This is a genomic window from Hymenobacter sp. 15J16-1T3B (assembly GCF_020711235.1).
Taxonomy (GTDB): domain Bacteria; phylum Bacteroidota; class Bacteroidia; order Cytophagales; family Hymenobacteraceae; genus Solirubrum.
The window spans coordinates 113,919-226,273 of record NZ_JAJFAV010000010.1; the positions used below are offsets into that span (position 1 = coordinate 113,919).

The 112,355-nt window shown below is 65.8% G+C and carries 97 protein-coding genes and 1 tRNA gene (1 of these 98 only partly in view); 43 read left to right on the forward strand and 55 right to left on the reverse strand.

Annotated features, from left to right (window positions below; all coding sequences use genetic code 11):
- The 4 genes from LJ737_RS17245 to LJ737_RS17260 form a co-directional block, all read left to right on the forward strand.
- Window positions 1–1,287, forward strand: the 3' portion of a protein-coding gene (locus LJ737_RS17245) for a sugar transferase (RefSeq protein ID WP_227767979.1). It extends 132 nt beyond the left edge of the window; only the last 1,287 of its 1,419 coding nucleotides appear in the window; its start codon lies off the left edge, out of view; it ends in the stop codon at window positions 1,285–1,287.
- Between the two features lie 121 nt (window positions 1,288–1,408).
- Window positions 1,409–1,999 carry a riboflavin synthase gene (locus LJ737_RS17250; RefSeq protein WP_227767981.1) on the forward strand — a complete coding sequence of 197 codons (591 nt, stop codon included), beginning with the start codon at window positions 1,409–1,411 and terminating at the stop codon, window positions 1,997–1,999.
- 50 nt (window positions 2,000–2,049) lie between these two features.
- Window positions 2,050–2,619, forward strand: a complete 570-nt coding sequence (locus LJ737_RS17255; protein WP_227767983.1) for a hypothetical protein — start codon at window positions 2,050–2,052, stop codon at window positions 2,617–2,619.
- A gap of 67 nt (window positions 2,620–2,686) precedes the next feature.
- Window positions 2,687–2,887 carry a hypothetical protein gene (locus LJ737_RS17260; RefSeq protein ID WP_227767985.1) on the forward strand — a complete coding sequence of 67 codons (201 nt, stop codon included), beginning with the start codon at window positions 2,687–2,689 and terminating at the stop codon, window positions 2,885–2,887.
- A 73-nt stretch (window positions 2,888–2,960) separates the two neighbouring features.
- On the opposite strand, the gene LJ737_RS17265 is transcribed toward LJ737_RS17260, so the two are convergent.
- The 3 genes from LJ737_RS17265 to LJ737_RS17275 form a co-directional block, all read right to left on the reverse strand.
- Window positions 2,961–3,542 (reverse strand): phosphatase PAP2 family protein, encoded by a 582-nt coding sequence (locus tag LJ737_RS17265; RefSeq protein WP_227767987.1) that lies wholly within the window; start codon window positions 3,540–3,542, stop codon window positions 2,961–2,963.
- Window positions 3,535–4,479 (reverse strand): oxygen-dependent coproporphyrinogen oxidase, encoded by a 945-nt coding sequence (gene hemF, locus LJ737_RS17270; protein ID WP_227767989.1) that lies wholly within the window; start codon window positions 4,477–4,479, stop codon window positions 3,535–3,537. The genes LJ737_RS17265 and hemF overlap by 8 nt, the downstream gene beginning before the upstream one ends.
- A gap of 176 nt (window positions 4,480–4,655) precedes the next feature.
- Entirely contained in the window at window positions 4,656–5,426 is a 771-nt protein-coding gene (locus tag LJ737_RS17275) for a TerC family protein (RefSeq protein WP_227767990.1), read from the reverse strand.
- Window positions 5,427–5,633: 207 nt separating this feature from the next.
- Here LJ737_RS17275 and LJ737_RS17280 point away from each other — a divergent pair, with 207 nt between their 5' ends.
- On the forward strand, window positions 5,634–7,745 hold the full coding sequence (locus LJ737_RS17280; RefSeq protein WP_227767992.1) for an alpha-ketoacid dehydrogenase subunit alpha/beta: 2,112 nt from the start codon (window positions 5,634–5,636) through the stop codon (window positions 7,743–7,745).
- Between the two features lie 142 nt (window positions 7,746–7,887).
- Here the strand turns inward: LJ737_RS17280 and tamL are convergent, their stop codons facing one another.
- Entirely contained in the window at window positions 7,888–10,419 is a 2,532-nt protein-coding gene (gene tamL / locus LJ737_RS17285; RefSeq protein WP_227767994.1) for a translocation and assembly module lipoprotein TamL, read from the reverse strand.
- 60 nt (window positions 10,420–10,479) lie between these two features.
- Here tamL and LJ737_RS17290 point away from each other — a divergent pair, with 60 nt between their 5' ends.
- Window positions 10,480–11,226 (forward strand): RNA methyltransferase, encoded by a 747-nt coding sequence (locus tag LJ737_RS17290; protein ID WP_227767996.1) that lies wholly within the window; start codon window positions 10,480–10,482, stop codon window positions 11,224–11,226.
- A gap of 264 nt (window positions 11,227–11,490) precedes the next feature.
- Here LJ737_RS17290 and LJ737_RS17295 read toward each other — a convergent pair whose 3' ends face one another.
- The 7 genes from LJ737_RS17295 to LJ737_RS17325 form a co-directional block, all read right to left on the reverse strand.
- Window positions 11,491–12,633, reverse strand: a complete 1,143-nt coding sequence (locus tag LJ737_RS17295; RefSeq protein WP_227767998.1) for an outer membrane beta-barrel protein — start codon at window positions 12,631–12,633, stop codon at window positions 11,491–11,493.
- A 57-nt stretch (window positions 12,634–12,690) separates the two neighbouring features.
- On the reverse strand, window positions 12,691–13,620 hold the full coding sequence (locus LJ737_RS17300) for a hypothetical protein (protein ID WP_227767999.1): 930 nt from the start codon (window positions 13,618–13,620) through the stop codon (window positions 12,691–12,693).
- Window positions 13,601–14,182, reverse strand: coding sequence for an RNA polymerase sigma factor (locus LJ737_RS17305; protein ID WP_227768002.1), 582 nt, complete (start codon window positions 14,180–14,182; stop codon window positions 13,601–13,603). The genes LJ737_RS17300 and LJ737_RS17305 overlap by 20 nt, the downstream gene beginning before the upstream one ends.
- 220 nt (window positions 14,183–14,402) lie before the next feature.
- On the reverse strand, window positions 14,403–17,654 hold the full coding sequence (locus tag LJ737_RS17310; protein WP_227768003.1) for a CHAT domain-containing protein: 3,252 nt from the start codon (window positions 17,652–17,654) through the stop codon (window positions 14,403–14,405).
- A gap of 101 nt (window positions 17,655–17,755) precedes the next feature.
- Window positions 17,756–20,554, reverse strand: a complete 2,799-nt coding sequence (locus tag LJ737_RS17315) for a caspase family protein (RefSeq protein ID WP_227768004.1) — start codon at window positions 20,552–20,554, stop codon at window positions 17,756–17,758.
- Window positions 20,555–20,738: 184 nt separating this feature from the next.
- Entirely contained in the window at window positions 20,739–21,104 is a 366-nt protein-coding gene (locus LJ737_RS17320) for a CoA-binding protein (RefSeq protein WP_227768005.1), read from the reverse strand.
- 81 nt (window positions 21,105–21,185) lie between these two features.
- Window positions 21,186–21,587 (reverse strand): hypothetical protein, encoded by a 402-nt coding sequence (locus LJ737_RS17325; RefSeq protein WP_227768006.1) that lies wholly within the window; start codon window positions 21,585–21,587, stop codon window positions 21,186–21,188.
- 150 nt (window positions 21,588–21,737) lie between these two features.
- Between LJ737_RS17325 and LJ737_RS17330 the strand changes: the two genes are divergently transcribed.
- Window positions 21,738–22,382 (forward strand): RNA polymerase sigma factor, encoded by a 645-nt coding sequence (locus LJ737_RS17330; RefSeq protein WP_227768007.1) that lies wholly within the window; start codon window positions 21,738–21,740, stop codon window positions 22,380–22,382.
- Here the strand turns inward: LJ737_RS17330 and LJ737_RS17335 are convergent, their stop codons facing one another.
- From LJ737_RS17335 to LJ737_RS17350, 4 genes are all read right to left on the reverse strand, one after another.
- The gene (locus LJ737_RS17335; RefSeq protein WP_227768008.1) at window positions 22,383–23,954 is read right to left on the reverse strand and encodes an NAD(P)/FAD-dependent oxidoreductase; all 1,572 of its coding nucleotides are present in this window, start codon (window positions 23,952–23,954) and stop codon (window positions 22,383–22,385) included.
- Between the two features lie 97 nt (window positions 23,955–24,051).
- Entirely contained in the window at window positions 24,052–24,870 is an 819-nt protein-coding gene (locus tag LJ737_RS17340) for a metallophosphoesterase (RefSeq protein WP_227768009.1), read from the reverse strand.
- Window positions 24,871–24,959: 89 nt separating this feature from the next.
- Window positions 24,960–25,451, reverse strand: coding sequence for a hypothetical protein (locus tag LJ737_RS17345; protein ID WP_227768010.1), 492 nt, complete (start codon window positions 25,449–25,451; stop codon window positions 24,960–24,962).
- A 93-nt stretch (window positions 25,452–25,544) separates the two neighbouring features.
- Window positions 25,545–26,534, reverse strand: a complete 990-nt coding sequence (locus LJ737_RS17350) for a tryptophan 2,3-dioxygenase family protein (protein WP_227768011.1) — start codon at window positions 26,532–26,534, stop codon at window positions 25,545–25,547.
- A gap of 206 nt (window positions 26,535–26,740) precedes the next feature.
- On the opposite strand from LJ737_RS17350, the gene sdaAB reads away from it, so the two are divergent.
- The 9 genes from sdaAB to LJ737_RS17395 all read left to right on the forward strand — a co-directional run bounded on the left by sdaAB (window position 26,741) and on the right by LJ737_RS17395 (window position 36,865).
- Window positions 26,741–27,421 (forward strand): L-serine ammonia-lyase, iron-sulfur-dependent subunit beta, encoded by a 681-nt coding sequence (gene sdaAB / locus LJ737_RS17355; protein ID WP_227768012.1) that lies wholly within the window; start codon window positions 26,741–26,743, stop codon window positions 27,419–27,421.
- 112 nt (window positions 27,422–27,533) lie between these two features.
- Complete coding sequence (locus tag LJ737_RS17360; RefSeq protein WP_227768013.1) at window positions 27,534–29,069, forward strand: TolC family protein; 1,536 nt, start codon at window positions 27,534–27,536, stop codon at window positions 29,067–29,069.
- A gap of 124 nt (window positions 29,070–29,193) precedes the next feature.
- Window positions 29,194–30,606, forward strand: coding sequence for an efflux RND transporter periplasmic adaptor subunit (locus tag LJ737_RS17365; RefSeq protein ID WP_227768014.1), 1,413 nt, complete (start codon window positions 29,194–29,196; stop codon window positions 30,604–30,606).
- A 246-nt stretch (window positions 30,607–30,852) separates the two neighbouring features.
- Window positions 30,853–31,842, forward strand: a complete 990-nt coding sequence (locus LJ737_RS17370; RefSeq protein WP_227768015.1) for an NAD(P)H-dependent glycerol-3-phosphate dehydrogenase — start codon at window positions 30,853–30,855, stop codon at window positions 31,840–31,842.
- Between the two features lie 9 nt (window positions 31,843–31,851).
- On the forward strand, window positions 31,852–32,385 hold the full coding sequence (locus tag LJ737_RS17375; protein WP_227768016.1) for an STM3941 family protein: 534 nt from the start codon (window positions 31,852–31,854) through the stop codon (window positions 32,383–32,385).
- Between the two features lie 25 nt (window positions 32,386–32,410).
- Window positions 32,411–32,827 (forward strand): DUF4259 domain-containing protein, encoded by a 417-nt coding sequence (locus LJ737_RS17380; RefSeq protein WP_227768017.1) that lies wholly within the window; start codon window positions 32,411–32,413, stop codon window positions 32,825–32,827.
- 11 nt (window positions 32,828–32,838) lie between these two features.
- On the forward strand, window positions 32,839–33,267 hold the full coding sequence (locus LJ737_RS17385) for an EamA family transporter (protein WP_227768018.1): 429 nt from the start codon (window positions 32,839–32,841) through the stop codon (window positions 33,265–33,267).
- Window positions 33,268–33,838: 571 nt separating this feature from the next.
- Window positions 33,839–34,942: an MFS transporter gene (locus LJ737_RS17390; RefSeq protein WP_227768019.1), complete on the forward strand. Its 1,104-nt coding sequence runs from the start codon at window positions 33,839–33,841 to the stop codon at window positions 34,940–34,942.
- Window positions 34,943–35,161: 219 nt separating this feature from the next.
- Window positions 35,162–36,865: a catalase gene (locus LJ737_RS17395; protein WP_227768020.1), complete on the forward strand. Its 1,704-nt coding sequence runs from the start codon at window positions 35,162–35,164 to the stop codon at window positions 36,863–36,865.
- A 98-nt stretch (window positions 36,866–36,963) separates the two neighbouring features.
- Here LJ737_RS17395 and LJ737_RS17400 read toward each other — a convergent pair whose 3' ends face one another.
- Window positions 36,964–38,472, reverse strand: a complete 1,509-nt coding sequence (locus tag LJ737_RS17400; protein WP_227768021.1) for a hypothetical protein — start codon at window positions 38,470–38,472, stop codon at window positions 36,964–36,966.
- 233 nt (window positions 38,473–38,705) lie between these two features.
- On the opposite strand from LJ737_RS17400, the gene LJ737_RS17405 reads away from it, so the two are divergent.
- Entirely contained in the window at window positions 38,706–38,999 is a 294-nt protein-coding gene (locus tag LJ737_RS17405) for a hypothetical protein (protein WP_227768022.1), read from the forward strand.
- A complete protein-coding gene (locus LJ737_RS17410) occupies window positions 38,996–39,670 on the forward strand; it encodes a DAPG hydrolase family protein (protein ID WP_227768023.1) in 675 nt (224 codons plus the stop codon). The genes LJ737_RS17405 and LJ737_RS17410 overlap by 4 nt, the downstream gene beginning before the upstream one ends.
- On the opposite strand, the gene LJ737_RS17415 is transcribed toward LJ737_RS17410, so the two are convergent.
- From LJ737_RS17415 to pdxH, 4 genes are all read right to left on the reverse strand, one after another.
- On the reverse strand, window positions 39,667–41,403 hold the full coding sequence (locus LJ737_RS17415) for a hypothetical protein (protein WP_227768024.1): 1,737 nt from the start codon (window positions 41,401–41,403) through the stop codon (window positions 39,667–39,669). The two genes, LJ737_RS17410 and LJ737_RS17415, sit on opposite strands and share 4 nt — an antisense overlap.
- On the reverse strand, window positions 41,400–41,984 hold the full coding sequence (locus tag LJ737_RS17420; RefSeq protein WP_227768025.1) for a Maf family nucleotide pyrophosphatase: 585 nt from the start codon (window positions 41,982–41,984) through the stop codon (window positions 41,400–41,402). Before LJ737_RS17420 ends, LJ737_RS17415 begins: the two co-directional genes overlap by 4 nt.
- A gap of 95 nt (window positions 41,985–42,079) precedes the next feature.
- Entirely contained in the window at window positions 42,080–43,378 is a 1,299-nt protein-coding gene (locus tag LJ737_RS17425) for a DUF1015 domain-containing protein (protein ID WP_227768026.1), read from the reverse strand.
- Window positions 43,379–43,498: 120 nt separating this feature from the next.
- On the reverse strand, window positions 43,499–44,149 hold the full coding sequence (gene pdxH, locus LJ737_RS17430) for a pyridoxamine 5'-phosphate oxidase (RefSeq protein WP_227768027.1): 651 nt from the start codon (window positions 44,147–44,149) through the stop codon (window positions 43,499–43,501).
- Between the two features lie 270 nt (window positions 44,150–44,419).
- On the opposite strand from pdxH, the gene LJ737_RS17435 reads away from it, so the two are divergent.
- The 3 genes from LJ737_RS17435 (at window position 44,420) to LJ737_RS17445 (ending at window position 48,363) form a co-directional block, all read left to right on the forward strand.
- The gene (locus LJ737_RS17435; protein WP_227768028.1) at window positions 44,420–44,989 is read left to right on the forward strand and encodes a YqgE/AlgH family protein; all 570 of its coding nucleotides are present in this window, start codon (window positions 44,420–44,422) and stop codon (window positions 44,987–44,989) included.
- Between the two features lie 63 nt (window positions 44,990–45,052).
- Window positions 45,053–47,563: a DUF349 domain-containing protein gene (locus LJ737_RS17440; RefSeq protein ID WP_227768029.1), complete on the forward strand. Its 2,511-nt coding sequence runs from the start codon at window positions 45,053–45,055 to the stop codon at window positions 47,561–47,563.
- 176 nt (window positions 47,564–47,739) lie between these two features.
- Window positions 47,740–48,363, forward strand: a complete 624-nt coding sequence (locus LJ737_RS17445; RefSeq protein ID WP_227768030.1) for a hypothetical protein — start codon at window positions 47,740–47,742, stop codon at window positions 48,361–48,363.
- Between the two features lie 90 nt (window positions 48,364–48,453).
- Here LJ737_RS17445 and LJ737_RS17450 read toward each other — a convergent pair whose 3' ends face one another.
- From LJ737_RS17450 to LJ737_RS17460, 3 genes are all read right to left on the reverse strand, one after another.
- A complete protein-coding gene (locus LJ737_RS17450) occupies window positions 48,454–51,519 on the reverse strand; it encodes a M4 family metallopeptidase (RefSeq protein WP_227768031.1) in 3,066 nt (1,021 codons plus the stop codon).
- Window positions 51,520–51,573: 54 nt separating this feature from the next.
- Window positions 51,574–52,014, reverse strand: a complete 441-nt coding sequence (locus LJ737_RS17455; protein WP_227768032.1) for a hypothetical protein — start codon at window positions 52,012–52,014, stop codon at window positions 51,574–51,576.
- Between the two features lie 95 nt (window positions 52,015–52,109).
- A complete protein-coding gene (locus tag LJ737_RS17460) occupies window positions 52,110–52,592 on the reverse strand; it encodes a hypothetical protein (protein WP_227768033.1) in 483 nt (160 codons plus the stop codon).
- A 249-nt stretch (window positions 52,593–52,841) separates the two neighbouring features.
- Here LJ737_RS17460 and LJ737_RS17465 point away from each other — a divergent pair, with 249 nt between their 5' ends.
- The 8 genes from LJ737_RS17465 to LJ737_RS17500 all read left to right on the forward strand — a co-directional run bounded on the left by LJ737_RS17465 (window position 52,842) and on the right by LJ737_RS17500 (window position 62,348).
- Window positions 52,842–54,230, forward strand: coding sequence for a sigma-54-dependent transcriptional regulator (locus LJ737_RS17465; RefSeq protein ID WP_227768034.1), 1,389 nt, complete (start codon window positions 52,842–52,844; stop codon window positions 54,228–54,230).
- Window positions 54,231–54,327: 97 nt separating this feature from the next.
- Window positions 54,328–55,773 carry an NrfD/PsrC family molybdoenzyme membrane anchor subunit gene (nrfD, locus tag LJ737_RS17470; protein ID WP_227768035.1) on the forward strand — a complete coding sequence of 482 codons (1,446 nt, stop codon included), beginning with the start codon at window positions 54,328–54,330 and terminating at the stop codon, window positions 55,771–55,773.
- A complete protein-coding gene (locus LJ737_RS17475) occupies window positions 55,763–56,053 on the forward strand; it encodes a hypothetical protein (protein WP_227768036.1) in 291 nt (96 codons plus the stop codon). Before nrfD ends, LJ737_RS17475 begins: the two co-directional genes overlap by 11 nt.
- 265 nt (window positions 56,054–56,318) lie before the next feature.
- On the forward strand, window positions 56,319–57,059 hold the full coding sequence (locus LJ737_RS17480; protein WP_227768037.1) for a hypothetical protein: 741 nt from the start codon (window positions 56,319–56,321) through the stop codon (window positions 57,057–57,059).
- Between the two features lie 42 nt (window positions 57,060–57,101).
- Window positions 57,102–58,091, forward strand: coding sequence for a PspA/IM30 family protein (locus LJ737_RS17485; protein ID WP_227768038.1), 990 nt, complete (start codon window positions 57,102–57,104; stop codon window positions 58,089–58,091).
- Window positions 58,092–58,258: 167 nt separating this feature from the next.
- Window positions 58,259–60,037, forward strand: coding sequence for an OmpA family protein (locus LJ737_RS17490; protein ID WP_227768039.1), 1,779 nt, complete (start codon window positions 58,259–58,261; stop codon window positions 60,035–60,037).
- A gap of 349 nt (window positions 60,038–60,386) precedes the next feature.
- On the forward strand, window positions 60,387–61,166 hold the full coding sequence (locus tag LJ737_RS17495; protein ID WP_227768040.1) for an ABC transporter permease: 780 nt from the start codon (window positions 60,387–60,389) through the stop codon (window positions 61,164–61,166).
- Window positions 61,167–61,523: 357 nt separating this feature from the next.
- Window positions 61,524–62,348 (forward strand): ATP-binding cassette domain-containing protein, encoded by an 825-nt coding sequence (locus LJ737_RS17500; RefSeq protein WP_227768041.1) that lies wholly within the window; start codon window positions 61,524–61,526, stop codon window positions 62,346–62,348.
- A gap of 15 nt (window positions 62,349–62,363) precedes the next feature.
- On the opposite strand, the gene LJ737_RS17505 is transcribed toward LJ737_RS17500, so the two are convergent.
- Complete coding sequence (locus tag LJ737_RS17505) at window positions 62,364–63,098, reverse strand: hypothetical protein (RefSeq protein ID WP_227768042.1); 735 nt, start codon at window positions 63,096–63,098, stop codon at window positions 62,364–62,366.
- 79 nt (window positions 63,099–63,177) lie between these two features.
- Between LJ737_RS17505 and LJ737_RS17510 the strand changes: the two genes are divergently transcribed.
- The gene (locus LJ737_RS17510) at window positions 63,178–64,992 is read left to right on the forward strand and encodes a sensor histidine kinase (RefSeq protein WP_227768043.1); all 1,815 of its coding nucleotides are present in this window, start codon (window positions 63,178–63,180) and stop codon (window positions 64,990–64,992) included.
- A gap of 44 nt (window positions 64,993–65,036) precedes the next feature.
- Here the strand turns inward: LJ737_RS17510 and LJ737_RS17515 are convergent, their stop codons facing one another.
- The 4 genes from LJ737_RS17515 to LJ737_RS17530 form a co-directional block, all read right to left on the reverse strand.
- Window positions 65,037–65,906, reverse strand: coding sequence for an EamA family transporter (locus LJ737_RS17515; protein WP_227768044.1), 870 nt, complete (start codon window positions 65,904–65,906; stop codon window positions 65,037–65,039).
- A 103-nt stretch (window positions 65,907–66,009) separates the two neighbouring features.
- A complete protein-coding gene (locus LJ737_RS17520) occupies window positions 66,010–67,344 on the reverse strand; it encodes a sensor histidine kinase (RefSeq protein ID WP_227768045.1) in 1,335 nt (444 codons plus the stop codon).
- Window positions 67,341–68,036, reverse strand: a complete 696-nt coding sequence (locus tag LJ737_RS17525) for a response regulator transcription factor (RefSeq protein ID WP_227768046.1) — start codon at window positions 68,034–68,036, stop codon at window positions 67,341–67,343. Before LJ737_RS17525 ends, LJ737_RS17520 begins: the two co-directional genes overlap by 4 nt.
- 138 nt (window positions 68,037–68,174) lie before the next feature.
- Entirely contained in the window at window positions 68,175–69,824 is a 1,650-nt protein-coding gene (locus LJ737_RS17530) for a SulP family inorganic anion transporter (protein ID WP_227768047.1), read from the reverse strand.
- A gap of 928 nt (window positions 69,825–70,752) precedes the next feature.
- Between LJ737_RS17530 and LJ737_RS17535 the strand changes: the two genes are divergently transcribed.
- A tRNA-Thr gene (locus tag LJ737_RS17535) sits at window positions 70,753–70,825 on the forward strand.
- Between the two features lie 231 nt (window positions 70,826–71,056).
- Here the strand turns inward: LJ737_RS17535 and LJ737_RS17540 are convergent.
- A complete protein-coding gene (locus tag LJ737_RS17540; protein ID WP_227768048.1) occupies window positions 71,057–71,248 on the reverse strand; it encodes a hypothetical protein in 192 nt (63 codons plus the stop codon).
- Window positions 71,249–71,892: 644 nt separating this feature from the next.
- Window positions 71,893–72,261: a 4-fold beta flower protein gene (locus tag LJ737_RS17545; RefSeq protein WP_227768049.1), complete on the reverse strand. Its 369-nt coding sequence runs from the start codon at window positions 72,259–72,261 to the stop codon at window positions 71,893–71,895.
- A 252-nt stretch (window positions 72,262–72,513) separates the two neighbouring features.
- On the opposite strand from LJ737_RS17545, the gene LJ737_RS17550 reads away from it, so the two are divergent.
- The 6 genes from LJ737_RS17550 (at window position 72,514) to LJ737_RS17575 (ending at window position 80,482) form a co-directional block, all read left to right on the forward strand.
- A complete protein-coding gene (locus tag LJ737_RS17550) occupies window positions 72,514–73,737 on the forward strand; it encodes a hypothetical protein (RefSeq protein ID WP_227768050.1) in 1,224 nt (407 codons plus the stop codon).
- A gap of 109 nt (window positions 73,738–73,846) precedes the next feature.
- Window positions 73,847–74,524 (forward strand): HD domain-containing protein, encoded by a 678-nt coding sequence (locus tag LJ737_RS17555; RefSeq protein ID WP_227768051.1) that lies wholly within the window; start codon window positions 73,847–73,849, stop codon window positions 74,522–74,524.
- 61 nt (window positions 74,525–74,585) lie between these two features.
- Window positions 74,586–74,834 (forward strand): hypothetical protein, encoded by a 249-nt coding sequence (locus LJ737_RS17560; RefSeq protein WP_227768052.1) that lies wholly within the window; start codon window positions 74,586–74,588, stop codon window positions 74,832–74,834.
- Between the two features lie 112 nt (window positions 74,835–74,946).
- Window positions 74,947–77,493 carry a DNA gyrase subunit A gene (gyrA, locus tag LJ737_RS17565; RefSeq protein ID WP_227768053.1) on the forward strand — a complete coding sequence of 849 codons (2,547 nt, stop codon included), beginning with the start codon at window positions 74,947–74,949 and terminating at the stop codon, window positions 77,491–77,493.
- 68 nt (window positions 77,494–77,561) lie between these two features.
- Window positions 77,562–78,683, forward strand: coding sequence for a tetratricopeptide repeat protein (locus LJ737_RS17570; protein ID WP_227768054.1), 1,122 nt, complete (start codon window positions 77,562–77,564; stop codon window positions 78,681–78,683).
- 803 nt (window positions 78,684–79,486) lie between these two features.
- Complete coding sequence (locus LJ737_RS17575; RefSeq protein WP_227768055.1) at window positions 79,487–80,482, forward strand: hypothetical protein; 996 nt, start codon at window positions 79,487–79,489, stop codon at window positions 80,480–80,482.
- 98 nt (window positions 80,483–80,580) lie between these two features.
- On the opposite strand, the gene LJ737_RS17580 is transcribed toward LJ737_RS17575, so the two are convergent.
- Entirely contained in the window at window positions 80,581–82,257 is a 1,677-nt protein-coding gene (locus LJ737_RS17580) for an ArnT family glycosyltransferase (RefSeq protein WP_227768056.1), read from the reverse strand.
- 162 nt (window positions 82,258–82,419) lie between these two features.
- On the opposite strand from LJ737_RS17580, the gene LJ737_RS17585 reads away from it, so the two are divergent.
- Window positions 82,420–83,397: a GDP-mannose 4,6-dehydratase gene (locus tag LJ737_RS17585; protein WP_227768057.1), complete on the forward strand. Its 978-nt coding sequence runs from the start codon at window positions 82,420–82,422 to the stop codon at window positions 83,395–83,397.
- A 99-nt stretch (window positions 83,398–83,496) separates the two neighbouring features.
- Here the strand turns inward: LJ737_RS17585 and LJ737_RS17590 are convergent, their stop codons facing one another.
- Both LJ737_RS17590 and LJ737_RS17595 read right to left on the reverse strand, forming a co-directional pair.
- The gene (locus LJ737_RS17590; RefSeq protein WP_227768058.1) at window positions 83,497–84,192 is read right to left on the reverse strand and encodes a lipid-A-disaccharide synthase N-terminal domain-containing protein; all 696 of its coding nucleotides are present in this window, start codon (window positions 84,190–84,192) and stop codon (window positions 83,497–83,499) included.
- A gap of 15 nt (window positions 84,193–84,207) precedes the next feature.
- Entirely contained in the window at window positions 84,208–84,960 is a 753-nt protein-coding gene (locus LJ737_RS17595) for a glycosyltransferase (protein ID WP_227768059.1), read from the reverse strand.
- A gap of 180 nt (window positions 84,961–85,140) precedes the next feature.
- Here LJ737_RS17595 and LJ737_RS17600 point away from each other — a divergent pair, with 180 nt between their 5' ends.
- Together LJ737_RS17600 and LJ737_RS17605 are read left to right on the forward strand one after the other, a co-directional pair.
- Window positions 85,141–85,782 (forward strand): hypothetical protein, encoded by a 642-nt coding sequence (locus LJ737_RS17600; RefSeq protein WP_227768060.1) that lies wholly within the window; start codon window positions 85,141–85,143, stop codon window positions 85,780–85,782.
- A gap of 58 nt (window positions 85,783–85,840) precedes the next feature.
- A complete protein-coding gene (locus tag LJ737_RS17605; RefSeq protein WP_227768061.1) occupies window positions 85,841–86,458 on the forward strand; it encodes a DUF3575 domain-containing protein in 618 nt (205 codons plus the stop codon).
- Window positions 86,459–86,481: 23 nt separating this feature from the next.
- Here the strand turns inward: LJ737_RS17605 and hisIE are convergent, their stop codons facing one another.
- The 8 genes from hisIE to hisG form a co-directional block, all read right to left on the reverse strand.
- A complete protein-coding gene (hisIE, locus tag LJ737_RS17610; protein ID WP_227768062.1) occupies window positions 86,482–87,123 on the reverse strand; it encodes a bifunctional phosphoribosyl-AMP cyclohydrolase/phosphoribosyl-ATP diphosphatase HisIE in 642 nt (213 codons plus the stop codon).
- 92 nt (window positions 87,124–87,215) lie between these two features.
- Window positions 87,216–87,974 (reverse strand): imidazole glycerol phosphate synthase subunit HisF, encoded by a 759-nt coding sequence (gene hisF / locus LJ737_RS17615; protein ID WP_227768063.1) that lies wholly within the window; start codon window positions 87,972–87,974, stop codon window positions 87,216–87,218.
- A gap of 78 nt (window positions 87,975–88,052) precedes the next feature.
- Window positions 88,053–88,769 (reverse strand): 1-(5-phosphoribosyl)-5-[(5-phosphoribosylamino)methylideneamino]imidazole-4-carboxamide isomerase, encoded by a 717-nt coding sequence (gene hisA / locus LJ737_RS17620; RefSeq protein ID WP_227768064.1) that lies wholly within the window; start codon window positions 88,767–88,769, stop codon window positions 88,053–88,055.
- Window positions 88,770–89,357, reverse strand: coding sequence for an imidazole glycerol phosphate synthase subunit HisH (hisH, locus tag LJ737_RS17625; protein ID WP_227768065.1), 588 nt, complete (start codon window positions 89,355–89,357; stop codon window positions 88,770–88,772).
- 134 nt (window positions 89,358–89,491) lie between these two features.
- Entirely contained in the window at window positions 89,492–90,592 is a 1,101-nt protein-coding gene (gene hisB, locus LJ737_RS17630) for a bifunctional histidinol-phosphatase/imidazoleglycerol-phosphate dehydratase HisB (protein WP_227768066.1), read from the reverse strand.
- A gap of 60 nt (window positions 90,593–90,652) precedes the next feature.
- Window positions 90,653–91,702: a histidinol-phosphate transaminase gene (gene hisC, locus LJ737_RS17635; RefSeq protein ID WP_227768067.1), complete on the reverse strand. Its 1,050-nt coding sequence runs from the start codon at window positions 91,700–91,702 to the stop codon at window positions 90,653–90,655.
- 80 nt (window positions 91,703–91,782) lie between these two features.
- A complete protein-coding gene (hisD, locus tag LJ737_RS17640) occupies window positions 91,783–93,069 on the reverse strand; it encodes a histidinol dehydrogenase (protein ID WP_227768068.1) in 1,287 nt (428 codons plus the stop codon).
- A 138-nt stretch (window positions 93,070–93,207) separates the two neighbouring features.
- The gene (gene hisG / locus LJ737_RS17645; RefSeq protein WP_227768069.1) at window positions 93,208–94,059 is read right to left on the reverse strand and encodes an ATP phosphoribosyltransferase; all 852 of its coding nucleotides are present in this window, start codon (window positions 94,057–94,059) and stop codon (window positions 93,208–93,210) included.
- 517 nt (window positions 94,060–94,576) lie between these two features.
- Between hisG and LJ737_RS17650 the strand changes: the two genes are divergently transcribed.
- On the forward strand, window positions 94,577–95,437 hold the full coding sequence (locus tag LJ737_RS17650) for a DUF2911 domain-containing protein (RefSeq protein WP_227768070.1): 861 nt from the start codon (window positions 94,577–94,579) through the stop codon (window positions 95,435–95,437).
- Between the two features lie 118 nt (window positions 95,438–95,555).
- Window positions 95,556–96,128: a Crp/Fnr family transcriptional regulator gene (locus LJ737_RS17655; RefSeq protein WP_227768071.1), complete on the forward strand. Its 573-nt coding sequence runs from the start codon at window positions 95,556–95,558 to the stop codon at window positions 96,126–96,128.
- Window positions 96,129–96,244: 116 nt separating this feature from the next.
- Here the strand turns inward: LJ737_RS17655 and LJ737_RS17660 are convergent, their stop codons facing one another.
- From LJ737_RS17660 to mnmA, 7 genes are all read right to left on the reverse strand, one after another.
- A complete protein-coding gene (locus tag LJ737_RS17660; protein ID WP_227768072.1) occupies window positions 96,245–98,758 on the reverse strand; it encodes a TonB-dependent receptor in 2,514 nt (837 codons plus the stop codon).
- Window positions 98,758–99,456 (reverse strand): ribulose-phosphate 3-epimerase, encoded by a 699-nt coding sequence (rpe, locus tag LJ737_RS17665; protein WP_227768073.1) that lies wholly within the window; start codon window positions 99,454–99,456, stop codon window positions 98,758–98,760. Before rpe ends, LJ737_RS17660 begins: the two co-directional genes overlap by 1 nt.
- Window positions 99,457–99,842: 386 nt before the next feature.
- Window positions 99,843–100,163, reverse strand: a complete 321-nt coding sequence (locus LJ737_RS17670) for a hypothetical protein (protein ID WP_111476799.1) — start codon at window positions 100,161–100,163, stop codon at window positions 99,843–99,845.
- A 150-nt stretch (window positions 100,164–100,313) separates the two neighbouring features.
- The gene (locus LJ737_RS17675) at window positions 100,314–101,987 is read right to left on the reverse strand and encodes a S8 family serine peptidase (RefSeq protein ID WP_227768074.1); all 1,674 of its coding nucleotides are present in this window, start codon (window positions 101,985–101,987) and stop codon (window positions 100,314–100,316) included.
- Between the two features lie 97 nt (window positions 101,988–102,084).
- On the reverse strand, window positions 102,085–102,786 hold the full coding sequence (locus LJ737_RS17680; RefSeq protein WP_227768075.1) for a hypothetical protein: 702 nt from the start codon (window positions 102,784–102,786) through the stop codon (window positions 102,085–102,087).
- A gap of 74 nt (window positions 102,787–102,860) precedes the next feature.
- Complete coding sequence (locus LJ737_RS17685) at window positions 102,861–103,568, reverse strand: hypothetical protein (RefSeq protein WP_227768076.1); 708 nt, start codon at window positions 103,566–103,568, stop codon at window positions 102,861–102,863.
- A 20-nt stretch (window positions 103,569–103,588) separates the two neighbouring features.
- A complete protein-coding gene (gene mnmA, locus LJ737_RS17690; RefSeq protein ID WP_227768077.1) occupies window positions 103,589–104,767 on the reverse strand; it encodes a tRNA 2-thiouridine(34) synthase MnmA in 1,179 nt (392 codons plus the stop codon).
- Between the two features lie 197 nt (window positions 104,768–104,964).
- Between mnmA and LJ737_RS17695 the strand changes: the two genes are divergently transcribed.
- Window positions 104,965–105,588 (forward strand): beta/alpha barrel domain-containing protein, encoded by a 624-nt coding sequence (locus tag LJ737_RS17695; RefSeq protein WP_227768078.1) that lies wholly within the window; start codon window positions 104,965–104,967, stop codon window positions 105,586–105,588.
- Between the two features lie 139 nt (window positions 105,589–105,727).
- Here the strand turns inward: LJ737_RS17695 and LJ737_RS17700 are convergent, their stop codons facing one another.
- From LJ737_RS17700 to LJ737_RS17730, 7 genes are all read right to left on the reverse strand, one after another.
- The gene (locus LJ737_RS17700) at window positions 105,728–106,567 is read right to left on the reverse strand and encodes a maleylpyruvate isomerase N-terminal domain-containing protein (protein WP_227768079.1); all 840 of its coding nucleotides are present in this window, start codon (window positions 106,565–106,567) and stop codon (window positions 105,728–105,730) included.
- Window positions 106,568–106,628: 61 nt separating this feature from the next.
- The gene (trmB, locus tag LJ737_RS17705; protein ID WP_227768080.1) at window positions 106,629–107,315 is read right to left on the reverse strand and encodes a tRNA (guanosine(46)-N7)-methyltransferase TrmB; all 687 of its coding nucleotides are present in this window, start codon (window positions 107,313–107,315) and stop codon (window positions 106,629–106,631) included.
- A gap of 148 nt (window positions 107,316–107,463) precedes the next feature.
- Complete coding sequence (locus tag LJ737_RS17710) at window positions 107,464–108,795, reverse strand: bifunctional folylpolyglutamate synthase/dihydrofolate synthase (RefSeq protein WP_227768081.1); 1,332 nt, start codon at window positions 108,793–108,795, stop codon at window positions 107,464–107,466.
- 91 nt (window positions 108,796–108,886) lie between these two features.
- Window positions 108,887–109,801, reverse strand: coding sequence for a hypothetical protein (locus LJ737_RS17715; RefSeq protein WP_227768082.1), 915 nt, complete (start codon window positions 109,799–109,801; stop codon window positions 108,887–108,889).
- Window positions 109,802–109,957: 156 nt separating this feature from the next.
- Window positions 109,958–110,362, reverse strand: coding sequence for an ExbD/TolR family protein (locus LJ737_RS17720; protein ID WP_111476790.1), 405 nt, complete (start codon window positions 110,360–110,362; stop codon window positions 109,958–109,960).
- A gap of 81 nt (window positions 110,363–110,443) precedes the next feature.
- On the reverse strand, window positions 110,444–111,145 hold the full coding sequence (locus LJ737_RS17725) for a MotA/TolQ/ExbB proton channel family protein (protein ID WP_227768083.1): 702 nt from the start codon (window positions 111,143–111,145) through the stop codon (window positions 110,444–110,446).
- Between the two features lie 2 nt (window positions 111,146–111,147).
- Window positions 111,148–112,355: HU domain-containing protein (locus LJ737_RS17730; protein WP_227768084.1), on the reverse strand; the 1,208-nt coding region annotated here is incomplete at its 5' end.

Sequence of the window (112,355 nt, forward strand, 5' to 3'; positions counted from 1 at the left end):
GACCAGCTATTTACCCTCACGGGCTCGGCCCTGATGATTGCCGCCTTCTGGGTGGCCCTCTACGCGCTCATCGGCGAGTACCGCGACATTTTCCGCAAGTCCCGGGTGGGCGAGATTATCCGCCTGGCGCGCATCTCGTTTCTGGGCGCGGTGGTTATCTTCTTCGCCCTGCTGCTCGACGACCAGGGCGTGAGCAACTACCGGCTCTACTATAAGACGATATCGGCCTACTTCCTGCTGCACTTCACCATCACGGCCGTGCTGCGGACCTGGGCCATTACCAGCATTCAGCGCCTAGTGCGCCGCCGCGTCATTTCCTTCAACTCCCTGCTGGTGGGCTCCAGTCCGCTGGCCCTGGAAACCTTCCGCGAGCTGGACCGCTCCAACTCTCATCTGGGCCTGAACATCATCGGCTTCGTGCCGGTGGGCGACGCGGTGGACCCGCAGCTGGCCACCGAGCTGCCCCGCCGCGGCTCCTACGAGCGGCTGCCGGCCCTGATTCGGGCCCTGCACATCGAGCAAGTGGTGGTGGCCCTGGAGCCCTCCGAGCACCGCATGATTCAGCAGGTGCTGGCCCAACTGGAGGGCACCCCGGCGCGCGTGAGCGTGCTGCCCGACGTGTACCAGATTCTGCTGGGCTCGGTGAAGGTGAATCATTTGTTCGGCACCCCGCTCATCGAAATCAAGCACGATTTGCTGCCGGTGTGGCAGGAAGTCGTCAAGCGCATCATCGACGTGGTGGGCTCCTCGCTGTTTCTGCTGCTGGCCTGGCCGGTGTACGCCTTCACCGCGGTGATGGTGCGCCTGTCCTCGGCGGGGCCGATTTTCTTTGCCCAGGAGCGCATCGGCATTCACGGCAAGCCCTTCAAGATCTACAAGTTCCGCTCGATGTACGTCGACGCCGAGCGGCTGGGGCCGGCCCTGTCGAGCAAAAACGACCCGCGCATCACGCCCTGGGGCCGCTTCATGCGCAAGGTGCGCCTCGACGAGCTGCCGCAGTTCTGGAACGTCATCAAGGGCGACATGAGCCTGGTGGGCCCGCGCCCCGAGCGGCAGTTCTTCATCGACCAAATTACCAAAGTGGCCCCGCACTACCGCCACCTGCACCGCGTGCGCCCCGGCATCACCTCGCTGGGCCAGGTGAAGTACGGCTACGCCGAAACGGTGGAGCAAATGGTGCAGCGCCTCAAGTACGACATCCTTTACATCGAAAACATGTCGCTGGCCATGGACTTCCGCGTGATGCTTTACACGCTGAAAATCATCGTGGAAGGCCGCGGCAAGTAATGTGCGGGAACGGGCTTAATGTATGGAATGGGGCTGTTCTGCCTGTTGCAGCGTCGGCCGCCTCAAACATTTTGGCCTTCCACCACATTAAGCACATTCATCCCATTCCGCACGTTCAAGAATGTTCACCGGCATCATCGAAGCCCTCGGCACCATCACGGCGGTGCGCACCGAGGGCACCAACCGTCACTTTACCGTCGCCTCGCCCTTTTTTAGCGAGCTGCAAATCGACCAGAGCGTGGCCCACGACGGAGTGTGCCTGACCGTGGTAGCGCTGAACGCCGCGGCCGGCACGCACACCGTCACGGCCATAGCCGAGACGCTGCAGAAAACCAACCTGGGCAGCTGGGCCGAGGGCCGGCAGGTGAATTTGGAGCGCTGCCTGGCCGCCAACGGCCGCTTCGACGGCCACATCGTGCAGGGCCACGTGGATTTGACGGCCGTGTGCGAGTCGGTGGAGGACCAGAACGGCTCCTGGCTCTACCGCTTCCGCCACGACACTGGCCCCGGCCGCGTGACGGTGGAGAAGGGCTCCATCTGCGTCAACGGCGTGAGCTTGACCTGCTTCAACAGCACCGACGACGGCTTTTCAGTGGCCATCATTCCCTACACCCACGAGCACACCACCTTCCAGCACCTGCAGCCCGGCGACCGGGTGAACCTGGAGTTTGACATCGTGGGCAAGTACGTGGCCAAGCTGCTGGGCCGGTAACGGCCCCTCTCATCTGCTGCATCAAACCGGCGGTACAGTTACTGACGATTATGCTACAATCCGTATTGGTAATCAATACAGTCCCGAATGCGGCTTTTTTAGGTCCGAAGGCAAAGCAGTTTGCCGAGCAATTAGTCGATACTTGTTTGAAGGTGGATGGCGTATTGGCTTTTTCTACCCTGCTGGGCAGTGACCAAAAGCAGCAACGGAGTTTGGTGCAAGGCTTTCAACACCAGTTGGCGGAGGCACTCAACCAGGCTGTGTCGGTTGGCTGGCGGCAGGAGGAGCGTTGTTCGCCCGATTACGATGATGCGTATGATCTGTATCTGAGCGCGGAGCTGGACGGGCTGCTGTACAAGGTGGTTATCGAGCTGGATAAAAACCGGGCCGATCAGATAGCTAAAAAATTCATTTCCCGCGTGGCCCACACCATTGATGCGCCGACCATTTACGTGGCGTTCTGTTACCCCGGTACGGCCAAGATGAACATGAACGAGGCCAAGAAATATTTTGGGTATTGTGCCCGCCACATGAACCAGCTCAGCAAGCCGGAGCTCCCCAAAGCATTCATCGGCATCGTGATGGAAGGCGGAGCCGTTGGTGTGCATGCGGTAACGTAAGCTCCACCGTTGGCACTTTTCGCGGCTGGCTGCGTAGGAGGGAAGGAGTACCAACTCCTTCTCCATCATGTCAAAACGCGAACTGATCGAGCCCACGCCCGGCGACAAGCGCTACGTGCGCCGCAACGATAAAGGCCAATTTACCAGCGAGGTGGACATTCACCGCTCCCTCTCGCAGGACGACAAGCACAACTCCCGCATCACCAGCAAGCCCGGCCAGGGCGACCGGGGCGACGGCCACACCGGCAACCGCAAACCCGCTCGCTAGCTGGCATTCCACAAAAAAGCCCTTCCGCATTGGCGGAAGGGCTTTTTTGTGTGCGAAATCACCAGTCGCTAGCTCAGGCCGTCGGGGCGGCGGGGTACCAGCGCTGCGCGCCCTTGCGGTACAGCCAGTAGCAGCCCCAGGCCAGCAGGGAGCCGAGCGTGGCGCCGGCCAGCACGTCGGAGGGGTAGTGGGCGGCCAGGTAGATGCGGCTGAAGCTTACCAGCGCGGCCCACACCAGCAGCATGACTTTGGCCAGGCGGAAGCGCGGGGGCAGGGCCAGGCCCAGGAACACGGCCAGCGCGAAGGCATTGGCCGCGTGCGAAGAAATAAAGCCGAACTGCCCGCCGCAGCCGTGGGCCAGGTTCAGCGTGGCCGAGAGGTCCGGGTCGTGGCAGGGGCGCAGCCGGGCGAAGTAGGGCTTGAAAAAGCGGCTGCTGATGCTGTCGGCCAGGGCCACGCTCAGGCCCAGCAAGGGCAGCAGCAGGGTGGCGCGCCGGCCAACGTAGTAGCACAGGGCCACCACCAGGACCAGGTAAGCCGGAAACCACACGAAGCGGTCGGAAAAGAAAATCATGAGCCGGTCCAGGGCCGGGGTGGCGGCGTTGTTAGCCGACACCAGCAGCCAGCGGTCCAGCGCCTGCAGATGGTCAATCAAGCGAAGTGGGCGAATGGGCGAGCCAATTTACGCCCTTTTTCAGCCACTGCTGGGTTTCTTCTTCCGCGGAGCCGGGTTCGGGCTGCTGGTTGTAGTGCCACTCGCAGCGCGGGGGCAGGCTCATCAGAATGCTTTCGGTGCGCCCGCCGGTTTCGAGCCCGAAGCGGGTGCCGCGGTCGAAGGCCAGGTTGAATTCGGCGTAGCGGGCCCGGCGCAGCATGTGCCACTGCACCTCGCGCTCCGAGTAGGGCCGGTCGGCGTTGCGGCGCATCAGCTCGCAGTAGGTGCGGCCGTACACCTCGCCCACGGCCTTGACGAAAGCGAAGAGCTGGTCCCGGTCGCCGTCCTTGCCCGCGGTGAGGCGGTCGAAGAAGATGCCGCCCACGCCGCGGGTTTCTTGGCGGTGGGGCAGGTAGAAGTAGTCGTCGGCCCACTGCTTGAAGCGCGGGTAGTACGTAGGGTCGTGCTCGTCGCAGACGGCGGCAATCTGCTCGTGAAACCAGCGCGCCTGCCGTATGTCCACGTAAATCGGGGTCAGATCCAACCCGCCGCCAAACCAGGCCTCGCCGTTGCCGGCCTCGAAATAGCGCACGTTCATGTGCGAAATGGGTACCATGGGGCTGCGCGGGTGCTGCACCACCGACACGCCGGTGGCGAAGTAGTTCGGGTCGGGCATGAGCAGCACGCGGGCGGCCTGCTCGCTCATCTGCCCCTGCACGGCCGAGAAGTTGACGCCGCCTTTTTCCAGGATGCGCCCGTGTTGAATCACGCGCGACTCGCCGCCGCCGCCCGAATGGTGCTGCCACACGTCGGGCTGGAAGGTGGCCGCGCCGTCGGTGGTTTCCAGCTCGGTGTAGAGCCACTTCTGAAACTGGCGCATCCACTGCTCCACGGTGTGGCGGAAGGGCGTCAGCGTCGTGTCGGTATCGGTCGTCATGAGGGGAGCTAAGGCGGAGGAAAACAGCGGGGCGTCCATGCGGGGCGGCGAGGGTGAAGACGCCGCAAAACAACGAGCCGCCGCCGCCGGCCGGACTGACGAAAATCAGCCCCGGTGGGTGTTTGTTGTCAGCCGCAAAGGTGGCAGATTTTCGGCGTTGGTGGGTCCGGACGGGCTTAGTCGCGCAGTTTGGATTGGCGCAGGTGCACCGGCTCGGCGTTTTTGCGCAGGCGCATGTTCAGCAGCTCCACCCCCAGCGAGAAGGCCATGGCGAAGTACACGTAGCCCTTCGGAATTTCCTGGTGGAAGGCCTCGGCCACCAGCATCACCCCGATCATAATCAGGAACGAGAGGGCCAGCATTTTCACCGTGGGGTGGCGGTTGACGAAGTCGGCAATGACGCGGGCGAAGGCCAGCATCACGCCCATGGAGAGCAGCACGGCCACAATCATCACCAGCACGTTGCTCACCAGCCCCACGGCCGTCAGGATGGAGTCGAAGGAGAAAACCACGTCGATGAGCACGATTTGGACCATGATCTTGGCGAAACTCGTGGCCGCGCCCGGCCGGTCGGCCGCGTCGTCCTCGCCCTGCAGCTTGGTGTGGATTTCGGTGGTGCTCTTGCCGATCAGAAACAAGCCGCCGATGAAGAGAATGATGTCGCGGCCGGTCACGCCGAAGTCGTGGTCGGCCCAGGGCACGTCCACGTGAAACAGCGGCTCCTTCAGACCCACGATCCAGCTGATGCTCAGCAGCAGCCCGATGCGAAACACCAGGGCCAGCAGCAGACCCAGGGTGCGGCCGCGCGCGTGTTGCTCGGCCGGCAGCCGGTTCACCACGATGGAGATAAAGATGATGTTGTCGATGCCCAGCACGATTTCCATAAAGGTGAGCGTGAGCAGGCTGATCCAGGTTTCGGCGCTGGCGAAGGCAGAGAGGTCGAACATACCGGGGAGTACGGCGGCGCGGCCGGCCGGGGTATGAGCTGGGGCGGTGCGGCGCCTGCTGCAGCCCGGGGATGGCGCCGGTCCGGTGAGCCCAAAACGGCCACCGCGGGCCGGGAACGAGAAAAACTAACAGGTGTTTGGGTGCGGCCCCGCGCATCTGCTCCCGATACCGTAATTTCGGGCCTTCGCCACCGCTTGTTTTCCAGCATGCAAACCACCCCCGCCCTGGACGCTCCCGAAACCGACGTTGCCGCCGGCGCCGCCCACCCCGACCGCGCCACCCTGCTGCGGGCCTACCGCCTGATGCAGACCTCGGCCGAAATGGCCCGCCTCTACGAAGAAAACAAAGCCGTGACGGCCAAGTACGTGCACGCCACGGCCCGCGGCCACGAAGCCATTCAGCTGGCGGCCGCCTTTCAGCTGCGCGAAACCGACTACTGCGCCCTCTACTACCGCGACGACGCGTTTATGCTCGGCCTGGGCTTGCAGCCCTACGAGCTGATGCTGCAGCTCATGGCCAAGCGCGACGACCCGTTCTCGGGCGGGCGCACCTACTACTCGCACCCCTCGCTGCGCCGGCCCGGCGTGCCGGTTATTCCGCACCAGAGCTCGGCCACCGGCATGCAGGCCATTCCGGCCACCGGCATGGCCCACGCGGTGAAGTACCTGGAAAGCCAGCAGCAACTGCCCACGGCCGCCGAGCAGCCCGTGGTGCTCTGCAGCATCGGCGACGGGGCCATGACCGAGGGCGAGGTGGCCGAGGCCCTGCAGATGGCCGCCCTGCACCAGTTGCCCATTATCTATTTGGTGCAAGACAACGAGTGGGGTATTTCGGCCACGGGCCGCGAAATGCGCTCCATGAATGCCTACGAATTTGCCGCCGGCTTCAAGGGCCTGCACCGCCTGCAGTGCGACGGGGCCGACTTCGTCGACAGCTTCGCCACCATGCAGGCCGCCACCGGGTACGTGCGGCAGCGCCGCGGCCCGGTGCTGGTGCACGCCAAATGCCCCTTGCTGGGCCACCACACCAGCGGCGTGCGCCGCGAATGGTACCGCGGCGACAACCTCACGGAGCACCAGCAGAACGACCCGCTGCCGCGCTTTCATCAGCAACTGCTCACCGAGGGCTTCGCCGAGGGCGAGCTGGGCTACGCCACGGCCGCGGCCCAGGCCACGGTGCAGGAAGACTACCAGCGGGCCCTGGCCGCCCCGAACCCCGACCCGGCCACCTTCGCTGAGCACGAGTTTGCCCCGGCGGCCGTGACCGAGGAAGCCGGCGAGCGAAGCCCGCAGGGCGCCGACAAGGCCATCATGGTGGACGCGGCCCTGCACGCGGTGGACGATATTCTGCGCGAGTTCCCGGAGGCCCTGTTCTACGGCCAGGACGTGGGCGGGGAGTTGGGTGGGGTGTTCCGCGAGGCAGCGCTGCTGGCCAAAAAGTACGGCGACGCCCGCGTGTTCAACACGCCCATCCAGGAAGCCTACATTGTGGGCTCGACGGCCGGCATGTCGGCCGTAGGGGCCAAGCCGATTGTCGAAATTCAGTTTGCCGACTACATCTGGCCGGCCCTGAACCAATTGGTGGAGGAGCTGTCGAAGTCCTGCTACCTCTCCGTGGGCAAGTTTCCGGTGCAAAGCCTGATCCGGGTGCCCATCGGCGCCTACGGCGGGGGCGGGCCTTACCACTCCGGCTCCATCGAAAGCACGCTGCTCACCATCCGCGGCATCAAGGTGGTGTACCCCTCGAACGCCGCTGACATGAAGGGGCTGATGCGCGCCGCCTTCCTCGACCCCAACCCGGTGGTGATGCTGGAGCACAAAGGCATCTACTGGAGCAAGGTGCCCGGCACCGAGGACGCCAAAACCGTGGAGCCCGCCGCCGGCTACGTCATTCCGCTGGGCAAAGCCAACGTGGTGCAGGAAGCTTCCGCCGAAAAGCTGGCCGCGGGCGACACCTGCGTGGTCGTCACCTACGGCATGGGCGTGTACTGGGCCAAGGCCGCTAGCAAGCAGCTGCCCGGGCAGGTGGAAATCCTGGACCTGCGCACCCTGAACCCGCTCGACTGGGAGGCCGTACAGGCCGCCACGCGGCGCCACGGCAAGGTGCTGGTGCTCACGGAAGAACCCCTGATGAACAGCTTCGCCGAAAGCTTGGCCGGCCGCATCCAGCGCCACTGCTTCCAGCAGCTCGACGCGCCGGTCTTCACCCTGGGCGCCGCCAACCTGCCCGCCATTGCCCTGAACGTGGAGCTGGAAAAGCAGATGCTGCCCAACGCCGACAAAACCCTGGCGGCCCTGCAAGAACTGCTCGGCTACTAACGGTGAAATTGTGAAAGGTGGAGTTGCGAAGAGCAGCTCCACCCGTACTGACGCTACAACGCCCCGGCAACTTTGGTTGCCGGGGCGTTTCCGTTATTAAGCCAGGCGAGCGAATTCACCACCTCACAATTTCACCCTTGCCTTAGAAGGGGTAGCCGATGCCGATGTTCAGGCGCACCGGATTGGCGTCGGAGCCGGTGCGCTTGTTGAGGTTAAACACGCTCGCGTTGGGCAGCACAAACTTGCTGCCCTGCGCCACCACGGGGTTGTACACTTTGGCCGCGAAGTCAAGCCGTACGATGAGGAAAGTGAAGTCGAAGCGCAGGCCCAGGCCCGAGCCGACGGCGAATTCGCGGTAGAAGCGGTTGAGGCGGAAGTCGGAGCCGGCGCGCCCGGCCGAACCCTGCAGCGTCCACACGTTGCCGAAATCGGTGAAGACGGCCCCGTTGATGAGGTCGTAGAGCGGGAAGCGGTATTCCACGCTGCCCTCCAGCAGCACTTCCCCGGGTTGTTCAAAGGTTTCCGCGTCGGTGGGTTTGCCCAGGGTGTCGCGGGGCACGTAGGAGCCGGTGCCCAAACGGCGCGGAAACCACGCGCGCACGCTCGAGCCGCCGCCCGCAAACACGTACCGGTCGTAGGGTATGACGTAAGAAACTGTTTCAGTGTGTGTTACTGTGTTGCGCACGGTGGTGGGTGACAGGGCGGTGGCCAGCCCCCCGTTGAGGCGCCACACCAGAAACTGGTGCGCCGTGAGCTTGTGGTACCGGCGGTAGTCGGCGCTCAGGCGGATAAAATCGTACACCTCCACGCCCCCGATCTGGTGATTGGTGCTGGCCCCGTTCTTGGTGTAGAGCGACCGGCCGGGCGCGCCCACTTCCGCGAAGAGGCGCAGGTAGCGCGCGTCGCGGGTTTGGGTGAAGTCGTTGTCGTTGTAGAGGGAAGTAGCGTTGATGCTCGGCACCAGTACCGACTGAAACGAGCGCAGCAGCGCGGCTCCGTTGGGCAGTTTTTCCAGCGTCGTGCGGAAGCCGGGGTCGAAGTTGTTGGTGAACACCAAGCTCACGTCCAGCGGGGTGAAGATGAACTGGTGGAAGGCGTTTCGCTCCCAGATGTAGTCGTAGGACGCTTCTAGGTTGGTGCGTTTGTATTCGGGGCGCCCCACGTAGGTGGCGCTGGCCGTCAGGCGCGTGCGGGGGCTGTAGTTGGTGAAGTAGCGGTTGGTGCGCCACGGCACCAGAAACTGGGGCAGAATCAGGTTGACGTTGGCCCCGAGCTGGGTGGTCAGTTGGGGTTGGTCGGGCTTGCTGTTCACGTTGCCGGTCAGCGGAAACTGCCCTTCCAGGCCCGCGCGCAGGCCCAGGTCGAGCACCTCGGCCCCGCCGAACACGTTGCGCACGCGCACGCGGAAGTTGCCGAACGGCCCGGGCAGGGTCGCCACGTAAGTGCCCCCGAGCTCCGACGAATACTGCGCCCGTTTCTGCGGGGTGGTGCTCACCGTCGCGTCCAAAATGCCGCGCAGCGAATCGGCCACCGGCGGCTTTTGGTAGTTGATGGACGTGTAGCGGAACACGTCAAGGGCGGCGAGCTGGCGCTGGGTCTGGATGGTGTTGGTCAGGCTGTACCGGTCGCCGGGGCGCACCAGCAGCTTGCGGTCCAGGATGCGGGTGCTGAAGCGGTGGTTGTAGGCCAGGTAGTCGATGCCGTTGCGCCGCACCGTGTCGCGCTGCAGCCCGAAGCGGTTCACGCCCGCGTCGGCCACGAAGCTCACCCGGCGCACGCGGTACACTTGGTGCTGGGCCGCGTCGGGCGGGTTGGCCACCTGCACCAGCAGGCGCACGGTGGTGGGCGCGTAGCTCGTGTCGGCCTCCAGGGTGATGTAGCGGGCCTGAAAATCGTAGTAGCCGTGGTTTTTCAGCAGGGTTTCCAGCCGGGCGCGTTCCTGCCCGATGAGCGCCTCGTCGTAAGGCTGGCCCACGTGCAGCAGTTGCTGGGTGGTGTCGCCGCGGACGATGCGGGCCACGGCAGAGTCCGGAATGTCGTAACGCAGCTGCTTGACGAGGAAGCGCGGGCCCTCGTGCACGTTGTACTCCACCGTCACGCGGCGGCTGCGCGGCTTGGCCGGGTCCGCCAGCTTCGCCGTGTCGGCCTTGCCGAAGAGGCGCGAGAAGTAGCCCAGCGGCTCGGGCGGGTTGTCGGTGTAGGCGACGCGGGAGCGAAAAAAACCCTTGCTGCGCAGGTAAATGCCCATCTGCTCGGTCGTGAGGGCCGTCAGCGTCGAGTCGTAAATCACCGGCGGCTCGCCGATGCGCATGATGGCGTTGCCCTTGTCGAGCTTGCGCTGCAGGCGCTGGATGCGCCGCTCGCGCTTTTGCAGCAGCTTGCCCACGGCCACCGAGTCGGTGCCGGCCGCGGCAATGCGCGCCGCGTACTCGTGCTGGGTGGTGTCAAGCTTGGCCTGCAGCCGCTCCGGATGGTAGAAGGTGTAGCCGAGGTTGTAAATTGCGAGCTGCGGAACCGGAAAGCGCCGGTTGGGCCGCTGGCGCAGCAAGGCGTCGAGCTGCTCTTTTTCCAGCTGCCGCACGCCCTCGATGCGTACGGTGCTGAGCAGGCGCTGCTTCGGGCCCAGCAGGTGCATGGGCGAGCAGCCCGCGGCCAGCTGCGCCGCCGCAGCCATTCCTGCTAACCAAGTAACTCCGCGCCGCGGCGCCCAGCCGAAGGGTCGTATCACTGAAAGATGGTTTCGAAAGCCGTTGCGAAATACGTGCAGCAATTGCACCAAAAAAAATACCGCCAGCGCCTGGGCGCCTTCCTGGTCGAAGGCGCCAAAAGCCTGCGCGAGCTGCTAAGTTCCGAACTGCAGCCCGAACGGCTGCTGCTCACGGCCGAATTTGCCGCCCAGCCGGGCCTGCGCCTGCCCCCGGGCGTGCCCGTCGACGTGGTGTCCGGGGAGGAACTCACGCGCCTGGGCACGCTGCAAACCAACGACGCGGGCCTGGCCATCGTGCGCACCCCCGACGAGCCGCCGCTGCGCCCCCAGCCCGGGCAGCTGCTGCTGGCCCTCGACCAAGTGCGCGACCCCGGCAACGTGGGCACGCTCATTCGCCTGGCCGATTGGTACGGCCTGCCGGGCGTGGTGTTGTCCGATACCTGCGCCGACGCCTGGAATCCCAAAACCGTGGCGGCCACCATGGGCTCGTTTACCCGCGTGCCCGTGTGGCAGCGCGACCTGCCCGCCTGGCTCGGGCAGTTGCCCGCGGAGCTGCCCGTTTACGGTGCCGACCTGCACGGCGACAACGTGCACCGCCTGCAGCTGCGCCCCACCGGGGTGCTGGTGATGGGCAGCGAGTCGCACGGCCTCACCGAGCCGGTGGAAGCCTGCCTCACCCAGCGCCTGCACATTCCCGGCCGCGGCCAGGCCGAAAGCCTGAACGTGGCCATTTCGGCGGCGATATTGCTCGACAACTTTTTCCGCGGCGAGTAGGGAACAACGCAAATTTCAGAACGTCGTCCTCATCTGGCGTACGCGCAGCGAAGGACCTTCCTCGGACCCAGTACCGCCGCTGCCGACGAAGTACTGACGCTTTTTCAGGGAGGTACCTAATCAAGAGAAGCGCAGCCACCTGCCCGGACGATTGGGCGTTGGTGGCTGCGCTTCTCAGTTGGCGCAGGGTGCGAGCAAGGTCCTTCGCTTGGGCTCAGGATGACTCTACTTTTGGCTCAGACGTCAAGAGGCTAAGTCCGCCGCTTAGATGTCGCTGAAGGTGATGCCGAAGCTCACGTTCTGCGCTTTGGGGCCGCGGTCGGCCTTGAACACGTCGTTCAGGTTGTACTTCACGAAGAGGTCGAAGCCCTTCACGCCGAGGCTGCCGGAGAGGCCGTACTGGAAGTCCTCCAGGTTGTAGCTGCCGCGGTCCTTGTCCTTGTGGGTGCGGCCGTCTTGCTCGTACTTCAGCTTGGTGTGCGCCCCGATGCGGTAGCCGGCGAAGCCGCCCGCCCCAATGCGGAACACTTCGTCGTGGTCCTTGTCGCGGAACTTCAGGGTGAAGCCCACCGGCAGGTTCAGCGTCGTGACGGCCAGCTTGCTCTTTTCGAGGTTGCGCACGTCGTCCTTCACGATGTCGGTGCGGCCCGCCGCGTCGTTGGCGGCGAAGTAGCGGCTGCCCTCCAGCATGTAGTTGTTGAAGGCGACTTCCGGGCCGAGGTGGAAGTAGAGCGGGCTGTTGCGACCGGTGCGGGCCCAGAACTTCCAGTTCAGCGCCACGTAGCGGGAGCCCCAGGTGCGCAAGTCGTAGGGCTGCGCGGTGCCGCCGGGGGCGTAGGTTTTCTTGTTCACCAGCGCGTTCAGGCCCAGGTCCACGCCGAAATCGGTGCCGGTGAGCTTGTTGCGCCGGGCCTCGCGCTTGGCGTGCTTCACCGAGTCGGACTTGGCGTCGCTGTTGATGCTCACCTTCACGTTGTCGCCGTTGGCGTCTTCGCTGTTTTCGACCACCACGCCCAGCTTCTTGTTCATGAACACCTCCACGCGGTCGGCGTTGGGCTTGGTGCCGCGCACCGTCACGCGCACTTGCTCGGGGGCGGCGGTGCTGCCGGGCTTGTCCTTGGCCGGGTAAAACTCCATGGTCACCTGCCCATTGCTGCCCTTGCGCCCGGCCGACTCGGCCTGGGTGATGTAGGCGTCGAGCAAGGTCATCAGCGAGTCGAGCTTGTAGTTTTTCAGCTCGCGCAGCTGTTGCTTGTTGCGGGCCACGATGGTCATCGACACCTGGTTGGGCAGTTTCACCATGATGGTGTCGTCGTTGCCGGGCACGCGGGCCAGGCTGCCGGCCGAGGCGAAGGAGCTGGAGAGCAGCAGGCCGGAAAGAGCAGCGAAAAAGGAAGCGGGTTTCATAGTCGGTAGAGAAAGTCAGGGAGAAGGAAGGAGCGGGGCGCCGTGGGGCGCGAGCAACTAGAGAGAAATCGTCTTGGTGAGGGTGTGGCCGGCCACGCGGGCCTGCACGGTCAGGGCGGGGTTGGCCGGCAGCCCGACTTCGGCCAGGTTGGGTTTTTCGCCCTGGGCCAGGCGCCGCATCTGGCGCAGCACGCCTCGCACGCTGGGCCGCGTCCGGCCCGGGGCGTTTTGGTCGGCGTCGGCCGCGGCCAGGGCCACGGCTTGGTCCGGGTGCTGGCGCACTTCCACTTCGATGGCGCCGGCCGGTAGGCCCCCAGGAGCCCCGGCCGGGGCGGCAGGCGTCAGGGAAGCGGCGGGGGCCGGTTGCGGCGCCGGTTGCGCGGCCACGGCTTGGTGCAAGTCAGCTACGGAAGGCTCGTCGGCGGGCTGGAAAACCGGTTTTTCCGGCCCGGCCGAGGTCCGGGGCGCTGCAGCGCGCTCGGTGCGGGCCAGTAGTTGCTGCGGTTGATGGGTAGATGCGGAGCGGGTGTTGACCGTTGCCTGGCGAGCGGCCGATGTTGCAAAATTTTCGGCGGCCGGGTTGGGTTCGGCCGGGGCCACCACGGCGGCGGTTGCGGCAGCCTTGTTCGAAACCGATTCGCGGCCGAAATCAGCGGCGGGCGTGCTCAGCGGCGCCGTTTCGGCGGGCGAGGCGCTTTCGTCGCCGCGGCCCAGGCCCGAGCTGGCCGGGGTAGTGGTTGTGGCCAGGGTGCCGGCGGCCGGAGCGCCGGGGGCGCCGAGCCGGCCTTGCCAGACCAGCCAGCCGCCGCCGGCTACCAGCAGCAGGGCCACGGCAGCGGCCACGGCATACATCCAAAAGCCGCCGCGGCGCTTCTGTTCCTCGGGTTCCAGCTGCTCCTGCAGGTCGTACCACAGCGAGGGCGGGGGCGGGGTGGCGTGCTGCTCGAGCTTGGCGCGAAACAGCTTATCAATATCTTCCGGTTGCATGGTGCGTCGAGGTGGAGTGGGTGGATGGAAGGGCCGAAGCCGAGGCGGCTTCGAGGCGGCGCTGCAGCATGGCGCGGGCCTTGCTGAGCTGGGACTTGCTGGTGCCCTCCGAGATGCCCAGCATTTCGCTGATTTCGGGGTGGGTGTAGCCTTCGATGGCGTACAGGTTGAACACGGTGCGGTAACCGGCCGGCAGCTCGCTCAGCAGCTGCATTAGGTCGGCCGCGGCCAGGTCGCTTTCGGCCGTGGCCTGGGTCGAGGGTACGTCGGTGACCATGTCGTCGATGGCCAGGTGCAGCGGCTCTTTCTTGCGCAGCTGCCCGAGGGCTTCGTTGACCATGATGCGCCGGATCCAGCCCTCAAACGAGCCTTCGTGGCGGTACTGCTCCAGGGCCCGAAACACTTTTACGAAGCCCGTGAGCATGGCCTCTTCGGCGTCGGCGCGCTGGCGCAGGTAGCGCAGGCACACCGTCAGCATCAGCCCGGCGAAGCGCTCATAGAGCAGCTTCTGCGCCCGGACGCTGCCTTGCCGGCAGGCACTGATGAGTTCGACTTCGTTCACAGCTCAGAGGGTAGGAGTGGGGCAGTAGCAGGGTGTTTGAAGCGCTAGATGGAGCAGCCGTGGCCGGCGTTGCCCGGGGGCAAAAAAATATTTCGCCGCGGCCCGGAATGGTCGTTGATGCCGCAAAATACGGCTCCTGCGGGCCCCACGCACTCCGCCCCGCCCGCGGGCAACAGCCAACGGGCGGGGCGGCGCAGTAAGCCAGAGTGAGACAACGGGGCTAGCCCGTGCGGTCCGGCCAGCCGGCCCGGGCCAGCAGCAGGTCGGTGGCCTGGCCGTAGTGCTGGTAAGCGCCCCAGGTCGAGCCGTAGCGGCGAATTTGCTGCCGGGCTTCGGCAATGGCTTCGCCCAGCGGGCAGGGCTCCACCGGAAGCGTGGCGGCGTCGGGCAGGGCCAGCACCTTTTGCGCCGACAAGCCCACCAGCGCCCGGGCGTAAAACTCCTGGGCAAACCGCTGGGCCTGCTCGTCGCTGACGGGCCAGCCGGTGCCGAGGTAGTTGCGCACGCCCCGCTCGAAAAACGCCTCCGCAATGCCGGCGAAGTGGCGGTTGAAGTCCTCGGCGGCGGGCTGGGGGCCGCCCGGGCGGATGGTGGCCGAAAAGCAGGCGTTGGCAAACACCAGCCGCGGCACCCGCCGGGCCCGGAATATCTCGCGGGCCGAGAGGCACAGGTTCTGCCCAAACACCCAGCCGCCGCGGTTCGGGGCTTCGGGGTTGAACACGCCGTGGCCGGCGAAGTGCACCACGTCGAAGTTGCCGTTCAGAATCAGCGCCAGGATTTCCAGCGGGTCGCACTCCGCGTCGCCGATGCGCTCCACCACGTCCAGGTCGAGGCGCCAGAGCTGCTTGATGCGGCTCAGAATCTGCACCACGGCCCGGCCTTCGCGGCGGGCGCCGGGCAGCTGCAGCGCCGGCTCGGGGGCCGGGTCGGCCACCACCAGCACCCGCAGGCTGTGGTTGAGCGGGGGCGAGATGCCCGGCTTGGGGGAGAGCATGGTGCGAAACTGCCGCGTCAGCTGCAGCTGCGGGCCGAAGTAGTCCATCTTGCGGCCGTGGTTGGGCGTGTAGCAGGCCATTTCCCAGGGCAGCGCGGCCGTTTCGCGGTCCAGAATCAGCGTCAGCGGCTTGTCGAGCAGTTCCTGGAAGTCGGCCGGAAACAGGGTGGTCATCATCAGCTGCCCGTAGGTTTCCTGCTCCTCGCGCGTGACGGCGTCCATGAGCCGGGTGGTCAGGCCGTCGGGGAAAAACGGCTGGATATCCACCTCGCGCACCGGAATGACGGCCCCGTTGGTCATGGCCGAAAACCGAAAATGCTCCCCGTCGCGCTCGATGGTGATGCGCGGCCCCGCTGGAGCGGGCCCACCGGCGGCCGCGGCCGGGGCGGGCGGCACCGGGGGCAGGTCGCCGGCTTCGGCCGCCACCAGGCGCAGGCGCAGGTTGTCGAGGGGGCAGTCCTGCTCGTAGGCCGTCAGCAGCGCGCGCAACTTGTGGTACTGCTCCGGGCTGCGGGCCACCAGCGTCAGGGCGGGCGCGGTGGCCGAGAGGTCCTGCTCGTCGAGGCGTTGCAGCGCGTCGCCGATGCCGGCCAGCAGGCTCAGCACGGCGCGCTCCTCACTCATGGTGCCCGCCTGCGAGCCAATCAGCGTCATGGCAAAGCGGTGAAAGCCGAGCGTGGCCTGGGCGTAGGCCACGTTGGTGGTCAGGTAGCGCAGGTCGTGGTGGGTGAAGCGGCCCTCCTCGCCCATGCCCACCAGCAGCAGCAACTGGGCTTCCAGGCGGTCCTGCCCGGTGGGCACAAACGTAATCTGGCCCAGCTCGCCGCCGAGCATGGCGTGGTCGTTAGCCTTGCTGATCCAGTGGTCCAGGGCCTGGTCGAGCTGGGCCAGGCGCCGCGTGGGCGGGGCGCCCTTGTAGTAGCCGGCCACCAGCAGCGGGGTCTTCACGGTGGTGATGGATTGGCAGGTGAGGGTGATGCGCAGCTGGCGCACGGCCGCGGCGGGCGGCACGCGGTCGGGCAAGGGCTGCTCCAGGCGCTGGGTGGGGTAGTCCTCGCCCGCCGCCGCCCGCGCCAGGGCGTCTTCCACCACCAGCCGGTCGGCCGCCGAGAGGTTGCCTTCGCTGAGGCTGCGCGCCAGCCGCTCCAGCTTGGTACCCACCAGGTCCTCGCCGATGGGCCGGTGCCACTGCCGGTCGGTAGCGCCGCCGGCCCGCGTAATAAGTGCCTGCCGCGGCAGCGTGCCGGTGCTCCCGTGCGCCAGCAGGTCGAGCACGGCCTTAAGCACCCGCTCGTTGCGCGGCAAGCGGCCGTGGTCCTCGTCGATGTAGTAGGCGGGCACGCCCGGGAGCAGGCCCAGCTCAAACGGCACGCGGCCGTCTCCCTTCAGCGTTTCGCGGTAGCGGAATTCGCCCGGGGCCAGCACCTCCAGGCCCGAAAGCGTGCGGCGGTTGCAGCCGGCCACGTAGCTCATACGCTCCGCGTCGGCAGTGGCCGCGTCGGTGCGCAGCGCCTCGTGGCTCTGGGCGGCCCGGGCCAGGTGCGCGGCCAGCACCGGAAAATTGCCCCAGGTGCCCACTTGGTACAGGGCCTGCAGTTCGGCGGGCAGCTGGGCCGGGGCCGGCAGGAGCTGGTACGTGCCGGCAAAGGTGTTGAGGGTGGCCAGCACTTCCGGCAGCGCGTTTTTCAGGTCCAGCTTGGCCAGCCAGCGCACCAGCTTGTCGGTGCCGGTCAGGGCCTGCGCGATGGAGAACGAGCCGTAGTTGGGCGTGCCGAGCATGACGAGCCGGCCGCCGCTGCCGTCGCCGCGCAGGCGGCCCCACAGCTCGGGGTGGCGGTGAATGAAGTGCCGCGCCACCAGCCCGCCCATGGAATGCGCCACGAAGTGCACCGGCTGCTTGGTGCCCAGCAAGCTCTCGATCAGCGGCACCAACGCGTCGGCGGCCTGCTCCAGCGGCTGGCGCCAATCGTAGGCAACCGGGTGCACCTGCCATTCGGCGCCCAGCACGAGCACGGCGCGCGTGTAGGTGCGCTTGTCCAGCAGCCCGGCCCGGAGGCCGCCAGCGTCCGCCGTCCCCAGCCGCAGTGCATCGACGCCGTGCCGGGCTAGGTGCAGCAGGTTGATCCACACCGGGGCGCCTGCCGCGCTATCCAGCGACGAGCCCATGAGGCCGGGCAGCAGCAGCACGTGCCCGCGCGGGGCCTCCGGGCGGCGCGAGTGGCTTTGCCCGGCCAGCTGCCGCAGCAACGCCAGCTCTTCCTCACCGAAAAAATCCTGCAGGGCGGCTTCGGCGGGCGTGGTGGCCCCGCCGCGCGTGGGCGGCTGCTGCAGGTGCTGCAGCAGCTCGGGCCAGTCCATCGCGCCGATGACGCTCGGCGCCGCGTCGGCCGGCTCGAAGGGCTGCGCGGGCCGCGGCGGGCGGGGGGGCTTGGCGGCTGGGGCCGGGGTCGGGCGGTTTTTTTTGGGCGAGTTGCTCATGGCGGTACGGATCAGGCGGCCCATGCTGCGCGCGGCCCCGGGATGGGAGGCGCCAACGCAACGCGGCCCGCCGCCCGGTGGGGCAGCGGGCCGCGCGGGGCTTACTTCGAGGCGGCGGGTCGCCGCTTGGCGGGCACCGCGGCGGGCTGCAGCAGCCGGGCCGTGCGGGCCGCCGGAGCGCAATCCAGCGTAGGGTTTTGGCGCGGGTCGGCTCCGAAGGCCTGCCGAACCAAGTTCTGGAAGGCCAGGTGCGACACCTCGGCCGCGTCGGGGGCGAGCAGCAGGGTCGTCGCGCGGCGGGTAAAGTCGCCGCTGCCGTCGGTTTCGTAGGCTAGCTCGCTGGCCCGGCAGGCCGTGAACGTGACCTCGCGCATGGCGGCCGGCCCGCGGCTGGCGGCCGCCGAACGGGTAGCGTGGGCTGCGCGGAAAGCGCGGTGGGCGTCGGCCATTTGCGCCGTGCGCGGGATGTAGCGCACGCGCTGGTTGGGCGTCGGCGTGGTGTGGGCCGGCGTCATGCCCAGCATGCGGGTGATGGTGCCCGAGTGGCAGCAGTCGAAAAAGCAGGTGAGGTTCACGCCGGCCGGCAGCGCGTCGAACAGCTGGCGCAGGTCGTCGTCGAGCAGGTAGGCGCCGGCGTCGTAGTCGTAGGGGCACAGGGCCTCGTCCACGCCGTCGAGCTCGTCGCCGTCCAGGTCGGGCAGGGTGGTGCCGTGGCCGGAGTATTGCAGCACCAGCACGTCGCCGGCCTTGCTGCCCGCAATGAGCTGGTGCACAGCCTGCAGAATGCCCGCCCGGGTGGCGTGCTCGTTGAGCAGCGTCTCGGTCTTGAAGCCGCGCTGACTCAGCGTTGCGGCCCAGGCGTTGGCGTCGGCCACGCAGCCCAGCAGCGGGGCGCTGGCGTACGCGTCGATGCCGATGCAGAGGGCGCGCCGCCGGCCCTTGCGGCGGCTAGTCGTGGGCGGGGGCGCGGCGGCGGCCTGCGCCAAGCGGGTGATGTCCGCCCCTTTGGGCGCCTGCGCTTCGGCCTGCAGGTGGGCCAGCAGCACCAGCGGCTCGGGCAGGGCCACCGGCTCGTGCCAAATGTCGGGCGCCCCCACGGCGCGGGTGCGCGGGAACGGGGTCGTCGGCTCGGTGCCGAGCACCCGGCGCAGCACGCTATCCATGGTGGCCGGGTCGTTGTCGAAGTCACCGTGGGCGCGGGCGGTGCTGGAGCTGCGGCCGGTCGGCTCCTCGGTGCTCGACCACACCACCTCGGCCGCGCCCGCGCCCGCCCCGTCGAGGCCCAGCGCCTGGCGCAGCGCGGCGTCGGCGCGCAGCGAGATTTCCAGGCCCAGCAGCGGCTCGTGCGGGGCCGTTTCCAGCGCGTTCGACACGAGATAGAGCAAGGACTTGCGGTACACGTAGGCGCACTGGTCGGCCTGCTCCAGCTGGTCGTGCATGGTAAACACGGTCAGCGCGTCGATGCCCTGGCGCAGGCGCGGCAGCAGGCGCTGCTTGAAGGCGTCGGTGCGAATGGCCGGGGCTAGTAGGTGCAGGCTGCGGAAAGCGGGCACGCCCAGCTCCAGGGCCTGGGGCACGAAGTAGGAGTGGAAAATGGAGCCGGCGCTGTGGCCCACCGCGTGCAGCTCCAGGCGCCCGGCGGCCAGCTCGGCGGCGTGGCGCTGGCAGAAGGCTGCCAGCTGCTCGGCGGCCAGCCGGCCGCCGCCGGTGGCGTCGTGGGCCCATTCGGCGCTGTCCTTCATGTTTTTCCAGAGCTGCCCGCCCAGCGGCCCCACGGCTTTTTCGACGAGGCGGTCCGTCACGTCGCTCACGCCCCGGGCCAGCTCCCGCGAGCCGGCCCCGCGAATCAGCGCCCCCAGCGTGCCCGTGAGCCCGGTTTCCCACACGAAGTACACCGGGTACACGTGGTTGGCCAGCCACCACGGCAGGGAGCCCAGCGCCCCCTTCAGCCCCGCCTGCTCCGACACTAGGCCGCCGTGGGCGAAAAACAGCACCCGCAGCGGCCGCCCCGCCGCGGTGGCCGCGGCTAGGTGCTGCTCCAAGTGCTCGTTGAAAATGGCTTCCACGTCGCGGCGGGCCGTCTGGTAAGCCCCGCCGGCCGAGAGCTGGCCCTGGTCGAGGTTGATGACGTGGGGCCGCAGCCGCTTTTTGTCGGCCGCCGACAGGGGCCGCGGCAGCAGCTCGCGGCTGGTGCCTTCGGGGGCGGTGAGCTGCTGCAGCTCCACGGTGCTCATGCCTTCCTCGGCGGGTTCGGCGGCGGCTTCGCTCAGGCCGCGGGCGGCACGGGCCGCGATGGGCACGGCCAGCAGGGCCCGCAGCCCGTCCTCCACGCGCTGGGCGTCGGGCGCGGGGCCGGGGCGCAGGCTGCGGGCGTTCAGCTTGGCCCGGATTTTCTTGACCTCGGCCACGGTCCGGTCGTAGTCGATGCCGCTGCCCGGGCAGGTTTTGGCCGACATCTGGTTGTGGAAATGCAGCGCGTCGGCCGGCAAATCGAAGCGGCGCTGCACGTGGGCAATGACCTGCAGCACCGTGTCGCGCTGCGGGCCGTCGAAGGGGTCCTTGCCGTGGTCGAAGTCCCCGATCATCTCGAACATAAACGGCCCCGCCACGGCGTTGCCGTTGTGCCCGGTGGCGCTGGCCGGGGCTAGGTTCCAGTTGCGGCCGGTCCAGATGGTGCCGTCCGGCGCGATGGTGATGTGCTGGGCAATGTCGGACCAGCCGTTTTGCTGGGTGTGAAAGCGCCACATGGCCTCGATGCTCGCCAGCCCGCGGTACTGGGCGCGGTTGGGCCGCCAGGTGTGGTGCATGTGCACCGTCCGGATCTGGCGGGTGAAAGGGAACCGGTCGAGAATGGCAACAAACTCGGCCAAGGACAACTGCCGGAAAACGCGTGCTGGCATCAGGATAACGGATTAGAGTGGGAAATAATGCCGCAGGGGGCCGCCTGCCGGGGAAAGTTATAGGTATATAGTATAAATAAAAATAATTTTAATTCAATATATGGCGAGTTTGTAACAAAACAAAGCCGCTTCTCTGCCGTCATGGGACAACAGGGAAGCGGCGGCAGAACCGACCGGGCCGTAACTAGTAATTGCCGACCGACAACATCACCAGCGTGCAGGCTTCGATGGTTTGGATGCCTTGCTCTCGGGCCTTGCGCTCCAGCTCGTAGTTCTCGGTGCCGGGGTTGAAGATGATGCGCTTGGGCTTCAGGTCGAGGATGTAGTCGTACCAGGCCGGCTGGTTTTGCGGGCCCACGTACAAGGTCACGGTGTCGACGCTGTTGACCTCGGGCTTGTCCACGTGGATGTCGAGGCCGGCCACCTGGCCCTTGCGGATGCCTACCGGCACCACCTCGTGCCCGTAGCTTTTAAGCCGGTTGACGGCCTGAAATGAGTAGCGGGCCGGATTGTCGGAGGCGCCGATGACGACGGTTTTTTTGCTAGGCATTGCGTTGGCGGATGACGATTCAAGAAGGCTATTCTACGAAATGCCCGGGCAAATGGCCGTCGGTGCGCGGGGACTGGGCGCCTAGGCCTGCGCCGGGGCCGCGCTCAGGCGCGCCAACGACCACGCGCCCACGGCCATAACTGCGTCGCGCACGGCCACGTCGTAGTAGTGGCCCCCGGCCAGCAAGGAGGCCGCAATCAGCAACAGCCAGGCCATGACCACCCAGGCACCTACCCGGGGCCGCAGCAGCACCAGCAGCCCGGCGGCAATTTCGATCAGGCCCACCAGGTGCATAAACGCGCCCGCCGACACGGGCAGCAGCCGGGTTAGTGCCGGGGTGAGGTAGGCGGTCCAGTCGGTGAGCAGGTTCGTAAACTTGTCGAGGCCGGCGACGATGGGCACCAGCCCGTAGGTGAGGCGCAGCACTTGGGGCACGGAGGCCGACAGCGCGGCGGGGCGGGAAAGCTCGATCTGGGTTTGCATGGTCGTAAAGAGTTAGGGTGAGCAACTGCGTTCGACCATTGGATGCAGCTGCCCCTGCTTGGTTACAGTCATAATCAGTGGGGCAGAAGTGTAACCTTTCGGGGCGGGCCGCATCCAAGTAGCAGCCGCCCCCCTTCACGCCCCTTTGCCATGCCCCCGTCCAGCCTGCCCTACGCCCCGTTGTCTGACCTGGAAGTCGTGCAGCGGGTGCTGAACGGCGAAAAACAGCTGTACGAACTGCTGCTGCGTCGCCACAACCAGCGCCTGTACCGCATCGGGCTGGCCCTGCTCCACGACGCGGAAGCGGTGGAGGAGGCCATGCAGGTCACTTGGGTAAAAGCCTACGAGCAACTGGCTAGCTTCGCGGGCCGGGCCAGCTTTGCCACTTGGCTTACCCGCATCCTGCTCAACGAATGCCTGGGGCGGTTGCGGCGGCAGCAGCGCGCCGCCTCGCTCGACGAGTACGCCGAGGCCGATTTGCCCTCGGCCGATGGCGCAACGCCCCTGCAGCTGGTGCTGAACGATGAGCTGCGCGACGCCCTGGAACACGCCGTACAGGCCCTGCCCGACGCCTACCGCAGCGTGTTCGTGCTGCGCGCCGTGGAAGGCCTGAGCGTGGGCGAAACGGCCGAGTACCTGGGCCTGACGGAAACCAACGTGAAAGCGCGCCTGAGCCGGGCCCGCGAGCGGCTGCGCCACCACCTGCTCCGCTTCGACCCGCAACGCACGTTCACCTACCTCGGCCCGCGCTGCGACGGCATGGTGCAGCGCGTCTGGCAGGCCCTGGTGTGGTAGCTACGCCCGCAGCTGTGCCAGCGCCGCCTCGGCGCACCGCTCCCCGTCCATGGCCGCCGACACGATGCCGCCGGCAAAGCCCGCGCCCTCGCCGCAGGGAAACAGCCCGCGTACCTCGGGGTGCTCCAGCGTGGCCGCGTCGCGCGGGATGCGCACGGGGGCCGACGTGCGGCTTTCCACGCCCACAATCTGCGCGCCGTTCGTGGTGAAGCCCGGAATCTTGCGCCCGAAGGCGCGGAAACCCTGCCGCAGGCGGTCGGCCAGCACCGGCCCCAGCACCTCGTCCATGGGCACCGACACCAGGCCGGGCTGGTAGGAGGTTTCGAGCAGGCTGCGCGAGGTTTTTTTCTGCACGAAGTCGCCCAGCAGCTGGGCCGGGGCCAGCTGCGTGCCGCCCGCCAGCTGGCAGGCCCGCTGCTCGATTTCCTGCTGCAGGCGCAGGCCGGCCAGTACGCCGCCGCGCTTGAGGTTCATGTCCTCCGGCTCGATGGCCACCACGATGCCCGAGTTGGCAAAGCGCGAGTCGCGCCGGCTCGGGCTCATGCCGTTGACCACCACTTCGCCGGGCGCCGTGGCCGCGGGCACGATAAAGCCGCCCGGGCACATGCAAAACGAAAACACCCCGCGCTGCCCGCCAGGCCCGTCCGACTGCTGCACCAGCGCGTACGACGCGGCCGGCAGCTGCCCGCGGTCGGCGCGGTGGTACTGGGCCTGGTCGATGAGCGTCTGTGGGTGCTCCACGCGCACGCCGAGGGCAAAAGGCTTGGCCTCAATGCGCACCCGGCGGCGCAGCAGCAGCTCGTAAATGTCGCGCGCCGAATGGCCGGTGGCCAGAATTACCGCGTCCCCGAGGATTTCCTGGCCCTGCCCGGTCACCACGCCGCGGATGCGGCCGTCGGCGAGCAGCAAATCGTCTACGCGGGTATCAAACAGCACCTCGCCGCCGTGGTCGAGGATGCTCTGGCGCAGGGCCTGCACCACGTAAGGCAGCTTGTTGGTGCCGATGTGCGGGTGCGCGTCGACCAGGATTTCCGGGGTGGCGCCGTGCTGCACTAGCAGGCGCAGCACCCGCTGCACGTCGCCGCGCTTTTTGGAGCGGGTGTAGAGTTTGCCGTCGGAGTAGGTGCCCGCGCCGCCCTCGCCGAAGCAGTAGTTGGAGTCGGGGTTGACGAGGTGCTCCTTATTAAGGGCGGCCAGGTCGCGGCGGCGGGTGCGCACGTCCTTGCCGCGCTCCAGCACCACGGGTTTCAAGCCCAGCTCGATGCAGCGTAACGCCGCAAACAGCCCCGCCGGACCCGCGCCCACGATAACCACGCGCCGGGCGGCCCGGCTCACGTCCTGGTACTGCACCCAGGGCCCAAACAGCTCCCGCGGCGGGGGCGTCTGGTACACGTCGGCGCGCAGGCGCACACCCACGTTGCGCCCACGGGCGTCGATGCTGCGGCGCAGCAAGTGAACAAAATCGGCTTGGCCGGGCTTCAGGCCGGCGGCATCCAAGAGGGCCCGGTAGCGGGCCAGTTCGTCGTAGGCCTCGGCGGGCGAGAGGACGATTTCAACTTCGCGTTTTTGCATCAGCAGAGGCGGCGGGGAGTTGGGCCCGCAAGCCGGTAGGGTAGAGGTCAGACGGCAAAGATACGGCGAATGGTTCCTTGACCTACTGCGGCCCGCCCTACAGGTAAAAGACCTCGGCGGTGGCCCGGGCGCCCAAACGCAACGGCAACACGCTCGTGCCAATGCCTCGCGAAACGAACAGCGGGGGCAGTTGCTCGGCGTACCAGCCGCGGACGTAGCGTCCGCTGCCGGGTGGACGCAGCGGTGCGAAGCCCAACAAGTTGACCTGGCCGCCGTGGGTGTGGCCGCTCAAGATCAAGTCGATGGGCGGCTGCGCTTGGTAAGACGCCCGGATGGTGTCGGCGTGCTCGGGGCAGTGGGTAAGGACCAAATGCCGGTCAGCCGGTTGAAACGACTGCAGGGCCCGCTCGTAATCAGGCCGGCCGCCCAGCAGGTCGTCCAAGCCGGTAATGGCGACGGTATGGCGGCCCAGCGGCAGCGTCACCGACTCGTTCACCAAAAGGCGGCCGCCGTGCGCGGCGTAGAGCCGGGCCAGGGCCCGCGGGTCGACGCGGCCCCAGTATTCCCAGTTGCCCAGCACCGCTATTTTGGGCGTGGCCGCGGGCAGCAGCCCCAGCAGGTGCGCCAGCTCCGGTAGCTTGTCGGCACGGTCGACAGCGTCGCCGGTAAACAGAATCAGGTCCGGCTGCAGAGCCGATAATTCCCGGCACAAGGCCCGCAAGCCGGCATGCACGCGCTGCAGGTGCAGATCGGCCAGCTGCACCACCCGCAGCCCCAGCTTTGGTCCCGCGTTTTGGGGCAACTCGTGGCCATCGATGCCGATGCAGAGCCGTTCGAACCCGACGCCATCGGCCAGCACGCCGCCGGCTGCTAAGCCCAGGCCCGACCGCAGAAAAGAGCGCCGCGTTACGTGCATGTTTCCCGTCGACAAAGTGGGTAGCGGGATAAAAAAGAAAGCGCCCCGCAACCGGAGCGCTCAAGATCAAAATAGGACGGCAAGCTGCTTTACACCGCGCCGGCGTTGCGCGAAGCCGTCTGCTTGCGGCTCTGGTAGTACAGCGTCAGCCGCTCGTAGTACTTGTTGGCGCCCTGGTTTTGCACGTCGTAGCGCTGGGCTATTTGGAAGTAGCGGTGCGCGGCGGCCGGGTCGCCCTGCTCGGTGAGACAGGCGCTGAAGCCGTAGTACACGTTGGCGTTGGTCGAATCCAGCAGCCAGGCCTGGTTGAAGCGCTTGATGCTGGTGGTCAGGTCGCTGGAGTAAAAGTGGCTCCAGCCCTCCGATACCGAGCTTTCCGAGGCCGCGCGGCGGTCCTGCCGGTACTGCTTCAAGGACTGGGCAATGAACTCCTGGTCGAGCTTGCGCAGGGTTTTGGACTTGGCCACGCCGCCGTACCGGGGCAGGGTGTTGAGCGGGGCCGGGCCGCTCTGGGTGCCGCTAGCAAGGGAAACGGTCAGCGAAAAAGCGGCCAGGGGCAGGGCGATAAGCAAGCGTTTCATAGGCAGGCAGAACGGCGGACGGCGGGCTATCGGGTGCAATATAACGAAAGCGCCCGGGCAGTGGTATGCCCGGGCGCCTGCGCAGCGCAAAAATTAATGGGGTCGAACCACGGCTATTTCGTCCAGTACTTTGTCGACCCAGCTCTTGCCCCAGTCTTCAAACTCCTGCTCGCTCCAGAGCTGGGGGTAGAAAATGCGTTTCTGGAACTTCGGGGGCAGGTATTTGCGCCAGTTGGTGCCGCCGGTGGCGGGCACCGCGTCGCCGGCCTGCCGCTCCAGGTAGCGCACCGCCGACTTGTAGTGCATCAGCGGCCAGTTGATGTTCACGTTCACGTCGAGCTGCTTGAGCTGGCGCAGCAGGCGCGGGTGGCGGCGGTCCTCCTCGGGCAGGCGCTGCACCACGGCCCACACGTTGCGGTGGCGGAAGCGTGCGGCGTGGTCGAGCAGAGTCTGGTGATATTTGGCCTCGAACTGCTTCAGGGTAAGCGTCTTGGCGCCGTCGGTTTCCAGGGTGGCCCCGGCTTTCCAGTAGATGCAGCCCATCAGTTCCTCGTGGTTGTCCGACTCGCCGAGCAGGCGCTGCTGCTCCTTGTCGACGAGGTTGCCCAGATCCGTGGAGCTGATTTCGATCAGGCGGTATTGCACCGACTGAAAGCCCGAGGCCGGCATCAAGGACATGCGGAACTGCAGAAACTGCTGCCGGTCCATGCCGTCGACCATCACGTCGAACGAGTCGATCAGGTTTTCGAAGTAGCGGTTGATGCGGCCCAGGCGCAGCACCAACTCACCGAGGGCGGGCTGCTGCAGGTTGCCGATCTGTTCGTATTCCTCCAGGCAGAGCTTGAAGTACAGCTCCGTAATCTGGTGGTACATGATAAAGATTCGCTCGTCGGGAATCTTGGTGAGGGGCCGCTGCAGCGAGAGCAGCGTGTCCAGCTCGATGTAGTCCCAATAGTTGACGTAATCCGCGTGGTACAGGCCTTCGAGGTAGCCCGCCAGGTCCTGGCCGTCGGCGGCATACTTCTCCTGTAAGCGCCGCAGTTGGGTGAGGACCGCGGGCGAAAACTCTTCCTGGTTTGGCATGGAGGGGTGAGAGGAAGCGGGTAGGGGGTGGTGGGGGTGGGTGAGGGAAGTCACAAAGAACGAAAAAGAACAGAATATGCCACCGGCGCGGGCGGCTTTTGTATGGAGGATTGCCGGGAAGCCCGGGGCTGCCGGCCGGTTGGTCGAATATGCCGTTGGTTTTGCGGGGTGCGGCAGTACCTTTAGCGCGCTTTCATGCGAACTTCATGGCTGAGAAAAGCTCCATTTTTGATATGATCGGGCCGGTGATGATCGGGCCCAGCTCCTCGCACACGGCCGGGGTGGTGCGCATTGCGCGCGCCGCCATTCGGGTGCTCGGTTCGCTGCCCACCCACGCCACCATCACGTTCTACAACTCCTTTGCCCGCACCTACGAAGGCCACGGCTCCGACCGCGCCATCGTGGCCGGGCTGCTCGACTTTCCCACCGACGACACGCGCATCCGCGAGGCGTTTGAGCACGCCAAGGCGGCCGGGCTGCAGTACTCGTTTCAGGGCATCGGTAACGCCTCGACCATGCACCCGAACACCATCCGGCTGCAGCTGCGCGACGAACAAGCCGGCACCTCGGTCGACGTGGTGGGCCAAAGCCGGGGCGGCGGGGTGATTCGCATCGTGGAGGTCGACGGGTTTCCCTGCGACTTTTCGGCCGCGCTGCACACGCTCATCATCGACGCCGACGACGTGAAGGGCTCCATTGCCTTCATCGCCGACATCATCGCCCACGACGACTGCAACATTGCCACCATGAACGTGAGCCGGAAGGGCAAAAACCAGGTGGCGCGGCAGTTCATCGAAATGGACTCGCCCCTGACCGACATTTCCCTGCAGTACCTGCGCCACCTGCGCTGGGTGCACCAAGTGCGTTACATTCCCGCTATCGATTAAGCTTGCGGCCCGGCCGCCAACCCTCTATCATTGTCCGGGCGTTGGGGCCCCGAGCCGGGTTCCGGCCCGCGCCGCCCGTTGTCGTATCCCGCTGCCGAAATTGCCTACTCCCATGAAACAAACTGCTACCGTTCTCCCGCGCCGCCTGGCCTCCCTGGGGCTGCTGACGGCCCTGGCGCTGCCCGGCGTGGCCCAGGTCACGCCGCCCGTGGCTCCTCCCGCCGCCGCCGTGCCCCAAGCCGCCCCCTCGGGCCCGCTCACGCTGCAGCAGGCCGTCGAGTACGCCATCCAGAACAACCTGACGGTGCGTCAGTCGCAGCTACAGGCCGAGCTGAGCGAGGCCACGCTGCGCCAGACCCGCCTGAGCCAGCTGCCCACGGCCAACGCCAACGCCTCGCAGACCTGGAACTACGGCACCAACGTGGACCCGCTCACCTACACCTTTCAGAGCCAAACCACGCGGGCCAACAACTTCTCGGCCACCGCGGGCCTGAACATCTTCTCGGGCTTCCAGGTACGCAACAACATCAAGCGCTACGGGCTCGACTACCAAGCAGCCCTGCTCGACATCGACCAGGCCCGCAACGACCTCTCGCTGAACGTGGCCTCGGCCTACCTGCAGTATTTGCTGGGCGAGGAGCTGCTGCGCGCCGCCCAGCTGCGCATCAACACCGACCAGGCCCAGATTGACCGCACGCAGAAGCTGCTGCGCGCCGGAGCCGTGGCCGAGAGCAACCTGCTCGACGCCCAGGCCCAGCTGGCCTCCGACGAGGTGAGCGTGGTGACGGCCCAGAACCAGCGAGACCTGGCCCGCCTGCAGGTGGCCCAGCTGCTCAACCTCGACCAGGCCCGCACCAGCTCGCTCGCCCTGGTGGTGCCCCAGCTGCCCGACCCGGACGAGATGCCCGCCATGGACGCCGACGCCGACGGCACTTACCAGATTGCCCAGGGCACTCAGCCCCAAGTCAAGGCCGCCGACCTGCGCGTGCAAAGCGCCATGCGCGGCGAGGAAGTGGCCCGCGGCGCGTATTACCCGCGCCTGAGCTTCGGGGCCAGCATTTTTTCGGGCTACTCGTCGGCGCGCATTGCCCGCAAGCTCAGCAGCGACTCGACCATCGTGCCGTCGGGCTTCATCTACCAGATTGATCCGGTGACGCTGCAGCCCCGGCTGGTGCCGGGCGTGTTTGCCGGCATCAAGCAGCCGCGCTTCGAAACGCTGCCCGAGGGCTTCGGCTCGCAGGTGAAAAACAACCTGGGCAAGCAGCTGAGCTTCAACCTGACGATTCCCATCCTCAACGGCTGGCAGGCGCGCACCAACGTGCAGCGCTCGGTCATCGGGGTGAAGCAGGCCGAGGTGCGCGCCGAGCAGACGCGCCTGCAACTGCGCCAGACCATTCAGCAGGCCTACGCCGACGCGCTGGCCGCCCAGCGCCGCTACGCGGCCAACAGCCGGCAAGTGCAAGCGCTAACCACGGCCTACCGCAACGCCGAAATCCGCTTCAACAACGGCCTGCTCAACGGCACCGACTTCAACCAGGCTAAAAACAACCTGGCCGGGGCCGAGTCGTCGATGATTCAGGCCAAATACGAGTACATCTTCCGCCGCAAGGTGCTCGACTTCTACCAGGGCAAACCGCTCGACTTGTAATGTGCTGATGCGTTGGAAGGTGCGAATGTGCTAATGGTTGTTCTTGGACAGCATTAGCTCAGCAGCACCTTCCAACGCATCAGCACATTAACAAACCCATTCTGCACATTCCAAACACTGATATATGCGAAACAACCGCTTGTTGTTTATCCTGCTCGGCCTGTTGGTGGTCGTGATAGGCGGGGGCGTGGTGGCGAAGAAAAAGGGCTGGATCGGCAAGCCGACCGGCACGGAGGTGCTGACGGCCAAGGCGGCCGCGGCCAACATCGTGGAGAAGGTCAGCGCCTCGGGCAAGGTGCAGCCCGAAACGGAGGTGAAGATTTCCTCCGACGTGTCGGGCGAAATCGTGGAGCTGTACGTGCACGAGGGCGACTCCGTGCGCAAGGGCCAATTGCTGCTGCGCATCCGCCCCGATAACTACCAGGCCATGGTCAACCAGCAGTCGGCCATGGTGGGCACCCAGCAGGCCAACGTGGGCCAGAGCCAGGCCCGGCTGCAGCAGCTCATGGCCAACGCCAAGCAAACCGAGCTGACGTACCGCCGCAACGCTTCCCTCTACAAGCAAAAGGTGATTTCCCAGGCCGAGTACGAGCAGGCCAAAGCCGCCTACGACGCCTCGCAGGAGGAAATCAACTCGGCCCGCGCCTCCATTCGGGCGGCCCAGAGCTCGGTGCGCTCGGCCCAGGCCGGCCTCGACGAGGCCCGCAAAAACCTCAACAAAACCACCATCTACGCCCCGGTCAGCGGCACCATCTCCAAGCTCAACGTGGAGAAGGGCGAACGGGTGCTCGGCACCTCGCAGATGGCCGGCACCGAAATCATGCGCATTGCCAACCTGAACTCGATGGAGGTGCGCGTGAACGTGAACGAAAACGACGTGAGCAACGTGGACCTGGGCGACTCGGCCGACGTGGAAGTGGACGCCTACGCCTCGCGCAACATCAAGTTCCGCGGCATCGTGACCAGCATTGCCAACACGGCCAAGGACGCCCTGACGGCCGAAGCCGTGACCGAGTTTGAGGTGCGCGTGCGCCTGCTGCCCGAGTCGTACCGGCAGCTGGTGCGCACGGTGGGCGGCCGCACGGTGGTGCCCTTCCGCCCCGGCATGACGGCCTCCGTCGACATCATCACCGACCGCAAGAGCGGCACGCTGGCCGTGCCCCTGGCCGCCGTGACGACGCGCTCCGACAGCGCCTTTGCCAAGAACGACAAGTCCGAGGGCAGCGGCATCAAGGTGGGCCGCGGCCGCGGCGGCAACAGCGCCAGCGACGCCGACGCCAAGCCCAAGGGCGACATCGAGGAAGTCGTGTTCGTGGTGCGCGGCGGCAAAGCCGTGCTGACGCCCGTCAAGACCGGCATCAGCGACTTCGACCACATCGAAATCCTCTCGGGCGTGCAAGCCGGCGAGGAAGTGGTGAGCGGGCCGTTCCGGGCCGTGTCGAAAACCCTGAAGGACGGCGCCGTGGTGGTGGTGAAGGACGCTAAGTCCTTGGACCGCGCCGCCTTGAAGGAAGGCGAGGGCGACGACAAAGACTAAGCGGCCGCCGACAAGCCGCCGCGCGGAGGCCGGTCCGAACGAACGTTCGGGCCGGCCTCTCGCTTTTTTTAGCTAAAATCGGCCTTTCGTAACGCTGTAGCGCGGACTTTAGCCTGCGTCCGGCCGAACCTTGGTTGTTGCCCGGCTACCGCTCGGGCTGCTCAACAGTAGTTTCTAACGAACGCGTGCCACCGCCCGCGCTACGGCCGCGCTCCTTTCCCCGACTCCATTCCCTCCGCATTCCCCTTGGAAAAAATTGCCATGATTGGCGGCGGCTCCTGGGCCACCGCATTAGCCAAAATCCTCTCCGAAAACGGGGCCCGCGTGGGCTGGTGGCTGCGCCACAAGGACGACGTGCAGCACCTGCGCACCACCCGCCACAACCCGCGCTACCTCTCCTCGGTGCAGTTTGACCTGACGCGCATCGCGCCTTCCACCGACGTGGAGGAAGTAGTGAAGGAAGCCGACTGGGTGGTACTGGCCGTGCCCGCCGCCTTTGTAAAGGACACCCTGGACAAACTCGACCGCGACGCGCTGAAAAACAAGCGCGTGGTGTCGGCCATCAAGGGCATGATTCCGGGCCGCAACGAGCTGGTGACGGACTACGTGTCGGAGCGCTTCCGGCTGAGCCGCGAGAAGATGGGCTGCGTGGCCGGGCCCTGCCACGCCGAGGAAGTGGCCCTGGAAAAGCAGAGCTACCTGACCATCGGCTCGCCCGACCTGGCCCTGGCCGAAGACTTCAGCCAGCTGCTGCGCAACCGCTACGTGAAGGCCCACGCCGCCGCCGACCTCGACGGCATCGAGTACTGCGCCGTGATGAAAAACATCATTGCCCTAACCTGCGGCATTGCCCACGGCTTGGGCTACGGCGACAATTTTCAGGCGGTGATGGTGGCCAACGCCGTGCAGGAAATCCGCCGCTTCCTCTACGCCCTGAACCCGCAGCCCCGCGACCTGTCGGCCTCAGCCTACCTGGGTGACCTTCTGGTGACGGCCTACTCGCAGTTTTCGCGCAACCGCACCTTCGGCAACATGGTGGGCCGCGGCTACTCCGTGAAGTCGGCGCAGATGGAGATGAACATGGTGGCCGAGGGCTACTACGCCGTCAAGAGCATTTACGAGGTCAACAAGGACCTGCGGGTGAACATGCCCATTACCTCGGCCGCGTACCACATTCTGTACGAGAAGATTGCGCCGGCCGTGGAAATCGAGCTGCTTAAGGAGAAGTTTCGGTAACGATTCTCTATGGACGCTACTGCGCCCCCGCGCGTTGTCATTGCGCTCAGCAAGCGGAAGATTCTGCTGCTTTTGCTGCTCTGCGGCGTTTTCGTAGCGGTTTCGTCTTGGCTGTGGAGCATTGCCGAGACGCAAACGCGCTACGAGCCGCTGCTGGCAAAAGGCGTCAGTCTGCTGGGTGTCGTCTTCTTCGGGATTGGCGGAGTTGTGGCCGTTCGAAAGCTTGTCAGTCAAGAGCCGGGACTGGTGCTTGACGAGCAAGGCATTTGGCTGCCGGGCAGCATCGGAGCACCCTCGCTTATCCCATGGCAGCACGTTCAGGGCTTTGAAGTGATGGAGCTTCATCGCACTAAGGTGTTGCTGGTACTGGTGAACAACACGGCGGAACTGCTGGCGCAGCAGCGCGGCTGGAAGCAGCAGCTGCTGCGTATGAACCTGCAGCAATACGGGACGCCTTATTCCATTACCAGCAACACCCTGAAAATCGGCTTCGATGAGTTGGTGCAGACCGTAACCGAACGATTCCGCGCCGTAAAAGGCTAATTATTCACTCTGCCCCCCTTTCTGTATGGCCACCTGGGACTACCACAACTTCGACAACGACGCGGCGGCTGACTTCGCCGAAACCTTCCGCCAACGCCCCAACGAGGCCGTGCTCTACGAGGTCCTGGCCACCGTGGCCGAGGAAGAAGGCGCCATCGAAGCCGCCGACGCCAGCCAGGCCCTGGCCGCGGCCGAGCTGGTGGCGGCCATCATCGGCAAGCCCGCCGCCGACATGCCCGTGGGCCTGCTGCCCGCCACCACGCTGCTCGACGCCGACGGGCAGGAGGATTTGCAGGAGCTGGCCATCGAGGCGGTGGAGGCCGTGCTGCGCGGCTCGGAGCTGCAGCAGCAGTGGGCCGGGTCGGACAACTACGCGGCCTGGCAGGCCCTGCAGCAGAACTTGCTGGAGCGCCTGCAGCTGGACGAAACCGACGAAGACTAGTTCCGCGCGGTATGCCCTGGCTTGCATTGGCCCTGCTCACGGCGTTGGCGCTGGCCTGCTACAACTTCTTCATCAAGCTCGCCGCGGCCCACCTGCCCGCGGCCGTGGGCGCGGTGGTGCTGCAACTGGTGGCCGCCGCCCTGGGCGCCGTCTGGCTGCTGCGCCTGAAGCTGCAGGGCCAGCCGCTGCCCGTCACCAGCAAAGGGCTGTGGCTGGCGGCGCTGGCCGGGCTGGGCGTAGGCCTGGGCGAAATCCTAACCTTCGTCGTGTTCGGCCGCGGCGTGCCGTCGTCGGTGGGCACGCCGGTGATTGTGGGCGGCTCGGTGCTGCTGACGGCCGTGCTGGGCTTGGTGGTGCTGCGCGAGGCCCTGTCGCTGCCGCAGGCGCTGGGCTTGCTGCTCATTGTGGGCGGCATTGCGCTGCTGGCGCGCGGGCATTAAATGCGCCCCGGCCCGGTCGCCAAGCCGTCGGGCTTTTCACATATTCATGCTATTGCGTGGTAAGCCTAATAATTCGTTTCTTGCAGTAACAGTTGGCCCCAGTAGGGGCGCAGCTGGGCACACGACATACTTGCATCCGCCGCGGGGCCCGAGGAATGGTTAACTCGCCGCAGGGTAGGCGCCGCTTCGCTGGAAGCGGCCCCGGAAGGGCAGCCGGCCCTCCGTTTTGCCCGATGCCAATCGGCGGATGCAGGTGGAACAGGCGCTCCTTGGGGGCGCCTGTTCGCGTTTTAAGGCCCTGGGTCGGCCGCGGATACGCTGAGTGGGCCCTCACCCGTTGCGCAGCCGGCCGCACCGCGCAAGAAAAATACCGAGCGCAAACGTTTGTATTTCTCCGCGGGCAAACGCTTTTCGCAGCGCACCGTACCTTTGTGCAACTGCACTAATCTACTTCCCACCCCTGGAAAGCGCGCTGCCAGCCGGCAGCGCATGGTTGGATGCTTTTGCCGGGATACTCATGATAACGTTGGCATTGCCAGGACACATAACCCCACGCACGCACCGCTTGGCCGTGGCCGCGTGGTTTTTTCTGCAAGGACTCATTTTCGCGAGCTGGGCCTCGCGCATTCCCGCCATTCAGCAGCGCATGAGCCTTTCTGAGGGCGACCTGGGCCTGCTGCTGCTGGCCATTCCGCTCGGGCAACTGCCCTCGCTGCCGCTCACGGGCTGGCTGGTGCACAAATACGGCAGCCGGCGCACCTCGCTGGCCGGGGCCGTCATTTACAGCTCGGCGCTGGTGGGCCTGGGCTGGGCCCCGACGCTCTGGCTGCTGGTGCCCTGTCTGGTGTTGTTCGGCTTTGCCAGCAACCTGATGAACATTTCCATCAACACCCAGGCCGTGGGCGTGGAGGCCCTCTACGACAAGCCCATTATGGCCTCGTTTCACGGCATGTGGAGCCTGGCGGGCTTTACCGGCGCGGCCATTGGCACGGCCATGACGGGCCTGGACGTGCTGCCCGAATTCCACTTCCTGCTCATCATGGCGCTGATTCTGCTCGGCGCCGTGCTCAGCTGGGGCGGGCTGCTGCCGCATTCCCGCACCGACGAGGCCGCCGAGCAGCCCCTGTTCGTGCTGCCCGACCGCACCCTGCTCGGCCTCGGGGCCATTGCCTTCTGCGCCCTCATCTGCGAAGGCGCCATGTTCGACTGGAGCGGGGTGTACTTCAAAAAGGTGGTGCAAGCCGATAAAGACTGGGTGGGCGCCGGTTACACGGCCTTTATGAGCACCATGGCCCTGGGCCGCTTCGGGGCCGACTGGCTTACCGCCCGTCTCGGCGCCCGGCGCGTCATTCAGCTCAGCGGCTGCCTCACCGCCCTGGGCCTGCTGATTGCGGTATTGTTTCCCACGCTCGGACCCGCGCTGCTGGGCTTTATGCTGGTGGGTTTCGGCACTTCGTCGGTGGTGCCGCTGGTGTACAGCGCGGCGGGTAAGTCCACGGTGATGTCGGCGGGTATGGCGCTGGCGGCCGTGTCCACCATCGGCTTTCTGGGCTTTCTGATCGGGCCGCCCATCATCGGGCTCGTGGCCGGGGTCACCAGCCTGCGCATTTCCTACTCGTTGATTGCGGTGATGGGCCTGTGCGTGGCGGCGGTGGCGAGCCGGGCCAAGCTGTAATTCGGTTGCCGCGGGCGAAAGAAGGCGGGAGTAGGCGGTCCGGGCGGCGGCCGGCGCGGTCTAGGCAATAAAATAGAGAATCCGGCGGATGGAGCAGCGTGCGGCTTCATCCGCCGGATTTTTTCATGGGGTGAATTCCAGTGGAGAACTATTCTCCACTAGCACGAACAATTTTTTACCTTGGGGGTATAGTATCAGCAACCCTCAACCCAAACGCCTATGACTCCCAACCAGCCCAATTCTCCGCAGAACGGCCACAACGGCCACCAGAACGGCAACGGTCACTCGCCCGTGGATGGCACCGGGACGGCCGTGACGGGCACCGGTACTTCCCAGGACCAGCGCACGGCGGAGGGCGAAGGCGCCCAGACCCTGACCACCCGCCAGGGCCACCCGCTCACGAACAACCAGAACCTCCGTACGCTGGGCAACCGCGGCCCGGCTTTGTTGGAGCAGTACGCATTCCTGGAAAAAATCAGCCATTTCGACCGGGAGCGGGTGCCGGAGCGCGTGGTGCACGCCCGCGGTGCCGGCGCCCACGGCGTGTTTGAGGCCTACGGCAAGGTAGGCGACGAGCCCATTGCCAAATACACCCGCGCCAAGCTCTTCAACACCCCCGGCAAGCAGACGCCGGTGTTCGTGCGCTTCAGCACGGTGGGCCACGGCGGCCACTCGCCCGAAACCCTGCGCGACCCGCGCGGCTTCGCGGTGAAGTTCTACACCGAGGACGGCAACTGGGATTTGGTGGGCAACAACCTGAAAGTCTTCTTTATCCGGGACGCCATGAAGTTTCCGGACCTGATTCACTCCCAGAAGCCCGACCCGGTAACCAACCGGCAGAGCGGGGAGCGAATTTTCGATTTTATCTGCAACACCCCGGAGGCCATGCACATGGTCTCGTTCCTGTTTTCGCCCTGGGGCATCCCGGCCAACTACCGGCAGATGCAGGGCTCGGGCGTAAACACCTACAAGTGGGTCAACGACAAAGGCGAGGCCGTGCTGGTGAAGTACCACTGGGAGCCGCTGCAGGGCATCAAAAACCTCACGGCCCGGGAAGCCGAGGCCATTCAGGCCAAGAACTTCAACCACGCCACGCAGGACCTCTACGAAGCCATTGAGCGCGGCGACTTCCCGCAGTGGGAGCTGCTGGTGCAGATCATGTCCGACGACGAGCACCCGGAGCTGGATTTCGACCCGCTCGACGACACCAAGATTTGGCCGCAGGACCAGTTTCCGTGGCTGCCGGTGGGCAAGATGACCCTGAACCGCAACCCCGAAAACTACTTCGCCGAAGTGGAGCAGTCGGCCTTCGGCACCGGCGTGCTCGTGGACGGCCTGGACTTCTCGGACGACAAGATGCTGCAGGGGCGTACCTTCTCGTACTCCGATACCCAGCGCTACCGCGTGGGCACCAACTACTTGCAGCTGCCCATCAACGCCCCGAAAAAGCACGTGGCCACCAACCAGCGCGACGGGCAGATGGCCTACCACGTGGACACGGCCCCGGGCCAGAACAACCACATCAACTACGAACCCAGCTCGTTGAACGGGCTCAAGGAGGCGCCGCGGGCGGCCCCTGACCACATGCCGCAGTACACCGGCCGGGTGATGCGCCAGACCATCGACCGGCAAAACAACTTCAAGCAGGCCGGCGAACGGTACCGCCTGCACGAGGAGTGGGAACGGGACGATTTGATCAGCAACATGGTGGGCGCCCTGGCCGACGCCGACCGGCGCGTGAGCGACAAAATGGTGGAGCTGTGCACCAACTGCGACCCGGACTGGGGCCAGCGCCTGGCCGACGGCTTGGCGGCGGCCCGCAGCGGCAAGCAGGCCCAGGGCGGCAACCAGCACAACGAAGGCCAGCAGGAGCGGGCCGTGGCCCAGGCCGAAGCCCGGAGCCACGAAGCCAAGCCGTACTAACAGCGCGTGCCAATTGGTCTGTACGCAGCGGGTCGCCGACAGTGTGTCGGCGGCCCGTTTGCATTGTGCCCGCTTCGGCCCCGGCTGCCGCGGCGGGGCTACTCCGTGGGCACGCCGGTCGAGTCCAGGTCGATGTAGCCCTTGCTCGGAGCCAGCACCGAATCGGTGGCGGCCGGTTCCGATTGCGCGCCTGTGGAGTCGATGACGACGTTGTTGAGGCGTTCTTCCAGGGGCGAAGCCGGCGCCGTGGGAGCCACCGCTTCTTCGGTCGATTCGTCGGTCGGTTCCGCCCGGTTGGGCTGCTGGGCTTCGCGCCGGGGCGGGGCGGCTTTGGTGTGGGAGCGGTAAAGCCGCGCAATGCCCCAGCCGCCCACTACCAATCCGAGCAGCACCGCCAGCACCGCCACGGCCCGCCACGGCTGCAGCTGCCAGCTGGAGTAGCGGCGGGCCCGGGGCCGCACCACCGGGCGGGGGGCAGGCCGCGCCGGCGGGGGCGAAGCCGCGCCCGGTGCCGGCCCAGCCGCCGGACCAGCGGGGGCTGGTGCCGCCGCGGGACGGGCCTGTATTTGTTGAATCAGGGTGCCGAGCTGGGCAATGCGGGCGTCCAGCTCCCGGTTGCGGGCGGCCGATTCGGCACGGGCCAGCTGCATGGCTTCGTGCAGGGCCTCTTTTTCGCGGGTTTCGGCGGCCAGGCGGGCCTGCAGCTCGGCCGTGCTCGGCGCGGCGGTGGCCTGGGTTAGCTGTTGCTGCAGCTGGCGGATGGTGGCTTCCCGCTCCACTTCGCGGGCCGTCATGGCCTGGGTGTGCTGGTCCAGCTCGGTGCGCACCTGTTGGCGCAACTCCTCCAGCCGTTGCTTTTCGGCGGCGCTGGCCCCGGCCGGGTCCGCGGGGTAGTCGGCGTAGCCCGAGTCGGGCGGAATGTCTTCGGCGCCGAGCCAGCGCCAGAGCTGCCGGGCCTTCTGGGTCCAGAAGTCGTCCGGTGCGGCCGGCTGGGCGGGCGCTTCGTCGGGGCCGCTGCCGCCCTCCGATTCGGTTTGCAGGTGCTGCAGCCACTGCTGCAGGGCCGCCGCGGGCAGGGCGGCGCCGGGCGGGTGCAGGCGCTGCATGCGGCGGGGCAGGTGGGGCAGGCTGCTCAGGAGCTGGAAGTTGTCGGTGCCCGACTGCGCGTTCAGGCGGGGCTCCACCTCCGAGCCGAAGGTGACGGGCTGGCTGAACAGGGCCAGGCCGGCAATGGCCTCGGTGCGGACGGGGCCGAGGGCGGGCTGGGCGGTGAGCCAGGCGGCCAGGGCCCGGCGTTGCCGCTGAAACTGAGCATAGGGGTTGGCCGAGCCCGCCTGTCCGGTCAGCGGCTGCCCGGCCAGCTGCCAGGCGCCTTGGTTGAGGGCCGGGATGTGCAAGGCCCCGCCGCGGCCGATGAACTGCAGCAGCACAATGCCCGCCGGCCGCGCCAGCACCGCGTCGAGCGTGCCGGCGTCCTGCAAGGGCAGGTTGCCGAGCAGCACCACCGGCTGTTCGGCGGCCAGGGGCTGCAGCACGGCGTGCAGGGCATCAAACTGGGCCTCGGCCGCGGGGTCGTCGAAGGGAGCAAACAGAAAGCTGTGCAGCATGCGGGCGAAGTTGCCGAATTATTTCCGCCGCGGCCGCGGGGCCAAGCCATGGCGCAACGGGACCGGGCCGCGCAAAGGTAGCCGGCAACTCACATCAAAAAGGGAGCAACAACCCCCGTTTAGGGGCCGGATACCCCGGTTATGCGATTGTGCGGGGGCGACGCGGGGCGGTCCTTTGTAGTGGTTGCCGAGGCGAGGTCCTCGGCGCCGGTTACCGCCCACTTCCGCCCGCTATGAACAAGCTTGCCTGCCTGCTGCTCTTTCCCTTCGCCGCCACCCAGCCGCTGGCGCCCACCGCCCTGCCCGCGGCGCCCCGGCCCCTCGGGTCGGTGGTGCTGCCCGCCGCCCCGCCCGCCGACTGGTCCCTGCTGGCGGCGCGCTGGCGCGGGCCGGCCACCACGCGGCCCTCGGCCATCCGGGCGCTGGGCCGGCTGCTGCGGGCCTACGCCGAGCCCCGGCAGCCGGAGTCAGCCCCCCAAACCACGACCGGTGCCCCGTTTCCACCCGTTGCTGGCTACCGCGCATGAGCTGGTCATTGCTGCCGGCCCGCCCCGTGGCCGGCCCGCTGAAATCCCTGCACTCGGCCCGCACCACTTTTCGCCGCCTGCGCTACGGCTCGTTTGAGTTGGCCATCGAGCACGAAGTGGTGCGCGGCGTGACTCCGCTCATGCTGGAGTGGTGGTTTCGCCACATCGGCGAGCCGATGATGTGGCAGGGCCGGCAGTACCCGCGCTACCACGTCTGGCACCCCGTCGACCACATTCACTGGGCGCTGGCCCGGCCCGATGCCCGCGGCGGGGCCGGCGTGGGCAGCCGCTTCCGCATCGTGGAGGCCTTCGGCGGCGACCCGCGCATGTTGGTCGACAGCACCGAGGAGGTGGTCAAGCTCGACCAAACCGGCATCCGGCTGGTGCGCCGGGTGCTCGGGCTGGAAGTATTCAGCCTGGAGCATTGGTTTGAGCCGGCGGCCGGCGGCACGCGCTACACCTCGCGCATGCAGGTGGGCCACGAAAGCCCGGCGGGACGATACCTGCTCAATCCGGTGCTGCAGCGCTGGCGGTTTTCGGCGCGCATGGGCTACGCCTGGCTGCGGCACAACGTGGAGGAAGTCGGCCACTTCGAGCAGTTTCTGCCGTTGCTCTACGCGGCCGAGCACGCCCAGGCAGGGGCGCCGGCGTTGGCTGCCGCCGGCGGTTAGCGGCTCATGGGCCAGGGATGTACGTTTACGTCCTCGTTCTCGAAGACGCTGGGCGTCGGCAGCCGCAAGTGGTAGCGCCGTTCTTTGTCTACCAAATAATACTGGTAACTGGCCCCCGGCTGCGGGGTGGCGTCAACGCGCAGGCGGCCGGGCCCCGTCTGGCTGAAGAACCGCAGGTACAGCTGGTAGTGCGGCGCTTCGGCCACCACGCCGCGGGCACCGTGGGCTTGCAGCCAGGCGTACACCTGCGCCACCCGCTCGTTACGGGTGGCTTCCTGCGCGGCGCGGCGCTGAAACACCACGCCCGCCAGAGCCGCCCAGGCCAGCACCGGTAGGGCCACGCTCAGAGCCAGCCGCTGCCGCCAGGCCGCCCACGGCCGCCAGCGCAGGGCTTCGTCGAGCAGCAGCGAGAGGAGCAGCAACAGGAAAAACACGCGGTACGACAGCACCCGCGCCGGCGGGTACACGCCCCGCGCCAGCAGCGGCAGGTAGGGCAGCCAGAGCAGAGCTAAGGCCAGCAGCACCAAGGGCCGCCACGCGGGGCGCCGGTAGGCAAGGACCAGCGCTGCTAGGCTGATCAGGCCCACGCCAACCACAGCCCAGGCGCCGCCTCCCAGCAGTTGCCCGTCGGTGCGCACCAGAAAATCCCAGGCTGTGAGCCCCGCCGTGTAGCCGGCGCCGGGCGCCACGTAGGAGTTGGCCAGCAAGGCCCGCGGCCCCGACACGAGCATCACCGGCGCGTACAGCAGCAGGGCCGCGGCCCCCACCACGAGGCTGGCCAGCCCGAGCGGGCTGCGCAACTCAGGCCGCCGCCCGGCTGCTGCCACCAGGGCCGCGCCCAAGCTGCCCAGCACCAGCAGGTACGAGGGCATGGCGTACAGCCCCGCCACGCTGCTGCCCACCAACACGGCCCAGGCCAGGCGCGGCCGCCGGCGGCCCTGCAGCAAGGCCAGCGCGGCCACGAACCCCAGCTGCGCGCAGATTCCCAGCAGAAAATACCCGCGCCCCACCACCGATTGAAACAGCGCGTACGGAAAGAAGCCGAAAAGCAGCACCGTCAGCGCCGCCACCCGAAACCCCGCGCGCCGCAGCAGGAGCAGGCCCACGCCGGCCGTGCCCGCCGCGCTGAGCAGGAAGGTGGGCAGGCGGGTGCTCCAGTAGAAGTTCGAACTCAGCAGGCTGAACAGCCAGCCCAGCACGCTGTAGCCGACGTGGTTGTTGGGAATGGGGTAGAAGCTGCTGGCCGCCAGGCCCCCTTCGCGCACGAAGCTCAGGTAGGTCACCACTTCGTCGCCGTAGAGCGGGTAGCGCAGCAGGTAGTAGCCGCGCACCAGCAGCAGCAGGCCTAGCAGCCCGCCGGCGGTGCGGCGCTCGGCCGGGCGCAGCTGCCGCCAGGGCGCCAGCAGGGGCGGGGCCGAGCGCCACTCCCGCCGCAACCCCCGCAGCTCCCGCCACAGGCGGCCCCGGCGGCGCCACTGCCACAGTAGCAGGGCCGCGCTGCCCGCGGTCAGCGCCAGCCAGGCCAGTTTGGCCCGGCCGTAGCCCGCGGGCGTGAGCGGAATGGGGAAGTAGCGGAACGTGGCGTCGTGGTAGCGCACGTGGCGTAGGTGCTCCACGTCGGCGTACCGGCTCAGGCCGAAAATCAGGCCCGGCCCCAGGCAGGCGGCCAGCACCAGCAGCAGCCCCAGCGCCAGGAAAAACGCCGGGGCAGGCGAGGCGGCCGGGCGGCTCATGCGCCCAAGAGCCAATTGCCGCCGAGGCGCTGCAGTTCCTCCCACACGCGGTGCACCGGCAGCCCCATGACGTTGAAGTAGGAGCCCTCCAGCCGCGTCACGGCCACCAGCCCGATCCAGTCCTGCGCGCCGTACGCGCCGGCCTTGTCCAGCGGGCGGTAGTGCTGCACGTAGTGGCGGATTTCGGCCTCCGTGAGCGGCCGGAAGTGCACCCGCGTCTGGTCCGAAAACACGACCTGCTGGCCCGCGCCGGTGAGCAGGCACACGCCGGTGTACACGTCGTGGGCGCGGCCCTGCAGCAGGGTGAGCATGCGCACGGCGTCTTCCTCGTCCACGGGTTTGTTGAGCACCTGTTCGTCGAGGCACACGATGGTGTCGGCGGTCAGCAGCACCTCGTCAGGCTGCAGGTCGGCCCGGTATGCGCTGGCCTTGTGGGCGGCCAGGTACTCGGCCACCGCGGCCCGCTGCAGCTCGGCCGGAAAGCTCTCGTCGACTTCCTGGAGCCGCACGTCGTAGCGCAGGCCCAAGTCCGTGAGCAGTTGGCGGCGGCGGGGCGAATTGGAGGCGAGAATCAGGCGCATGGGGTTGGCGAAGTGGAATGAGCAGCCGAACGGCGGGCGTGGTGAGGGAAGTAAGGCCGGAGGTGGGCCAACGCATGGCAGGCGGTCCGCGCCGCCTACAGCAGGCCCACCGGCTCGGCGTCGCGGATGCTGGTAAAGAGCAGGCCGCCGAGGGTTTTGGGGTAGAAAAAGGTGGATTTGGGCGGCATCACGGCGCCCGAGTGGCACACGCGCTCCACTTCCTCCATCGTGACTTCGTTGACGATGAGCGCGGCGCGGGCTTCGCCGGAATCCACCCGCTGCAGGCCCTCGGGGAAGTTGCGCACGTAGGTCACGCCCGCCCACTGCCGCTGCGCGTCGGGCCCGACGATGCCGAGCACGCGCTCCAGTACGAAGTAGTGCAACACCGTCAAATCCAGCTGTTTCACCTCCGCGGTGGTGTCCCAGTCGAGCTGCGCGTGCACTTCCGGGCGCAGGCGCAGCTTGTAGGGCTGGCCCGAAAGGTACAGGCCGAACGCCCAGGGCTTGCCGGCAATAACTTCGGGCAGGTCGAAGGCGTCGTCCTTGGGCGTGACCACGAAGAACTCGGCCAGGCGCTCCAGAAACGCGGCGTCGCCGAGCCCGCCGGGTAGTTCCAGCAGCAGGCGGTGCGTGGGCAGAATGCGCAAATCGTCCGAGGCCGCGTTGGTGAGGTACATCAGGTGGTAGTGCCAGGGCTCGGCGCCGGTGTTGTTGGGGTCGGCGGCTATGCGGGCCTGCCGGTAGGCCAAGGAGCCTTCGTAGCGGTGGTGCCCGTCGGCGAGGATGACCTGCCGTCCGGCCAGCAGTTGCTGGAAGCGCTGAATCACCTCGGCGTCCTGAATCACGGCCAGCACGTCGCGCACGCCCTGGTAGTCCTCGGTTTCAAACAGCGGGTCCTGGATGGCTTCGTCGAGGTAGCGCTCCAGTTCGTGGGCGTCGTCGCGGTAGAGGCCGTGGGTGGCGCTGGTTTGAAACTGGGTGCGCGCCAGCAGCTCGGCCCGGTCGTCGACGGCCGCCGGCAGGGTGTTTTCGTGGCGCAGCACCACGTTTTCGCTCCAGCCGTAGGCCCGGATGTGGCACATGAAGCCCTTGCGCACGTACTCGCGCGGCGAGCCGGGCAGCCGGAATATCTGGTAGTAGGCGTAAATGCCCGGCAGCGCGTCCTGCAGCAGCACCCCCGACTGCTCCCACTCGGTGAGGCGGCGCAGGGCCTCGCCGGCCGGGTCGGGCCCGGGGCGCGGCACCGAGAGGTGGATGCTGTTGAGCGGGTTGCGGTACAGCGCCTCGCGCTGCTTCTGCGACACCACGTCGAAAAGCGGCGACACGTAATCGTCGATGCGCTGGCTTAGCTCCGGGTTGTAGCGCCAGGCGCGGACGGGTTGAATTTCAGCCATTAGGTCAAGTAGAAAGGCAGAATTAAAAATGAAAAATGAAGAGGCGTCCACGGCCTGCCCGGCACTCCCAAGGCAGATAGGATGCAATTTTTAATTCTTCATTTTTGATTTTTAATCAACTCAGGGCGCCAGCCGGCTGCGCTGCCAGCCCGTGGCGGTGCGCTCGTACACCAGCCGGTCGTGCAGGCGGGAGGGGCGGCCCTGCCAGAACTCGATGCGCTGCGGGCGCAGTACGTAGCCGCCCCAGTGCGGGGGGCGCGGCAGCGGGTCCTGCCCAGCGAAGCGCTGTTCCACGTCCCGCTCGCGCTGCTCCAGCTCCTCGCGGCCGCCGATAACCTGGCTTTGCGGCGAGGCCCAGGCCCCGACCTGTGAGCTGTGCGGCCGGCTTTGGAAATACTCCGTCGACACGGCTTCCGGGGCTTTTTCCACCGTGCCCTCCACCCGCACTTGCCGCTCCAGCGCGGGCCAGAAAAACGTCAGGGCCGCCTTGGGGGCTTGGGCCAGCTCCCGGCCCTTGCGCGAGTCGTAGTTGGTAAAAAACAGAAAGCCGGCGTCGTCGGGCAGGCCCTTGAGCAGCACGATGCGCGCCGAGGGCTGGCCGTCGGCCGCCACGGTGCTCAGCGTCATGGCCGTGGGCTCGTCCACGTGGGCGTGCAGGGCTTCGTCGAGCCAGCTCCGGAACTGGCGCAGTGCGTCGGCGTCGGCAGCGGCTTCGTCCAGCTCGCGCTGGGCGTAGGTTTTGCGCAGATTGGCGAGGTCTTGGTCTTGCATCGGCGGGCAAAAGGTTGGGGGGCAAAAGTAGGCGCAATTTGCGGGGCAACGCTACGTTTGTGCTGCTCCACCCCGTCGGCCGGGGCCCGAATAACCTTAGGGGCGCGGCCGGGGTTGGTAGCAGGAGGCGCGGCGGATGGAACCTGCGGGGCCTTGCCCAACGTAAGGGTTAGAGCCGCCGCCAACTTGCTGGGCCCGATTCTTCGCGCATCTTTGCGCGGCCTGCCGGCGTCAGTGGTCTTATCGTTCACCCCTTATTTCGCCTTCGTCATGGCCACCAACCTGCGCAGCGGTAGCCTTCTGATATCGCAGCCTTTCCTGGGCGACCCGAACTTCGAGCGGTCGGTGGTGCTGCTGTGCCGCCACGACGAGGAAGAGGGCACGTTCGGGCTCATGCTCAACCGCCCCACCACCGTGCGCCTGGGCGACGCGATGAGCCTGCCCGGCGGCGACGAGCACCCCGCCGCCACGCTGCCCCTGCACGTGGGCGGCCCCGTGCAGCCCGATACCCTGCATTACCTGCACCGGCGCCCCGACCTGCCCGGCGCCGAGCCCTTGGCCGACGACGTGTACTGGGGCGGCGACTTTGAGGTGTTGCTGGGCCTGGTGGCGGCCGGGGAGTTGACGGAGAATAACTTGCGCCTGTACGTCGGCTATTCGGGCTGGACGGCCGGGCAACTGGCCGGTGAAGTGCAGGAAAAGACTTGGATAGTGCACCCGAATGCTGCCGGGAAAGTGTTTACTTTGACCACTGATGCCTTCTGGCAGGCCATTTTGCGCGAGAAAGGCGGGCGCTACCGCGTGCTGTCGAACTACCCCCTGGACCCGCGCCTGAACTGATTATGTAGCCTGTCCGGCTGGTCGCTGCTGCGGCCGGCCGGGTGGGTTTGTCGAGAGAGAACCATGCAACCGGAGAACGAAACCCCCAACCGCCCCGAGTCGAACCAGGATAATCCCATGAGCATCCTGGAGCGCCGGCTGGCCGAAATCGCGCAGTCCCGCCAGCAAGGCGCCGCGGCTGACGATGCCCCTGCTGACCCGCAACCCCAAACCCCTGCCGCCGCTGCGCCGGCCGACGTGCCCGCTTCGGTCGCCCGGCCCGACGTGGAAGCCGCTGCTTCGCCGTCGGCGCAGCCGGCCGCTCCGGCTCCGGCGGAGGATATCACCGAGCACGCCGACCACAGCGCTCCGGCCGCCATCGACCCGACTGCCGCGCCCGGCACGGCCGGCACGGAGTCGACGCCGGTGGTGCCGACCGACCCGACCGCGGCGGAGCTGACTTCCAGCACCACTGCACCTGCGCCGGGTCAATCGGCGGCTAACCAAGCCTTTGCCGAGCAGCAGCGCGCGGAAGCCGAGCAGGTTTCCGCGCCTTCGGCTGCCCAACAGCGTGCCGAGGAGCACTACGGTCAGGAAGGCCCCGGCGCGGTAGCGCACGCCTCCGAAACCACCCCGCCGGTGTCCGCCGCGCAGCCCGACGTAACGCCGGCTCCGGCCACCGAGCCCGTGGCCGTGACGCTGCCCGCCCAGCCGCTGGCTTCGGTCGAGGCCCTGGAAGCTGCTCCCGCGCCCCTGGCAGCCCTGCCGACTTCCAACAACGAATCGGCTGCGGAGGCCGCCCACGCCGCCGAACACGTGGCTGCCCACCACGAGGACGACGAAGACTACGTGCCCGAAACGCCGGCCCCGGACTTCGCCAAGCTCGACCACGTGGCCCAGGGCGCTTACCTGCTGGAGCTGCTGCGCCGCCCCGACGCGCGCCAGAACCGCCGCCAAATCCTCGACCTGCACCGCCAGTACGAGCAGGGCGTGGGCTCGGAGCGCGGCGCGGCCCGTCAGCGCTTCACCGAAGCCGGCAACAACGCCGAGGACTTCAGCTTCAGCGGCCCCGAGCACTACGCCGAGGTAACCCGCACTATGCAGGAGTACCGCGACGCCCGCGTGCGCGACGCCCGCAGCGAAGACGAGCAGCGCGCCAAAAACCTGGCGCACAAGCAGCACCTCTTGTCGCAGCTGCGCCAGCTGGTGGAGTCGGCCGAAACCAAGGACTCGTCGGCCCGCATCAAAACCCTGCAGGCCGAGTGGAAGGCCACCGGTCCGGTGCCGCAGCAGCAGTCGCAGGAGCTGTGGAACAGCTACCACGCCCTGCTCGACATCTACTACAACAACCGCGGCCTCTTCTTCGAGATGAAGGAGCTGGACCGCCGCCGCAACCTCGAAGCCAAGGAAGCGCTCATCAAGCGCGCCGAGGACTTGGTGCAGCAGCCGAGCATCAACAAGGCCCTCACGGAGCTGCGGCAGCTGCACGAGGAATGGAAGGGCGTGGGCCCGGTGCCGAACGAGATGCGCGAGCCGCTGTGGCAGCGTTTCCTGCAGGCCTCTGAGCAGGTGCACAACCGCAAGCGCGCCTTCGTGGATGCCCGCTCGGCCCAGGAAAACGCCAACCTGCAGCGCAAGCAGGAGTTGCTGGCCCAGATTCTGCCCTTCGGCGAGTTCAAGACCGAGCGCGTGAACGAGTGGCGGGCCAAAACCGACGAGCTGCAGACGCTGAAGGAGCAGTGGGACGCCGCCGGCCTCGTGCCGCGCAGCCAGGCCGAAACCATGAACAAGCAGTTCTGGGCTTCCTACAAAGGCTTCTTCCAGCACAAAAACCAGTTCTTCAAGGCCCTCGACGAAGAGAAAAACCGCAACCTCAAGGCCAAAATCGCGCTGTGCGAACAAGCCGAGGCCGCGCTGGAAAACCCCAACTGGGAGGAAGGCCGCGAGGTAGTCATCCGGGTGCAGAAGGAGTGGAAGAACATCGGCCGGGTGCCCGAGAAGCAGTCCGACAAGATCTGGCACCGCTTCCGCACCGCCTGCGACTCGTTCTTTGAGCGGAAGCAGACCGAAACGCGCCAGCGCGAGCAGCACCAGCAGCAGCTCTCGCAGGAGCAGGCCGCCCGCCTCGACGCCATTGCCTCGCAGGTGGCGGTGCTCTCCGAGGACAACCCCGGCACGCAGGAAGGCCTGCAGGCCCTGGTGGCCGAGTGGAGCCAAAGCGAACTGCCGCAGCCGGGCCGCCGCGGCGGCAGCGCCGCGCAGGCCGAGGAGAAGTTCCTAGAGCTGATGGGCAAGTACATCGACACCATCCCGGGCCTGAGCTACGCCGAGCGCGACGAGCAGCGCTTCCAGCTGGAGGTGCAGCGCCTGAAGTCGAACCCCGAAGCCCAGCAGCTGCTCTACCGCAAGGAGCAGAACCTGCGCCGCGACATCAACGAGCTGGAAAACGACGTGGCCACGCTGCAGACCAACCTGGATTTCTTCGCCCGCTCGAAGAACGCCGGCCAGCTGCGCGAGGAGTACCAGGGCCGCATCGACGAGACCAAGCAGCGCATCGAGCGACTCAAGCGCCAGCTGCGCGTGGTGCGCAGCTGAGGCTGATTACCACCAACTAAGAAGGGCTCTGCAGCACGCTGCAGAGCCCTTTTTTTGCGCCGGCATGGTCTAGGAACGGAATTTGGCGGCAGCATTTCGCCGACCGCCAGGTTTTTTGTGGTTCGGCGGCGCAGTACCTTTGGAAGCTGCCAGTTATTGCCTGGAGCGTAATTACGATGATTATCTACGGAACCAATGGCTCGCACGTGCGCACCGAGCCGCTACCCGGGGCTTCGTGCCCGGCCTGTCGCACCGCCAACGAAATGCAAGTGAGCGTATTCAGCCGCTACGTACACATTTACTGGGTGCCGCTGCTGCCCTACGGCAAACCGGCCGTGGCCCAATGCCAGCGGTGCCAGGCGGATTGGGAGCTGAAGCAGCTGCCCCCGGAGGCGGAAGCCCTGAAACAGGCCGTGCGCGCCCGGAAGAAAGCCACGCGGGCGCCGTGGTGGCAGTGGTCGGGGGCGGCGGTGCTGGCCCTCGCCGGCATTTGGACGGCCGACGCCGCCATCCGTGACGGGCACGACAACGAGGCGTTCTTGGCCGCGCCGCAGGTGGGGGATATTTACACCTTGCGGGACGATTCCACTCACAATTACACCTTGCTGAAGGTGGTGCAGGCCCAAGCCAACACGGTGGAAGTGGTGGCCAACGAGTACGAAACCGATAACGCGCAGCCCATTCAGAAGCTCAACAAGCCCGACTACTTCGGCAAAGAAACCGTCACGCTCACCCACCTGGATCTGCTGAGCATGAAAAACAAAGGGCAGCTCACCGACGTCGACCGGCTCAGCGACTAAGCACGCCGGAGCCCCGCGCACTAGCAGCAGGGCCCGGGCCACCGCATTGCGCGCGGTGGCCCGGGCCCTGACTGGCTTCACCAACGACGTTTACTGCTTCACAATCATGCGGGTGGAGGTGGCCGCGCCGGCGGTGGCGCGCAGCACGTAGGTGCCGGCGCTCAGCCCGTTCAGCTCCAGCGTGCTGCGGCGGCCGGGCTGTAGGCGGGCGGTGCGCACGGGGCGGCCCAGCAGGTCGTAGAGCGTGGCTTCGGCCGCGGCGTCGGCTTGCAGGGTCAGCTCCTCGCGGGCGGGGTTGGGGTAAGCGCTCAGGCCGGGCACGGCCGTAGCGGCCGACTCCTTGGCGGCGGTGACGACGCGCTGGCCCTGGCTGTACCACACGCCCCATTTGCCCTCGCTAATGAGCACCGTGGCCGTGCCGCTGGGCGTGATTTTGTCGGCCTGCAGGTTGGTAACGGCCACCACCGTGTCGCCCGCGGTGTTGAAGGCCGTGAAGAGCATTTTGTCGTCGAGCTTGCTGTAGCTGGGCGTGCCGGGCGTGCTCAGGCCCTGGAAGATGGTGCCCGCCGCACCGGTTTCCACGTTCAGCCCCATCACGCTGAAGCCGTTGGTACCCGCGTTGGCATCGAGCAGGTCGAAGGCCATGATGTGGGGCGAGTTTTTCGCCAGCACGGGGTTGCCGATGCTCAGGCCGGCGGGCAGGTTCTGCACCAGCTTCTGGATTTGCCCGTCGCCCCAGGTGTTGCCGGCCGCGTTCCACGCGCGCAGGAAGCCGATGTCCCAGAAGTCAATGTCCTGGCCCTGGGCGTTGCTGATGACGTTGTAGGAGTCGTAGAGCAGGTACTCGCCGGAGTAATCCCATTCGAGCGCGTCGGCAAACATGACGCCGGTGCCGCGTGTGCCGGCCGAGGTGGGGTTGTAAAGCATGTAGCGCACGGCCTGCCCGCTAGCCAGGTTCACCACGTAAATGGAGGTGTCCTGGGCCATGGTGACGGCCGCCAGCTTGGTGCCGTCCTTGGAAATGGCCACGTTGTGCCACACCGGCTGGTTTTGGATGATGCTTTCCGATACCGTCGGGCTCAGCTGCAGGGCCCGCAGGCGGTGCTGGGCATCCACGAACACGGCCACCGTGCCCGCGTCGTTGAGGCTGGGCTTGGAAATGGCCGCGGTGGTCGAGAGGCGCAGGAAGTTGGCCCCAGCCGTGTTGCTGCGGTAGAGCGTGCCCGGGTCGGCGGTGTTGGTGTCGTAGCTCAGGATGTAGTCCTGCCCAGGGTTGGTGGGCAGCGTGTGCGTGGGCGGCTGGGTGGTGCCGCCGAGGATGCCCACCGCGTCGAAGGCCGCGCGCACGGCCGTCACGTCGGCCGAGGAGCCGCCGTAGAGGTCGGTAGCGGCTTGAATGGCGGCCAGGCGCAGGTCGAGAAACTGCGAGGAGCGGGTGAGGTAGGTGGTCAGGGCGCGGTACCAGATCTGCTCGGCGTGGTCGCGGCCGATGGCGGTGGCGGTTTTGTAGAACGCCCAGTTCGGAATGCCGCTGTTCACGTGCACGCCGCCGTTGTCCTGGGTGCCGGTGTACAGCTCGCTCATGGTGCGGGGCTGGTAGCCGCGGTTGCTCAGGCTGGTGCCGCCGTTGTGCGGGTCCTGCAAGGAGCGCAGCGCCCCGCTCGGGAAGGCCGAGGTGCGCACCACGTCCTCGCCAATCAGCCAGTCGGCGCGGTCCATCATGGCCCCGAACACGTCGGCCATGCTCTCGTTGAGCGCCCCGCTCTGGCCCTGGTAGACCAGGTTGGCGGTTTTCTCGACCACGCCGTGGGTCATTTCGTGGCCGGCCACGTCGAGGCCGCCGGCCAGCGGGGTGAAGCCGGTGTTGCCCTCGCCGTAGGCAATGAAGCGCCCGTTCCAGAAGGCGTTGTCCATGCCCGAGCCGTCGTCCTCGGCCAGGCGCACCATGCTGATCATCGTGCCGCCGGCCCCGTCGAGGGAGTTGCGGTTGAACACGCTGCGGTAGTAGTTGTAGGCCGTGGCCGCGTTGAAGTGCGCCGACACGGCCGAGCGGTTGGTCCAGCTCGTGTTGTTGGCCCCGCTGACGTGGGTGATGGTGGGCGCGCTGGGGCGGGTGTTGTTGGCGTCGAGGGTGAGCAGGGCGCCCACCGGCTCGTCGGGCATGGTGGAGCGGCCCAGGTTAAACATCGGTTGGGCTCCGTCGATGAGGTAGAAGCGGTTGTTCCACTCGTAGGTGTTGAGCGTGCGAGCGGTGCCGTTCAGGTCGGTGCCCGAGGCCGTGCGCGGGCCGTTGGCCGCGCACGACGACTCGTACTGGCGCAGCACCGCGCCCGTTTGCGCGTCGACGAAGGTTTCCCAGCGTTCCAGCACGTTGGGCCGGGTGGTCACGTGCCAGGCCAGCACCGGCGCCGCGTAGGGCTCGGGGTGGTACACCACCAGCTCGCTCTGCGGCGCGGAGTACTCCAGCAGGCGCTGCACGTCGGCCGAAAGCGCGGCTACGTGCGTTTGCCGGCGCAGGGCGGTTTCGGCCTGCGCCGCGGCGGCCGGGGCCGCCAGGGCAGGCGTCAGGTTGGTCAGGCCCGAAGGCGTGCGGAAGTGCCGGCCCGAAAACCGCGTGGGTTGGTTGTGGCCGTCGAGGTGCACCACCACTTCGGCCCCGTACACGGGCAGGCCGCGCCAGTGCTGGGTGAGGCGCACGTGCGTCTGGCCCAGGGCGTCGCGGCTGATGTCGCCCACCCGAAACTCCTGCGCGGGCTGTTGCACCTGCAATTCGGCCCGCAATTCACCCAGGAACGCCAAGCTGGCCGCCGCCGGATCGGCCGGGGCCGGGCGGGAGGCCGCGTCGGTCGTTTTGGGGGTGGCGCTGATAAATACGGGCAGGCCCGAGGCCGCGTCGCGCCAGAGCTGCACGGCGCCGAGGCCCGAGGAGGCCGTTACGGGCCGGGCGAGGGTGGACAGGCGGGCGGCGTCGAGGTGCGGGCCGGTGCTGCGCTGCAGCTCGGCGGCGCGGGCCCCGTCGATAGTGGCGTTGATGCGCGGGCGGGCCGCGGGGGCGAGGGACCGGGCCGTGGGTTTAAAGCGGGCGGTTTGGGCCTGCGCCGCGCCGAAGGCACCGCTGACGGCGAGCAGGCCGGCCAGAGCTAACGTTGTTTTCATGGGGAATGGAATAAGGGTCGGGCGTAAGCGGGGAAGGAGCCGCGCGGGCGGGGCTCAGCGCGGCAGCAGGGCCTGCAGGTTGCGGTAGAGGGCGCGGGCGGCGTGCGGGGCCGGGGCCCCGGGGGCGCCCCAGGCCAGGTGCACCGGGCAGCCGCGGCGGGTCTGCCCGTCGAGGAAGTAGGTCAGGTTGCCGGGCTGGTCGAGCTGCAGGCTGTCGGTGGGCAGCGCGTCGAGCTGCCGAAAGCAGGCCCGCACCTGGGCCGCGGGCGGCGGCGGCAGGGGCGTGGCGGGCGCGTCGGCTGCGGCCGGGGTGCTGGTGCGGCGCGTCAGCCGGCCGTCGGGGTACAGCTCGTAGGTGGTCTGGAGGCCGGCGAAGCCCCCGCCGCTGCCGAAGCGCAGGCTGCGGGCCGAACTGGCCGTCGGCGGGCGCTGGCAGCCCAGCAGCAGCGCTACGGCAAGGCTGAGCAGTGCGTGATTCGAATGGCTGGGGCGCATGGACGGGGCAGAATGGGAAGCGAAATCAGCGGCTTGCAAAGGTGGGGGCCCCGCCCGCCGCTCGTCAATCACACAAGCATGCGAGGCCGGGCCGGCTACAGGTTGGCGGGCAGCAGCGCGTTCAACTGCCGGTAGAGCACGCGGGCGCAGTGCGGGGCGGTGGTGTCGGCGGCGCCCCAGGTCAGGCGCACGGGCTGCCCGGCCTCGGTGTAGCCCTCTAGGAAATAGTAGTGCTGCCCGGGCTGCTCGAAGCACAGGCTGTCGGCCGGCAGCGCGTCGAAGCGGCGCAGCACGGTGCGCGTCTGGGCCGCACCCACCCGCTGCGCCGCGCTCGGGGCGCCGGGCCGCAGCCCAATGCCAGCCTGGGCGAGCAGCACGCCGTCGGCCTGCAGGGTGTAGGTGGTGCGGTGGCCCGAGTAGGTGCTGCCGTAGCCGAACTGCACCTGGCGCACCGAGGGGGCGGCGGCCGCCGTGGGCGTGGGCCCGCTGAAGGCGGGGCGCTGGCAGCCGGTCGTCAGGCCCGCGAGCAGGCCGGCGCTGAGCAGGGCCAGCAAGGGAGAAACAAGGTTGGTTTTCATAGCGCAGAAAGAGCAGGAGCGGAGCCGCCCGCCGGGGTGGCGGCGACTATTGCAAAGGTCTTGTGCGCTGACATACAGCTCAATGCCACGATGATGTGTGGCTTATCCGGGGTTAATGGTAGTCTGCCGGGTTCGGCCCCGGCGGCCGGCCGGGTGCGGACGCCGGCATCCCCCGAAGATGTGAACGGGCGCCGGCCGCGGCGGCAAACCTGAGAATTTGGCCCACCTTTGCGCCGTTTCGTTTACCTCATGCCGTCTGCCGCCCGCGCCATGCCCCAAGGCACCATTCTCATCATCGACGACGAACCCCGCCTGCGCCAGCTGCTGGCCCGCCTGCTGGAGCTGGAAGACTACCACGTGCTGCAGGCCGTCAACGCCGCCGAGGGGCTGGAGCTGCTCGGCCAGCACCCGCAGGTGCTCGTGGTGCTCTGCGACGTGAAGCTGCCCGACGCCCACGGCGTGCAGCTGCTGCCGCGCCTCAAGCAGAAAGCCCCGCTGGCGGAGGTCATTCTGATGACTGCCTACGGCACCATCATCGACGGGGTGCAGGCCATGAAAGACGGCGCCTTCGACTACATCACCAAGGGCGACTCCAACGACCAGCTGCCGGTGCTGGTGGAGCGCGCCGCCGACAAAGCCCGCCTGCGCTACCGCGTGGCCGAGCTGGAGCGGCAGGTGGGCCAGCAGCACTCCTTCGAGTCGATGATCGGCCACGCGCCGGCCCTGGAGCGGGCCAAGACGCTGGGCCGGCAGGTCGCGGCCACCGACGCCACGGTGCTGCTGGAAGGGCCCACCGGCTCGGGCAAGGAGCTGTTTGCCCAATCCATTCACCAGGCCTCGCCGCGCAAGGGCAAGCCGTTCGTGGCCGTCAACTGCTCGGCGTTTCCGAAGGATTTGCTGGAATCCGAGCTGTTTGGCTACAAGAAAGGCGCCTTCACCGGGGCATTGGGCGACAAGAAAGGCCTGCTGGAAGAAGCCTCGGGCGGCACCTTGTTCCTGGACGAAATCGGGGAGCTGGAACTGTCGGTGCAGGCCAAGTTTCTGCGCGTGCTCGAAACGCAGACCTTCACCAAGCTCGGCGACACCAAGCCCACCAAGGTGGACGTGCGCCTGGTGGCGGCCACCAACCGCAACCTCAAGCAGGAAGCCGCCGCCGGGCAGTTTCGCCCCGACCTCTACTACCGCCTCTCCGTCTTCACCATCCCCGTGCCGCCGCTGAAAGAGCGCCCCGAGGACGTGCAGCCCCTGGCCGAGTACTTCCTGCGCTACTTCGCCGCCCGCATGAGCAAGCGCGTGCCCGGCCTCGACGTGGAGTGCCTGCGCCTGCTGCAACGCTACGACTGGCCCGGCAACGTGCGCGAGCTGAAGAACGTGCTCGAGCGCGCCGCCATCCTCACGCCCGACGGGCAGCCGCTGGCCGCCGCCTACCTGCCCGACGAGTTTCACGCCACCGCCGCGCCCGGCGCCGGCCTGCCCGGCTTCAGCCCCGACGACCGCAGCCTGCGCGCCCTCGAGGCCCGGCACATCCGGCAGGTGCTGGCCGAGACGGAGGGCAACAAAACCGAAGCCGCCCGGCAGCTCGGCATCGGCCTGACCACGCTCTACCGCAAGCTGCAAGAGTACGGCCTGGCGGGCTAGGCCCGGCGCCCCGCAGGCCGGGCCTAGATATTGATTGCAATCAAGGCGGCGGGAGGCGGCGCTGCGGAGCTTTGCCCCGTACCAACTGCCTCGCCTCATGCAACGCGTTTCCGCTGTTCGCCTGCCGCTGGTCACCGGCGGCAAAACCTACCACGACGTGACCGAAGACGTGGCCCGGCACGTCGAAGCCCGGCCCAACCCGCGCTGGCTGGCCGCCCTGGCCGCGGCCCTTTGCCTGTTGGGCGTCTTTTTCTACTCGGTCTACCGCACCTTGTGGTACGGCATCGGGGAATGGGGCCTGAACAAAACCGTGGACTGGGCCTGGGACATCACCAACTTCGTGTGGTGGGTGGGCATCGGCCACGCCGGCACGCTGATTTCGGCGGTGCTGCTCTTGTTCCGCCAGAAGTGGCGGACCTCCATCAACCGCGCGGCCGAGGCCATGACCATCTTCGCCGTCATCTGCGCGGCCATGTTCCCGGTGCTGCACCTCGGCCGGCCCTGGCTGATGTTCTGGGTGTTTCCCTTCGAAAACACGTTCGGCTCGCTGTGGGTGAACTTCAATTCGCCGCTCTTGTGGGACGTCTTCGCCATTTCGACCTACTTCTCGGTGTCGCTGGTGTTCTGGTACACCGGCCTGGTGCCCGACTTCGCCACCATCCGCGACCGGGCCAAAGGGCCCATCGCCCGCCGCGCCTACGCCCTGCTGAGCTTCGGCTGGAAGGGCGGGGCCAAGCACTGGTCGCGCTACGAAACCGTGTCGCTGATCCTGGCCGGCGTGTCGACCCCGCTGGTGCTGTCGGTGCACACCATCGTGTCGATGGACTTCGCCACCTCGGTGGTGCCGGGCTGGCACACGACCATCTTCCCGCCCTACTTCGTGGCCGGCGCCATCTTCTCGGGCTTCGCCATGGTGCTCACCTTGATGCTCATCACGCGGGTGGTGTTCAAGCTGGAGGACTACATCACGCTCGAGCACATCGCCTTGATGAACAAGATCATGATGATTACCGGCTCCATCGTGGGCGTGGCCTACATCACGGAGTTCTTCATCGCCTGGTACTCGCAGGTGGAGTTCGAGCAGTACGCCTTCATCAACCGCGCCACCGGCCCCTACTGGTGGGCGTACTGGTCGATGATGACCTGCAACGTGATTTCCCCGCAGCTGGTGTGGATCCGCCGCGTGCGCTACAGCATCCCGATGACCTTCGTGCTGTCCATCATCGTGAACATCGGCATGTGGTTCGAGCGCTTCGTGATTATCGTCACCTCGCTGCACCGCGACTACCTGCCCTCGTCCTGGGCCATGTTCTCGCCCTCCATCATCGACATCGGCATCTACGTGGGCACGCTCGGCCTGTTCTTCACCCTGTTCCTGCTCTTCGCCAAGTTCTTCCCGGTCATCAACATGGCCGAAGTGAAGTCCATCCTGAAATACGGGGTGGACAACGGCCCGACCTACGGCGGCCCCAACACGGGGGCGCAGCCGGGCGCGCAGAAGCCGGCGACTTCACCCGCAACGGCCGTTTCGCATGCTGCTTGATCTGCTGCTGGCCGGCGTGCTGGCCCTGAGCCTGCTGCCCCTGCTCACGGGGTATTGCGCCTGCAGCTACGGCCGCTCGTTCTGGCTGTGGTTTGCCCTGGGCTGGGTGCTGCCCTTGCTTTCCTTTTACCTGCTGCTATTGGTGCTGCGACGCAGGGAATTGCAACCGGGTGAACAGCTGCTGGCCGAGGCCCGCGACATCCTCGCCGCGGCCGAAGCAGCGGAAACGGCGCGGGTCCGGGCCCTGTTGCCTCGCAACTGCCGCCTGGCTGATGCCTAGCACGGCGCGAAAGCAACTGCCTGGGCGCCCCGCATGCTGCCCCGGGCGGTGTCCGCGCTCAGCCGACGTACTATTTCGACAAGCCAAACCCTTCCATAATGGAAGGGTTTGCTGCTTTAAGACTAGTCGGCAAGGCGCTGTCTTCATTTTTATGTATTGATAGTCAATATATTATAAAACATAACAGGCCATGGTGCCGGTCACCGGCATCTGGATTGGCTTAGGGTCCGCGTCCCGCAAGACGCTACCCTAACCGCTTTTCCCAATGGCCATCTTCGACAACCTCACCAAAGCCGCGAAAGACTTCTTCATCGAAGAAGACCACGCGGCGGCCGCCAAAGCTCCACAGCCCCGGCCGCTGCCCGGCACGGCCCCCGCGGCTCCGGCCTTCGGGCCTGGCACGCCGCCGGCACCTACCGCCGCCCCGCTGACGGGCTTCGTGCCGGCCGCCGCGCCGGCTGTCACCCAGCCCGAGCAGCGCCACGTCGACCACATCAACGGGCTGCTGGCCGGCAACGGAAAGGACTTCGCCGCCTACGCCAAAATGGTGCGCAGCATGGCCGCCAGCGGCCTCACTGGCCCGGTGCTCTACCAGACGGCCTACCACGCCTTCGCGGCCGTGACGGGCCTCTCGGTGCAGGAGCTGCTGGCTTCGGCCGACCAGCTGGAGCGCGCCCTGCAATCGGACCGCAACAAGGTGCTGGAGCGCCACCAGGAAAAAATCGGCGAGCTGAAAATTCCCAACAGCCGCCCCAGCACCATCGTGCAGCTGCTCACGCAGGAACAAAAACTGCAAAACGACCTGGCCGAGCTGACCCGCCAGCTCGAGGCCAAGCGCCAGGAGCTGCAGGCGGCGCAGCAGCAGCTGGGGGAGGAGCGCCAGAAAGCCCAGGCCGCCCTGACCTCCTACGAGCTGGCCAACGCCGGCGCGGCCGCCGACCTGCACGCCCACTACCAGGCCGCCCAAAGCTTCCTGCTGACGCTGGGCACCACGCCCGCCAAGTAACGCCTGACTTACATCTGACAACTCAACGCTGATAACTGCATCATGGATACTTCACTGCTCACGACGGGCTACGAGGCGGGCAACGCCAAGTGGCAAAAGCCGGAAAAAGTCGCCGGCTGGGTTTTTCTGGGCGCCGCCGTTGGCACGGGCGTCTATTTCTGGGGCACCATCGCCCCGTTCCTCGTCGACATGGTGTTCGACACGGTGAAGCTCGGCGTGGGGCTGGGGGCCTTGTTCCTGCTCTTTTTGCTGGCCACGAATAAGCGCATCAAAGCCGGCCTCTGGTACGCCGGGCAGCGCTTCTTCCGCTCGGCCGCGGGCATCTTCGTCGAGACGGACCCCATCGGCATCATGGAGGACTACATCCGCAACACCGAGCAGGAGGCCAAGAAAATGGACGGCGAGGTGGCCCACGTGGAAGGCGCCCACGAGCTGGTGAAGCGCAAGATGGACGCCAACCAGCAGCAGATGCGCGAGTACCTGGGCTTGGCGGCTTCGGCCCAGCGCCAGGGCGAGAAGGACGCTGCCGAGCAGTACGCTTCGCGCGCCGCCCAGCTCGAAGACTACAACACCCGCCTGCAGCCCATGCTCACCACCACCGCCAACGTGAGCCTGGTGATGCGCCAGATCCTGAAAGCCGCCCTGCGCCAGATCGACAACTCCAAGTTCAAGGTGAACCTGCTCAAGGACGAGTACAACCTGGTGAAGCGCACCTCCTCCGGCATGCGCGCCGCCATGAACATCCTGCGCGGCGACCCGGACAAGAAGTACTTCTTCGACCTGGCCACCGACCGCGTGGCCCAGGACATGGCCCAGAAGCTCGGCCAGATCAAGCAAGCCATGCGCTACTCCCAGGCCTTCGTGAAGGAAATGGACATCCAGAACGGGGTCATGAGCGAGAAAGGCCAGCAGCTGCTGGAACGCTACCAGAAAGGCGACTTCAACGCCCTGCTCGACGAAAAGGCCGTGAGCCAGGCGCCGCGCAGCACTACCCAGGCCAGCAACGACGCCTTCAGCAAGCTGCTGGACTAAGCCCCCAGAACGTCATGCTGAGCGCAGTCGAAGCATCTCTACCGCTTCGCCAGATAGTGAAATACTATCCAACATCAGCACGCGAGATGCCTCGGCTTCGCTCGGCATGACGGCCTGAAGAATACTACACCCACTCGCTTTCAAACCCACTTTTTCTCCCTACTACAATGACAACTCGCGGTAAAATCGTCATCGGCCTGCTGCTGGTGTTGGCCGCTTACTTCGGCATCAACAAGCTCGTGAGCAGCGGTGCCGTCTTCCAGAAAGCCGAAACGCAATCCGTCCTGCTGAACTCCATCGAGCTGCCCACCCAGGCGGGCGGCCCGCGCACCAACCTGGCCGTGCCGCTGGCCCCGCTGCCCGGCAGCACTCCGGCCGAGAAAGGCACCCCGGTGACCTGGGAAGTAATGGCCTGGAACTCGCAGATGGGCGCCATGCTGGCCAACGGCGGCCCGCGCAGCACCGAGGGTTCGGCCATGGCCGCCAACGGCCTGGACCTGCAGATGGTGCGCCAGGACGACGTGGCCAAGATGCAGGCCGACCTGGTGAAAAACGCCCTGGACCTGCAGAGCAACCCCAACACCCCGGGCCTTATCGTGAGCATCATGGGCGACGGGCTGCCGGCTTTCTCGGCCGTGCAGACGCAGTTGGAAAAAGCCGGCACCGGCCTGCAGATTCTGCCTTACAGCTGCGGTAAATCCTTCGGCGAAGACAAGCTCATGGGCCCGAAAGAGTGGCTCGACAACCCCAAATCGGCCCTGGGCAAAACCATTGCCTGCTACCTGCGCGACGGCGACCAGAACATTGCCCTGAAGTGGTGCGCTGACAACGGCCTCAAAGTCAACCCCGACGAGACGACCTACGACCCCGAAGCCGTGAACTTCATGGCCGCCTCCGACTTTCTCGTGGCCGCTGAGAAATACATCCTAGGCAAGCCCGAGCTGCGCCTGAAAGTGGTGAAAGGCCGCAGCACCGGCGTGAAAGTGGACGTGGTAGCCGACGGCGTGGCCACCTGGACGCCCGGCGACGTGAACATTGCCAAGCAAAAAGGCGGGCTGGTCAACATCGTCTCGACCAAGGACTACTCGAACCAGATGCCCAACATCATGGTGACGACCAAGCGCTGGTACCAGGCCCACGAAAAGGACGTGCAGGGCATCATCACCGCCCTGGCCGTGGCCGGCGACCAAGTAAAATCGCACCCCGAAGCCCTGCAGCGCGCCGCTGATATTTCGGCGGAAGTGTACGGCGACAAGGACAAGCCCGGCGCCTACTGGCTGCGCTACTACAAGGGCGTGAGCGAAGCCGACCGCACCGGCGAAGTGGTGGAGCTGGGCGGCAGCAAGGCCTTTAACTTCGCCGACAACCTGACCCTGTTCGGCCTCGACAACGGCGGCACCAACATCTACGCCTCCGTCTACAAAACCTTCGGCGACGTGCAAAGCAAGCTCTACCCCAAAGAGCTGCCCAGCTACGTACCGCTCGAGCAGATGCTGGACCTCTCGATTCTGCGCAAGCTGCAGGACCAGTACAAGGGCAAAACCATTGCCCCGGCCGAGCAGCAGCAATTTGCCGCCGACGACGAAATCCGCCAGAGCGTGAGTAAGCGGGCCTGGAACATCGAGTTCGAAACCGGCCGCAGCACCTTCACCCCGGCCGCCGAGCAGGACCTGAACCGCCTCTTCGACGACCTGGTGGTAGCCGGCCGCCTGAAAGTCGCCGTGCACGGTCACACCGACAACGTGGGCGCCGCCGCCAACAACCAGCAGCTCTCGGAGCAGCGCGCCCTGGCCGTCAAAAACTGGCTGGAAGCCAAAAGCCGCTCTTCGTTTCCCGACGGCCGCGTGCAGGTCTACGCCCACGGCGCCCTGGAACCCGTGGCCAGCAACGCCGACGAAACCGGCCGCGCCAAAAACCGCCGCGTCGAAATCGTGCTCGGCAACTAACGGGTCTTGCGGGCCCTGGTATTCCGCGTGCTTTATTCTTATGCCCGATGCACTAATCACCTATCCGCCAGAGCCAGCAGGCGCCCCGCCGGTAACGGGGCGCCTGCAAGCCGCGGCTCAGGCCGGCTTCCTGTTCGGCAGCCTGATCCGGCGCCTACTGAGTTAAAAAGAGGGCGGAAGAACGTCAGGTCGAGCTTGCCGAGACATCTCGCGTGCTGACTCCCGCCAGTAACCTTACGATGGACAATGCTATCCGGCTGATGTCTCGACTTCGCTCGACCTGACGCCCCACCAATACCGCTTACCCAACTCTCTCCAACTCCCAACCGCCGCCCGCCGGCCGGTCCCCATGAAAGAGCTTTTCTCCCCCAACGCCACCCCGCGCCGCTCGGTCTTCACCACCATGGTGGGCCTGCAAGTGCTGGTGCTGGTGCTGCTCTGGGCCTTTTACCCGGTGCAGCTGTTCCCCAGCCTGGGCCAGGTTTTGGTCGCCCTGCGCGACCTGATTACCACCCAAGGCCTCATCCAGGAGCTCTGGGCCAGCATGACCACCGCCCTGCAGGCCCTGGCCATCGGCACGGTGCTGGCCCTGCTGATTTCTTACCTGACGGCGCTGCCCTTCTTCCGCCCGCTGGCCTACGCGGCCACCAAAATGCGCTACCTCACGCTCACCGGCCTCACCTTTTTCATGGCCTTGATGCTGAGCTCGGGCCACGAGGTCAAGCTCTCGGTGCTCGTCTTCGCCACCACCGTATACCTCGTCACCGGCATGACCAGCGTCATTCTGATGACCACCCAGGAGGAAATGGACCACGCCCGTACGCTGGGCCTGGGCGAGTGGCGCAGCTTCTGGGAAGTCGTGGTGCTCGGCAAGCTGGACTTGATGCTGGAGGTCGTCCGTCAGAACTTCGCCATCATCTGGACGATGATAACGCTGGTCGAGACGCTCTACCAATCGGAAGGCGGCATCGGCCTGCTGCTCTACAAGCAAAACCGCTACCTGCACCTCGACGGCGTGCTGGCCATTCAACTGGTCATACTCGCCACCGGCGCCCTGCAAGACTACCTCTTTGCCCTGCTGCGCCGGGTGTTCTTCCCGTACTCGGCCCTGACGGCGGCGCAAGGGTAAGCGGCGGGAGAGAAGCCGCCCCTGAACCAACCGCGTTTGGTCACGGAAAAGCTGCTCCCGGTCCCGAAAGCCCGCAGCCCAGCCGCAACCGTCCGCGCTCCGGTCCCAAGCGTCCGCATGCCGGTTTCGATGGTCCGCACCCCCGGCGCAGTCGTCGCAAGCTTCGCCTCACTCGCCCGCAGCCCGGTTCCAAGCGTCGCAAGCCCGGCCGCAGTCGTCCGCAGACCCGCCCCAATCATCGCAACCCCAGCCGCAGGCGCCGCAAGCTCAGCCCCGGTCGTCGCAAGCCCGGCACCACCTGTTGCCCCGCGAAAACGGCCCTTCACAAGTTCACCACTTCACAAATTCACCTTTGCCATGAGCCCCTACAGCCACCACGAGCCCGTGCTCACCCTCGACAACATCTCCATGACCTTCAACGGCGAGCTGGTGCTGCGCGACATCAGCGCCCAGGTGCGCAACGTGGTGCGCCCTGGCATGAGCCAGGGCCAGGTCGTGGGCTTCTACGGCCGCTCCGGCATCGGCAAATCGGTTTTGTGCCGCATCATTGCCGGGCTGATTCGGCCCAGCGCCGGCGCCGTGCAGGTGGGGGAGGAGCAGCACCCCGTGCGCCCCGGCGACGTGGGCCTGGTGCAGCAGCGCTACCCCTTGTTCAACCACCGCAGCCTGGCCGACAACCTGCTGCTGGCCGCCCAGCGCAAGCACGAGCCCGAAGCCGCCAAGCGCGAAGTCGAAACCTTTCTGGAGCGGTTCCGCCTCGCGCAGCACCGCCAGAAATTCCCCGCCCAGCTCTCCGGCGGGCAGCGCCAGCGCGCCGCCATTGCCCAGCAGCTGCTCTGCTCCGACCACCTCATCCTGCTCGACGAGCCCTTCTCCGGCCTCGATGTGGCCATGATCGATGAGGTGAAGAAAATCATCGTGGAAGTCACCACCATGCACGAGCTCAACACCGTCGTCATCGTCTCCCACGACCTTTCGACCACTACCGCCCTTTCCGACACGCTCTGGCTCCTGGGCTACGAGCGGGACGAAGCCGGCCAGCTCATTCCCGGCGCCACCATCTCCCAGCAGCACCAGTACGACCTGGCCGCCATGGGCTTGGCCTGGCACCCCAACGTGGAAGCCGAGCCGGAATTCGGCCGCTTCGTGGAGCATTTGAAGGAAGAAATTCGCCGGAGTTAAAGGGCGGCACGCTGCTCATTCAAATTGTTTATAATGGCGTTTCCAGTAATTGTCGAAAAAGTGCAAAACGCCTTTGGAGCGAGACAATTCTTGGATTTTCAAGGTTGAAACCAATTGTTGCTTGCCGTCTTTTATTTTATAAATAGTTATTCCTTCGGTTTCGGTCCCGCAGCTGTTTATTTCTATGTACCCAATTTGTACTTCCTGCCAATCCTCTATTTTACTTAACGTGCTCGCCCAGTTCTTGCTTGCACAGCCAAGCCGATTGTTGGAGTAATACAGTGAGGTTCCTGGTAATTTTTTTATGTCAAGGTCGGAACTGCTTATTTGGTGATACGTGCGGGTCTTGCTGTCGTAAAAATAGTTTTCGCATTGGTTAGGCGTATTGCTGAAGACATGCATTCGAATATCCAGGTTACCATCTTTGTTGATATCCAAGTACTCGTGCTGAAAATAATAGGGGGCATACTTAACTGCCGTGTCGCCGGCCAGCGTAGTCAGGCTTACGATATGCCCGCCAAACGCTTTGCTGTAGGTTTCTATTAACGGCGCTTGATTGACCCATTGGGTGTCGCGGTACACTGCCGGGGATGGCGCTGCAGCCGAGCCTTGTTGCGCGTGACGGTCGGGCCGGCCTTCGTCATGCGCAGAGCAGGAAGTCACAACAATAGGCGCGGTTAGTAGCCAGGCAGCGCGGGCAGCACTTGTCATATTCTTGGTATTTGCTGGCAAGATGGGGCTGGCCGACAAGAGCGGCAACCGCCCTAGCCCGAACACCTAGGCCCCGCCGTACCTTGCCCTTTGATTTTACCGCCCCGGCGGCCCCTCCATGAACATCCGCACGAAAATAAGCCTGGGATTTGGCGTGGTGCTGGCCCTACTGCTGGTGCTCGGTGGCTACGCCACTACGGCCCTGCTGCGTCTCGACAACACCACCCGCCGCATCCGCCAAACCAACGTCTACTCCGTGGAGGTGGGCCAGGTGCTGCTCAGCGCCATCGACCAGCTCGAAACCCAGCCGGCCGCGCCCGGCGGGCTGCCCTTGCTGCGCCAGTCGCTGCAGCGCGTCGCCGACAACGTGACCGAGCCCGGCGAGCAAACCGTCATCGACAGCCTCGCCCAGGCCGCCGACGCCTACCAGCAGCGGGTGGCCGCCGGCATCGAGCCCGCCGCGCTGGCGCCCTACCGCAGCTACCTGCGCGGCCTGGCCCACCGCCTCGTCGACCTGAACGTGGCCGCGCTGGAGCGCAAAAGCCAGGTGGCCGACCGCCGCGCCGCCGAGTCGTTTCGCATCATGCTGGCCCTGGCCGCGCTGGCCGTGGTCATCACCCTGGGGCTGATCATCGGGGTGGCCGAGGCCGCCGCCGTGCCCATCGAGGAGCTGACGCGGGCCCTGGAGCACGCCTCCAAAAACAATTTCGAGTCGACCATTCCGGCCGGGGAATACAACGAGCTGGGCCGCGCCGGCCGCGCCTTCAACCGCCTGCTGCTGGAGCTGCAGAAGTTCCGCCGCACCGCCCTCACCGAAATCATGACCGAGCGCACCCGCCTCGAAGGCGTGGTGAGCAGCCTCGACGAAGGCCTGCTGCTGCTCGACGAGCGGGGCGTGATTCTGCTGGCCAACCCCGCCATCTGCCGCCTGCTCGGCCGCGCCGACACCGAGCTGGTGGGCCGCCGGGCCGCCGAGCTGGCGCCGCGCCACGAACTGCTGGCCCGGATGCTGCAGCCCGTGGCGGTGGTGGCCGGCGGCCCCGACCCCGACGAGGCCGACCCGGACCCCGGCGCAACGGCGGCCGCCGACGGCGAAACCGCCCCGCTCATCACCGTGCGCATCAGCGGCTACGACACCTACTACCGCCTCAGCGCCCACGAGCTGCGCACCTTCGACGAGAGCGGGCAACACGTGCGCTCGGCCGGGCAACTGCTGGCCCTGCGCAACGTGTCGGAGTTCAAGAAGCTCGACCAGCTCAAGTCCAACTTCCTGGCCACTGTTTCGCACGAACTGAAAACCCCGTTGGCCAGCATCGGCCTGAGCCTAAAGTTACTCCAGCACGAGCGCACCGACGCCGAGGAGCGGCAGCGCCTGGCCCAGGGTATCGGCCAGGAAACCCAGCGCCTGCAGCGCATGGTGGGCGAGCTGCTCACCGTGGCCCGTCTCGACGCCGGTGCCGGCATCCAGCTCAGCCTGCGCCCCACCTCCCTGGCCGCCGTGGTGCAGCGCGCCGCCGACACCGTGCGCCCCCAGCTCGACGACAAGCGCCTGCAGCTGCAGCTGGAGCTGCCCCCGGACCTGCCCCCCGTGCGCGCCGACGAGGAAAAAACCACCTGGGTGCTCATCAATCTGCTCAGCAACGCCATCCGCTACTCGCCCGCCGATGCCCCGCTGCACCTGCGCGCCCGCCTCACCGCCGACGCCCGCGTGCAGGTCAGCGTGCAGGACCAGGGCCCCGGCATTGCGCCCGAGCACCACGAGCAGATTTTCCAGCGCTTCCACCAGAGCCCCGAGGGGCAGGTGCGCCGCGGCAGCACCGGCCTGGGCCTGAGCATCAGCCGCGAGTTTATGACTGCCCAGGGCGGCCGCCTCTGGGTCGAAAGCTTCCCCGGCACCGGCAGCACTTTTCATTTCACCCTGCCGCTGGCCTGACCAGGGCGGAGTGGGCAAAGGTGAACGGGTGACTGGGCAGCCCCTTACTTCGCAACGTCGCCTGCCACCGCTTCCTCTTTGCCCAAGGTGGCGCCGGCGCTGGCCACCACGATGAGGGCCACGGCCAGCCACTGCCCGCCGCTCAGCCGTTCGTGCAGCAGTGCCCAGCCCGACAGCGCCGCGGCCACCGGCTCCAGGCTCATCAGCACGCTGAACGTGCGGGTTGGCATGGTCCTGAGCGCCTGCATTTCCAGCGAAAACGGCAGCACGCTGGAAAACAAGGCCAGCAGCGCGCCGAGCAGTAGGAGCCAGGGCGTGAGGGCCAGCAACTGCCCGCTGCCCAGGCCGAAGGGCACCACCGGCAGGGCGGCAAACAGCATGCCCACGGCCACGGCCTGCGCGCCCGGCAGCAGGGCCGCCGTGCGCCGGCCCAGCACGATGTACACGGCCCAGCAGGCGCCGGCCGCCAACGCGAAGCCCATGCCCGGCACATCGAGGCCGCGGCCCTGCCAGGGCGCAATCAGCGCAATGCCCGCCCCGGCCAGCACGGCCCACACCGCGTCGAGCCAGCGGCGGGAGCCCAGCAGCGCCAGCCCCAGCGGCCCGACGAATTCCAGCGTCACGGCCAGGCCCAGTGGAATGCGCGCCAGGGCGCAGTAGAACAGGAAGTTCATGCTGTCCAATGCCAAACCGTAGGGCACCACGGCCCGCCACTGCGCCGCCGTCAGCCGCCCGAGCCGCGGGCGCACCACCAGCAGCAACAGCAGCGCCGACAGCCCGATGCGCACGCTGGCCGTGCCGGCTGCCCCGAGCACCGGAAACAGGCCTTTGGCAATGGCCGCCCCGCCCTGCACGCTGACGATGGCCAGCAGCACGGCCGGCAGCGGTGGCACTTGAAAACGGGAAACGCGCATGAGCAGGAAGCAAAACGGCCGCAGCAGCAGAAGCCGCCACCCAAGAAAAACGCCGCAGTGCCGGACTGGCGCTGCGGCGGCAAAAGTCGCTAATTCGGCTGGGTTACTGCTCCCGCGCCGGCGGCAGGTGCAGCGTGAAGGAGGTGCCGTGCTCGTCCGATTCGGCCGAAATGCGGATGAAGTGAAACTGGGCCACCGAGCGCACCACCGCCAGCCCCAGCCCGAAGCCCTCGATGCGGCCGTCGTCGAAGCGCCGGAACCGCTCGAAGAGGTGCGGCAACTGCTCGGGCGGAATGGGCTTGCCCGTGTTGTGAACCACCAGCACGTACGTGCCGTCGGGCTGGGGCGCGCCGGTGAGAGCAATGCGCCCGTCCTCGGGCCGGTTGTACTTAATGGCGTTGGAGAGCAGGTTGTAGAAGAGGGTGAAGAGCAGTGTGCGGTTGGCCGGCGCCATGACGGGCGCGCCCTCCAACTGCTGGCGCAGGGTAATGTGCTGGTCGAGCAGGCGAAATTCCAACTCCTCGACCACTTCGCCGAGCAGTTCGCGCACGTCCACGCGGTCGGGGCGGGCAAACTGCGCGTTTTCGATGCGCGAAATCAGCAGCAGCGTGCGCAGCGTGGCCGTCAGGCGCTGCAGGGTTTTCTGGGAGGTTACCAGCTGGGTTTCGGCCTCTTCGGGCAGGTTTTCGGCCTGCAGCATGTTCTCGAAGCGGTTTTGCAGAATGCTGATGGGCGTCAGCAGCTCGTGCGAGACGTTGGCAATAAACTCACGTTCCTGCTCAAACACCGTCCGGATTTTCTGCAGCATCTGCTGAATCGTGTCGTCGAGGTAGCGGAAGTCCCAGGTGCCGGTGCGCAGCGGGGGCAGGGGCGGGGGCGTGGGCCCCTGCACCGCCCGCAGGCGCTGCACAATCTGGTCGACGGGCCGCAGCAGGTAGTTGATTACGCCCAGCTCGATGAGCAGGGTGCTGAGCACGGCAAACACCAGGGCGTAGGCCGCAAAGCTGCGCAGCAGCCCGTACACGTCCTCCACCGACTCCATGCTCTTGCCGATTTCCAGGGTGTAGGGCTGCCCGTCGTGGACGAAGCTGGCCCGCAGCACCCGAAAATCGACCATTTCGCCCTGCTGCCGCCGCGGCAAGGTGGCAATGGTGTCGCCCTGCAGGGGCGTGAGCAGCCGCCCGCGCCGCAGGTCGATAAACTCGTCTTCCAGCAGGTCGTAGTGCAGCCGCTGGTCGTTTTCCTGCCCGGCCAGAAAGGAGTTGACGCCCACCCGCTCGATGCGCTGGCGCACCTTCACCAGCTCCGAGCGCAGGCGCGCCTCGGTGTGGCGCAGGGCAAACACTTCAATGGCCCAAGGCAGCGCCAGCAGCAGCACCCCGGCCATGAGCCCCTTCGAAAGGGTGGTCAGCAGCACCAGCTTCTGCTGCAGCCTCACGCGTCCTGGCTGGTTTTGATGCGGTAGCCCACGCCGCGCACCGTCTCAATCCACTCGTGCTGGTCGTAGGGCGCCAGCTTCTTGCGGATGTTTTTCACGTGCACGTCGATGAAGTTCGAGTCCCGGTCGTCGCTGTCGCTGATCATGCTGCCCCAGATATGCTCGCTGAGCTGCAGGCGCGTCAGCACCTTGTGGCGGTGCAGCAGCAGGTAGTGCAGCAGGTCGAATTCCTTTTTGGTGAGCGGCACTTCCTGCTCGCCGTGGCGCAGGGTCCGGTCGCTCACGTTGAGCGTAAACGGCCCGAACGCGAGCGTGTCCTGGGTCACGCCGTGCTTGCGCCGCACGATGGCCTGCATGCGTGACACGAGTTCGAGCAAGGAATACGGCTTGGCCAGGTAGTCGTCAGCCCCGAGGTCTAGGCCCTTGATGCGGTCATCCACCGTGCCGCGGGCGCTCAGGATGATGATGCTGGCTTGCTGGTTGCGCTCCTTGCGGGCCTCGGCCAGCAGCTGCAGGCCGTCCTGGTCGGGCAGGCCCAGGTCCAGCAGCACAAAATCATATTCGTTGACAAATAGCTTTTCCGAGGCTTCGCGGCCGGTGCGGGCAAAGTCGCAGTGAAACCGTTCGTTGTGCAGGTACAAGCCCAGCTCGCGGGCCAAGGCCTTGTCGTCTTCGATAATCAGGACGTTCATGGGAAGAGGGCGGGAAAAGGCGCGGCGCCGGCTCGCTGCGAAGGTATACGCCCGGCAGCAGTTGCACGCGCAGAACAGAGAATGGTTTCGTTAAACGGGCCCGCAACCGGGCCGGAAGCTTCCGGTGGCCCGGCCGGTTCAGGCGCTGGCCAGGTTCACCGCTTCGGCGCGCACCCGGGCCGCCGTCGGGTAGCCCGACACCGGCAGGTGGCGCTGCAGCCCCGTAATTTCCAGTTGGCCGCCGTCGCGCAGGTAGTCGGCGCGGAAGCGCTCCAGGTGTTCCAGCACGGTGTGGTCTACCAGGCGGGTGTCCGAGAGGTCGAGCACCACGTGCTTGCCCTTGGGCAGCGGGGCCAGCTGGGTTTTCAGGCTGAGGTAGTTGCTGAACACGGCCGCGTCGCGCACCTTCACCAGGTAGCCGCCGTCGGGCAGGTCCAGGAGCTCGGTGCGGACCGTGAACACGCTGCGCAGCGGCAAACCGCGCAGCAGGTGAATGAGCAGCTTGCTCACGATGCCGGCGCCGATGCCTACCAGCAAGTCGGTTGCCAGCGTCACCGCGATGGTAGTCAGGAAAATCAGGAGCTGCTCGCCCCCAATCCGAAACATGCGGGCGAATTGCCGGGGGCCGGCCAGCCGGAAACCAATGTGCAGCAGCAAGGCACCCAGCGCCGCCAAGGGAATTTGCGTGAGCAATTGCGACCCAACAGCCACGAAACCTAGCAAAAACAGCCCGTGGAAGAAGTTGGCCCACCGCGTGCGCGCGCCAGCGGCCACGTTGGCCGAGGAGCGGACGATTTCCGCTATCATCGGCAGCCCGCCCACCAGCCCGGCCAAGACGTTGCCCACGCCCACGCCCAGCAGGTCGCGGTTCAGGTCCGCTTTGCGCCGGCCGGTCGGCGCCAGTAGGTCCACTGCCTGAGCGCTCAGTAGCGACTCCAGCGAGCCAACCAGGGCAAATAACCCAATGTATTTAAGGCTGACGCCCGAGAAAATCTGCGTGAAATCGGGCAGGGTAACGGCTTGGCTCAAGCTGGTGGGCAGGCTCACCAGAAACTCCGGGCCAAGGCTGTAATGGTGGCGCGCCAAGAACAGGTACGTGTGCGCGTGGCCCAGCCCGAAGTAGCGCCCCAGCGGCACCGATACCAGCAGGACCAGCAGCTGTACCGGAATCTTGCGCACGAGGGGCTGCCGCAGCAGCGGCAGGCCAAAGAGCAGCGCCAGGCTCACCATGCCAATGCAGAATACGCCCGGGTTCAGGTGGGCAAAGGCCCCGGGCACTTCGCCCAGCAGCCGCAGGGGCTCCTGGGCCACCGGGCTAGTACCGGTGATGACAAACAGTTGCTTCAAACTAACGGTCAGGCCAATGGAGGCCATCATCCCGTACATGGCCGCCGACGGGAAAAAATCGGCCAAGGCCCCCGCCCGCAGCAGGCCGAAAAGGATTTGCAGCACGCCGGCGGCCACCACCACGGCCAGCGTGAGGCGGTAGCCCAGCAGCGCGTCGCCGCGGCCTAGCTCTTGCACCGCGCCGGCGGCCACGACAATCAGTCCGGCCGCCGGGCCTTTAATCGTCAGCCCGGGTCCACCCACCAACGTCACCACCATGCCCCCAATGATAGCCGTCAGAATTCCCGCCACCGGCGGAAAGCCGCTGGCTTTGGAAATAGCCAGCCCCAGCGGTAAGGCAATCAGGAATACCAGAAAGCCGGCGCGCACGTCGGGCCCAAGCTGCTGGCGCAGCCCGGCCGCTGGGCCGCCGGCGGAAACGGCCGGGGTGGGAACTTCCATGCGGGAATGCGGGAATGATAGAGCACACAAACTTCCCGCGGAGGCAGTGAAGGGATAATGAACACGCTCCGCCCCGTAAATGGGTACTGCTGCGGGCGAAATAGAAATAATTTCCGTTTCAGATTGGGAACATTTTGTGCTGCATTCGGTACATTTGTTTAATCAGAAAGTGGCGGCCCGCACTACACTGCGAACCGCCACCGACTGCTACTCAGGAGCACGTCGTAAGCAACCAGGCAATGGCTGCCTTCAACAACACTCCGACGGGCGGCATCCACAGGCGCCGACTGTCCCACAAGCGCGCTAGTAGCGGCGCCGACTTGTGTTTCGCACGTTTACCCATCATTGCTAGAGGATGAGGGTGCTCAATCCACCCACTTCCTGAAGCCCCGGTAGCGCCAACTGCCGGGGCTTCGTCTTTATCAGACGACGCGTTGGCGAGGTGACTACCGTGCGATACAGTAAAAGTAACGCAGCAGGGGCTAATTGTGAAGCATAAATGCTAAAAAAATTAGCAATACCAACTTGATTGGGAAGTTGGCGCTGTCCCTGAATGAAGGAAAGCCGACAGGGCTGAAAAGCGCGCGGGGCCGCGCTGCCCGGGTGGCGGCTTGTTTGGGTGGAGTTCCAAACAAGTCTGCGCCGCTTCCTGGCAGCCCGACCCCGCGCTGGGGTTCCGGACAGACGGATGCCTTTTGTTCCAACCTCGCGGCATCCGCGTTGCTCGGTTCCTTTCCTAGTAGCTTCGCAAGCAGCAACGAGTACGCCAAAGCTGTCTGTAGTGGCCCTTCCCGGGAACGGCCGAAGCTACATTCGTGCATCTAAGCTTTGGCCGAGAGCATGAAGCCCGGATGAAGGACGTTTGCGGGGAATTCTGGACGGAGGTTGTGCATTTGCTCCCCGTGCATTAGGTTTGCAGCACCATTTCGCCTCCTTAGCTCAGCTGGTAGAGCAACTGACTTGTAATCAGTAGGTCGCTGGTTCGATCCCGGCAGGGGGCTCTTATATGATGAAACCCGTTGTAAACCAGGTGTTTGCAACGGGTTTTTTGTTGGCTTGTTCTTCAGCTAGACCGATCAGTGTCGGTGCAGAAGCCCAGCTGCGAAGGAAAGTCTGAGTTAGTGGTGGAAGCCGGGCTGCGGCGGCCGTAGTCCACGCCCGGGCCGTTGACCCTACTTCAGTTTTAGCGCTGTCACTCTCCCGCATAGAAGGCGCAATGGCGGATGGGCATGTTACAGCTTCGGTATCGTCGACGGGGGCGTCGGCGGCGGGGCCGGCACGGTGGGAGGGTTGTCGGGGGCCGGCCTCTGGCACTGCTGCAGGCCGGCACCGATGCCGCCAATAGTCACGGCCAGGAGCACAAATAACCACCACGGCGGGCGGTTGTCGTTGTCGAAGGAGTCGTGGAGATTATAACGAGCCATAGCCCCTAACATACAACAAACCCCAGCCGTTCGCACGAGCGAGGCTGGTAAAGGTGGAGTAACTTTTCCGCACAGGTTGGGTGTGTTATTGCAGCGACGCCTTTGTACTTCGATAACTCATTTGGGGCAGCTGTATCGAGGCAAAAGCTTCCCCGACAGCCCTGCCTGGCACATGGTCAGCTCGAGTTTGGTTGGTCCGAGTCCTATCCCGTTGCGGTTGCTTCAGAACAGGCTAGTAAACAAGCCCGCGGCGCCAAACCAGCAGATGGTTTGGCGCCGCGGGCTCACCTTATGCAATATCACTTCCCTGTTTTCAAGCCAGTGCCGCTAGCGTGCCGGGCCAGTACTTGGGGAATTATGTTTACGCTTCGGAAAAGGCCGGCACAGCCGGAAGTTGGGCGGCAGTGAGCATCAGGGCGAGTGCAACGAGCGGAAGCGGGCAGGAAGACATGGTTGACCGGGGTAAATTTTATCACAAAAAACGCGTGGCTAGGCGCTAAAAACCAGGAAGACATGGGGCGTGGTGTGACGTTGGTATCATCGGTATTAGCGGAATGTTAACTCCGCTCACATCGTATAAGTTGATTTGTCATTCGTTTAGGACCGATAAGAAGGCGTCTAATTGTGACATCCGAGTAACCCGCTTACTGCTTAAAATAATTGGCTCCCGCGTACTCCGACCATTCGGCGACCCGGCCGCGGCGGGCGGGGCGGTTTCCCCGCCTAGTGAGGCGGCGGGGAACTTGGCCTGGACGGGGCCAGAAGCCCGGAGGCGGCGCCGACACGGCGGGGCGGGTGGGCTTGCCGGCAGCATTTTCGGCAAACAGCGCGGCGCGGCCGCTGCGGTCCAGAATCCAGCCGTGGTGCACCCAACCGAGGTAGCGGCCTTGGGGCGTGTAAAGGAGGCCGTCGTCAAGCCAGGCGGCCACGCGGCCGTCGGGATGGTAAAGTAAATGGCAGGCATCGTCGGCAAACGCCACGGCGGTGCCCGCGGGCGAATAGAGAGGTATCATGGTAATCGGATCTGGTTAAGGAATAATCCATAAACGAAACGACGTACCGGGTGGATTGCCGAGGCAGCAGCGGGCGCCGCCACAAAAAACGCCCCGCCGGCCGAAGCCAACGGGGCGCGAAAGAATAGTTTTGGTAGCGCCAAGATACGCACATTTTTCAATATGTGCTAGCGCGCAGAGGGGTGCGGCAGGCCGGCAAGCCGCTTTTGCGTTATTTCGCGCTTCGTTTGTCCTACCGTATTGCGCTTTCGCATGCAGCTTGTTGAAGTCAGTTCCCCAGCTCAGGCCCGTGAATTCCTGGAATTTCCGCCGCGGGTCGTCTACGCCTCCGATCCGAATTACATTCGCCCGCTCGATCAGGATATCGAAGCCGTGTTCGACCCGGCCAAGAACAAGCTGTTTCAGAAAGGGGAGTGCACCCGCTGGCTGCTGCTCGACGAGCGGGGGCAAACCATCGGCCGGATTGCCGCCTTTTTCAACCGCGAAACGGCTTTCCCCTCCGAGAAAACGCCTCCGCCTGCTGACGCCGACGCCAAGCCCTCCAAGGAGGATTTTGCCCGCGGTATCGGCGGAGTAGGGTTCTTCGATTGCATCAACGACCAAGGCGCTGCCAATTGCCTGTTCGACGCCGCCCGCGACTGGCTGGCGGCGCGCGGACTGGAGGGCATGGACGGCCCCATCAACTTCGGCGACCGGGACCGGTTCTGGGGGGTAGTGACCGAAAACTTCGGCTCCCCGATTTACGGCGCAGGCTACAACCCGCCGTACTACGTCGAGCTGTTCCGCGAGTACGGCTTCGAGACGTACTTCAAGCAGGTCACGTTTTACCGCACCGTAGCGGCGACGTTGCACCCGTCGGTGCAGGCCCGGGCCGAGCGCATTGCCAACGACCCCAAGTACGAGTTCCGGCACATGCGCAAGAAGGACTGGAAAAAGTACGCCGAGGACTTCCGCACCATTTACAACAAAGCCTGGGTCAAGCACGAAGGCGTGAAGCCCATGTCGCCGGAAGCCGCGGTGAAGCTGATGAAGAGCATGCTCGATATCCTGGATGAGCGCATCATCTGGTTTGGCTACTACGACGGGCAGCCCGTATCCTTTTACATCAACCTGCCCGAAATCAACGAAATCCTGAAGCGCTTCAACGGCAAGCTGGGGTGGTGGCAGAAAATTCAGTTTAAGTACCACCAGTTGCGCGGCACCGTCAAGACCATGTTCGGGGTGGTGTTCGGGGTGGTGCCCGAGCACCAGCGTAAGGGCGTGGAGGCGGCCATGGTGTACGCCTCCTCGTTGCTGATTCAGAAGCCCGGCGCCATTCCGTACACCCAGACGGTGATGAACTGGATCGGCGACTTCAATCCCAAGATGATGACCGTGACCAAACTGGTGGGCGGGCAGCCGTGGCGGGAGCACCAAACCCTGCGCTACCTCTTCGACCGCACCCGCGAATTCCAGCGGCATCCCATCATCGACTAGGTTTTTCCGGCCGGCTTGGGCGCAGATAGTCAGCCTGCTGCCGGCAAAAGAACGGGGCAAGGCCCGGCGGCCGCGGCGTTGTTCGCCGCGGCCGTTGCATTTTTGCCCCATGACTCCCGCTGCATCTGCTGATCTGGTGGCCCGCACCGCCGCCATGGTCGAAACCCAATTTACCGGCGAAGGCTCCGGCCACGACTGGGCCCACATCCGCCGCGTGTGGCTGGCCGCCCGCGCCTTGGCCCAGGCCGAAGGCGCCGACTTGCTTGTAACCGAGCTGGCCGCCTTGCTCCACGACATTGCCGACTGGAAATTCCACGGCGGCGACGAAGAAGCCGGCCCCCGGGCCGCCCGCGCCTGGCTGCTCGGGCAAGGCGCCGAGGAGGCCCTCATTGCCCGCGTGGAGGCTATTATCCGCGAGGTGTCGTTCAAGGGCGCCGGCGTGGCCACGCCGGTAGCCACCCTGGAGGGTGCCTGCGTGCAGGATGCTGACCGCCTCGACGCTATTGGCGCCATTGGCGTGGCGCGGGCGTTTGCTTACGGCGGCCACAAGGGCCGCCCGCTGCACGACCCGGCTCAGCCGCCGGTGCAGCACGGCACCTTCGCCGAATACAAATCCAATGGCGGCCCGACCATCAACCACTTCTACGAGAAGCTGCTGCACCTGCGCGAGCGGCTGCACACCGCCGCGGCCCGCCGCGTGGCCGATGAGCGGCACCGGTTCATGGAGCAGTTTCTGGCGCAGTTTCTGAAAGAGTGGGAGGGAAGCGACCTGCTACCAGCCGGTTAATCGGTTTTATCCAATCCGGGCGGCACGAAAGCGGCCGTTTTTACGTTGTTTTGTCGGTAAGATGAAGACTCTCCTTTTCCCGTTGCGCCGCACTTGGCTGCTGCCCGTGCTCCTGTTGCTTGCGCTGGCCAGCTGCCGCACGTGCCCCATTGCCTCGTGCCACGTGCGCAAGGTGCACATCCACGGCGGGCAGAAATACCGCGGCCAGCCGCTCTGGAAAAAGCAGAACCCGGAGATTGGCGAAAAGATCAAAGTCCACAACGAGCCCGACAAGAAAATGGGCAATGACCGGAGCAAGTCAAAACCGTGATTTTGCTAGGAAAAACGGCCTTTTTTCGGTATCTTGCCCACTTAAATACCACTTCACATCCGGCGTCTGCGGCCCTCGTTTTGGGGGTGCCGCGGGCCTTTCGTTTTGACTAATGGCTGAAGGCGAAAAAATCATTCCCATCAACATTGAGGACGAGATGCGCGGCGCGTACATCGATTACTCGATGTCCGTCATCATCTCCCGAGCCCTGCCCGACGTGCGCGACGGCCTCAAACCCGTGCACCGCCGCGTGCTCTACGGCATGTCGGAACTGGGCGTATCCTACACCAAAGCCCACAAAAAGAGCGCCCGTATCGTGGGCGAGGTGCTCGGCAAATACCACCCCCACGGCGACTCCTCGGTGTACGACACCATGGTGCGCATGGCCCAGGACTGGTCCCTGCGTTACCCGCTCGTCGACGGCCAGGGCAACTTCGGTTCCATCGACGGCGACTCGCCGGCCGCTATGCGTTACACCGAAGCCCGCCTCAAGCGCCTAGCCGACGAGCTGCTCGGCGACCTGGACAAGGACACGGTGGACTTCCAGCCCAACTTCGACGACTCGCTGGAAGAGCCGTCGGTGATGCCGGCTAAATTCCCCAACCTGCTGGTTAACGGCTCCTCGGGCATTGCCGTGGGCATGGCCACCAACATGGCCCCGCACAACCTGACGGAAGTTGTCGACGGCATCGTGGCCTACCTGGCCAACCCCGACATCACCGTGCAGGAGCTGATGGAGTACGTAAAAGCGCCGGACTTCCCCACGGGCGGCGTGATTTACGGCTACGAAGGCGTGCGCCAGGCCTTGGAAACCGGCCGCGGCCGCATCGTGATGCGCGCCAAGGCGCAGTTTGAAACCACGCCTTCGGGCAAGGAGCAGATCATCGTCACCGAAGTGCCCTACATGGTCAACAAGGCGGCCATGATTCAGCGCACGGCGGAGCTGATCAACGAGAAGAAAATTGAGGGCATTGCCGACCTGCGTGACGAATCGGACCGCGACGGCATGCGCATCGTGTACGATTTGAAGCGCGACGCGGTGCCGCAGGTGGTCTTGAACAACCTGTTCAAGTACACCCAGCTGCAGTCGACGTTCGGCGTCAACAACGTGGCCCTGGTGAAAGGCCGCCCGATGACGCTCAACCTCAAAGACCTGATCCACTACTTCGTGGAGCACCGCGGCGACGTTATCGTGCGCCGCACGCGCTTTGAGCTTGCGGAGGCGCAGAAGCGGGCCCACATCCTGGAAGGTCTGCTTATCGCCCTGGACCACCTCGACGAGGTCATTGCCATCATCCGGGCCTCGCGCGACCCGGAGTTGGCCCGCACCCAACTCATCGAGCGCTTCGCCCTGAGCGACGTGCAGGCCCGGGCCATTCTCGATATGCGCCTGCAGCGCCTGACCGGCCTGGAGCGCGACAAAATCGTGAACGAGTACAACGAGCTGATGAAGCTCATCGACCACCTGAAGGCCGTGCTGGAGTCGCCCGAGATGCAACGCGACATCATCCGCCAGGAGCTGCAGGACGTCCGCGACCGGTACGGCGATTCGCGCCGGACGGAAATCGAGTACGCCGGCGGCGAAATCGACTTTGAGTCGCTGATTGCCGAGGAGTCGATGGTCATTACCATCTCCAACGAAGGCTACATCAAGCGCACCTCGCTCGACGAGTACCGGGCGCAGGGCCGCGGCGGCGTAGGAGCGAAGGGCGTCTCGACCAAGGACACGGACTTCACCGAGCACCTGTTCGTCGCCTCGACCCACGACTTCCTGCTGCTCTTCACCGAGGGCGGCCGTCTGTTCTGGAAAAAGGCCTATGAACTGCCCGAGGGTGGCAAAGCCGCCAAAGGCCGTCCGATTCAGAACCTGATTCCGGAGCTGGCCGACGACCCGGTGCGCTCGGTGCTGAACGTGCGCGACCTGCGCGACCCGGACTACGCCCAGAACAACTACCTGATGTTCTGCACCGAGCAGGGCACGGTGAAGAAAACCACGCTCGAAGCCTACTCGCGTCCGCGTGCCGCCGGCATCAACGCCATTACCATCAACGAGGGCGACCGGTTGCTCGACGTGCAGCTCACCACGGGCAGCAGCGAAGTTATTCTAGCCTCGAAATTGGGCCGCGCCGTGCGCTTCAACGAGGAAAACGTGCGCCCGATGGGCCGTACGGCTGCCGGGGTACGCGGCATTACCTTATCGGAGGAAGGCGACGACCGCGTGGTCGGCATGGTCTGCCTGGCCGATCCGAACAAGGAACTGCTGGTGGTGTCGGAAAACGGCTACGGCAAGCGCAGCCCCATCGACGACTACCGCATCACCAACCGCGGGGCCAAGGGTGTAAGCACCCTGAAGATTACCGAGAAGACCGGTTCGCTGGTGTCTATTAAGGACGTTAATGACGACGACGACCTGATGATCATCAACCGCTCAGGCCTCACCATCCGCCTGCGCGTGGCCGACGTACGGTCGATTGGCCGGGCTACGCAGGGCGTGCGCCTGATCAAAATCAGCGAGGGCGACGAAATTTCGTCGGTGGCCAAAGTAGCTGCCGACGACAAAGAGCTCGGGGCGGAGCTGGCTGAAGTGCCAGCGGCAGGGGAGTCCGACGACTCGGCTGCTGAGCCTACTCTCAACGACGAAACCTCCGGCGCCGAATAACCCGGCGCCGGGGTTTCCCGTTTTTGCACGAATTCTCTCAACCATAGTTTCCCACTCTTTTCATTCCCATGAAAAAGACCTTTCTGACGATTTTGCCGGCGTTGGCCATGCATGCCGCCGTTGCGCAAAACTCGGCCGTGAACAATGCACAGCTGCTGCAGAAAAACGGTACGCTGGACAAAGCCCGCACGGAAATCGACAAGGCCATTACCAATCCGAAGACCTCGGACAAAGCCAAGACTTGGTACGTGCGCGGGGAGATTTACGAGGGCATGGCGCAGAGCCCGATCTACGGCAAGGCGCTGCAACCCGGTGAAGGGGCGAAAACCGCTTTTGAATCGTATCAGAAGGCCATTTCGCTGGAAGGCAAAGACAGCGACTACGGCAAGCAAGCCACCACGCGCCTTGATAACCTGTACGGCATGGCGCTTAACGCCGGCGTGGAGAACTACAACGCCCAGAAATACGACGAAGCGTTGAACTCGTATCGCATGGCCCAGCAGATTCGTCCGCAGGACACCACGGCGCTGCTGTATGCTGCTTACGCTGCGGAGGCCAAACAAGACATTCCGTCGGCCAAGGAGAATTACAACAAGCTGGTGGCCATCAATTACAAATCGCCGCAGTTGTACGACCGTCTGTTGCGTATTGCCCGCCAGGAAAACAACGAAGCTGAAGCTCGGCGCGTGGTGCAGCAAGCGCTGCAGGCATATCCGACCAATAAGACGTTCTTGCTGGAAGATCTGAACATGGCACTGAGTTCGGGCCGCGGCCCGGAAGCCATCGACAAAATCCAGAAAGCCATTGCGGCCGACCCGAACAATTCCAACTTGTACTCGGTGCTGGGTTCGGTGTACGAGCAAAGCAAACGGCCGGAAGATGCTTTAGCGGCTCATAAGAAGGCCATTGAGCTGGATCCAAAGAACTTCGACTCGCAGTATAACCTGGGCGTGTACTACTACAACAAGGGTGCAGACATCTTCAAGGTCGTCAACAAGATGGATCTGAAGACGTACCAGGCCAAAGGCAAGAAAATGGAAGTTGACGGCAAGAAGTACATGGAACAAGCCATCCCGTACTTTGAAGCTGCAATGCAACTCAAGGCAGACGACGCTGGCGTACGTAGCGCGTTGCAAAAAGCTTACACGACGGTTGGGCGCAAAGCAGATGCTGAGCGCCTGATGAAGTAGTAGGGTAGGAATAAAATATACGCCCAAGGTGACTTGGGCGTATATTAAAAACCATTACTTAACATAATATAAATTATAACACAAAACAATATGGTAGCTAGGCGCTGTCCATTGTGTGTTGGCGGTGGTTGCTACCCAGGCTGCTAAGGCCCTGCGTGGGTATGTCACGTAAGTTGTAGTCGGCAACCAGTACTCCACCTGCAACAGACGCTGTGCACGCGCATCCCGGACGGCGTATTGGCCCTGGGCGTCGTCGGGCCCACCGGTTACCGAAACCCAGGCGTTGTCATTATCACTAAACCTTTGCTGTTGTTCGTGACATATATTCCTTGGTTAGCTAGCTGCCCAGGTGAATTTTCAGATCCGCCTTAGTTTAGTTATTACTCTACTTCTAAGTTTCTGCCGCTATTGCAGCAATACTTGGGCAACTAGTATTGTGATGTGATATTCTCGTGCCTGTATATTCTATAGAGTGTCGCCGTGCTTTGATTCTTTAATGGATTTTAAGCGTTTTATGATGCTTGCCATTGATCAGTTCATTTAACGGTCTTGGGGAACAATCATTCAAGGCTTTAGCCAATAGCGGCATGTACGGGCCTCTCCTTCCTTCCCTCCCTTTCTTCCCTGCCCCGCCCCTTCTGTTAGATAGATTTCTTTTTGTTGTGTATAGTGGTATTATCAGCAAGGTATCACATAGTATAAAAAAGCATAAAAAGTTTAAAAAGGCATATACTTTTTTATACTTTATGCACTTTATTATACTATTATTGACTACCTAGCATTTACTCACCCGTATATATACCATGCCCAAAACCATAGAGTACCCACGAACGAGTTACCTCTCCGCCTGGGAAGTAGCAGAAGTTGTTGATGACACGGGGGGCAAATGCTCCATCGAAGCTTGCGCACGTAAGCTTAACCGCAAGGTCAGCGGGAGTTTCAAAGCTATTCTTGGTTCTGCGGTAAAGTTTGGCCTCTTGACCAGCAAGCGGGAAATGCTGACCACCACCAATCTTTTCCGCCGCATCAAGAATGCCTATGACAAAGAGGAAGAGAAAATCTACCACCGCGAGGCGTTTCTACATCCTCCGCTCTTTGCCCACATCTGTCGGAAGTTCCGCAACCGGGAATTACCGGTGCACATGTTTGACGTGATGCTCGTGCGGGAATTCGACGTGGAGGAAATCAATGCACAGAACGTTGCCAAAGCGTTTGTGGAAGGAGCCCGGATGGTCGACATTCTGGATGAGCGCAACTTTATTGCTGACATCGACCTGCTGGCCAAAGCCAATCCACGCCGGGAACTGGCCAGCCCCGGCATGAACGTGAACATATTCCCCCAAGATGCCGGAACAATCACGCTCAGCGCCCCTTTGGTAGATGCACCGGCAGTAGTCCGCATGCCAGCGCCCAGTATTGCCGCGCCTACCTTTTCGGACGACGCAGTGGCAGACCTCTTCGGACTGGCTCCTCCGCAGTCTATTCCCCCCAGCAACTATGTACCGACAGTAGGTGCTGAACAGGCCCCTCCGGCGCCGGTTCCCGCCACTGCGCCCACCAGCACTTCCCAACAACCGCCGCTTGTACCTGCCCCTGAACCCAGTCTTCCGGCCACCGGCAGTCATGTACCGATAGCCGTGCCAACGCCGGGTGCAGCAAATGGTCAGGGCGCGCTTTATACCATTCGCATTACCGGACCGGGCCTGGACACCCAACTTTCTGTGCAGGAAGATGCGGACTTGCTCATTGTCCAAGCTCTACTGGAAAAAATCCGGAAGCACCTGCAGCGGCTGGGGTAAAATGAGTGGCGGCGGGTGTGGGCCCGGAACCGATACGTTCCTCTGCCCTCACCCGCCGCTGTTGCAGGCGCCCCGCTCCTGGAACATTATTATGTTAACTAAGGTCGAGGCCGTCGGCTGATTTCCGTTACGTACCACCGCCCGTCGGCAAACTGGTGGCTTAGATCAAAGCTGTCGACAGTGACGACCCGGAACCGGCGCGCCAGCGCCGCCGGGAAAGGCGATGCACCACGCGCCGGGGCGTACACCAGCGCGGGCAGCTGCCGCAGCGGCAGGGAGTCGGCGCCCGCGTCCCACTGCGGCACCACGCGTCCGGCCGCCCAGATCCATTTGATCTGCATCTCCCCCAGGCTATACACCGGCAGCTGGCGCAAAGCGGGCCGCTCCCGTACCAGTTGCGCCAACGGGCGCAGGCCCGGGTCGTCGCGGCGGCGCTGCCATTGCGGATAGGCCGGCATCAGCAGGCCGCTGGCCAGCAACACCACTGCCAGGGTCCCCACCACTGCTGCTTGCGGCAGTTGGCCGCGAACCCAGCGCCAGCCCACCAGCGCCGCTCCGGCCAGCGCCAGCAGGGAGGTTATCCAGTACCGACTGGACGCGGGGGCAAAACTAGCCAGGCCCACAAAGCGCAAGGCCAGCGGCAAGGCTAGCAACACCGCCACCACCACCCCCACCCAGCCGCGCAACAACCATGTATCGGCCCGGGTGTACGGGCGGGCCGGATTCAGCCAGTACCGCAGCAAGCCGCCGGTCAGCAAAGCCAGGGGCGGCAGCACGGGCAACAGATACCGCTCTTTCTTTTCGGGCACCAAGCTCAACAGCAACAACGTGGCCCCCACCCAGGCCAGCAGCAAGGCGTACGGGGCATAGGGCCGAATGCGCGGGGCTGCGTACGGCCATACCAGGGCCGCCAGCGAGGCCAGCGCCCAGAACCCCATAAAGACCGGGAAACTGCTGTAAAACCAGATCGGCTGCACGTGGCGGTTGGCCCAGGAAGTGGATTCGGTCTGCGCCACCTGACTGGCTTCGTGCAGGTGCTGGCTGAGGACGTACAAGGGCCACACACAACCCAGCAACAGCCCCACTCCTACCATCAGGACCACGCCCGGCCATTGGCGGCGCAGGGCGGACCGGTCGCCGCGCCAGGCGTAGGCCAGCAGAAAGGGCAGCAGCATGCCGTAGGGCGCCACGGGGCCTTTGCTGAGCACCGAGAGGGCAATCAGCAAGCCGGCGGCGCCAAACCAGCCCCACCCCCGCCCGCGGGCTTGCAAGCCCCGCAGGCCCGCGGCCAGCGCCCCGGTCATCAAGCAGTAACAATAGATGTCCCAGCCGTTGCCGTCGCGCCCGGCGGTGAGCAGCAGCAGGCTACTGGCCAGCACCACCGCGCTCAACCAGGCCGTGCGGCCCTGATCGGCGGGCGGCGTCAGGCGCCGGGCCAGGGCCCAAAAGAAGAGCACCAGCAGGCAGGCCCCCACGGCCGAGGGCAGCCGCAGCAGGCCCAGATCGGTGGTCGAGCCCGTCAGGTGCATCACCGCGGCCACCAGCCAGGTGGGCAACGGGGGTTTGGCCAGGCGCAGCTCGCCGTTCATGGTGGGCAGCAGCCACGAGCCGCCGGCGTGAATTTCGCGGGCGGCCACGAAGTTGCGGGCTTCCATGAGCCCGATTTCCGGCGCGTCGAGGCGCACAAACAACCCTATTCCCAACACCACGCCCAGCACCGCCCACTGCACCCACGGCCGCGGCCACCCCGCAGCGCTCAGAAAAGAATCAGCCATACGTCTAGTAAAAGTGGGAGCGTATACGGCCCTGCCGGGCTAAAGCTACGTATGCGGGGCGCGGCGGGGCGGCTTTTCGGCTACCTTTGCCCGCCATTCCCGCGGCCGGGCTGCCCGGCCCACGCCGCGGGCGCTGTCTTTGTTTCATTGCTGCTCCACTGTATGCCCACGGTTCTTGTCACCGGTTGCGCAGGTTTTATTGGCTCCCACCTGTGTCAGCGCCTGCTCGCCGACGGGTTTCGCGTGGTGGGCCTCGACAACTTCGATCCATTTTACGACCGCGCCCTGAAGGAGCGCAATTTGCGGCCCTTGCTAGCCGATCCGCGGTTTGAGTTCCGGGAGCTGGACCTGCGCGCCGGCGCCGCGGCCCTGGAGGCGGCCTGGCCCGCCCCCGCCGATACCCCCGACGTGGTGGTGCACCTGGCCGCCAAAGCCGGCGTGGGGCCGTCGGTGAAAGAGCCCCTGGCCTACCTCGACAACAATGTGCTGGCCACCGGCCACCTGCTGGAATGGCTGCGGCAGCGCGGCATCGGCCGGTTGCTGTTTGCCTCCTCCTCCTCGGTGTACGGCAACACCCGTCAGCTGCCCTTCAACGAGGAAGAGCAACTGCAGCAAGCGTGTATTTCGCCCTACGCTACCACCAAGCTGGCCGGCGAGGAGCTGACCTACACCTACCACCACCTCTACCGGCTCAACGTGCTCAACGCGCGGTTCTTTACCGTGTACGGCCCCCGGCAACGCCCCGACCTGGCCATCCACAAGTTTGCGCGGCTGCTGCGTGCGGGCCAGCCCATTCCGGTGTACGGCGACGGGTCGACGGCCCGCGACTACACCTTCGTGGCCGACACGGTGGACGGGGTGGTGCGCGGCGTACGCTACCTGCTCGCGCACGAGGGCGTCTACGAAACCGTGAACCTGGGCAACAACCGCCCGGTGCCCTTGCTGGAGCTGATTCGGGCCGTGGCCGCGGCCGTGGGCGTGGAGGCCCAGCTGGAATTCCTGCCCATGCAGGCCGGCGACGTGGACGTGACTTTCGCCGACATCCGCAAGGCCCAGTCCCTGCTCGGCTACGCGCCCCAGACAACCCTGGCCGACGGCCTGCGGCAGTTTGTGGCTTGGCTCGACGAAACCGGCGACTAACGCCCCCCTTTCCGTCACGAACAAACGCCAGCGGGCCGGATGAGTATCCGGCCCGCTGGCGTTTGGGGACAATAGGCAGAAGCGACAGAGGTGACCGGCTTAACCGGGAGCCGCGGCCTGTTCCGGATTCAAAGCCGCGTCGGCGGACTCCGGGCTGGGCGGGCGGCGCAGTTCGCGGCGTAGCAGCACGATGTTGCGGGCGTACACCACCGTGCCGAACACGTTGCCGACGATGAGCACCACGTCGACGGGCCGGCGCAACACGGCGTAAGTCAGAATCAGCACCGAGCCCACGAAGCTGACCACCCAGAAGCCCAGCGGCAGCACCGACTCGCCCTTGCGCTCGGAGTAGATCCACTGGTAGACGAACCGCAGCAGGAAAATGGTTTGCCCGACGGCGCCCAGGGCCAGCACGCCGCCCGGAATGCGCGTGCGCAGCATTTGCTGGAGGCTGAAGTGCTGGTTGCCGACCACAAACCAAGCCAACACGGCCAGCGGAAACACGTACGCCCCGGCCCGGAACCACTGGTTCAGCTTGCGCCACTCGCCCAGCAGCTGCAGGTTGCGGATGTAGATGCCGTAGCTGATGAGCTGCGCGCCCAGAATCACCGGGTCGTGGCGCAGCATGCCGTAGAGTATCATCAGAAACGACGAAATCAGGCTGATCTGCCAAAACAGGGTGGGCACCAGCACCCGTTTGGCCCGCTCGCTCTGCACCCACTGCAGCACAATGCGGCTCGAAAAGAGCAGCTGCGAGGTCAGACCGATCAGCAGCGCGACGGTTTCGGTTTTCATGGCGGCGGCGGGCGCTTAGGCCGCGGATTGGTGGTGCTTCTCCCCGATTTCGTAGTTCTTCCAGCGCGAGCGGATCCAGCGGTACCCAAACGTGTCGACCAAAGGCTTCCAGAGGCGGTTCCAAAGGTTGTACTTGGCCGTGCCGGCAAAGCGCGGGAAGTGGCGCACGGGCAGTTGCTTGACCTTGCCGCCCTGCAGCTGCACCAGGGCCCCGAGGAAGCGGTGCATCCCGTGGAAGAGCGGAATGCGGCGGGCGTACTCGGTCTTGAGAATCTTCAGCGGACAGCCCGTGTCCACAATGCCGTCGTTGATCATCAAACGGCGGAAGTTGTTGGCAATTTTCGAGGAGAGCAGCTTCACGGCCGAGTCCTGGCGCTTGGCCCGGATGCCGGTGACCATGTCGTACTCGGGGAAGAACCGCAGCAGCTCCACAAAATCCAGGGGCGTGGTCTGGATGTCGGAGTCGATGTAGCCAACCAGCGTGCCGCGGGCGTGGTCGATGCCGGCCTTGATGGCCGTGCTCAGGCCGCGGTTTTGGGCCAGCGAGATGAATTCGTAGCGCGAATCGTGGCGGCAGATGTCGCGCAGGATGGCCAAGGAGCCGTCGGTGGACCCGTCGTTGACGAAGAGCACGGTGGTGGCCACCGGCGCTAGTTCCAGGTACTTGTTCATCTCCACCACGAATTGCCGCAGGCTCTCCTCTTCGTTGTACACGGGGACGAGCACGGTCAGCGACTGCGTGGCCAGGTAAGGGGCGTGGTCGGACATAGAAAGGGTAAAACGGCGCGCAAGGTAGCCAGGATTTCGGGCGGCCGCGTGGCGGCTCTACGCCGGGCCGGGCCAGGAAGTTGGGACTGGAGATGCGGGACGCGTATTATTGCCATACGAAACCGGCCCAGGACGGCGTTGTTTAGCCCGTTCTGTATACCATTTATCCCTGCATCGTCCGTGAAGCTTTTTCCCCTGGCCCTGGCAGCCCTGTTGCCACTGGCCGGCCTTGCCCAGGCCACGGCGCAGGTAACCGCCCCCGCGCCGCCCCGCCAAGCTCTTAAGCTCGGCATTTACTCCAACGAAACCGCCGGCATCAGCTACGAGCGGAAGCTGGGCCCGCGCTACAGTCTGCAGGCCACGGCGGGCTACTGGACCGCCGCCCAGCGCGGCGCCCGCTCGTTCGGGCTCGATTCCACTTCCGGCCTCGCCGTGCTGCAGGACCAGTTTCAGCGCCGCTCGCAGCGCGCGGCGCTGCAGGTGCAGGTGCGCCGCTACCTGCAAGCGCAGAAACCGGCCTTGATCGGCTGGTACGCCGGAGTCGGCGCGCAGTTGCGCGGCCACTGGACCCGCTACCGCTACGACGCGGGGCGCACCGAACGCGCCTTTCGCCACGAGCAGGCCCTGCAGTTGCGCATCGGCCGCCAGTGGCAATTGGGCCCGCGCCTGACCTTTGATGCGAACTTCGGCCCGGAGCTGGACCTGGGCACCGAGCCGCACTACACGTTTACCGCCGCCGGCGTCTACGCCCCGACTGCCGACCGGTTCTTCTTCGCCCGGCTGGGCGCCGGCCTGGCCCTGCAGGTGGGCTACCGGCTCTGACGCCGCTGGCGCCCGAGCCGTGCGTGTTGCATTCCTACCCTCTTTCACTCTATCCTATATGCATCTCCGTGCAATTCTGAACAGCGCCGCCGCGCTGCTCATCGTCCAGGCGGCCCACGCCCAGGCCCCGGTTGGCCCGACCCCGGCCCGTACCCACCACGTCAAGCTTGGCCTCCACGCCACGAGCGGAAAGGTCGGGCTGCTGCCCACGCTGGCCTACGAAGCGCAGTTGACCAGCCGCTTCACCCTGGAGGCCAGCGCCGGCTACAAGGCGTATGCCGGCGTCAGCGGCTACGACTACGTGGCGCGCCCCGACAGCGTGTACAGCTACCGCAGCAACTACCGGCAGCGGCAGGTGGTGGCCACCGTGCACGGCCGCTACTACTTCTCCAGCCAGCATCCGGCCCAGATCGGCTGGTACGCCGGCCTGGGCCTGCAAGGCCATTACTACGACTCCCACACCACCGTCACGGCCGGCGGCAGTGGCGAGGTGCGCACGCGACGCTTCACGCTGTCGCCGCAGCTGCGGCTGGGCCGGCAGTGGGCCCTGGGCCAGCGCTTAAGCCTGGATACCTACCTGGGCCTGCAACAGGATGTCTTGTACCGCACAACGGCTCTCCTTTCCCCGGGCTTCCTACGGGCCTCAGCGGGCCTGCAGCTCGGCTACCGGTTCTAATCACCCATGCGGCGGGCGGCCCGCTATTCGCGCCGTTCGCCCGCCGCAATGGTGGTGTGCCGCTGCCGCAGCACCTGCACCACGTCGTCGAGGCTGAGGCCCGAGGCGGTCAGCAGCACCAGCAGGTGGTAAAGCAAATCGGCCGCTTCGCCCCGCAGGCCCGCGGTGTTGCCGGCCACCGCATCGATGACGGTTTCCACGGCCTCCTCCCCGACTTTCTGCGCAATTTTGGGCAGCCCGCGCTGGAACAGCTTCGCCGTGTAGGAATTCGGTTCTTCTTCTGGGTGCTGCTGCCGCCGCTGCACCAAACGCTCCAGCTCGGCCAGGAAGCTCACCGGCGCCGTGGGCAAAGCCGTCTGCTCGGTTTGCTCAAAGCAACTGGTGGTGCCGCGGTGACAAGTGGGGCCATCGGGCCGGGCGCGGATGAGCAGCGCGTCTTGGTCGCAGTCGGGGTGCAGGCTGACCACGGTCAGGTAGTGCCCGCTGGTTTCGCCCTTGGTCCACAGCCGGTTTTTGGAGCGCGAGAAGAAGGTCACGCGGCCGGTCTGCTCGGTGTGGCGCAGCGCTTCTGCGTTGACGTAACCGAGCATGAGCACCTGCCCCGTATCGGCGTCCTGCACGACGGCTGGAATCAGGCCGTCCATTTTATCAAAGTCGAGAATCATGGCTGGAAAAGTTGATTGCGTTACTCATTATCAATACAATACCTAATTAGTAAATTAAATTACAATATTGAGCATGCATTAAGTAATATAGTTTACAATCTAACCGGAATGCCTGCGCTCTGCAGGTGGCGCTTGAGTTCTGGAATACCGATTTCGCCGAAGTGAAAGATGCTGGCCGCCAAGCCCGCGTCCGCCCCGGCGCGCTGAAACACGTCGGTGAAATGCTCCATACGGCCGGCGCCCCCGGAGGCAATAACCGGCACGGTGACGGCGGCGCACACGGCTCCGGTCACGTCCAGGGCAAAGCCGTCCTTGGTGCCGTCGTGGCTCATGGAGGTGAGCAGCAACTCCCCTGCCCCGCGCTCGGCCGCCTCCCGGCACCACTGCACCGCGTCGCGGCCGGTGGCCTGGGTACCGGCCCGGGTGTACACCTGCCAGCCGGCTTCGGCCGTGTGGCGCGCGTCCACGGCCACCACGATGCACTGGGAGCCAAAGCGGCCGGCCAGCTCGTCAATCAGCTCGGGGCGCTGCAGCGCGGCGGAGTTGATGGATACTTTGTCGGCGCCGTTGAGCAGCAGGGCTTCCACGTCGGCCACGGCCGAGATGCCGCCGCCCACGGTGAAGGGAATGTCCAGCTCGCGGGCCACGTCGCGCACGAGGGCCACCAGCGTCTGCCGCTTCTGGTTGGTGGCCGTGATGTCGAGGAACACCAGCTCGTCGGCGCCTTGCCGGGCGTACTGCGCGGCCAGGGCCACCGGGTCGCCCGCGTCGCGCAGGCCCTCGAAGCGGACTCCCTTTACGGTGCGGCCGTCCTTTACGTCGAGGCAGGGAATGATGCGTTTGGTTAGCAACGGTATCTAAAGTCAAGGAGTGAATGAAGTACTGCGCAGGCAGTAGCTTGGGGCGTCTTGCCCGCGCTTCTGCTGCACCTAGACGAATCGGGCCAACTCCGGCAGACTGATGGTGCCTTCGTAAATGGCTTTGCCGACGATGGCACCGTGCATACCCAGTGCGGCCAGGGCTTCCAGGTCGGCCACGGTGGTCACGCCCCCGCTGGCCACCAACTGGGCCGCCGGCAGCGCGGCGCGCAAGGCCTGGTACGGCCCCAGCGCGGGGCCCTGCAGTTTGCCGTCCTTGCTCACGTCGGTGCACACGAAGGTGCGGGCGCCGGCAGCCAGGTACTCGGCCACAAACTCCTGCACCGTCCGCTCCGACTGCTCGGCCCAGGCGTTGATGGCAATGCGCTGGTCGCGAAAATCCGCCCCGACGATAATGCGTTCCGGGCCGAAGGTCTGCAGCCAGTGCTGCACCGTGGCGGGCTCCCGCACGGCAATGCTGCCGGCCGTAATCTGGGCCGCGCCGGCATCAAAGGCTTGCCGCACGGCCTGCTCCTGCTGCAGCCCCCCGCCGAAGTCGATGACGAGCGAGGTGTGCCGGGCAATGCGCTCGAGCACGGGCAGGTTGACCGGGCGCTTGGCCCGGGCCCCGTCGAGGTCGACCAGGTGCAGGCGGCGCAGGCCGTGCTGCTCAAAGCGCTGGGCCACGGCCAAGGGGTCGGAGTCGTAGGTGGTTTGCTGGGCGAAGTCGCCCTCGGTCAGGCGCACGCACTGGCCCCCGATGAGGTCGATGGCGGGAATGATGTCCATTTACAGGTCGAGGAAGTTTTGGAGGATGCGCGTGCCCACGGAGCCGCTTTTCTCGGCGTGAAACTGCACGGCGTAGAAGTTCTGGTGCTGCACGGCCGCGCTGAAGGGAGCCGGGTGGGCCCCTTCGGCAATGGTGTAGGTGCCCACCGGCGCGTAGTAGCTGTGCACGAAGTAGACGTAGTCCTCCTCGCGCAAGCCGCGGAACAACGGGGACCGAAGTTGGCGCAAGGTGTTCCACCCCATGTGCGGCACTTTGTGCTGGGCGTCGGGCTGGAAGCGCTTCACCTCGAAGGGCAGAATGCCGAGCAGCTTGGTGTCGCCTTCTTCGCTGTGGCGCCCCAGCAACTGCATGCCCAAGCACACGCCCAGAAAGGGTTGCGTGAGCGTGGGCAGCAGTTGATCGAGGCCCTGGGCGCGCAGCTCGCGCATGGCCGAGGCCGCTTCGCCCTCGCCGGGGAAAATGACCTTGTCGGCCCGGCGGATTTGTTCCGGCTCCGCAGTCAGCGTGGCCTGCACGCCCAGTCGCTCCAGCGCAAACAGCACGGACTGAACGTTGCCTCCCTTGTAATCAATGACGGCTATTTCCATTTGCTTGCAGTTGTTATTTAACAAATGAACAAATAAGGCATGCTGCAATATTCCTGCGTGCTCAGCCGCTAAACGGGCTCAGTCCTCAAGCAACAGATGCCGTTTATTCATTTGTTAAAACATATGGATAAACACTACAGGATACCCTTGGTACTAGGAATTTCCATCTTGCTGGCATCCCGCTGCAGGGCAGCCTTGGTGGCTTTGGCTACCGCCTTGAAGATGGCCTCGATCTTGTGGTGCTCGTTGTCGCCCTCACACTTGATATTGAGGTTGCAGCGGGCGGCGTCGGAGAAGCTCTTGAAGAAATGGTAAAACATTTCCGTCGGCATGTCCCCGATTTTCTCCCGCTTAAACTGCGCCTCCCACACCAGCCAGGGGCGCCCGGAAAAGTCGATGGCGGCCTGGGCCAGCGCATCGTCCATGGGCAGCAAGAAGCCGTAGCGCGCCAGGCCCCGCTTATCTCCCAGGGCTTGGTTAAACGCTTCGCCGATGGCAATGGCGGTATCTTCGATGGTGTGGTGCTCGTCGATGTGCAGGTCGCCCTGCACCTGTACCAGCAGGTCCACGCCGCTGTGCTTGGCCAGCTGATCGAGCATGTGGTCGAAAAAACCGAGGCCGGTTTTTATACTATGTCGGCCGTGGCCGTCCAGGTTCAGCTCGACGCGAATCTGGGTTTCGTTGGTGTCGCGTTGCACCACGGCCGTGCGGGCGGGCAGGCGCAGGAACTGGTAGATCTGGTCCCAGCTCAGCGTGGACAGGGCAGCGCGCTCGTCGGGCACTTCCGCCAGCAAGATGGCCCGGCAGCCCAAGTTCTCGGCCAGTTGCACATCGGTGAGCCGGTCGCCGAGCACGTAGGAGTTCGGCAGGTCGTAGCCGTTGGCCGGGTCGAGGTAGCGGCCGAGCATGCCGAGGCCGGGCTTGCGGGTCGGCTGGTTTTCGTGGGGGAAGCTGCGGTCGATGTGGCTGTGGGCAAACTCCACCCCTTCCCCGCGCAGGATGTCGAGCATCAGGTTCTGGCAGGGCCAGAAGGTATCTTCGGGAAAGGACGCGGTGCCCAGCCCGTCCTGGTTGGTGACGAGCACCAACTCGTAGTCCAGCTCGCGGGCAATGCGCGCCAGGCCCGTGATGGCCCCGGGCAAAAACTGAAACTTGTCGAATGCGTCGACCTGCTGGCTGGGCTGGGGTTCCACCAGAATGGTCCCGTCGCGGTCGATGAAGAGTACTTTTTTCATGGCAGGCGCGAAGCCGGGCTTCGCGGGAATAGCGTAAGTAAATGATCCGGGCCGGGCGGCTTAGCCGGGAAACTGGCGCAGGGCCGCGAGCATCTGCTCGTTTTCGGCGGGCGTGCCCACCGTCAGGCGCAGGCAGCCGGCGCAGCCGGGCTGGGTGGTGCGGTTGCGCACCACGATGCCGCGCCCGAGCAGGTAGTCGTACACGGCGGTGGCATCGGGGCGGAAGCGCGCGAGCAGGAAGTTGGCGTCGGACGGAAATACGTGCTCGACGATGCCCACGGCGGGCAGCGCCGCCGCCAGCTTCCCGCGCTCGGCCAGCAGCTCCCGGCGCATCTGCTCGAAACCACCGGTGTCGGCCAGCCCGGCCAGCGCGTGCTGCTGGGTGGTTTCCGACACGTTGTAGGGCGGCTTGATTTTGTTGAGGTAACCAATCAGCGCCGGCGAGGCAAAGGCCATGCCCAGGCGCAGCCCGGCCAGGCCCCAGGCCTTGGAGAAGGTCTGGAGCACCACCAGGTTGGCAAACTCGGCCAGGCGCGTGGTCCAGCTGGGCGCGGCCGCAAAGTCGATATAGGCTTCGTCGACCACGACCAGGCCCCGGAAGCCGCGCAGGATACGCTCCACCGCCGCGGCGTGGAGCAGGTTGCCGGTGGGGTTGTTGGGCGAGCAAATGAACACCAGCTTGGCGTCGGAAGCCAACACCTTATCTATAGCGTCGTCGGAAAGCTGGAAGTCGGCCGTCAGCGGCACGCGCTCAATGGCCACGTCGTTGAGATTGGCGGCCACTTCGTACATACCGTAGGTGGGCGGCAAGATCAGGATGCTGTCCTGACCGGGCACGCAGGTCAGGCGCAGCAGCAGGTCGATGGCTTCGTCGGAGCCGTTGCCGAGGAAAATCTGCTCGGGCCGGACCTGCTTGAGCCGGGCCACTTCGGCCTTGACGGCGCGCTGCAGCGGGTCGGGGTAGCGGTTGAAGGCCTGCCCGCCGGCCGAGCCCAGGCTGTTCTCGTTCGCGTCGAGCATGACCTGCGCCGTGCCCTGAAATTCGTCGCGGGCCGAGGCGTAAGGTTTCATGGCCCGTACGTTGGGCCGGATAAGGTCGTCGAGGTTCATGGGGTGCAATGATCCGTTATCAATACGCCGGGCAGCCCAGCGGCGGCCAATGCGCGCCGCGGCCGCCGAGGTATCGTTGCTTACTGAATGGCTTCCAGGCGCAGCGTCACGGCGCGGGCGTGGGCGCGCAGGCCCTCGGCCTCGGCCATGGTTTCGACCACGGGGCCCACGGCCCGCAGGCCCGCGGCGGTAATGCGCTGAAAGGTGATTTTCTTGACAAAGGAGTCGAGCGAGACGCCGCTGTAGTTGCGGGCGTAGCCGTTGGTGGGCAGCGTGTGGTTGGTGCCGGAGGCGTAGTCGCCGGCGGCCTCTGGCGTGAGGTGGCCCAGGAACACCGAGCCGGCGCTGCGCACGCCGGCGGCCAGCTCGTCCGCGTTGTCCACGGCCAGGATCAGGTGCTCGGGCGCGTACTGGTTCGAGAACTGCAGCATCTGGTCGGAATCCCGGAGCAAAATGGCCCGGCTTTCCTGCAGGGCCTGCGCGGCCACCTGCTGCCGGGGCAGCTCTTGCACCTGCCGCTGCACCTCGGCCACCACGGCGTCGAGCACCCGCGCCGAGTTTGACAAGAGCACCACCTGCGAATCCGGGCCGTGCTCGGCCTGGCTGAGCAAGTCGGCCGCCACAAACACCGGGTTAGCCGATTCGTCGGCAATGACGAGCACCTCCGACGGCCCCGCCGGCATGTCGATGGCCACGCCGCGCTGGGCAGCCAGCTGCTTGGCCGCCGTTACGTAGCGGTTGCCGGGCCCGAAAATTTTGTCGACGGCCGGCACGGATTCGGTGCCGCCGGTCAGGGCCGCCACGGCCTGCGCGCCGCCGGCCTTGATGATGGTGTCAATGCCCAGCTCGGCGGCGGTGAAGAGGATGACGGGGTTGACGGAGCCGTCCTTGGCGGGCGGCGTGCACAGCACGATGTCGGGGCAGCCGGCCAAACGGGCGGGCACGCCCAGCATGAGCAGGGTGCTGAACAGCGGCGCCGTGCCCCCGGGAATGTAGAGGCCCACGCGCTGCACCGGCACTGGGCGGCGCCAGCACTCCACGCCGGGCATGGTTTCGAGGCGCAGCTCGGCTTCGCGCTGGGCCGCGTGAAACCGCTCGATGTTGTGGCGGGCCTGCCGGATGGCGGCCTGCAGTTCGGCCGGCACCTGCGCGGCGGCCGCGGCCAGCTCCGGGGCCGACACCCGCAAGTCCGTCAGTGCGGCCCCGTCGAAGGCGGCGGCGTAGTGGCGCAGGGCCTCGTCGCCGCGCCGGCGCACGTCGTCGAAGATGGCGCGCACCCGCTGCTCGACCTCGGCGGCCTCGGCCTGGGCCGGGCGCTGCTGCAAAGCCGCCCACTCGCTGGGGGCGGGATAATTGAATCGTTGCATCACGTTGAATGTGAAAATGGGCTGCGCTTCGCGAAGGTGGGTTCATGTGAAAAGGCGTCGGGGGTAGTTCCGGTCGACTACGCTACCAGAACCGCTTTCCGCCCATGTTTCACATTCACCGCATTCCGCACATTAGCATTAGGCAATCATCTTCTCGATGGGCAGCACCAGGATGCCTTCGGCGCCGACGGCCTTGAGCTGGTCGGTGATGTGCCAGAAGTCGTCCTCGTTGACCACCGACTGCACCGACACCCAGCCGGCCTCGGCCAGCGGCGTCACCGTGGGCGACTTGATGCCCGGCAGCAGGGCCTTCACCGCGGGCAGCGCAGCTTCGGGGGCGTTGAGCAGGATGTACTTGTTGCGGCGGGCGCGGCGCACGGCCTGCATGCGGAAGCGCAGCTGGTCGAGCAAACGCTGCTTCTCGTCGGTGAGCTGAGGACTGGCAATGAGCACGGCCTCGGAGCGGAACACGGTTTCGACTTCGCGCAGCCCGTTGCCGAGCAAGGTGGAACCCGACGAGACGATGTCGCAGATGGCATCGGCCAGGCCGATGCTCGGGGCAATTTCCACCGAGCCGCTGATGGTGTGCAACTGGGCCTGCACGCCTTCGCCGGCGAGGTAGTTGCCCAGAATCTGCGGGTACGAGGTGGCAATGTTCTTGCCCTGCAGGTCGGCCACCGAGGTGTAGGCCTCCCCGCGGGGCACGGCCAGCGAGAGGCGACACTTGCTGAAGCCCAGCGGCTCGACTTCGAGCTGGGGCAGGCCGGCTTCGACGAGCACGTTCTGGCCCACGATGCCCAGGTCGGCCACGCCGTCCTGCACGTAGCCGGGAATGTCGTCGTCGCGCAGGAAGAGGATTTCCAGGGGGAAGTTGGTGGCTTCGGTTTTGAGCTTGTAGGAGGAGCTCAGGAAGCCAATGCCGCATTCGCGGATGAGCGAGAGGGAGTCCTCGCTCAGACGACCAGATTTCTGGATGGCCAGACGAATCATGGGAAGAAGGGAAAAGCGGGAAACAACGCCGGCGGGCACTGGGCAGGCCGAGCGGTTGTCGAAAACATCATCAACAGGGGGCCGAAGTCCGAAGCGGCGCTGCTGTCAGCGGCAAGGGGCCAAAACCGGCGGGGCGACGTAGGTTCGGACCGTAGCCGAACGCCTATACGTAATTATTCCTCTCCCGGGGAGGAATGGTGGTGATGATGACCGGCATGCCCGGCCGCGGCACCCCAATGCGGGACGGCCGGCGACAACGAAAAGCGCAACGAGGCGACGAGGGACATGCGGGATTTTGGGAATTCTGCGGGCAAAGGTACGCGGGAAAATCAAATACCGAAATAATCCGCCCGCGGAATTGCCATTGCCGTATTTTTTTCGGGCTCTAACGCGCAGTTGGTCACGGCTTCAGCCGCTCACATGATCATGTGAATTAAACCCCCAAGCGCCCCCGCTGTCGTATCTTGGCACTTTTCTTTCGAACTGCCTCGTTACGAACACACCCACTGCACCCGCTATGTCCCGCTTTCTTTGCCTGATCCTGGCCGCCTGTCTCGGCGCGGCCGAAGTCCACGCCCAGCAATTCGTGCAGCCCCAGGCCAGCCCGCACGCCGTGGTGACGCAGACCGTCGGCCTGACCGACGTGACGGTGGACTACCACACTCCCGGGGTGAAAAACCGCAAGGTGTGGGGGCAGCTGGTGCCCTACGAGCAGGTGTGGCGGGCCGGCGCCAACGAAAACACGCTCATCACCTTCTCCGACTCGGTGCGCATCAGCGGCAAACCGGTATCGGCGGGTACGTACTCGTTGTACGTGCTGCCCTCGGCCGACCACGACTGGCAGTTCATCCTCAACAAAGTCACCAACCACTGGGGCAACGAGGGCTACAAGGCCGAGGACGACGTGCTGCGCGTACCGGTGCTGCCCGAAACCACGCCCATGCGCGAGTCCCTGCACTACTGGTTTTCGGACGTGCGCCCTAACGCGGCGCGCCTGAACCTTTCCTGGGAAACCAAGACCATTTCGGTGTTTATCCGCACCAACGTGCACGCCAAAGTGCTGCAGAGCATGCAGGCCGCCGTGGCCAAAACGCCCAACGACCCGCAGCTGCTGGCCGGCGCGGCCGACTACCTCATCCAGAACCAAATCGAGGGCGAGCTGGCGCTGAAGTACATCAACCGCGCCATCGAGCTGAACGAAAGCTACACCAACCTCTGGCTGAAAGCCCGCCTGATGGCCCAGAAAGAGGACTACCTCTCGGCCGTGGAGGCCGCCCGCCGCGCCATCAAGGCCGGCGACAAGGACGACGACAAATTCAAAAACCAGCTGCCGGGCATGAAAGTGGCCCTCACGCAGTGGCAGTCGAAGGCCTACTAGCCCCTGCCAGGCCGCAGCTCCGCAGCCTGCCCACCGCCCCAAGAGCCGGTAATTCCGGACTTTTGGGGCGGTGGGCGTTTGTTTGGCCCGCTGAAGGTTCGGTTTTCGCTCGTTGCCTATGGATGCGCTGCTCGCCCGCCTGCGGGCCCTCTACCCGCTCTCCGATGCTTGCCTGGCATCCATCACCGAACTGATGCGGCGCGAGGAGCTGCCCGCCCGGCGCGCCTTGCTGGCCCCGGGGCAGGTGGCCAATCGGATTTACTTTGTCGAGAGCGGGCTGGCGCGGGGATACTACCTGCACGAGGGGCGCGAGGCCAACACCTGGTTTATGCGCGAGGGCGACTTTCTCATCTCCATCGTCAGCTTCCTCACCCGCACCGTCTCGCAGGAGTTTATGGAGCTGCTCGAAGACAGCGTGCTCTACTCCGTCAGCTACGAGCAGCTGCAGCAGCTCTACCGCGACTTTCCGGAGTTCAACTACGTGGGCCGGCTGCTCACCGAGCACTACTACGTGCTCAGCGAGCAGCGCACCCAGCAGCTGCGCCTGCTGCGGGCCGAGCAGCGCTACGAGCAGCTGGTGCGCGCCTTTCCGGAGGTACTGCAGCGCGTGCCGCTCAAGCACCTGGCCTCTTACCTCGGCGTGACGCCCGAAACCATCAGCCGCATCCGGGCGCAGGCCGGCCGCCGCTGACGTTACTAGTCGGTTTCGCCTCCTCCGGCACGTGGTGCCCACGACAGACGGCCTTCCGCTCTATACCAACGCGTGCCCGCCCCGGAATCCGGAACGGGCACGCGGCATAGCGGCTGTTAGAACCGGGCAATGATGCGCAGATTCACCACGCGCTGCGAGAGGTAGTTGGGCACGCCGTAGGTGGCCCCGTTCAGGTCCTGGATGTAGCTGTAGCCAGCCACGTTGTTGGCCGCCAGCACGTTGAGCACTTCCAGACCCATCCACAGGCTTTCGGGCTGGTAGAACTTGCTGGAGCGGATGGTACGCAAGCTCAGCACCTTGGAAAAGCCCAAATCCACGCGCTTGTAGCTGCGGGTGAGCTTGCTAGTGCCGCGCAGCTCGGGCACATCGGGCGGGCTGAAGGGCAGCCCGGAACCGAACACGAAGTTCACGTAGCCGCGCACCGAGGGGTTGTTCGGCAAGTGGTCCTGAAAGAAAATACCCAGGTTCACACGCTGGTCCGAGGGGCGGCGGATGTAGCCTTTCTCCTTTTTGCCGATTTGTTTGCCGTCCGCGTCGTAGATGGTCAGCGAGTCGCCCTGCAGGTTTTCGCGGGTGGTGAGCACGCCCAGGCTAAACCACGACTCGGCCCCGCGCACGAACTCCCCGCTCAGGCGCCCGTCCACGCCCGCGGCGTAAGCCGTGGCCATGTTCTTGGCGAAGTAGCGCAGGCGCACGTTGTCCACGTCGTACGGGATGACGTCGGTCAGGTACTTGAAGTAGGCTTCGCCGGTGAGCTTGAAGGGCCGGCCCCAGTTCTTGAAGTTGTACTCGGTGCCCGCGATGAAGTGCACGGAGCGCTGGGCCCGCAGTTCGGGGTTGAGCACGCCCCGTTGGTTGCGCAGCTCCCGGTAGAACGGCGGCTGGTAGTACAGCCCCGTCGCGGCCTTATACGACACGTTGGGGTGGCGGCGCGAGCGGGCCGAAAACTGCACCCGCGGGCTCACCGTCAGCTGCTCGTTCACCGACCAGTAGTGCAGGCGCACGCCGTAGGTCACGGTTTTGAGCGAGTCCAGCCGCCAGGTGTGCTGCCCGTAGCCCTGCACGCGGGTCGAGGTCAGATCCAGCTGCGTTTGCAGGCGGGTGAAACGTTTGGCCGGCACGTAGTCGGCCGAGTCGGTGAAGGCGTACTCGTCGAGGCGGTCGTCCACGTGTTCCCGGCCGCCCTTCACGCCGAAGCGCAGCTCGTGCCGCGGGGCCGGGTGGTAGGTGGCGCGGGCTTCCACGGTGCCGATCCAGGCGGCGAGGCGGTTGCGCGAGTGGTCGAAGCGGGAGCCCACGTCGCGCTGGCGCACGGCCTGGTTGAAGTCCGGGGAGTTCGGGTCGCGGTTGATGTCGGCCAGGCGGTAAGCGGCCTCTACGTCGCGCAGCTCGTACTCGCGGGTGATGAGCCCGCCGCCGATCAGCTCCCCGGTCAGCTTCGGGGTGAAGTGGTGCGTCAGGTTCAGCCCGCCCTGGTAGGTGTCGTACTGCATCCGCTCGTGCCCGTCGTAGTAGATGAAGAGGCGCTGAAACTGGTTGGTGCCGGTGCTGAACGTGACCTGCCCCGACTGCGGGGCGAAGCGGTAGTTGTTGTGGGCCCAGGAGCCGAGCACGCCCAGGCTGGTTTTCTGCAGGTCGTCCTTGGGGCCCAGGCCGATGTTGACGTAGAGCTGCCCGTCGGCAAACGTGGGGTTATAGGCCCCGCTCTGCTGGCGCAAGGAGCGCAGCACGTACTGCGCGTTTTTGTAGCGTACCCCGCCCAGGTAGCTCACCCGGCCCGATTTCGACACGTTTTCGTAGCTCAGGGCCCCGCCCACCAAACTGGCCGTGGCCGTCAGCCCGCGCTGGGTGGGCCGCTTGTACTCGATGTTGAGCACCGAGGAGAGCTTGTCGCCGAAGCGCGGCTGCCAGCCGCCCGAGGAAAATTCTACCTTTTCGACCAGATCGGGGTTGACGAAGCTCAGGCCTTCCTGCTGGGCCTGCGTGACGAGAAACGGCCGGTAAATCTCGATGCCGTTGACGTAGACCAGGTTTTCGTCGTAGTTGCCGCCGCGCACCGAGTAGGTGCTCGTCAGTTCGTTGGTCGACTGCACGCCCGGCAGCGTTTTCAGGATGGCGTTGAAGTCGCCGAAGGTCGAGGGAATCTCCTTGGCCGAGCGCGGCTCCAGCGTGGTCAGGCTGATTTGCTCGCGCGTGTCCACCCCGCGCTGCCCGCGCACGGTCACGTTGTCGAGGGCGCGGGTGCTGGTTTGCAAGCTCAGGCTGAGCTCGGCGGAGCCGTCGGCTAGTTCCCGCGCCGTCACGGTGCGCCGGCTCGTCGCGTAGCCCAGGCGCTGCACCACCAGCGTCAGCGAGTTGCCGGCCGGCCGGGCGACGCTCAGGCGGAAGCGGCCGGCCTCGTCGGTGCTGGTGCCGCCGGGCAGGCCTTCCACCGACACGGAGGCCTGCTCCACGGGCTGCCCGGCGGCGTCGCGCACGGTGCCGCGCAGCTCCACCCGGCCGGCGGGTTGCTGGGCTTGCGCGGCGGCGGGGGCAGCGGCGGCCGGCGCGGCCAGCAGCAGGGCCCGCACCGTGACGGTGGGCCAGAACGAGGGTCGACGTTTCCTCATTAATCGGCGGCGGTAAACAGGCCGTTGAGTTGGGCGCGCAGCTCGGCCAGGGTGGCCACCGGATCGGGGGCGTTGAACACGAACGAGCCGGCCACCAGCACGTCGGCACCGGCTTCCACCAGCGGCAGCAGGTTTTGCTCGTTCACCCCGCCGTCCACTTCGATCAGCGCCTCGGAGCCCGCGTCGGTGAGCAATTCTTTCAGCTCGGCCACTTTCTGCAGGGTATGCGGAATAAAGCTTTGCCCGCCGAAGCCGGGGTTCACCGACATCACGCAAACCAGGTCCACGTCCTGGGCAATGTCCTGCAGCACCCAGGCCGGGGTATGTGGGTTCAAGGCCACGCCGGCGCGGCAGCCGAGCTTCTTGATCTGCTGCAGCACGCGGTGCAGGTGCGGGCAAGCTTCGTAGTGCACGGTGATGCCCGCGGCACCGGCGTCGCGCACGGCCTCGAGGTAGTTCTGCGGCTCTTCGATCATCAGGTGCACGTCCAAGGGCTGCTGGGCGTGGCGGTGAATGGCCTGGAGCACCGGGATGCCGAAGGAAATATTGGGCACGAAGCGGCCGTCCATGATGTCGCAGTGCAACCAGTCGGCGGCGCTGCCGGCCAGACGCTCGGTTTCGGCCTGCAGGTTGGCAAAGTCGGCGGCCAGCAAGGACGGAGCCAGCAAGGGAGTGATTCGGCGGGGAGTGGTGCTCATGACCGCGAAATTAGGCAATGGCGTAACAAGTAACAGGCAACGTGGAACAGGTTTGGCAGATAAGGCAATGGATGCGCTCAGCCCGCGCGTACGGTGGTTTTTGGTAGAGCTGCAGGGCAAGGCCGCGCAATGGCACCGCAGCCGGGGCACTGGCGCGCCGCTATTTGCTGGCACCGCCTAAGCCCAGGCCGCACAGGAGGCTACGGCCCCAAACGAACGGCCCGGTCATGCAGTATGACCGGGCCGCCGTCAACCCATAATTCACCGGAATTGGTGCCGGCCGCCGGGGTTCTCACCACTGCCCCGCCGGCCGGGTTTGCCTTATTGAATCGATGCGCTCGAACCCGTCACAGGTACTGCTTAATTACGCTTAGTGCTAGTGGCGCTTATTCGCCCTTTTTCCAGGCCTGCCAGTCAAGCTCGCCCGACTCGCGCCGGCGCAGGAATACGGTCTGGTCGTCGCGCTGCATCTTGCCGAAGGTCAGGTCGCCGCGGCAGTCCAGGCACTTGACGGAGGTGTACTTGAATTTGTCCTGGGCCACGCGCGAGGTCAGATCCAGGTTATCGGAGCCGCAGAGGCCGCAGGCGGCCACGTCGGGGAAGCTCAATCGGTCGTACTCGGCCACGACTTCGTGGAAGGAGCCGCCTTGGACGGTGAAGTGGAATTGGCGCCGGCCAATTCGCTTGGTGGTCATCAGTTGAAGCATGATGCGCTGTGCTTGAATGGTTCTGCAATACGGTTTAAAGATACCCAATATTTTTAGCAAACCAAAATTATTAGCAAACATCCTGCATAAAAAACCCCTCCCGCTGCGCGAGCGGAAGGGGTCAATGAGAGCAGCAAGGCGACTGAGGGGTTACTGCCGCACAAAGCGCACCGTGCGGGCTTGGCCGCCGGCTTCCACCGTGCAGGTGTAGGCCCCGGCGCGCAGGGCGGGAAGTTGCAGCGGCACGTGCTCCTGGCCCGGGGCGGGCAGGCGCTGCTCGCTGACCAGGGCTCCGCGGCTGTCGCGCACCGTCACGCGCAGGGCCTGGCGGCGGAAGGCCTCGGGCAGCTGCAGGGTCAGCGCCGAGCCGGCGGGGTTCGGAAACACGCCCAGCTCGTCGGCGGGGTTGCGCGGGGCGCCGGCGGCCAGCGGGGCGCCGGGGTTGGCCAGGTTGTAGGCCCGCACGAAGTTGGGCACGCCGTAGCCCACGAGGTTGTCGGGGTTGCTGGCCTGGGTGCCGCTGCTGCGCAGGTACTGGCGCACCTGCTGGGCCGTGAGCGTGGGGTTGGCCTGCCAGAAGCCGGCGCCCATGCCCGCCAGAATGGGACAGGCGTAGGACGTGCCGTTGCCCTGCAGGATGCCGTTGCTGGGCGCCAGGCCATAGGCCAGCACGCCCCGGGCCGAGAGGTCGGGCTTGATGCGCCCGTCGGCGGTGGGGCCGATGGAGCTGAAGCCGCCGCGCACCAAGAGCGAATCCACCGCGCCCACTGTCAGCACCGAGTCGGCGTCGGCCGGGGCGCCGATGTACTGCCAGCTGCCGCCCCCGTCGTTGCCGGCGGAGTTGAACACGAGCATGCCCACGCGGGCGGCTACGGTGGCGGCGCGGCTGGCAATGGCGGTGCGCCCGTTCAGCTCGCTGTAGGTATGGTCGGTAGACGGCGGGTCAAACGTGGTGTAGCCCAGCGAGGAACTGATGACGTCCACGCCGAGCGAATCGGCGTATTCAGCCGCAATCAACCAGTTGGCTTCCTCCACCGGGTGCTCCGAGGACACGTCCTCGGTGATGCACAGGTGGTAGCTGGCCTTGGGCGCCGTGCCGACGAAGTAGCCCGGCTGGTTGGCCGCCAGCGTCGAGAGCGTGAGCGTGCCGTGGTAGTTCTTCTCGAACACGCCCCGGTCCTTGTCGACGAAGTCGAAGGTGCTCAGCAGGCGCCCCTCCTGCCGCAGCGAGGCGAAGGCCGCCATCTGGTCGGCACCCGGAAAGCCGGCATCAAACACGGCAATCTGCATGCCCTCGCCCCGGTAGCCGGCGTTGTGCATGCTCACGGCCCCGAGCATCTGGGCTTGCCAGTAGCCCAGGCCGTAGTCAGCCGCGGTGGCGGCGGTGCGCGCGGCGGCCGGCGCGGCCTGCTGCGCGACGGGCGGGGCCGGGACGGGCGCCGGGGCGGGGCGGTTCAGGGTGGTGGCGCTGCGCACGAAGGGCAAGGCCTGCAGGCGGGCCAGGGCGGCGGCGTCGCACTCCACTACTGCGGCGTTGAACCAGCGCGAGGTGTAGAGCAGGCGCACGCCGGTCGTGTTGCGCACCTGCGTGGCGTAGGCGGGCGTCACCGGCAGGTCGCGCGGGAGCACGGCAATGCCCTGGCGCGTGCGGCGCTGCACCGAGCGGGCCGAGAGAAAGGCCTGCGGCTGCGCGACGCTGTAGGGCGTGCCGGTTTTGTCGCGGAAATACACCAGGTGCCGCTGCGCGGGGCTGCTTTGGGCCTGGGCCGCCGGGGCGGCCACCGCCAGGGCCGCCAGCACCAGTCCGAGGGAAAAAAGACGCATGTAAACGGGCGAAAGGAATGGGTTGGGCAAGATACTCAATCAACGCCGCCCGCGCACCGTCCCCGAACTCGGCCCGCTGGCTACCAGCGCCGGCAGGTCAGGGCAGCAGGGTTTCGCGGTGAATGCGGCCGCTGGTCACGTAGCCCACGCCCACCGGGCAGCCGTGGTTGGGCTCGCAGTAATCGAGCTGCCGGGCCACGCGCAGCACCGGCCCGACGCCCTGGGCGTAGACCTGCCGCAGCTCCCGCTGGTGGTTTACGTCGCCCTCCACCCCGTCGAAGGAGTAGGTGGTGATGGTGTGCTCGTAGCTGCTCCCGCCCACGCGGCGGGCTTCGTCCACGGCTTCGTAGCGGCTGTTGGGCAAGGCGAAGCTGCCCACGGCGCCAAGCTGGCTGAACGCGTGCTTGTCCCACTCGGCCCCGCTGCGCACCGGAAACACCAGCTCCACGGTGCGGCGGTTGCTGCGCGTGAGCAGCAGCGCCTGGGCCTGCCGGGTCAGCGTCTGCACGCTGTCGACGTGCCAGACGTCGGCGGCCGTGGCCCGCGAGGAGCGCACCAGCTTGTAGGTGGGCGCGCCGGCCGCGTCCCGGTAGGTTTCCGTCAGCTGCTCGCGCACCTGCGAGCTGAGGGCCGACACCGTGCGGTTGTTGGTAATGACGGTATCCTGCACGGCGTAAATGCGCTCGGCGCCCACCGTTAGCGGGTAGTAATCGGTGCCGGCGGGCGGGGGCGGCTCGGCGGTGTGGGTGCAGGCGGCCAGGCTCAACAGCCCGACCGTGGTTAAAACACGCGACATCATAACGGATACGGCAATCGGGTACAAACAACAAGCCCCGGCGCGGGGGCCGGGGCTTGCAAGATAAACAGCGGGGGCTACTGCACCAGCGTCTCGGTGTGCGTCTTGCCCGAGACGATGTACTTCTCCCCGATCTGACAGGCCGTGCCGCCGGTGCCCTGGCAGTAGTTCAGGGCCAGCGACTCGCGCAGCACCGGCCCGACGCCCTTGGCGTACACCTGCCGCGTGGTGTACTCGTAGTAGATGTTGTTGCGGTTCGGGTCGTCGTCGAAGGTCGTCAGCGTGTTGTCGTAGCTGCGCGTGCCGGCCACGAAGCCGGCGCCCACGTCCTGGTAGCGGCGGTTGACGGCCACCAGCGTGTCGCGGTCGTTGAAGGCGTTCTTGTTCCACTCGCCGCCTTCGCGCACCGGGAAGATGAGCTCCACGGTGCGCCAGTTGCTGCGCGTGAGCAGCAGGTTCTGCGCATTCACCGTGAGCGTCTGCACGCTGTCGACGCGCCAGGCCGCGCTGGCCGTGGCCCGCGAGGAGCGCACCAGCTTGTAGGTCAGCGCGCCGGCCGCGTCCCGGTAGGTTTCCGTCAGCTGCTCGCGCACCTGCGAGCGGACCTCCGTGGGGCGGTTGTTGGTATAGCTGCGGTCCACCACGTCGAAAACGCGCTCGGCCCCTACCTTCAGCGGGTAGTAATCCTTGCCCGATTCGGCGGGCGCTTCGCTGGTGTTTTCGCAGGCCACCAGGGCCAGACCGGCCAGCAGGCCGGCCGCAAGGGAAGCTAAACGACGCATCATAGCTAGGCTAACAACTCAACTTAAGCCGGTACCCCGGCGCGGCCCACCACCGGCAGGCTGGGTGCGGTCAGCCCGGCGGGGCTGCGCTCGATCCAGCCGCCGCCCAGCACGTCCAGCCCGTCGTAGAATACGGCGGCCTGGCCCGGGGCAATGGCGTGTACGGGCTCGGGAAAGTAAACGTACATTTTTCCGTCTTTCTCTTCGAGGAACGAGGCGGCCCCGCCGTGGTTGTAGCGCACCTTGGTGACGGCCGGCACCAGCCCGCGGCCCGCCAGCGAGGCGTGCTTGCCCATGTTCAGGCGGCCTACCACCGTGGCGGTGCGGGCCAGCTCGTCGAAGTTGCCGAGCACGACTTCGTTGGTTTCCGGGCGAATTTCCACCACGTAGGCCGGGTAGCCCAGGGTCACGCCCAGGCCTTTGCGCTGCCCGATGGTGTAGAACGGGTAGCCCTCGTGGGCGCCCACCACCGAGCCGTCGGTCAGCACGAACTTGCCGCCGGCCACGCGCTCCTCCAGCCCCTCGACGCGGCGCTTGAGGAAGCCGCGGTAGTCGTTGTCGGGGATAAAGCAGATTTCGTAGCTCTCGGGCTTGTTCACCAGCTCCATGAAGCCGCGGTCGGTGGCCAGCTGGCGGATTTCCGACTTGCGCAGCTGGCCCAGCGGGAAGATGGTGCGCGCCAGGCTTTCCTGCGACACGCCCCAGAGGGCGTACGACTGGTCTTTGCCCTCGTCGAGGCCCTTGGTGATGACGTAGCGGCCGTTTTCCTCGCGCACCTGGGCGTAGTGGCCGGTGGCAATGTACTGGCAGCCGAGCTGGTCGGCGCGGCGCAGCAAGGCGTCCCACTTGATGTGGGTGTTGCAGAGCACGCAGGGGTTGGGCGTGCGGCCCGCGAGGTAGCCCTCCACGAAGTCGTCGATGACGTGGCCGCCGAACTCGTTGCGGATGTCGATGATGAAGTGCGGGAAGCCCAGCTGCACGGCCACGTCGCGCGCGTCGTTGATGCTATCGAGCGAGCAGCAGCCGGTTTCTTTCTTGGAGCCGCCGGCGGAGGCGTAGTCCCAGGTTTTCATGGTCATTCCGACCACTTCGTAGCCCTGCTCGTGCAGCAGCACCGCGGCTACGGATGAATCAATGCCGCCGCTCATTGCGACGAGGACGCGGCCTTTCGAGCCGGCGCCGGGAGTAGTTTCTACGGTCATAGCGGAGCGCCCGGGAGGTCAAAGTTCCCGGCCGAATGGCAAAGGTAACACCGGAAGCCCGCTTCGGGTTTCCTACCTTCGCGGGCTCAAAGGTGAAATGGTGAATTTGTGAAGGTGCGAAGAGCGGCCCGGCCCGCGTTTCGCACACCAGCTATAATTCGCCCTTCACAACTTTATAACTTCACAACTTCACCGCCTTGGCTCTTCTGACTTCCGTTCTGGTTCGCGGCATCAACAACCTGTCCGACGCGCGCTACTGCGCCGGCATGGGCGCCGATTACCTCACGTTTCGCCTCGACCCGGCCCTGCCGGGTGCCGTCACGCCCGAACTGGTGCAGGAGCTGAGCGGCTGGGTGGCCGGCGTGGAGCTGATCGGCGAGTTCGGCCCGATGCCGGCCGAACAAATCAACGCGCTGGCCAAGCAGTGCGGCCTGCACGCAGTGCTGCTGCACGGGCTGCGCACGGCCGAGGAAATGGAGGAACTGGCCCTGCCCGCCTGGCTGCTCACGGGCTGGATTCCGGACATGCTGCCCGAGGACGTGGACCGCCGCTTCCAGCAGCTGGCCCCGTTCACGGCCGGCTTCGTGTTTGCCGAGTTGCCCCCGCAGCCCCTCACCGATGCCCAGCTCACGCGCTTGGCCGAGCAGGCCCGCGCCTACCCCATCTGGCTGGCGCCCGGTTTTGCCACCGGCTCGGTGCGCCAGCTGCTCGACGCGGTGCAGCCCCGCGGCCTGGTGCTGGAAGGCGGCGACGAAATCCGCCCCGGCGTGCGCGACTTCAGCGAGATGGAAACCGTGTTCGAGGAGCTGGAAGTGGATTGATGGCGAAGCAGGCGCGCGTGCGCTTTCCTTGAGAAACTGATTTGTAACGACGCGGCCCTTTCCTGGCAGGAAAGGGCCGCGTCGCTTATTTAACTCTGCCCGGCTTCACTTTTGACCGTTCGGCCAGCCGGCTCTTTGGTTACACCATCACCGCCACCAGGTCCAGGATTTTTTCCCCCAGCCACTGCTCGCCCTCGGTGTGCACGTGGCGGGCGGCCTCCGCGGGGTCCAGTTCGTTGCTGAACAGGCGCCAGGCAACTTCCCCGTCGATGGTGACGGTGGCATCGGGCGTGGGGCGCTCGGGCGTCAGCGCCCAGTGGTCGGCGGTGCGCTCGAGCTGCCACTCGCCGGGCGCGGGGCCGCTCAGGCGCACGCGCAACTGGGTACCCTCGGGGGCCAGCACCGTGCGGTAGTGGTGCGGCAGGGCGCGCATGGACGTCTGCAGGTAGGGCTCGTAAAGGGCCGGGGCCAGCAGCACGTCTTCGCCGCGGCCTATGGCCTGGCGAATCTGCTGCTGGTGGTGCCACTTCTCGGTGTATTCCCGGGCCACGTGAAACCAGTTCGCCGACTCGGCCTCGCCGGCCCAGGCCACGGCAAAAGCGGCCGGCGCCCAGGGGTCGAGCGTCTGCAGAAACGCGGCGTACTCGCGGCCGCTCAGCTCCAGCAGCCACGTGACCACGGCCGGACTCAGGCGGCGGGTGGCCGCAATCCAGTCGGCGTTGAGCTGGTTGAGGAACTCCACCAGGCCGCTGTGGGTGCTCATGTCGCCGGTGGGCGCCACGCCGAAGTGCCCGTCGCGCAGCATGGAGAGCGTGCGCAAGTTGCCGTCGAGCAGGTGCAGGGCCACGTCCATCACCCGCCAGCGCGGGGCCAGCGTCGGCCGCTCCCACTCGTCGGGCGTGAGCGTGCGCAGCAAGTCGAGCAGCAGCCGATCCAACTCGGCAAACAGCGGCAGGGTGACGATGGGCGGTTGGCGCATATAGGCGGGTTGAAGAGAGCAACGCCGGCAAGACGCCGACGGGTAAATGGCGGATCGGAGCTTATTCCGTGGTGAGGGCCACGGGCTCCGGTCCGAAGGAAAAGTGCAGGTACTTGATGGGCACGCCCAGCGCACGGTACTTCCGCTCGTAGGTCGTCTGGATGTCGTACGCGTGCGGCAGCAGACCGGTGGTCTGGTAGAGGTCCTTGGTAAAGACCAGATCGGGAGCCTGGCGCTCCTGCAGCAGCTCCAGGGTGTAGTCGAAGAGCAGCTCGGAGTCGGTTTTGAGGTGTACCAGGCCGCCGGGGCGCAAGATCTGGCGGTACAGCTCTTGGAAGCGCGGGGCGGTGAGGCGGCGCTTGGTGTCGCCCAGGCGCGGGCGCGGGTCGGGGAAGGTTATCCAGAGCTCGTCCAGCTCGCCGGGGCCGAAGTGCTCCAGCAACTTTTCGGCCTGCATGCGCAGAAAGCCCACGTTCGTCAGGCCCTTCTCCTCGGCCAGCTTGCTGCCGCGGTACATCCGCTCCCCCTTGATGTCGAGGCCGAGGAAGTTGCGCTCCGTATAGCGCTCGGCCATACCCACGGTGTACTCGCCCTTGCCGCAGCCGATTTCCAGGGTGATGGGGTGGTCGTTTTTGAAAAAATCGGCCTGCCAGCGGCCGCGCAGCGCCCCGAAGGTGTCCTTGCCCGGCTCGACAATGTCGGCCCGCTGGGCATTTTCGGCAAAGCGCTTGAGTTTGATTCGACCCATTTACAAAGGTGAAGTTGTGAACTTGTGAAGGTGGTGAGGTGGGCGTGCGGCTCGGGCGACGCGCCGCTGCTTGCATTGTTAGCGGGGTAACCCGGGTTGGCGGCAGGTTTTGCGGTGGCCCCTGCCCTCTGCCCTACACCGCCCGCTGCTAAGCCGCGGTTTCAGGCCCGGTTTCGGCCTCGTACAGGTCGGGCACTTCCGCCACCACAAAGGTGCTGCCGCCGACAAAGATGACGTCCTCGGGCCCGGCCTGCCGCCGCGCTTCGGCCAGGGCCTCGGCCACCGAGCCGCAGACCGGGCCGCGCAGGCCGTGGCCCTCCGCCTGCGCCGCCAACTCAGTCGCCGGCAGCGCCCGCGGAATGCCCGCTGCGCAAAAATAATACGTGGCCTCCCGCGGCAGCAGGGCCAGCACCTTGCCCAGGTCTTTGTCGGCCACCATGCCCAGCACCACGTGCAGGCGCTCGTAGCGCAGCCGACTCAGCTGCTGCACCACTAGCCGGATGCCGGCCTCATTGTGGCCCGTGTCGCAGATGGTGAGCGGCCGGCGGCCGATGACCTGCCAGCGGCCCCGCAGGCCGGTCAGCTCGCGCACCTGGCGCAGGCCCTGGCGGATATGCTCGTCGGTGATGCCGAAGCCCTGGCGGCGCAGCTCCTCCACGGTGGCCAGCACGCCGGGCAGGTTCAGCCGCTGGTAGTCGCCCACCAGGGCCAGCTCCACCTCATCCAGCCACACCGCTCCGTCGCGCCACAGGCGCAGGTATTGGCTGGCCGCGGCGGGCTCGTCGCGCAGCAGCTCGGCGCGGTAGCGGGTATCGGCGAAGGTGAGCGGCGCGGCGCGCTCGGCGGCGGTGTGCTCGAACACGGCCTGCACCTCGGACTGGGTCTGGCTGACCACGGCTGGCACGCCGGGCTTGATGATGCCGGCTTTTTCGGCGGCAATCTTGGGCAGCGTGTCGCCTAGGATGGCTTGGTGGTCGTAGCTGATGTTGGTGATGAGCGAGACGAGCGGGGTGATGATGTTGGTGGAATCCAGCCGCCCGCCCAGGCCCACTTCGATGATGGCAATATCCACTTGCTCGGCGGTGAAGTAGTCGTAGCATAGGGCCACGCACATTTCGAAGAAGGACGGCTGCACTTCCTCAAACAGCCCGCGCCAGCGCGCCACCCAGGCCACCAGGTACTCGGGCGTCAGCTCACGGCCATTCAGGCGGATGCGCTCGGTGAACTCGCGCAGGTGCGGCGAGGTGTAGAGGCCGGTACGGTAGCCCGCGCTTTGCAACATGGCGGCCAGCAGGTGCGAGCTGCTACCCTTGCCGTTGGTGCCGGCCACGTGCACGCTGCGAAACTTGTTTTCCGGGTGGCCCATAGCAGCCACCAGCTTCTGCACGCCCACCAGCCCATCCTTGAAGCCGGCGGCGCCCACCCGCTGAAACATCGGCAGCTGGCCGTAAAGAAAGTCGAGGGTTTGCTGGTAGGTCATGGCGAGGAAATCAGGGTGCAAAAAAACGCCGCGGGCCGGAGAATTCCGACCAGCGGCGTGAGCTTTTGCCCAGAAGCGAGTTGAGCGGCGGTTATTCCACCTTGAAGCGAAAGGTAAAGAAGCCCGTGGCGGGCCCGGCCTCGGCCTTGAGCTTGCGCACCCCGAACCGCTCCTGAATCAGGCTGCGGCAGATGCGCACCTGCTCGGCCGACATATTGCCGGCGACTTTGTCCACCGACTCGATTTCGCCGTCCGCGCTGATTTTGATTTTGAAGCGCAGGTAGCCGTTCTGGTTGTCCACGGCTTCGGGCTTGGGCGTCGCGGCGAAGGCCCAGCCGCCGCCCACGAACCCGTCGCCGTCGCCGCCGCCCGAGCCGCCGCCGCTGCCCGGGTCGCCGGAGTAGGCTTTGCCGGTGTAGGTGCCGCGCGGGTCGCCTTTGTCGCCCACGGTGCCGGGGTTGTCGCCGTTGTTGTTGCCCGAGGGCGCGTCACTCGAGCCGTTCACGCCGTTGCCACCGGTGTTGGCCGTGGCCCCGCGCGGGGTGAAGATGGCGCGCTGGTTGACCTTGGGCTTTTCCGGCTCCGGCTCCTTCACCGGCTCGCGCATGGGCTCCTCGCGGGGGCGCGGCGTGGGCTTGTCCACCGGCGGAATCTTCACGTCGTTTTCCTCCGCCTCGCTGGTCACCACCTTTTCCTGCACGTCCTCGGCGGGCGTGGGCGGCGTGGGGGTGCTGGCCTGCTGGGGCTCGGGGTCGGGTTGCTGGGCCGGCGGCTTGGAGTCCTCCCGGTTGGGCGACTCGTTGGCCGGGGCCGAGGTCTGCACGTCGCCGCTGCCCACTTGGTCCATGCCGTAGTTCAGCTCCACGCCGCCGCCGTCGCCCATTTCGGCAATGCTGTCGGGCGGGTTTTTGAAGACGATGAAGAGAAACAGCAGCGCCAGCAGCGCGTGAAACGCAATGGTGCCAATCAGGGCTTCGCGGCGGTGCTCGTGACGAAATTCAGCCATGACAGCGGTGATTTAGTGACTGAGTGAGTTAGTGAAGTTGGCCCGTGGAGCCGGTTAAGGCCGCACGGGCCGGCGGCTTGTAAACAACGCGCCCCGGTGCGGCTGGGGTTCAGCGCACCGGGGCAAGGGTCGGGCCAGGTTGCTGCGGCGGCCGGGTTATTTGCCCGATTCGGCCGCGGTGGCCATGACCATCTTGATCTTGAGCCGGTTGCCGATTTCCAGGATGTCGACCAGTTTCTGCACGTTCAGCGACTTGTCGACGCGCAGCACGGCGGTGGGGCTTTCCAAACCCTGCACGCGGCGGCCCAAGTCGGCTTCGAGTTCGGTGGCGGTTACCGGCTGCCGGTCGATGAAGTACTGCCCGTTGGCGTCCACCGAAATGGTAATGGGCTGCTTCATGGCCTGCTTGCCCGAACGGGCATTGGGCAGCATGAGCTTGATGACGTTGGGGTTCACCATGGTCGACACGATCAGGAAGAACAGCATCAGGAAAAACATGATGTCGTTCATCGAGCTGGTCTCGACGTGCGAAGAAAGCTTACGACGGCGGCTGAGGTCCATATCGTGAAAGGTGAAGTTGTGAACTTGTGAAGTTGTGAATTGACGTTCTGGCATTCACAACTTTACAAGTTCACAACTTCACTAATTATCTTGAAGGATGTCCATGAACTCAATGGCCGAGTTTTCCATGCGGAACACCAGGCGCTCGACCATGATGCTGAGCCAGTGGTAGCCAATGTGGGCAATCATGCCTACGATCAGACCGGCGGCCGAGGTCACCATCTTGGTGTACAGACCGCCCGAAATCTGGGCGATGCCGAAGTCCCCGGTCGAGGCAATGGCGTAGAAGATGTTGATTACGCCGACAATGGTACCCACGAAGCCGAGCATCGGGGCAATGCCGGCAATGATGCCGAGGATGCTGATGTTCTTTTCGAGGCGGGCAATTTCCACCTTGCCCACGTTTTCCACGCTGGTTTCGATGTCCTTCAGCGGCTGGCCGATGCGGCGGATGCCCTTCTCGATCATGCGCGCCAGCGGCGAGGCCGTCTGGGCCGAGAGCATCTTGGCGCCCTGCAGGTCGCCCTTTACCATCAGGTTCCGGATCTGGTTCATGAACCCGTCGGGCAGCGCGGCGGCCTTGCGGATGGTGATGTAGCGCTCGATGATGATGTAGAACGACACCAGCGAGAGGGCGAAAATCGGAAACATAATCCAGCCCCCCTTCAGGATCAGGTCGATGACCGAAATGGAGGAGGGCTGGGCGGCGGCCGTGGCAGCGGCGGCGTTGGCGGTCGAGTCGGTGGTGACTACAGCGGTCTGCAGCAGCAGGGTTGCGAGCATGCTTAGTAAGGGTAAACCAGAATTTCGTTGCCGAACTGCTTCTTCAGTGCGGGCAGGCTTTGGTTGGCCGATTTCTTGTCAGCGAAATCAGCAACGGTGACGCGGTACTTCTTGGTATTGACGACGCCGCGGTGGCCCCAGCGCGGCAGCAGGATTTTGGCGGCCACGCCTTTGCTGGCGTAGTTGTTCTGCACCTGCTGGGCCCCGCTCATGGTGTTGAACGTGGCCTTCACCACGTACCAGCGGTTCGACACGCCCGATACGGTGTTGCGGCCCGCCACCACGGCAGCTGGTTTGACCGCAACAGGCGAGGCCGCCTTGCGGCCTTCCACCGCAGCCTTGGTAGCTGCAGCAACGGACGCAGTGCCCGCCGCCGGGGTTGCAGCGACCTTTGCCGGTGCGGCCACGGCCGCGGGTGCTGCCGCGGCGGGCTTGCTGATTTCCGGAGCGTCTTCCGGAGTGCCGTCGGGCACGGCGGTTTCCGTCCAGGGCTGGGCGGCGAGGTTGGCGGCCTGCGGACGCACCTGCGGCGCGCTGGCCGTGGCGGCCGGCGCGTAGGGCCACCAGCCGTCGGGCCACCAGCCCAGTTTGTGCACTGCCTGCACGTTGGCCGACAGCACCAGACCCAGAATACCCACGCTCAGCACCCCGTTGAGCACGCGGCGCAGGGCCTGGCGGCGGGCCGGCGCCAAGGCGGGCACCGGGGCTTGGTGTACCCGCTCCCGGGCCAGCAGGGCATCGGTGGCGCGCACGGGGCGCGAGGTCAGCTCAGGCAGGCCAAAACTGGCCGGCAGCAGGTTCTGGTGCCCGGTGTATTCGAAGTCGAGGCCCCGGCCAGGGGCCTGGCGGAAGATGCCAATACCGGGCAATTCCGTGCGCTGCTGCTCCTCCAGCTCCTGCTGCATGCGCTGCACCGCGTCGCGCACCTGCTGGCGGGCCATGCCCGGCGTCAAGCTCAGGCGGCGGCTCACCGTGTCGACCAGCAGGCCGTCGTTGCGGGTCAGGGCTTGGTTGAAGGCCACGCGCTTGGCCGGCGGGGCCAGGGTGTGGCGGACCGGGTGCAGGCGGGCCGGCTCGTAGTCCGCAATCAGGCCGCCGAAGTCCGGGATGATGACGCAGTCATGGTCCCGGACCAGGTGCTGGATGTGGTCGGTAAGCTGCAAGGAGGTAGTGTGCTGATGTGGTCGAATGTGCTGCGGTGCTAATGCGA

Bases quoted from the DNA above. Each gene is read 5' to 3' on its own strand.
- tamL (WP_227767994.1), bottom strand. From the start codon at position 10,419: ATGGCTGCGGCGGCGCAGCTGGCCGCGGGCTGCTCGCCCATGCACCTG.
- LJ737_RS17595 (WP_227768059.1), bottom strand. From the start codon at position 84,960: ATGTCCGACCACGCCCCTTACCTGGCCACGCAGTCGCTGACCGTGCTC.
- LJ737_RS17340 (WP_227768009.1), bottom strand. From the start codon at position 24,870: ATGCACGTAACGCGGCGCTCTTTTCTGCGGTCGGGCCTGGGCTTAGCA.
- LJ737_RS17515 (WP_227768044.1), bottom strand. From the start codon at position 65,906: ATGCGCGTTTCCCGTTTTCAAGTGCCACCGCTGCCGGCCGTGCTGCTG.
- LJ737_RS17365 (WP_227768014.1), top strand. From the start codon at position 29,194: ATGCGAAACAACCGCTTGTTGTTTATCCTGCTCGGCCTGTTGGTGGTC.
- mnmA (WP_227768077.1), bottom strand. From the start codon at position 104,767: ATGACCGTAGAAACTACTCCCGGCGCCGGCTCGAAAGGCCGCGTCCTC.
- LJ737_RS17420 (WP_227768025.1), bottom strand. From the start codon at position 41,984: ATGCGCCTGATTCTCGCCTCCAATTCGCCCCGCCGCCGCCAACTGCTC.
- LJ737_RS17410 (WP_227768023.1), top strand. From the start codon at position 38,996: ATGAGCTGGTCATTGCTGCCGGCCCGCCCCGTGGCCGGCCCGCTGAAA.
- LJ737_RS17445 (WP_227768030.1), top strand. From the start codon at position 47,740: ATGATTATCTACGGAACCAATGGCTCGCACGTGCGCACCGAGCCGCTA.
- LJ737_RS17260 (WP_227767985.1), top strand. From the start codon at position 2,687: ATGTCAAAACGCGAACTGATCGAGCCCACGCCCGGCGACAAGCGCTAC.
- LJ737_RS17660 (WP_227768072.1), bottom strand. From the start codon at position 98,758: ATGAGGAAACGTCGACCCTCGTTCTGGCCCACCGTCACGGTGCGGGCC.
- LJ737_RS17560 (WP_227768052.1), top strand. From the start codon at position 74,586: ATGAAGACTCTCCTTTTCCCGTTGCGCCGCACTTGGCTGCTGCCCGTG.
- LJ737_RS17290 (WP_227767996.1), top strand. From the start codon at position 10,480: ATGGTTTCGAAAGCCGTTGCGAAATACGTGCAGCAATTGCACCAAAAA.
- LJ737_RS17500 (WP_227768041.1), top strand. From the start codon at position 61,524: ATGAGCCCCTACAGCCACCACGAGCCCGTGCTCACCCTCGACAACATC.
- LJ737_RS17540 (WP_227768048.1), bottom strand. From the start codon at position 71,248: ATGGCTCGTTATAATCTCCACGACTCCTTCGACAACGACAACCGCCCG.
- LJ737_RS17450 (WP_227768031.1), bottom strand. From the start codon at position 51,519: ATGAAAACAACGTTAGCTCTGGCCGGCCTGCTCGCCGTCAGCGGTGCC.
- LJ737_RS17720 (WP_111476790.1), bottom strand. From the start codon at position 110,362: ATGGACCTCAGCCGCCGTCGTAAGCTTTCTTCGCACGTCGAGACCAGC.
- LJ737_RS17455 (WP_227768032.1), bottom strand. From the start codon at position 52,014: ATGCGCCCCAGCCATTCGAATCACGCACTGCTCAGCCTTGCCGTAGCG.
- LJ737_RS17725 (WP_227768083.1), bottom strand. From the start codon at position 111,145: ATGCTCGCAACCCTGCTGCTGCAGACCGCTGTAGTCACCACCGACTCG.
- LJ737_RS17530 (WP_227768047.1), bottom strand. From the start codon at position 69,824: ATGGAAGTTCCCACCCCGGCCGTTTCCGCCGGCGGCCCAGCGGCCGGG.
- LJ737_RS17375 (WP_227768016.1), top strand. From the start codon at position 31,852: ATGGACGCTACTGCGCCCCCGCGCGTTGTCATTGCGCTCAGCAAGCGG.
- LJ737_RS17360 (WP_227768013.1), top strand. From the start codon at position 27,534: ATGAAACAAACTGCTACCGTTCTCCCGCGCCGCCTGGCCTCCCTGGGG.
- trmB (WP_227768080.1), bottom strand. From the start codon at position 107,315: ATGGGTCGAATCAAACTCAAGCGCTTTGCCGAAAATGCCCAGCGGGCC.
- LJ737_RS17580 (WP_227768056.1), bottom strand. From the start codon at position 82,257: ATGGCTGATTCTTTTCTGAGCGCTGCGGGGTGGCCGCGGCCGTGGGTG.
- hisA (WP_227768064.1), bottom strand. From the start codon at position 88,769: ATGGACATCATTCCCGCCATCGACCTCATCGGGGGCCAGTGCGTGCGC.
- rpe (WP_227768073.1), bottom strand. From the start codon at position 99,456: ATGAGCACCACTCCCCGCCGAATCACTCCCTTGCTGGCTCCGTCCTTG.
- LJ737_RS17675 (WP_227768074.1), bottom strand. From the start codon at position 101,987: ATGCGTCTTTTTTCCCTCGGACTGGTGCTGGCGGCCCTGGCGGTGGCC.
- LJ737_RS17670 (WP_111476799.1), bottom strand. From the start codon at position 100,163: ATGCTTCAACTGATGACCACCAAGCGAATTGGCCGGCGCCAATTCCAC.
- LJ737_RS17465 (WP_227768034.1), top strand. From the start codon at position 52,842: ATGCCGTCTGCCGCCCGCGCCATGCCCCAAGGCACCATTCTCATCATC.
- LJ737_RS17335 (WP_227768008.1), bottom strand. From the start codon at position 23,954: ATGCAAAAACGCGAAGTTGAAATCGTCCTCTCGCCCGCCGAGGCCTAC.
- LJ737_RS17680 (WP_227768075.1), bottom strand. From the start codon at position 102,786: ATGATGTCGCGTGTTTTAACCACGGTCGGGCTGTTGAGCCTGGCCGCC.
- LJ737_RS17605 (WP_227768061.1), top strand. From the start codon at position 85,841: ATGCATCTCCGTGCAATTCTGAACAGCGCCGCCGCGCTGCTCATCGTC.
- LJ737_RS17310 (WP_227768003.1), bottom strand. From the start codon at position 17,654: ATGAGCAACTCGCCCAAAAAAAACCGCCCGACCCCGGCCCCAGCCGCC.
- LJ737_RS17525 (WP_227768046.1), bottom strand. From the start codon at position 68,036: ATGAACGTCCTGATTATCGAAGACGACAAGGCCTTGGCCCGCGAGCTG.
- hisC (WP_227768067.1), bottom strand. From the start codon at position 91,702: ATGAACCTCGACGACCTTATCCGGCCCAACGTACGGGCCATGAAACCT.
- LJ737_RS17250 (WP_227767981.1), top strand. From the start codon at position 1,409: ATGTTCACCGGCATCATCGAAGCCCTCGGCACCATCACGGCGGTGCGC.
- LJ737_RS17300 (WP_227767999.1), bottom strand. From the start codon at position 13,620: ATGCAACCGGAAGATATTGATAAGCTGTTTCGCGCCAAGCTCGAGCAG.
- LJ737_RS17280 (WP_227767992.1), top strand. From the start codon at position 5,634: ATGCAAACCACCCCCGCCCTGGACGCTCCCGAAACCGACGTTGCCGCC.
- hisH (WP_227768065.1), bottom strand. From the start codon at position 89,357: ATGGAAATAGCCGTCATTGATTACAAGGGAGGCAACGTTCAGTCCGTG.
- hisIE (WP_227768062.1), bottom strand. From the start codon at position 87,123: ATGATTCTCGACTTTGATAAAATGGACGGCCTGATTCCAGCCGTCGTG.
- LJ737_RS17415 (WP_227768024.1), bottom strand. From the start codon at position 41,403: ATGAGCCGCCCGGCCGCCTCGCCTGCCCCGGCGTTTTTCCTGGCGCTG.
- LJ737_RS17475 (WP_227768036.1), top strand. From the start codon at position 55,763: ATGCTGCTTGATCTGCTGCTGGCCGGCGTGCTGGCCCTGAGCCTGCTG.
- LJ737_RS17545 (WP_227768049.1), bottom strand. From the start codon at position 72,261: ATGATACCTCTCTATTCGCCCGCGGGCACCGCCGTGGCGTTTGCCGAC.
- LJ737_RS17510 (WP_227768043.1), top strand. From the start codon at position 63,178: ATGAACATCCGCACGAAAATAAGCCTGGGATTTGGCGTGGTGCTGGCC.
- LJ737_RS17490 (WP_227768039.1), top strand. From the start codon at position 58,259: ATGACAACTCGCGGTAAAATCGTCATCGGCCTGCTGCTGGTGTTGGCC.
- LJ737_RS17315 (WP_227768004.1), bottom strand. From the start codon at position 20,554: ATGCCAGCACGCGTTTTCCGGCAGTTGTCCTTGGCCGAGTTTGTTGCC.
- LJ737_RS17485 (WP_227768038.1), top strand. From the start codon at position 57,102: ATGGATACTTCACTGCTCACGACGGGCTACGAGGCGGGCAACGCCAAG.
- LJ737_RS17275 (WP_227767990.1), bottom strand. From the start codon at position 5,426: ATGTTCGACCTCTCTGCCTTCGCCAGCGCCGAAACCTGGATCAGCCTG.
- LJ737_RS17440 (WP_227768029.1), top strand. From the start codon at position 45,053: ATGCAACCGGAGAACGAAACCCCCAACCGCCCCGAGTCGAACCAGGAT.
- hisB (WP_227768066.1), bottom strand. From the start codon at position 90,592: ATGAAAAAAGTACTCTTCATCGACCGCGACGGGACCATTCTGGTGGAA.
- LJ737_RS17380 (WP_227768017.1), top strand. From the start codon at position 32,411: ATGGCCACCTGGGACTACCACAACTTCGACAACGACGCGGCGGCTGAC.
- LJ737_RS17320 (WP_227768005.1), bottom strand. From the start codon at position 21,104: ATGCCTAGCAAAAAAACCGTCGTCATCGGCGCCTCCGACAATCCGGCC.
- LJ737_RS17350 (WP_227768011.1), bottom strand. From the start codon at position 26,534: ATGCCAAACCAGGAAGAGTTTTCGCCCGCGGTCCTCACCCAACTGCGG.
- LJ737_RS17550 (WP_227768050.1), top strand. From the start codon at position 72,514: ATGCAGCTTGTTGAAGTCAGTTCCCCAGCTCAGGCCCGTGAATTCCTG.
- LJ737_RS17710 (WP_227768081.1), bottom strand. From the start codon at position 108,795: ATGACCTACCAGCAAACCCTCGACTTTCTTTACGGCCAGCTGCCGATG.
- LJ737_RS17495 (WP_227768040.1), top strand. From the start codon at position 60,387: ATGAAAGAGCTTTTCTCCCCCAACGCCACCCCGCGCCGCTCGGTCTTC.
- LJ737_RS17555 (WP_227768051.1), top strand. From the start codon at position 73,847: ATGACTCCCGCTGCATCTGCTGATCTGGTGGCCCGCACCGCCGCCATG.
- hemF (WP_227767989.1), bottom strand. From the start codon at position 4,479: ATGACGACCGATACCGACACGACGCTGACGCCCTTCCGCCACACCGTG.
- LJ737_RS17400 (WP_227768021.1), bottom strand. From the start codon at position 38,472: ATGCTGCACAGCTTTCTGTTTGCTCCCTTCGACGACCCCGCGGCCGAG.
- nrfD (WP_227768035.1), top strand. From the start codon at position 54,328: ATGCAACGCGTTTCCGCTGTTCGCCTGCCGCTGGTCACCGGCGGCAAA.
- LJ737_RS17700 (WP_227768079.1), bottom strand. From the start codon at position 106,567: ATGCGCCAACCGCCCATCGTCACCCTGCCGCTGTTTGCCGAGTTGGAT.
- LJ737_RS17255 (WP_227767983.1), top strand. From the start codon at position 2,050: ATGCTACAATCCGTATTGGTAATCAATACAGTCCCGAATGCGGCTTTT.
- LJ737_RS17590 (WP_227768058.1), bottom strand. From the start codon at position 84,192: ATGAAAACCGAAACCGTCGCGCTGCTGATCGGTCTGACCTCGCAGCTG.
- pdxH (WP_227768027.1), bottom strand. From the start codon at position 44,149: ATGCAAGACCAAGACCTCGCCAATCTGCGCAAAACCTACGCCCAGCGC.
- LJ737_RS17650 (WP_227768070.1), top strand. From the start codon at position 94,577: ATGTCCCGCTTTCTTTGCCTGATCCTGGCCGCCTGTCTCGGCGCGGCC.
- LJ737_RS17715 (WP_227768082.1), bottom strand. From the start codon at position 109,801: ATGGCTGAATTTCGTCACGAGCACCGCCGCGAAGCCCTGATTGGCACC.
- LJ737_RS17385 (WP_227768018.1), top strand. From the start codon at position 32,839: ATGCCCTGGCTTGCATTGGCCCTGCTCACGGCGTTGGCGCTGGCCTGC.
- LJ737_RS17585 (WP_227768057.1), top strand. From the start codon at position 82,420: ATGCCCACGGTTCTTGTCACCGGTTGCGCAGGTTTTATTGGCTCCCAC.
- gyrA (WP_227768053.1), top strand. From the start codon at position 74,947: ATGGCTGAAGGCGAAAAAATCATTCCCATCAACATTGAGGACGAGATG.
- LJ737_RS17395 (WP_227768020.1), top strand. From the start codon at position 35,162: ATGACTCCCAACCAGCCCAATTCTCCGCAGAACGGCCACAACGGCCAC.
- LJ737_RS17325 (WP_227768006.1), bottom strand. From the start codon at position 21,587: ATGCAAACCCAGATCGAGCTTTCCCGCCCCGCCGCGCTGTCGGCCTCC.
- LJ737_RS17405 (WP_227768022.1), top strand. From the start codon at position 38,706: ATGAACAAGCTTGCCTGCCTGCTGCTCTTTCCCTTCGCCGCCACCCAG.
- LJ737_RS17480 (WP_227768037.1), top strand. From the start codon at position 56,319: ATGGCCATCTTCGACAACCTCACCAAAGCCGCGAAAGACTTCTTCATC.
- LJ737_RS17575 (WP_227768055.1), top strand. From the start codon at position 79,487: ATGCCCAAAACCATAGAGTACCCACGAACGAGTTACCTCTCCGCCTGG.
- hisG (WP_227768069.1), bottom strand. From the start codon at position 94,059: ATGATTCGTCTGGCCATCCAGAAATCTGGTCGTCTGAGCGAGGACTCC.
- LJ737_RS17345 (WP_227768010.1), bottom strand. From the start codon at position 25,451: ATGAAACGCTTGCTTATCGCCCTGCCCCTGGCCGCTTTTTCGCTGACC.
- LJ737_RS17685 (WP_227768076.1), bottom strand. From the start codon at position 103,568: ATGATGCGTCGTTTAGCTTCCCTTGCGGCCGGCCTGCTGGCCGGTCTG.
- LJ737_RS17655 (WP_227768071.1), top strand. From the start codon at position 95,556: ATGGATGCGCTGCTCGCCCGCCTGCGGGCCCTCTACCCGCTCTCCGAT.
- LJ737_RS17570 (WP_227768054.1), top strand. From the start codon at position 77,562: ATGAAAAAGACCTTTCTGACGATTTTGCCGGCGTTGGCCATGCATGCC.
- LJ737_RS17425 (WP_227768026.1), bottom strand. From the start codon at position 43,378: ATGGCTGAAATTCAACCCGTCCGCGCCTGGCGCTACAACCCGGAGCTA.
- LJ737_RS17330 (WP_227768007.1), top strand. From the start codon at position 21,738: ATGCCCCCGTCCAGCCTGCCCTACGCCCCGTTGTCTGACCTGGAAGTC.
- hisD (WP_227768068.1), bottom strand. From the start codon at position 93,069: ATGCAACGATTCAATTATCCCGCCCCCAGCGAGTGGGCGGCTTTGCAG.
- sdaAB (WP_227768012.1), top strand. From the start codon at position 26,741: ATGGCTGAGAAAAGCTCCATTTTTGATATGATCGGGCCGGTGATGATC.
- LJ737_RS17295 (WP_227767998.1), bottom strand. From the start codon at position 12,633: ATGAAACCCGCTTCCTTTTTCGCTGCTCTTTCCGGCCTGCTGCTCTCC.
- LJ737_RS17460 (WP_227768033.1), bottom strand. From the start codon at position 52,592: ATGAAAACCAACCTTGTTTCTCCCTTGCTGGCCCTGCTCAGCGCCGGC.
- LJ737_RS17435 (WP_227768028.1), top strand. From the start codon at position 44,420: ATGGCCACCAACCTGCGCAGCGGTAGCCTTCTGATATCGCAGCCTTTC.